Source organism: Streptomyces sp. NPDC006643, from assembly GCF_042870175.1.
Lineage (GTDB): Bacteria > Actinomycetota > Actinomycetes > Streptomycetales > Streptomycetaceae > Streptomyces.
Window position 1 is genome coordinate 286062 of record NZ_JBIAHA010000003.1, and the last position, 115343, is coordinate 401404.

The window sequence follows — 115343 nt, forward strand, 5'->3', positions numbered from 1 at the left end:
TCCGGATGGAGGAAGAGGGCGCCGACGAGGACCAGGGACCGCGCCCGCTGGCGGGCCTCACCGTGGTCGTCACGGGCACGCTCGACAATCACACCAGGGATGGCGCGAAAGAGGCGCTCCAAACCCTCGGAGCGAAGGTGACCGGGGCCGTGTCGAAGAAGACCGCCTTCGTGGTCGTCGGCGACAACCCCGGCTCCAAGTTCGACAAGGCCATGCAGCTGAAGGTGCCGGTGCTCGACGAGGCGGGGTTCGCCGTGCTGCTCGCCGAGGGCCCCGAAGCGGCGCGGGAAGCCGCCGTACAGGCGCCTGAGGTGGCCGATGAGGGGGCGAGGGAACCGGCCAAGGAATCGGTCAAGGACGCCTCGGAATCGGCTGACGAAGCGTCTGCCGGAAGCGGGTCGGAGTGACCGAACGGGCACAACAAGCCCTCGTAGGTCACCCGTTCGGCGCATACCAGATGGATAAGGAAGGGCGGGTTGCATTCGGGCAACAGCGGTAGAGCGCTGCCCGCCGACGCCGTTCGCGGCCTACTGTTGAGGGGTACGCCTGTCGTGCACGGCTGTGTGTGGGAAGTCAGTCGTGGTGGCATGACAACGTGCCATCGCGTGGTAACGGCACTGCCGGCTGTGAGAGGGACGGGAATGAAACCGACCGAGAGCGCCGCCCCGGTCTCACGCCCGCGCGCATTCGCGGGACTGGGAGCCCTGTCGGCCCGAGTGCCCCTCGTCGTGGTGGGAGTAGCCGCCTTCGTGCTGGCCCTGGGCATCGTCCGGGAGGTAGGCGAGGGACGGGCGCTCTTCCCGGACGGCACCACGGGCTGGTCGCTCGCCGTGCTCACCGGCATCATCGTGGGCCATCTCGTCGCGCTGGGCCGCGACCGCTGGTGGGGCGGCACGGGCTCCGGCGCCGCCCTCACCCTCGCGGTGCTGCTCCTGTACGGCTGGGTGGCCGCCGGTCTGGTCAGCCTCGCCGTCGTCGTGCTCGTCGGCATCGCCCGCAGACATCGCTGGCGCCAGGGCGCGCTCCACGGTGCCGTCGACATCCTCGGCATAGGGGCGGCGGCCCTGGTCCTGCTCGCCTTCGGCGACGTACCGACAGTCGCGAAGCCCTGGCAGCCCCTCCACTGGGGGATCGGCACCGTCCCCGAGATCGTGCTGGCTGCCGGGGCCTATCTGTTGGTGACCCGGCTGCTCCTGTGGTATTCGCTGACCCCGCAGGGCGGCGGCCTGCCGACCGTCGCCCGCACGGCCCTGCTGCGGCAGTGCCTGCTGGCGGTCGCGCTGCTCGGCATCACCCCGCTGATCTGCGTGGTCGCGGTGTCCCGGCCGGTCGTGCTGCCGCTGTTCGCCGTCCCGCTGATCGCCCTCGACTCCACGCTGTGGATCGCACGCGCACGGGCCGAGGAACAGCTGCGCGACCCGCTGACCGGGCTGCCCAACCGGCAGTGGCTCCTGGAGCGGACCTGGACGGCCCTGGAGGAGGCGAAGACCCTCGGGGCGCGCTCCGCGCTGGTCCTGATCGACCTCGACCGGTTCCGTTCCGTCAACGACACACTCGGTCATCTCGCGGGCGACAGACTGCTGTTGCAGATAGCGGAGCGGCTCAAGCTCGCCCTGCCGCGCGGGGCGGAGGCCGCGCGGCTCGGCGGCGACGAGTTCGCCGTACTGCTGCCGCTCGTCGACTCCATCACCAGCGCGCAGCGCGTCGCCCGGCATCTCGCGGCCGAGCTGTCCTCGCCGCTCGATCTGGACGGACTGACGCTCGTCCTGGAGGCGAGCGCGGGCGTCGCCGTGTACCCCGAGCACGCGCTGGACGCCGAAGGGCTCCTCCAGCGCGCCGACGTCGCGATGTACCAGGCCAAGCGGGACCGTACGGGCGTGGAGGTGTACGAGTCCAAGCGGGACTCCAACACCCCCGACCGGCTCGGCCTGTTGGGCGATCTGCGGCGCGCCCTCGACGCGGGCGACGTGGAACTGCACTACCAGCCCAAGGTCCGCTTCGACGGCCAGGTCGTCGGCCTGGAGGCGCTCGTACGGTGGGTGCATCCGGACCGGGGCAGAGTGCCCCCGGACGAGTTCATCGCCATCGCCGAGTCCTCGGGCCTGATGCCGCATCTCACCGAGTACGTACTGGAATCGGCCCTCGGCCAGGTCGCCCGCTGGCGCGCCCAGGGCCTGTTCGTCCCGGTGGCCGTCAACGTCTCGCCCCGTGACGTCCACACCCCGGGCTTCGCCGGCGCGGTCGCCGCGCGGCTCGCCCGGCACGGCGTCCCGGCCGGCGCGCTCCAACTGGAGATAACCGAGCATGTCCTGCTGGAGGACCCGCAGCGGGCCGCCGACACCCTGGCGGGCCTGACGGCCCACGGCGTGAAGATGTCCCTCGACGACTTCGGCACGGGCTACTCGTCGCTGGTCCACCTGCGGCGCCTGCCGGTGAGTGAACTGAAGATCGACCGTTCGTTCGTGGCCCGCCTCGCCATCGACAACGAGGACGCGGAGATCGTCCGTTGCACGATCGACCTGGCGCACTCGCTGGGCCTGGTGGTCGTCGCCGAGGGCGTCGAGGACGACGAGACCTGGGAGCGCCTGCGCGACCTGGGCTGCGACGCCGTCCAGGGCTGGCTCGTGGCCGCCGCGATGCCGCCGCACGAGGCGACGTCCTGGCTGCTGGCCCGCGGGGAGACCGGCTGGCACCGCCCGCCGCCCGCACCGGCCCTGGAGCCGCCGCGCACCGATGCTTCGGGCCCCTCCAGCCGCGTCGTCCAGTAGCCGGTCCCGGGGCGGACGCGCGTACCCGGCCGGGACGGGAGCGCGGAAAGGGAATCCGTTTCGTGGGCACGGTGCCGCGCCCCATAGGATTGGCTCAAAATCCCGACACCCACCCAGAGGATCGCTGCATGCCTGGCATCACGCGCGAGGAGGTCGCCCACCTCGCACGGCTGGCGCGTCTGGAGTTGAAGAGCGAAGAGCTCGATCACTTCGCCGGTCAGCTCGACGACATCATCGGCGCGGTCGCCCGCGTAGCCGAGGTCGCCGACCAAGACGTTCCGCCGACCTCCCACCCGCTGCCGCTGACCAACGTCATGCGCGCGGACGAGGTACGCCCGTCGCTCACCCCCGAGCAGGCGCTCTCCGGCGCCCCGGCCCAGGAACAGCAGCGTTTCAAGGTGCCGCAGATCCTGGGGGAGGACTAACAGCCATGACGGACATCAAGACCGACATCATCCGGCTCACCGCCGCCGAGATCGCCGGGAAGATCGCCTCCGGCGAGCTGACGGCCGTCGAGGTCACCGAGGCGCACCTGGCCCGTATCGAGGCCGTGGACGAGAAGGTCCACGCCTTCCTGCACGTCGACCGGGAAGGCGCCCTCGCGCAGGCGCGCGCCGTGGACGAGCAGAAGGCCCGGGGCGAGAAGCTCGGCCCGCTCGCCGGCGTCCCCCTGGCCCTGAAGGACATCTTCACCACCGAGGGCGTCCCCACCACCGTCGGCTCCAAGATCCTCGAAGGCTGGATTCCGCCGTACGACGCGACGGTCACCCGGCGTCTCAAGGACGCGGGCGTCGTCATCCTCGGCAAGACCAACATGGACGAGTTCGCCATGGGGTCCTCGACCGAGAACAGCGCCTACGGCCCCACGGGCAACCCCTGGGACCTCACCCGGATCCCCGGCGGCTCCGGCGGCGGCTCGTCCGCCTCCCTCGCCGCGTACGAGGCACCGCTCGCCATCGGCACGGACACCGGCGGCTCCATCCGCCAGCCCGCGTCGGTCACCGGCACGGTCGGCGTCAAGCCCACCTACGGCGGCGTCTCCCGCTACGGCATGGTCGCCTTCTCGTCCTCGCTCGACCAGGGCGGCCCGTGCGCCCGTACGGTCCTGGACGCCGCCCTCCTCCACGAGGTCATCGGCGGACACGACCCGCTCGACTCGACATCCATCGACGCCCCCGTCCCGCCGGTGGTCGAGGCCGCCCGCAACGGCACCGTCGCCGGTATGCGCGTCGGCGTCGTCCGGCAGTTCTCCGGCGAGCACTACCAGGCCGGCGTCATGCAGCGCTTCGCCGAATCCGTCGACCTCCTCAAGGAGCTGGGCGCGGAAGTGGTCGAGCTGGACTGCCCGTCCTTCGACCTCGGCCTCTCGGCGTACTACCTGATCGCCCCCTCCGAGTGCTCCTCCAACCTCGCGCGCTTCGACGCCATGCGCTACGGCCTGCGGGTCGGCGACGACGGCACCCGTTCGGCCGAGGACGTCACCGCCCTCACCCGTGAGGCGGGCTTCGGCGACGAGGTCAAGCGGCGCGTCATGCTCGGTACGTACGCGCTCAGCTCCGGCTACTACGACGCGTACTACGGCTCGGCCCAGAAGGTCCGCACCCTCATCGTGCGGGACTTCGAGAAGGCCTTCGAGCAGGTCGACGTGATCGTCTCGCCCACCACGCCCACCACCGCCTTCCCGATCGGTGAACGCGCCGACGACCCGATGGCGATGTACCTTTCCGATCTGTGCACCATCCCGACCAACCTGGCCGGAAACGCCGCCATGTCGCTGCCCTGCGGACTGGCGCCGGAGGACGGACTGCCGGTCGGGCTACAGATCATCGCCCCGGCGATGAAGGACGACCGTCTCTACCGGGTGGGAGCCGCGGTCGAGGCGGCGTTCGTCGAACGCTGGGGACACCCGCTGTTGGAGGAGGCACCGTCGCTATGAGCGCAATGACCAAGAAGGCCAAGGGCTTCAAGAAGTCCAAGTCCGGCATGTACCTGTCGATCGGCACGACCGCGTTCGGCGCGGTCAGCGTCGTCAAGCAGGCCAGGCTCGCCCGCCAGGACAACGACACACTGCGGCTGCTCGACGCCGCCGTCTCCGCCGCCGCCATCGTCACCGGCATCGCCCTGCTCTACCGCGAGCTGAAGCGACTGGGCGACGACGACGTCCTGCTGGGCTGAGCCCGCAGAGAGGGAAAGTTTCACCGTGACCGTCACTGAACACGTGTCGCTCGTCCCGTACGACGACGCTCTCGCGACGTACGACCCCGTCATGGGCCTGGAGGTCCATGTCGAGCTCGGCACCAGAACGAAGATGTTCTGCGGCTGCTCCACCGAGCTGGGCGCCGACCCCAACTCGCAGACCTGTCCCACCTGTCTCGGCATGCCGGGGGCGCTTCCGGTCGTCAACGCGATCGGCGTCGAGTCCGCCGTCAAGATCGGTCTCGCGCTGAACTGCGAGATCGCCGAGTGGTGCCGGTTCGCCCGGAAGAACTACTTCTACCCGGACATGCCGAAGAACTTCCAGACGTCCCAGTACGACGAGCCGATCGCCTACAACGGCTATCTGGACGTCCAGCTGGACGACGGCGAGATCTTCCGCGTGGAGATCGAGCGCGCCCACATGGAGGAGGACACCGGTAAGTCGCTGCACGTCGGCGGCGCCACCGGCCGTATCCAGGGCGCGTCCCACTCGCTGCTGGACTACAACCGCGCCGGCATCCCCCTCATCGAGATCGTCACCAAGCCGATCGAGGGCGCGGGGGCGCGTGCGCCGGAGGTCGCGAAGGCGTACGTCGCGGAGCTGCGCGAGCTGATCAAGGCGCTGGACGTCTCCGAGGCCCGCATGGAACAGGGCCAGATGCGCTGCGACGTCAACCTGTCGCTGCGCCCGCACGGCCGTACGACGTTCGGCACCCGCTCGGAGACGAAGAACGTCAACTCCCTGCGCAGCGTGGAGCGGGCGGCGCGTTACGAGATCCAGCGGCACGCCGCGGTTCTCGACGGCGGCGGCACGATCATCCAGGAGACCCGTCACTTCCACGAGGAGGACGGTTCCACGACGTCCGGCCGCGTGAAGGAGGAGGCGGAGGACTACCGGTACTTCCCCGAGCCGGACCTCGTCCCGATCGCGCCCGCGCGCGCGTGGGTGGAGGAACTGCGCGGCGGACTGCCGGAGCTGCCCCGGCTGCGCCGCAAGCGGCTGCGCGAGGAGTGGGGCGTCTCGGAGCACGACATGCAGTCGATGCTCAACGCGGGCGCGGTCGACCTGATCACCGCCACCGTCGAGGCGGGCGCCCCCGCCGACCAGGCACGCAAGTGGTGGATGGGCGAGCTGGCGCGCAGCGCGAACGAGACGTCCACCGATCTCGCGGCGCTCCCGATCACCCCGGCGCAGGTCGCCAGGGTGGCGGAGCTGGTGACCGCGGGCGACCTCAACGACAAGCTGGCCCGCCAGGTCCTGGAGGGCGTCCTCGCGGGCGAGGGCGACCCGGACACCGTCGTCGAGAAGCGCGGCCTGAAGGTCGTCTCCGACGAGGGCGCGCTGGGTACGGCGGTGGACGAGGCGATCGCCGCGAACCCGGCGATCGCGGACAAGATCCGCGCGGGCAAGGTCGCGGCGGCGGGCGCCCTGGTGGGAGCGGTCATGAAGGCCACCCGCGGCCAGGCGGACGCGGCACGCGTACGGGAACTGATCCTGGAACGCCTGGGCGCGGAGGGCTGACACACCGCCACGGGACCGGCACACCTGGGGGCTGAGCCCCTGGGGGCCGGTCCCGTTTCGGCGCCGCTCGGGCGAGGGACGGGCTTGTCGGTCCCGTGCCTGTGGGGTGCCGGGCGGGGGCGTGGGTTGCCCCGGTGGCGTGGTGCCGTACGGCCAGTGGTCGCCGCCGAGTCGTGTCGGCGGGCCGTACGCCCTCTGCCCGGCACTGAGCCCCGGCTCGACGCCCTCGCCGTAAGCGGCACCCTCGTACCAACCACCCGCCGTGCGGCAGGGGCGACGCGGGGGGCGTTGCCCGGCGGACACCCGTGTGGGTCGTAGGTTGGGCGGGCGCGGCGTGTGGGTCGCGTGACCGTACCGTCCGCCCACCAGAACCCTGGCGCCGCCCCGTGAACAGCCTCGCCGCCGAGATCGTGTCCGTCGGGCTGCTCCTCGGCGTACTCGCCTTCGCCGTCGTGCGGCCGAGAGGTCTGCCCGAAGCCGTCGCCGCCATCCCGGCCGCCGGTCTCGTCGTCGTACTCGGCGCCGTCTCGCCCGCCGACGCGTGGGAGCAGACGCACACGCTGCTGCCCGTCGTGGGATTCCTCGCCGCGATTCTCGTGCTCGCCCAACTCTGCGACGACGACGGCCTGTTCGACGCGGCGGGCGACCTCGTTGCCCGATTCTGCGGCGGGCAGCCGCGCCGGCTGCTCGGCGGCGTGTTCGGCGTCGCCGCCGTCACCACCGCCGTGCTCAGCCTCGACGCCACCGTCGTCCTGCTGACGCCCGTCGTCTTCGTCACCGCGAGTCGCGTCGGCGCCCACCCCCGCCCGCACGTCTACGCCTGCACCCACCTCGCGAACTCCGCGTCGCTCCTGCTCCCCGTCTCCAATCTCACCAACCTCCTCGCGTTCACCGCCAGCGGACTGACCTTCACCCGGTTCGCGGTACTCATGGCGCTCCCGTGGCTGGCCGCGATCGCCGTCGAGTACGTCGTCCTGCGCCGCTTCTTCGCGGCCGACCTGGCCGTCGGGGCGCACCCTCCCAAGGAGGCCGAGCCGCGCACCGTACCGACGTTCACGCTCGTCGTCCTCGGTCTGACACTCGTCGCGTTCGCCGTCACCTCCCTTGTAGGCATCGAACCGCTGTGGGCGGCCTTCGCCGGTACGGCCGTCCTCGCCGCCCGCGCGCTACGGCGCCGACGCACCACCCTCCCCGCGCTCTGGCGCGCCGCCTCCCCGCTCTTCTGTCTCTTCGTGCTCGCGCTGGGCATCGTCGTCAAGGCCGTCGTCGACAACGGCCTCGACACCGGGATCAGCCGCATCCTCCCCGGCGGCGAATCCCTCACCACCCTGCTCGTGATCGCCGCCGTCGCCGCCCTGCTGGCCAATCTGATCAACAACCTGCCGGCGATCCTCGCCCTGCTGCCCGTCGTCGCCCCGGCCGGCCCCGGCCCCGTGCTCGCCGCGCTCATCGGGGTGAATCTGGGGCCCAACCTCACGTACGTCGGTTCACTCGCCACCCTCCTGTGGCGCCGTGTCCTGCACGAACACGACTCCGCGCCCTCGCTGGGGCAGTTCACCCGGCTCGGACTGCTCACCGTGCCCGCGACACTGATCGCTTCGACCGTTGCCCTGTGGGGCACCCTCCAGTTGTGAGTGACGTGAAGACAACCGCCCTCGTCTGGATCACCCCGTCCACCTGGCCCGCATGCGTCGACGCCGCGCGGGAAAGGGCCCCCGACGACCACGTCGTCCTGCTGCACGTCGGCGACGACCGGATCGCCGCCGAGGCGCACCGCGCCTACGCGGGGCTGCTCGGCCGGGGCCACGGTCCCGAACGCGACCCCGGCAGCAGACTGGAGGAGCTGTCCGGCGCGGCCGGCGCCGACCTCCTGGAGAAGGCGGCGCACCGGCTCGGCCGGCCGTGCGAACTGCTCGACCGGCACGGCCGTCCTCAGGAGGAGGTCGTCCGCGCGGCGGCCGACGTGGACCTGCTGATCTGCGCGCGCGACGGCGACCGCGAGCGGCCGGGCCCGCACAGCCTCGGCCCGGAGTCCCGCTTCGTGGTCGACCACGCCCCGTGCCCGGTGCTGCTGGTGTGGCCGCATCAGGTCTGAACCGGGGCCGCCCGATCTCCGGCGCCCCGGCCGTTGCGACAATGCCCGGATGAACACACGGAGCAGGGACGAGCTTCTCGCCGAGGCGGTCGATCTGCGCACCCGGGGGGAAGCGGAGCAGGCCCGGGAGCGGTTGGTCGCTCTCGCTCAGCGGCACCCGGACGACGCGGAGGTGGCCTATCAGACCGCCTGGACACATGACGCGCTCGGCCTGGAGGCGGAGGCCGTCGCCTACTACCAACAAGCCCTCGCAGGTACGGAACTCCCGGCGGGGGACCGTCTCGGCGCCCTGGTCGGTCTCGGCAGCACCTTCCGGATCCTCGGCCGGTACGAGGAAGCCGTCGAGACGCTGCGGGGCGGGCTGGCGGAGTTCCCCGACGACGGCGCCCTGCGGACGTTCCTCGCCATGGCGCTGTTCAACACCGGGCAGCACGACGAAGCGACGCGGATCCTGCTGGAGTTGCTGGCCGCGACGAGCGACGACCCGGGCGTGCGGTCGTACCGGAGGGCCATCGGCCACTACGCGAAGGATCTGCGCGAGGTCGTCCAGCAGGGGCCGTGAGCGCCCGCCGTACGCCCTACGGGTACAGATCCCGGCCGTACGTCGCGGGGTCGTCCAGCGCGCCGAGGACGAGGTCGGCGAGGTCCGCGTAGGTCGTACGGGGCGCGAGGCCCCGGTGCGGCGTGAAGGAGCGGGGGCGGTTGCCGCGGGCCGGGCCGTGGTGCAGCACCCCGGACCGTACGACCGTCCACTCCAGGCCGCTGGTGAGGACCACCGCGTCCTGGGCCTCCCGCTCCCGCAGGAGGGGGCGGGCCGTCGCGCGGTAGAGGGCGGCGATGGTACGGCCGGAGAGGCCGCGTACGTGGGGGCCGTACCCGGCCTCCGAGACGACGATCAGCCGGCGTACGGCCAGCTTGCGCATCGCGTCCACGATCAGTTCGGTGCCGCGTGAGTACAGAGGCGTCGTCCGGTTGCCCTTGAGGCCGAAGGCGATCACCGCGGCGTCGGCGCCGGTGAGCGCGTCGGTCACGGCGCTCTCGTCGAAGGGGCTGCCGGTCACCACGCGGTCGACGGGGGCGCCGCCCAGCCGGGCCGGCTCCCGCACCTGCGCGGTGGTGCGGTGCCCGGCGCGCGCGGCGGAGGCGAGGAAGGCTTGTCCGGTACGCCCGGTGGCGCCGAACACGGTGACATTCATGGGCAGGCTGTCCCTGTCGTATGCGCGGGTGCGCGGGTTGCTCGTCGGAGGCCCAGCTTGCGCCACACGGGCTCCCACCGCCACGGCTCCGCACGGATCGGACGGGGGCGACTCTCGGACGTTCATCGCCGGGCCGTCCCCGGGTCTTCCCGCCGCCACTTACGGTGGCTAGCTTCCGGGCCGTAGCACTTGACTTGGGAGGATCTCTTGGCCACTGACATTTCACGGCGACGGCTCTTCGCGCTCGGGGGCGGCGCCGTCGGCGCCGCCGCGGCGGCCTCCGTACTGCCGCCGTCCCTGCGCGCCGCCATCGCCGCCGAGGCGCCGGCCGGGGGACTGGACGCCGTCAGACATGTCGTGGTGCTGATGCAGGAGAACCGGTCGTTCGACCACTACTTCGGCACGTTGCGCGGCGTACGGGGCTTCGGGGACCGCAACGCGGTGGAACTGCCCACCGGGCGCCCCGTGTTCGAGCAGCCGGGAGCCGCCGGCGGCACCGTCCTGCCGTTTCCCGTGCGCGACGCCGCCGAGGCGCAGAAGAAGGACCTTCAGTACATAGGCGACCTCGACCACTCCTGGAACGGCGGCGCAAAGGCGTGGAGCAACGGCTGGATGGACGGCTGGGTCTCCGCCAAGACCGCCGCCACCATGGCGTACTACGACCGCGCCGACATCCCGCTGCACTACGAGCTGGCCGACACCTTCACCATCTGCGACGCCTACCACTCGTCCGTCCACACCTCCACCAGCCCCAACCGCAACCACCTGTGGAGCGGCTGGACCGGCTACGAGGCGGACGGCCGGCGCGCCGTCGGCAACGACGCGTACGCCGAGGGCACCCATCCCGGCTACGCGTGGCCGACGTACGCCGAGCGGCTGGAGAAGGCCGGACGGACCTGGAAGACGTACTCGGAGTGGGAGAACTTCACCGACAACAACATCGAGTTCTTCACCTCCTTCAAGAAGATCGCGCACAAGGCGCTCGCCGCGGCGCGTGAACTCGAACTCGAAGGCGCCGACGGCTTCACCTACATGGAGGCCTTCTACGCCGCGGTGCGCGACACCGACGACGCCGCCGTAAGGGCGAGGCTGCTCGCGGCCCTGGAGGAGGGCGTCGGGGCCCTCACGGCCCCGGAGCGCTCCCTCTTCGAGCGCGGGCTGCGGCGCGTCGAGTCGGGCACCCTCGCCGCGTCGTTCCGCGCCGACGTGGCGGCGGGCACCCTGCCCGAGGTGTCGTACCTGGTGCCCTCCGCCGTCGACTCCGAGCACCCGGGCGCGTCCTCACCGGTCGCCAGCGCCGGCCTCGTCTACCAGGTGCTCGACGCGCTCGGCGCCCACCCGGACGTCTGGCGGCACACGGTCGTACTGATCAACTACGACGAGAACGACGGCTTCTTCGACCACGTCCCGCCCCCCGTGCCGCCCGTGGACGACGCCGACGAGCGCTGGGAGGGTCGCCCCACCGGGCTGGGCATCCGCGTGCCGCTGCTGGTCGTCTCGCCCTGGACCGTCGGTGGTTACGTCTGCTCACAGGTCTTCGACCACACGTCGGTCGTCCGCTTCCTGGAGAAGTGGACCGGGGTGCAGGAGCCCAACATCACCCCGTGGCGGCGCGCCGTCACCGGCGACCTGACATCGGCCTTCGACTTCGGACGGGGCCGGCCGCGCCCGGACGTCGAGCAGCCGGGCCCCGTCCCGCCGTTCACGGGGCGCTGGCGGCCCGCGCCGCCGACCGTCCAGCGGATGCCGGTGCAGGAGCCCGGTACGCGGCCCGCCCGCCCGCTGCCGTACCAGCCGGACGCCCACGGCCGTCTCGTGGCCGGCCGGGACGGGGCGCGCGCCCTGCGGCTCGAACTCCGCAACACGGGGCGGTCGAGCGCCCACTTCGCGCTCTATCCGTACGCCGGTGAGTTCGACGTCCCCCAGCACCGCGACGTGCGGGGCACGTCGCAATGGACGGTGCCCCTCAGCGGCGACGCGTACCGCTTCACCATCACCGGACCCAACGGCTTCCGCCGTGAGTTCGCCGGCCCCGTGTCGGGCGGCGGCGCCGAGGTCAGCACATCCGTCGACCATCACGACCGCGATCTGCATCTCACCCTCCGTAATGAGGGTGATCTGCCCGTCACCTTCACCGTGCGCTCCCTCGGTTACGCGGACGAGGCCGATCTCGGCGACTGGAAGCGCGAGTTCAAGGTCAAGCCCGGACGCAGCCGCCATGTCGTGCACTCGGCCGCCGACGCGCACGGGTGGTACGACATCGAGGTGACGGCGGGCCGGGGCTTCCGGCGACGGCTGATGGGCCACATCGAGAACGGGAAGCCGAGCGTCTCCGGCTGAACCGGAATTCCCTGCTCCCATTGATCGAACGCCAGGTCAACACTGTGTGAGGAACCCCACCAAACGGGCAAACGATCACGATTCGATGTCAGAGTTGGCTCTCCGGGACCACGCAGGGGAGCAGACCGTTGGCCACAGTCGCGCGGTGGTGCGTCAGGCACCGGCTCCTGGTCGTGCTCCTGTGGCTGCTCGCACTCGGCTCCACCGCCGGCGCCGCCGTCGTGGCCGGGACGTCGTACTCCAACGACTACGAGGCTCCCGGCACCGAATCCGGCCACGCCGTCGACCTCCTGAAGACCGGCTTCCCCGACCGCAGCGGCGACAGCGACACCGTGGTCTGGCACTCCGAACGCGGCTCCGTCCGCGCGGACGACATCGAACTGCGCATGGGCGTCACGCTCGGTGAGATCGCCAAGCTGCCCGGGGTGGCCGGTGTGATGAGCCCCTACGTCATCAGCGGCGGCGCCGCGACGCCCGCGCACGCGTCCGGTCCCGAGGACGGCGAGGGCGTCCGCCAGATCAGCGAGGACGGCCGTACCGCCTTCGCCGTGGTGACCTTCGAGAAACAGGTCGACGACATCCCCGCCGCCCAGGCCCAGGCCGTCGTCGACACGGCGAAGAAGGCGGCCACCGACGATCTCCAGGTGGAGGTCGGCGGCGGCGCCGTCGCCCTCACCGAGGGCACCACGGCGCACACGGCGGAGATCGTGGGCGTCGCCATCGCCGCCGTGGTCCTCTTCCTCGCCTTCGGCTCGCTCGCGGCCAGCCTGCTGCCCATCGCGACCGCGCTGGTCTCTGTCGGGACGGCGTACGCGGGCATCGCGCTCCTCGGCCATGTCATGACGGTGGCCGACTTCGCGCCCATGCTCGGTCTGCTCGTCGGGCTCGGCGTCGGCATCGACTACGCCCTGTTCATCGTGACCAGACACCGGAAGGGCCTCAAACAGGGCCTGACGGTCCCCGAGGCCGCCACCGAGGCCGTCGCCACCACGGGGCGCGCCGTCGTCTTCGCCGGAGCCACCGTCTGCATCGCGCTCCTCGGCATGCTGGTGCTGCGCCTCAGCTTCCTCAACGGCGTCGCCATCGCCGCCTCGCTCACCGTCGCGCTGACGGTCGCCGCGGCCGTGACGCTGCTGCCGGCCCTGCTCTCGTACACCGGCACGCGCGCGCTGAACCGCCGCGAGCGGGCCCACCTCGCCGCACACGGCCCGCGGCCCGAGCTGCCCACCGGATTCGCCGCCCGCTGGTCCGCCTTCGTGGAACGTCACCCGCGGCTGCTCGGCGTCGCGGCCGTGGCCGTGATGGTGGTGCTCGCCCTGCCGACGTTCTCGCTCCATCTGGGGACCTCCGACCAGGGCAACAACGCCGCGTCCACCACCACCCGGCAGGCGTACGACCGGCTCGCCGAGGGCTTCGGCGCCGGCGTCAACGGCCCGCTGACCCTCGTCGCCGAGCTGGACGGCGCCGACGACCGGCTCGCGATGGACCAACTGCCGGACACGCTGCGCGAGTCGCGGGGCGTCGCCTCCGTCGGGCCGATCGTCTTCAGCGGCAGCGGCGACCGGGCCCTGCTCACCGTGGTTCCCACGTCGGAGCCCCAGTCCAAGGCCACCAGCGACCTCGTCGACCGCCTCCGTACGGAGATACTGCCCCGCGCACAGGACAGCACCTCCCTGGAGGTGGCGGTCGGCGGGGTCACGGCCAGCTACGACGACTTCGCCGAGGTCGTCGTCGGCAAACTGCCGCTGTTCGTCGGCGTCGTCGTCGCCCTCGGCTGTCTGCTGCTCCTGGTCGCCTTCCGCTCCGTCGGCATCCCACTGAAGGCGGCGGTGATGAACATCGCCGCCGTCGCCTCGTCCTTCGGGATCGTCGTCGCGATCTTCCAGTGGGGGTGGGGGAGTGAACTCCTCGGCCTCGGCAGTGCGGGCCCCATCGAGCCGTTCCTGCCCGTGATCATGGTCTCGGTCCTCTTCGGCCTGTCCATGGACTACCAGGTCTTCCTGGTGAGCCGGATGTACGAGGAGTGGCTGGCGACCGGCGACAACAAGCGGGCCGTGCGGGTCGGCCTCGCCGAGACCGGCCGCGTCATCAACTCGGCCGCCGTGATCATGATTTCGGTCTTTCTCGCCTTCGTGCTCAGCGGGGACCGCGTCATCGCGATGTTCGGCATCGGGCTGGCCGCCGCCGTCGCGCTGGATGCCTTCGTCCTCCGTACACTCCTCGTGCCCGCCCTGATGCATCTGCTGGGCGGCGCCAACTGGTGGCTGCCGGGATGGCTGGACCGCCGGCTTCCGCGTCTGAGCATCGAGGCGCCCAACGGCCGCCGAGCGGCGTCTGGGAAGATCCCCGCGCGGCGTGACGAGCACGCGGAGCGGGTGGAACACGCGCCGCGGTGAGTGGGCCGCCATTGAGCCGACCGGACCGAAGGAGTGCGATGTTCGCGATATCACTGGGTGACGACGGGGCGGAACTGAGACCGCTGGAGCCGTGGCAGGCCGAGGAGTTCCTCGCGCACATGGACCGCGCCCGGGACCTGGTCGACGTGCACGTGGGGCTCGCCCAGGCCGTGGCCGACCTCGACTCGGCGCGGGCGTTCCTCCTCAGATACGCCGAGAAGCAGGCCGCCGACGCCGGGCGGATCTACGGGATCTGGCTCGACGGCACCCTGGTCGGCGGCGTGATGTTCCGGCTCTTCGACGCCGTCCAGGGCACCTGCGAGGTCGGCTGCTGGCTCGAACCGGGGGCCACGGGGCGCGGTCTGGTGACCCGCGCGGTGCGGGCGCTCATCGACTGGGCGGTGGAGCGGCGCGGCATCCACCGCGTGGAGTGGGTGGTGTCGTCGGCCAACACGGCGAGCATCCGGACCGCCCAGCGCCTCGGTCTGCGGCGTGACGGCGTGCTGCGGTCGGCGAGCGTCCATCACGGGCTCCGGCAGGACAACGAGATCTGGTCCGTACTCGCCCCCGAGTGGCGTGAGCAGGGACGGCGCACCACTTGACGAAACTCTCATGGATCTCTCATACGGGCCGCCTACCGTGCGGCGCATGAACCCCACGACCAAGCCAGAACAGCCCGCTGACGACAGCGGCGAGACCGAGGCGGAGCGCGCCGTTCCGGCTACTGCCGAGAAGAACGACGCGCCGGGCCCGAGCCTGGCCAAAGAGCCTGGGGAGACACCTGAGGCGGGCCGCGGCGACGGCGCCGACGGTGACGGAACCACGGACGGCGACGGGGACGACGGCGACCTGCTGAGCGACGACCTGGACGGCGAGTACACCCCGCCGCCCTCCAGCGGCCTCGCCGCCGCCTCCGCGGCGCTCGTCTCCCTGCTGCTCTCGCTCGTCTCGCTCATCGGCACCTGGTCCGGCAAGGTGATCTCCGAGCGCGAGACGCTCGTGGGCCAGATCGACCTCGGCCAGACCGGCACGGCGGAGCAGCAGATCTCCGAGATCTACGGCGACGCCTGGCACGCCATCGCGCTGACCAACGGCATCTTCGCGGTGCTGGCGCTCATCGCCGGCCTGGTCGCGCTCGGTCTGCCGCAGCGCAAGAGCTGGGTGCGGCCGTTCGCCGTGGCCGGTCTCGTGCTCGCCGCGCTCGGCCTGCTGATCTCCGTCGGCATGTACTTCGACGTCTTCGTGTCCCTGCCGGAGCCGCCTCCGGCCCAGGCGCCGCCCGCCGGCTGAGCCGGGTGAACGGCGCCTCCTAAGGAGTACGGGGAGCGCGCCGAGGAGGGCCGGACGGGGCCTTAGGTCCCGCCCGGCCCTCCGTGCGTCCCGCCTAAGGCCCCCGCGCCGCGAAGATGCGGCACGCGCCCGATGCGTGCGTACCCCCTGAGAGACGAGTGTTGAGGCATCGCAGGACGCCGAAGCACTTCGTGACAAGGGGAGTCGAGATGTTCGAGTACGAGATGCACCAGATGCGGTCGGCCGAGCTGATCCGTGAGGCCGACGACCGGCGGCTGATCCGCCAGGTCCGTAAGGCCCGCAAGGAGGCCGCGCGCAGCGCCCGCAACGAGGGCGAGGGGCGGGTGGTGTCACCCCGCGGCCGGTTCGCCAGGGCCGCGTGACGGGCGGCGTACGGAGATGGCCGCCCGCCCCGACCTCCTGAAGAAGCCGGATCGACAGTCGCCGCGGGTGCCACCGGCACCCGCGGCGACCGCCGCGATAACGAGTGCCGCGGTGTCGTACCCCTGTGCGATGCTCGGGACCGTGGAGACCAAGTCAGTCAGTCCGGTGTTCGTCGGTCGCGACGGCGAGCTGACCGTACTCACGGATGCGCTCGCCCGCGCCGCCGCGGGCGAGCCCCAGGCGTTGCTCGTCGGCGGTGAGGCGGGGGTCGGCAAGACCAGGCTCATCGAGGAGCTGATCTCGGTGGCCTGCCGCGACAACGCGGTCGTCGCCGTCGGCGGTTGTGTGGAGATCGGCGGTGACGGACTGCCGTTCGCGCCCTTCTCCGCCGCCCTGCGCGGCCTGCGGCGGCTGCTGCCCGAGGAGATCGCCGCCGCCGCCGAGGGCCAGGAAGGCGAACTGGCCAGGATCCTGCCCGAGTTGGGCCCCTCCACGGGCGACGCCCTGGGCGAGCACGGCACGGCCAGCCTCTTCGAACTCACCGTCCGGCTGCTGGAGCGCGTCGCCGCCGACCGTACCGTCGTCCTCATCCTGGAGGACCTGCACTGGGCGGACGCCTCCACCCGCCATCTGCTCGCCTATCTGTTCCGCACGCTGCGCCGCGGCCGGCTCCTGGTCATCGCCACCTACCGGGCCGACGACATCCACCGCCGTCACCCGCTGCGCCCGCTCCTCGCGGAGCTGGACCGGCTGCGTACGGTCAGCCGGATCGAGCTGTCCCGCTTCAGCCGCGCCGAGGTCCGGCGCCAGCTGCACGGCATCTTCGGGGACGAGCCGGACCCGCAGCTCGTCGACGAGATCTTCGGACGCTCCGACGGCAACGCGTTCTTCGTGGAAGAGCTGGCCGTGGCCACCGAGTCCGGCTGCCGCTCCGGACTCACCGACTCCCTGCGCGACCTGCTGCTCGTCCGCGTCGAGACACTGCCCGAGAACGCCCAGCGGGTGGCCCGGATCGTCGCCGAGGGCGGCGCCACCGTCGAGTTCCCCCTGCTGCTCGCCGTCGCACAGCTCTCCGAGGACGACCTGATCGAGGCGCTGCGGGCCGCCGTCGGCGCCAACATCCTCCTCACCACGGCGGACGGCGACGGCTACCGCTTCCGGCACTCGCTCGTCCGCGAGGCCATCAGCGACGACCTGCTCCCCGGCGAACGCTCCCGGCTCAACCGCCGCCTCGCGGAAGCCCTGGAGGCCGACCCCTCCCTCGTACGGGGCGACGAGTGCACCACCCGCCTCGCCGGCTACTGGTATCACGCACACGACGCGGCGAAAGCCCTGCCCGTCGTCCTGCTGGCCTCCGTCGAGGCCCGCCAGCGCTACGCCCACGCCGAGCAACTGCGGCTGCTGGAGCGCGCCATGGAGCTGTGGGACGCCGCGCCCGAGGACGTACGGGCCGGCCTCAGGCCGCCGGACGACACCGAGGTCTACCCGCCCATCGCCGAAGGGGCGAGCGCCCCGCTGCGCTATCTCGACCTGCTCGCCGAGGCGACCGTCGCGGCCCGCTTCGGCGGCGAACGGGAGCGCGCCCTGGCGCTGTCCAAGAAGGCCATGCGGGTCCTGGAGACCGTGGACGACCCGCTGCGCGCCGCCTGGTTCTGGACACAGCGCTCACGGCTCGTACAGCAACTCACACGCGGCGACGGCTGGGACGAACTGGCCACCGCCCAGGACCTGGTGCGCGGCCTGCCGCCGTCCGCCGTGCACGCCTCGGTCCTCTCCGACGTCGCGAGCTGGGGCGCCCTGCACCGGCCGGGCCCCAACAGCCTGGCCGCGGCCGACCGCGCCGTGGAGTACGCGCGCCTCGTCGGCGCGGAGCACATCGAACTGAACGCCAGACACACCCGCGGCTGGCTCACCACCGAGTCGGGATCCATCGAGGAAGGGCTCGCCGAGATGTACGCGGTACGGGACCGCGTCTTCGAGCTCGGCACCCGCGGCACGCTCGGCATCCTGAGCCGCATCAACATCAACCTGCCGTCCACGCTGGAGAGCGTGGGCCGCTCCGAGGACGCGGTCGCCGCCGCCGAACTCGGCATCGCCCTCTGCCATCAGCGAGGCCTGTCCGACACCGAGGCCTGGGTCCGGGTCAACCTGAGCGAATCCCTCTTCTCGCTCGGCCGCTGGAACGAGGCCCGCACGGCCGTCGACGAGGCGGCCCAGATCGCCCCCGCCCCCAAGGCGCGCGCCCTGGTCGCCCTGCGGCGCGCGATGCTCGCCCTCGCGCGCGGCGACGCCGCCGAGGCGACAAGCCAAGTCACCCTGGCCCGCGCGGTCTTCGGCCCGCACGACCCCCAGCCGCAGCACGTCATCGCGCCGGCCAGGCTCGCGATGATCAGCGCCGCGCAGCAGGGCAGACTCGCGGAGGCCCGCAGAGAGTTCGAACAGGTCGCCGCGCAGGGCTTCCCGCCGGGCATGCAGCGGTACGCGCTGCCGCTGCTCTGCTCGGCCGCCGCGATGGAGGCGGACGCGCGCGGGCTGCCGGAGGCCGACGCCGGGCGGGAGGCGATCCTGGCGCTCATCCGCGACCACGCGAAGCGTCTGCCCGCCGTCGTCCCGATCTGGCGGGCGCACGACCTGATGCTCGAAGCCGAACTCGCCCGCGCCGACGGCATCGTGGCCCCACAGCTGTGGGCCCGCGCGGTGGCCGCCTTCGAGGCGCTGAAGCGGCCGTACGAACTCGCCGCCGCCCGCCACCGCTGGGCGGCGGACCTCCTGGCCGCGTCCGCCGACCGGGAACAGGCCACGGCGCTGCTGGTCCAGGCCCACGCCACGGCGAAGAAGCTCGGCGCGGGGCTCCTGGTGGAGCAGACCGAACTCCTCGCCGGCCGGGCCCGGATCAGCCTCACCACCACCCCGCGGCTCGCCCCCGCCCCCGCCCCCGAGGCCGACCCGCTCGGTTCACTGGGCCTGACCCCCCGCGAACAGGACGTCCTGCGACGGGTCGCCGAGGGCCGCAGCAACCGCCAGATCGCCGAAGAGCTGTACATCTCGCCCAAGACGGCGAGCGTGCACGTCTCCAACATCCTGGCCAAGCTGGGCGTCTCGGGCCGCACGGAGGCGGCGGCGATGGCACACCGTCTGCACCTCTTCGACGACCTGGAACTGACCCACCCCTAGGGCGAGTCCGGAAGTCGCCTGGCGCGCGGCGCCTGGCACGACACCTCTCCCCCCGTGGGCCCCAGGGGGCCACGGGAGGTGCCCCCGGTGTCGGAGTCGGCCGAGTACGCCCGGTACGAGGCCGATCCTCCGCCTTGCGACGCACCGCACCAGCCGCCGCGCGCCCCGCCTCGCGGGCGGCCGTCGGCGCGGCTAGGTCACCTCCAGCCGAAGGATCTTGTCGTCCCCCTGCTTGGGCGTGGCTCGGCCGTCCGTGTTGCTGGTCAGCAGCCAGAGGCCGCCGTCCCCGGTCGCCAGCACCGTACGCAGCCGCCCGTACTTACCCTCCAGGAAGGCCTGGGCGGCGGCCGACGGCTTCACGCCGTCCAGCGGGATCCGCCAGAGCCGCTCGCCGCGCAGCGCGGCCATCCAGATGGACCCCTTGGCGAAGGCGATACCGCTCGGCGACGCGTCGTTCGTCCGCCACTCCTCCACCGGATCGACGAAGCCCTTCTCCCCGGCCTTGCCCTCGGCCTCCGGCCAGCCGTAGTTCTTCCCCGGCTCGATCAGATTCAGCTCGTCCCAGGTGTTCTGGCCGAACTCCGAGGCCCACAGCCGCTTCTCGGAGTCCCAGGCGAGACCCTGCACGTTGCGGTGCCCGTACGTGTACACCACCGAGTCCGCCTCCGGATTGCCGTGCACCGGCTGTCCGTCGGGGGTCATCCGCAGAATCTTCCCGCCCAGGGACTTCTTGTCCTGCGCGAGGCCCGTCTCACCCGTCTCGCCCGTGCCCGCGTAGAGCATCTTGTCCGGGCCGAAGGCGATCCGGCCACCGTTGTGGATGTTGCCCTTCGGGATGCCCCGCAGGATCGTGTCGGGCGCGCCCAACTGCTGGCCCACCGGCCTCTTCGGGTCGTACAGCATCCGGGCGATGCGATTGTCGGAGTCCGTCGTGAAATACGCGTACACATACGTGTCGGAGGCGAACGACGGGGAGATCGCGAGGCCGAGCAGACCGCCCTCGCCGCCGGGGGAGACCCCGGGCACCGCGCCCACCTCGGTCTTCTTGCCGCTCTCCCCGTCGACCCGGGTGATCGTCCCCTCGTCGCGCGAGGAGACCAGCAGATCGCCCTCGGGCAGCGCCGCCAGGCCCCAGGGCGATTTGAGGTCCTCGGTCAGCGTCGACACCACCTTCGCCGAGCCCTTCGCCGGCGGCGCCGACGCCCTCGCCTCCCCGTCCGGAGGAGTCGACCCGCCGGACACCGAGGCGGACGGGGAACCGGCCGGGCCCTCGGACTTCGCCGTGCCGTCGGAGGACGAGCACGCGGTCATCACGAATAGCGCCGCTGCGGCCAACACGGCCGTCACTGGAGCACGTTGCACGGTCTTGATCCCTTCGACGGCTGCGTCTCTACGTTTCATACACCGCAGCCCCCGTTCAGGTTCCCATCGACCCGCTGTCAGTGCCACGACTCCCGAGCCGCGGGCAGCGCGGCGATCTCCGCCAGATCCGCCGCCGACAGCTCCAGCCCGGCCGCCCCCGCGTTCTCCACCGCCCACCGCTCCCGCTTCGCCCCCGGAACAGGCACCACCTGCGGACCGCGCGCCAGCACCCACGCCAGCGCCACCTGCGCCGGCGTCGCCCCGTGCCGCTCGGCGACCCGCCGCAGCCCCGCCACCACCGGCTGGTTCGACGCCATCATCTCCGCCGTGAAGCGCGGATGCCTGGCCCGTACGTCCTCCGGCTCGAACCCCTGCCCGGGAGTGAGCGTGCCCGTCAGATAGCCGCTGCCCAGCGGCATCGCCGCCAGGAATCCCACACCCCGCGCCACGCACCACGGCAGCAGCCGCTCCGTCGCCTCCCGCGACCACACCGACAGCTCCGCCTCCACCGCGCTGACCGGAAACACCTGCTGCATCCGCTCCAGCAGCCGGATCGTCGCCCCGAAGCGGTCCGTGCCGGTACGGCGCGACGCGCGGGCGTCCACGGCGCACATCCCGAGGGCCCGCACCTTCCCCGCCGCCACCAGCTCCGCCATCGCGCCCCAGGTCTCCTCCACCGGCACCTCCGGATCGGCCCGGTGCAACTGGTAGAGGTCGATCACCTCCGTCCGCAGCCGCCGCAGCGACGCGTCGCACGCCCGGCGCACATAGCTCGGACGGCCGTTGGCGACGATGTGCTGATCGCCCACCAGCAGACCGCACTTGGTGGACACGAAGGCGTCGTCACGCCGCTCGTCGAGCACCCGCCCCAGCAGCAGCTCATTGGTGAACGGGCCGTACATATCGGCGGTGTCGAGCAGCGTCGTACCGGCGTCGAGGGCCGCGTGCACGGTGCGCGACGAACGGTCGCCCCGCTGCTCGGAGGCGCTGTAGGCCCAACTCATCGGCATACAGCCGAGTCCCACGGCGCCCACCGTGAGTGCCGTCGCACCGATCGTCCTGCGCTCCAACTGCCCCGCCCCTCCCGCTTCCTCACCTGCGCGCCCACGCCGGACGAACCGCCGCCGGGCACACTCCAGCTAACCTCATGGGCCCACCGGCGCCGCCACACCCCGGTGCCGGGGCCGTACCGGCGCCCGTTCCGGCCCTCGGGACGCCCTTCATCACCCCGGTGGGCTTCGCATAGCCTCCTGACCATGACTTCAGACGTGTGGCTGCCGATCCCCGCCGACGAGATCGAAGGGCTCCCCGAGGGCCTGGACTACCGCCACTGGGACGGCGCCGCGGACTATCCCGCCGACCCGGCCGACTGCGCCTTCTACGTAGTCCCGTACATGAAGGGCATGGACGTCGCGCTCCGGCCGCTCGCCGCGATGACGTCCATACGCGTCGTACAGACCCTGTCGGCCGGGATCGACCACGTCGCGCCCGGACTCGGCTCGCTGCCCTCCGGCGTACGCCTCTGCAATGCCAAGGGCGTCCACGAGGCCAGCACCGCCGAACTGACCGTCGCGCTGATCCTCGCGTCCCTGCGCGGCATTCCCGGCTTCGTCCGGGGCCAGGAGACCGAGGAGTGGCGGTCGGGCTTCTACCCGGCGCTGGCCGACAAGTCCGTACTGATCGTCGGCTACGGCTCGATCGGCGCCGCCATCGAGGACCGGCTCACACCCTTCGAATGTGCGCGGGTGGCGCGCGTGGCGCGCTCCGCCCGTGCCACCGAGCGCGGGCCCGTGCACGCACTCGCCGAACTTCCGGACCTGCTCCCCGAAGCGGACGTCGTCATCGTCTCGACGCCGCTCACCGAGGAGACGAAGGGCCTGGCAGGAGCGCAGTTCCTGGCCCGTATGAAGGACGGCGCGCTGTTCGTGAACGTCGCGCGGGGCCAGGTCGCCGACACCAAGGCGCTCCTGGCCGAGCTGGAGAGCGGAAGGATCAGGGCCGCGCTGGACGTCACCGATCCGGAACCCCTCCCGCCGGGTCATCCTCTCTGGCATGCTCCGGGTGTCCTCATCAGCCCGCACGTGGGCGGATCCACCTCGGCCTTCATGCCGCGCGCCAAGCGCCTGCTCGCCGACCAACTGACCCGCTACGCCGCGGGAGAAGCCCTGCGCAACGAGGTGCTCACCACCGACTGAGCCCCGCCGATCCGCACCCGGGAGCGACAACTGCCCTGCTCGTCACGGAGAGTAGGAGAACTATGTCCCTGAGTGACGACTCTGGTGTATCGTCCCGATCTGGGGGTCGCGTCGAACGAGGGACGGCGCGGCGGAGCGATCTGAATCCGAGGGGGGCGACGGGCGATGTACTGCCGATGGACGAACGATCCGACGCGGAAGGGCCGTCCACGACGGTCTTCGGACCCGCCGGCGTGTCGCCGGCCGGGCCGTACGACCACGGCCCGCAGCACGGCACCGTCCCACGCCACGGCCGCGACGGTCCACGCCGCGGAGACACGCGTCCCAACGACGCGCACTTCACCGACGCGGATCTCGCCCACGCAGATCTCACCGACGCGCACTTCACCGACGCAGAGGTGGATCCCGTCGCCCGGACCCGGCGCGTCGGCGGTGACGGAGACACCCCCCGAGGTGACCCCGTGAGCGCGCCGGAAACGCTCCTCGGCCGTCGCGCCGCCGCAGGAGGAGGCCCGAACGGCGACCCCGACGGCGGCCGGGACGGCGGTCCCGGCGACGGCACCGACAACGGCGGAGGCACCGGCGGCCTCCTCACGCAACTCCTCCTCGCCCTCGTCTGCGGCGGTTACGCCACCGGCGCGGCCCTCGGCTGGGGCTCCCGCGAAGTCGCGCTGTTCATGGGCGACTTCGGCCTCAGCATCGCCGCCCTCATCGCCGCGATCTCCTGCTTCCTCTACGCCCGCAGCGACGACAGCCGCTTCCGGCCCGCCTGGCTGCTCTTCTCGCTCTCCTCCGCCATGGCCGCCGGCGGGAACGCGGTCTGGGGCTGGTACGAGGTCGTGCTCGACCTCCCCGTACCGAGCCCCTCCCTCGCCGACCTGTTCTTCCTCTGCTTCGCGCCGCCCGCCATCGTCGGCCTGCTCGTCCTCGCCAAACGCCCCGTCAGCAAGGCCGGCTGGGTCTGTCTCGGCCTCGACGCCTGGCTGATCGGCGGCTCGCTCCTCACGCTCTCCTGGAGCCTGGCCCTCGCGCACACCACGCACTTCGACGGCGAGACCGTCGCCCACGCGGCGCTCTCCCTCGCCTATCCGCTGCTGGACATCGTGCTCGTCAGCATGGTGCTCGCCCTGCACTTCCGGCGCTCGACCGGCAGTCGTACGGCGATCAACTCCGCCATCGCCGCCCTCGCCCTCACGGTCCTGTGCGACGCCCTGTTCACCTCCCCGCTGCTCCGGGAGACCTATCGCTCGGGCCAACTGCTCGACGCGGGCTGGTTCGCCGGCTCCCTGCTGCTCGCGTACGCGCCCTGGGGCGTCCGCAGAGCCGCCGAGACCGTCCCCGTGCTGCCGCCGCGGCCCCCGCGCCAGCCCAGGCACTCCAGCAGGCCGATCGCGGGCTCCCTGGCCGCCCTCACGCCGTATCTCGCCGCCGCCGTGTGCACCCTGGGGATCCTGTACAACGTCATCGAGGGCCGCCGCGTCGACCGCGTGGTGGTCCTCACCGGCTGCACGGTCGTCCTCGCCCTGGTCGTACGGCAGGGCATCATGCTCGTCGACAACATCGCGCTCACCCATGAACTGGCCCAGAAGGAGAACCACTTCCGCTCCCTGGTCCAGGGATCGAGCGACGTCATCATGATCGCCGGGCCGGAGGGCACCCTCGACTACGTCAGCCCCGCGGCGGCCGGCGTCTACGGACGCGAGGCGGACGGCCTCGTCGGCGCCCCCCTGGAATCGATCATCCACCCCGACGACCGGGGCCGCGTCAAACGCGAGGTGCGCCGCTTCCTCGCCGCCCCTCCCACGGAGGAGCCCACCACCCGCATCGAATGCCGCTTCAAATCGGGCAACGGCGACTGGCTGAACGTGGAGTCCACGGTCAACCGGCACCAGGGCGGCCTGATCCTCAACAGCCGGGACGTCACCGAGCGCGTAAGGCTCCAGGCCCAGTTGCAGCACAACGCCGAGCACGACCCGCTCACCGACCTGCCCAACCGCGCCCTGTTCACCGAGAGGGTCCGCCAGTCCCTCTCCGGGCGCCGGGCGGGCGACCACGGCACGGCGGTCCTCTTCATCGACCTCGACGGCTTCAAGGGCGTCAACGACCGCCTCGGCCACCAGGTCGGCGACGAGTTGCTGATCCACGCGGCACACCGTCTCCAGGACTCGGTCCGGGCCGGGGACACCGCCGCCCGCCTCGGCGGGGACGAGTTCGCCGCCCTCATCGTCGGCGACGGCACGGACGACCGGACCGCCCGGGAGTACCAGGTCCACGAGATCGCCGACCGGCTGCGGCTCCGGCTCTCGCAGCCGTACCGCATCGAAGGCAACGATGTCCGCGTCGCCGCCTCCATCGGAGTCGCCTTCGCCGAACCGGGCATCACCCCCACGAACCTCATGCGCAACGCCGACCTCGCCATGTACCGCGCCAAGGCCGGCGGCAAGGACCGCGTCGAGCTGTACGCGCCCCAGATGCAGGCCGACGTGGTCCGCAGGACGGAGCTGGCCGTCAAGCTCCGTACGGCGCTGCGCGAGGGAGAGTTCGCCCTGCTCCACCAGCCCGTCGTCGACCTGGCCAACGGCCGGATCTCCGCCGTCGCCGCGCAGGCCCGCTGGCGCTCCGCCCAGGGCGTCCTCTTCACGCCCGCCGAGTTCTTACGCGTCGCCGAGGACAGCGACCGCACCGCCGAGTTAGGCCGCTGGCTGCTCGAAGAAGCCGTCGAGCAGGCCGCCGAGCGCGGCCGGACGGGCCATCTGGTGCCGGTCACCGTCCGCCTCTCCGCGCGCAGGCTGCTCGACCGCTCCATGCCGCTCGGCTCCATCGAGTCCCTGCTGACCCGCCACGGGCTTCCCTCGGGCGCCCTGCTGATCGAACTGGCCGACAGCGACCCCCGTACGTCCCTCGACGAGCTGGAGCACCGCCTGGTCGCGCTGCGCCGTCTCGGCGTACGGATCGCGCTCGACGGCTTCGGCAGCGGCTACGCGGCCATCAACGCACTGCGCCGGCTCCCCGTCGACGTACTGAAACTGGACCGCGGGCTGGTCGAGGGGGTGGTCGAGTCCGCCCGGCTGCACAAGATCACGGCCGGGCTGCTCCGGATCGCCTGCGATCTGGGCATGGTCTCGGTGGCCGACGGCGTCGACCTGCCGGAACAGGTGCTCGCGCTCCGCGCCATGGGCTGCACCCACGGCCAGGGCATGGCCTTCTCCGGCCCCCTGGACGAGTACCGGCTGCGCCGTGCCCTGATCCGCGGCGACTTCCCGCTGCCCGGCGCCGCCCCGCTGCCAGTGCTTTCCGGCGGCTCCCTGCCCGTGCGCCGTACGCGCGCGGCCACCCCCGACATGATCCCCAGGCCCGCCACCCGACCCTCCCTGCGCTCAAATGTTGAGACGCCGGTCCCACCCACTTGACAGTGGCGGCGCGTCAGAGGGAGGGTCAATGCCATGCGCACCCGAATTCTCGTACTTGGACAGCGCGTCGGCTGAAGCAGTGCCCACCACCGGCCCTGCCTACCGCACCCGACGCGCTCCCCTCGCCTGCCTCCCGGCACGAGGGGTTTTTTGTTGTACCGGCACAGCCCAAACCCCCGCAAAAACCCTCAGCTTCGAGAAGAGATTGACGATGACCGAGCAGGCCACCGGGGCTCACCCGACGCCGCGCGCCCGTAACGGCGGACCCTCGTCCGCCACCGTGGAACATGTCACGGGCGCGCAGTCCCTCATCCGCTCTCTTGAGGAAGTGGGCGCCGACACGGTATTCGGCATCCCCGGCGGCGCCATCCTCCCCGCCTACGACCCGATGATGGACTCCACCCGGGTCCGGCACATCCTGGTCCGCCACGAGCAGGGCGCCGGCCACGCGGCCACCGGCTACGCGCAGGCCACCGGCAAGGTCGGCGTCTGCATGGCCACCTCGGGCCCCGGCGCCACCAACCTGGTCACCCCGATCGCCGACGCGCACATGGACTCCGTGCCGCTCGTCGCGATCACCGGCCAGGTCGCGAGCAAGGCCATCGGCACGGACGCCTTCCAGGAGGCGGACATCTGCGGCATCACGATGCCGATCACCAAGCACAACTTCCTGGTCACCAAGGCCGAGGACATCCCGCGCACCATCGCCGAGGCGTTCCACATCGCCTCCACGGGCCGGCCGGGCCCCGTCCTGGTGGACATCGCCAAGGACGCCCTCCAGGCGAAGACCACCTTCAGCTGGCCGCCCACCCAGGAGCTGCCCGGCTACCGCCCCGTGACCAAGCCGCACGCCAAGCAGATCCGCGAGGCCGCCAAGCTGATCACCCAGGCCAAGCGGCCGGTGCTGTACGTCGGCGGCGGCGTCATCAAGGCCGGTGCCACCGCCGAACTGCGCATGCTCGCCGAACTGACCAACGCCCCCGTCACCACCACCCTGATGGCGCTGGGCGCGTTCCCCGACAGCCACCCGCTGCACGTGGGAATGCCGGGCATGCACGGTGCGGTCACCGCCGTCACCGCGCTGCAGAAGGCCGACCTGATCGTCGCCCTCGGCGCCCGCTTCGACGACCGCGTCACCGGCAGGCTGGACAGCTTCGCGCCGTACGCGAAGATCGTCCACGCCGATGTCGACCCCGCCGAGATCGGCAAGAACCGCGCCGCCGACGTGCCGATCGTCGGCGACGCCCGCGAGGTCCTCGCCGACCTCGTCCAGGCGGTCCAGGCCGAGCACACCGAGGGCAACGTCGGTGACTACAGCGCCTGGTGGCGTGATCTCAGCCGCTGGCGCGAGACGTATCCGCTCGGCTTCGACGAGCCGGGCGACGGCAGTCTCTCCCCGCAGCACGTCATCCAGCGCATCGGCCAACTCGCCCCGGACGACACGATCTACGCGGCGGGCGTCGGCCAGCACCAGATGTGGGCCGCCCACTTCATCGACTACGAACAGCCCGCCACCTGGCTCAACTCCGGCGGCGCGGGCACGATGGGCTACGCGGTCCCCGCCGCGATGGGCGCCAAGGCGGGCCGGCCGGACCGCACCGTGTGGGCGATCGACGGCGACGGCTGCTTCCAGATGACCAATCAGGAACTGGTCACCTGCGCCCTCAACAACATCCCCATCAAGGTCGCGATCATCAACAACGGCGCGCTGGGCATGGTCCGCCAGTGGCAGACCCTCTTCTACAACCAGCGCTACTCCAACACCGTCCTGCACAGCGGCCCCGACGTCGCCGCCGGCGGCTCCTTCGAGGGAGCCGGCGCGGACGGTGCGAAGCCCAACGGCGGCACCCGTATCCCGGACTTCGTGAAGCTGTCCGAGGCCATGGGCTGTGTCGCGATGCGCTGCGAGTCCCCGGACGAGCTGGACGCCGTGATCGCCAAGGCCAACTCCATCAACGACCGCCCCGTGGTGGTCGACTTCATCGTCCACGAGGACGCCCAGGTCTGGCCGATGGTCGCCGCGGGCACCTCCAACGACGAGGTCCTGGCCGCCCGGGGTGTGCGCCCCGACTTCGGCGACGGCCTGGACGACTGAGCCGGATGCCGAGAGCGAGAGAAAGAACGACAAAAATGTCTTCCAAGCACACCCTCTCCGTCCTGGTGGAGAACACCCCCGGCATCCTCGCCCGGATCGCCGCCCTGTTCTCCCGGCGCGGCTTCAACATCGACTCCCTCGCGGTGGGTGTCACCGAGCACCCCGACATCTCCCGCATCACCATCGTGGTCAATGTCGAGGACCTGCCGCTCGAACAGGTGACGAAGCAGCTCAACAAGCTGATCAACGTTCTGAAGATCGTCGAACTCGAGCCCGGCGCCGCGATCCAGCGCGAGCTCGTCCTGGTGAAGGTCCGCGCCGACAACGAGACGCGCTCCCAGATCGTCGAGATCGTGCAGCTCTTCCGCGCCAAGACGGTGGACGTCTCACCCGACGCCGTCACCATCGAGGCCACCGGTTCGAGTGACAAGCTCGACGCGATGCTCAAGATGCTGGAGCAGTTCGGCATCAAGGAGCTCGTGCAGTCCGGCACGATCGCCATAGGGCGTGGCGCGCGGTCCATCACGGACCGCAGCCTGCGGGCGCTCGACCGCAGCGCGTAGCCCCGTCGCCGGAGCCGCGCCCCCGGAGCCGTACACGCGTCCCGTTCGCATGCCGAGACCGTGAGGCTCCCTTTACCCGCCCCGCCGTACGGTGGGGCCCAGCGAAACCCCAGTTGCACACCAAGGAGAAGACCCAGTGGCCGAGCTGTTCTACGACGACGATGCCGACCTGTCCATCATCCAGAGCCGCAAGGTCGCGGTCATCGGCTACGGCAGCCAGGGCCACGCCCACGCGCTGTCGCTCCGTGACTCGGGTGTCGACGTCCGGGTCGGCCTGCACGAGGGTTCCAAGTCCAAGGCGAAGGCCGAGGAGCAGGGCCTGCGCGTGGTGACCCCCGCCGAGGCCGCCACCTGGGCCGACGTCATCATGATCCTGGTGCCGGACCCGATCCAGGCGCAGGTCTACGAGGAGTCCGTCAGGGACAACCTGAAGGACGGCGACGCCCTCTTCTTCGGCCACGGCCTCAACATCCGGTTCGGCTTCATCAAGCCGCCGGCCGGTGTCGACGTCGCGATGGTCGCCCCGAAGGGCCCCGGCCACCTGGTCCGCCGGCAGTACGAGGAGGGCCGCGGCGTGCCGTGTATCGCGGCCGTCGAGCAGGACGCCACCGGCAAGGGCTTCGAGCTGGCGCTGAGCTACGCGAAGGGCATCGGCGGCACCCGCGCCGGCGTCATCAAGACGACCTTCAGCGAGGAGACCGAGACCGACCTCTTCGGTGAGCAGGTCGTCCTGTGCGGCGGTACGTCCGCGCTGGTCAAGGCCGGCTTCGAGACGCTGGTCGAGGCCGGTTACCAGCCGGAGATCGCGTATTTCGAATGCCTCCACGAGCTGAAGCTGATCGTCGACCTGATGTACGAGGGCGGCCTGGACAAGATGCGCTGGTCGGTCTCCGAGACCGCCGAGTGGGGCGACTACGTCACCGGCCCGCGGATCATCACGGACCAGACCAAGGCCGAGATGAAGAAGGTCCTCGCCGAGATCCAGGACGGCACGTTCGCCAAGAACTGGATGGACGAGTACCACGGCGGTCTGAAGAAGTACAACGAGTACAAGAAGGCCGACAGCGACTCGCTGCTCGAGAGCACCGGCCGTGAGCTGCGCAAGCTCATGAGCTGGGTCGACAACGACGACGTCTGAGACGACGGCGTCCGACACGTTCCCGGTGCCGGGCCCGCGGTTGGGGCCCGGCACCGGAGCGGTGGTGCGACCGGTCGCCGCGGGGCCCGTCGGCAAGCGCTTGTGACGGGCCCGGCCACGTACGGGTGATCTGCCCGCCGAGGCGGGAATCGGCCGCCGTCCGCACCACTACACTGCTGGATACATCCGCGTCAGGCCCACAATGTCGTGCGTCTTCCACGCGATCAGGCCCGGACCAGGGCCTGGCACCCTCCGCCGCCTGCGGCCGTCGGGACGGCCGTCCGCAATGGACTTGTGAGGACCCACGTGAGCTCGCGTTCCAATCAAAAGCCGGTTGTACTCATCGCCGAAGAGCTGTCGCCCGCCACCGTCGACGCGCTCGGTCCGGACTTCGAGATCCGCCACTGCAACGGCGCGGACCGCGCCGAACTGCTGCCCGCCATCGCCGACGTGGACGCGATCCTCGTCCGCTCCGCGACCAAGGTCGACGCCGAGGCCGTGGCCGCGGCGAAGAAGCTGAGGGTCGTCGCCCGCGCCGGTGTCGGCCTCGACAACGTCGATGTCTCCGCCGCCACCAAGGCCGGCGTGATGGTCGTCAACGCGCCGACCTCCAACATTGTCACCGCCGCCGAGCTGGCCTGCGGTCTGCTGGTCGCCACCGCGCGCAATATCCCGCAGGCCAACACCGCCCTGAAGAACGGCGAGTGGAAGCGCAGCAAGTACACCGGCGTCGAGCTGAGCGAGAAGACGCTCGGTGTCGTCGGCCTCGGCCGGATCGGTGTCCTGGTCGCGCAGCGCATGTCGGCGTTCGGGATGAAGATCGTCGCGTACGACCCGTACGTACAGCCCGCGCGGGCCGCGCAGATGGGCGTCAAGCTGCTCTCGCTGGACGAGCTGCTGGCGGTGTCGGACTTCATCACCGTGCACCTGCCGAAGACCCCCGAGACCCTGGGTCTGATCGGCGACGAGGCGCTGCACAAGGTCAAGCCGACGGTGCGGATCGTCAACGCCGCGCGTGGCGGGATCGTGGACGAGGAGGCGCTGGCCTCCGCGCTCAAGGAGGGCCGCGTCGCGGGCGCCGGCCTGGACGTGTACGCGAAGGAGCCCTGCACGGACTCCCCGCTCTTCCAGTTCGACCAGGTCGTGTGCACCCCGCACCTCGGCGCGTCGACGGACGAGGCGCAGGAGAAGGCGGGCGTGTCGGTCGCCAGGTCGGTGCGCCTCGCGCTCGCCGGTGAGCTGGTGCCGGACGCGGTGAACGTCCAGGGCGGGGTCATCGCCGAGGACGTACGGCCGGGTCTGCCGCTCGCCGAGAAGCTGGGCCGGATCTTCACGGCGCTGGCTGGCGAGGTCGCCGTACGGCTCGATGTCGAGGTCTACGGCGAGATCACGCAGCACGACGTGAAGGTGCTCGAACTCTCCGCGCTCAAGGGCGTGTTCGAGGACGTCGTCGACGAGACCGTGAGCTATGTGAACGCGCCGCTGTTCGCGCAGGAGCGCGGCGTCGAGGTGCGTCTGACGACGTCGAGCGAGTCGCCCGACCACCGCAACGTCGTCACCGTACGGGGCACGCTCGCGGGCGGCGAGGAGGTGTCGGTCGCCGGCACGCTGGCCGGTCCGAAGCATCTTCAGAAGATCGTCGCGATCGGTGAGTACGACGTGGACGTGTCCCTGGCCGACCACATGGTCGTCCTGCGGTACGAGGACCGTCCCGGTGTCGTCGGCACCGTCGGCCGGATTCTCGGCGAGGCGGGGCTGAACATCGCGGGGATGCAGGTGTCGCGCGCGGAGGAGGGCGGCGAGGCGCTGGTCGTGCTCTCCGTCGACGACAACGTGCCGCCGGCCGTGCTGGCGGAGATCTCCGACGAGATCGGTGCGAACTCGGCGCGCTCGGTGGATCTGACCGACTGATCGACTGATCGGCTGGCTGGCCGAGCGGCCGACTGACCGGCCGACCGGCTCTGTTTGGAACGGACCTGCTCGACGGCGAGGGGCCCGGGATCTTTCTCTCCCGGGCCCCTCGCCGTTCTCCGTTCCTGTCCGTGGCCCCGTCCCCGTGCTCCGCGCGAGGAGTCAGTCGGAGCTGAGCAGCGCCGGCGCCGGGGCGTCCTTCGCGGGGGCGTCGTCCTTCGGATTCCGAATCCCGCGCAGCAGGGTCGCGGCCAGTACGGCGGCGGCGATCAGCAGCCCCGCGCCGCCCAGGGCGGCGATCTGCATGCCGTGCACGAAGGCCTCACGGGCGACTTCGAGCACCGACTCGCCAATACGGGGCGGGAGTTGACCGGCGACGACGGTCGCACCGCCCAGCGTCTCGCGTACGGATTCCAGCGCCGCGTCCGGCAGCCCCGCCGGGGCGGCGTCGGCGATGTCCTGGCGGTAGACGGCGGTGCCGATCGTGCCGAGGAGCGCCATGCCCATCGCGCCGCCGAACTCCTGCCCCGTCTCCAGGACCGACGCCGCCGAACCGGCCTTCTCCGCCGGGGCCGCCCCCAGGGCCATGTCCGAGACCAGCGCCATGACGGTGACGATGCCGCAGCCGATGACACACGCCCCGGCCAGCATGACCCACAGCGAGTCGGTGTCGATGAGGCTCAGCAGGGCGTATCCGGCGGCGGCGATCACGAAACCGGCGGCGACCACGTACGCCCGCTCCACCCGCTGGGCGATCATCGTCGCCGTGGGGGCCGCGGCACCGACGGCCACGGACGGGGCCAGGCTCCACAGCGCGGCCTCCAACGTGCCCATGCCGAGCACCGATTGGAGGTACTGCGTGGTGAAGTAGGCCGAGCCCATCATGGCGAAGGTGGCGAGGGCGTTGAGCACGACCCCGGAGCCGAAACCGCGGCCCCGGAACAGCGCGCGGCTGATCATCGCGTCGGTGTGGGTGCGCTGGCGGCGGACGAAGACGTAACCGATCACCAGCCCGGCGAGCAGGGAGATCGCGACCGCGGTGCCGAAGCCCTCGGCGGCCAGTTCCTTGAGGCCGTACACGATCGGCAGTACGGAGCCCATCGACAGCGGCACGCTGAGCAGATCGAACCTGCCGGGCTCCGGGTCCTTGAACTCCGGTACCAGCACCGGCACCAGGACCAGCAGAAGCAGCATCGCGGGCACGTTGATCAGAAAGATCGAGCCCCACCAGAAGTGGTTGAGCATGACGCCGCTCAGCACCGAACCGAGCGCGACGCCGCCCGCCATGGCGCCCGACCAGATGCCGATCGCCTGGCCGCGCTGCTTGGCGTCGCGGAACATGTTCCGGACGAGTCCCATGGTCGACGGCATCAGGGTGGCGCCGCCGATACCGAGCAACGCCCGTGCGGCGATGAGCATTTCGGCGCTCTGCGCGTACGCCGCGCCGACCGAGGCGACACCGAAGGCCGTGGCGCCGATGAGCAGCAGCCGGCGGCGGCCGATGCGGTCACCGAGCGAACCCATCGTGATCAGCAGCCCGGCGAGGGCGAACGCGTAGATGTCGAAGATCCACAGCTGCTGGGTGGCGCTCGGGGCGAGTTCTTCGGTGATCGCGGGGATCGCGAAGTAGAGGACCGAGACATCCATCGAGACCAGGAGAAGAGGCAGCAGGAGGACGGCGAAGGCGGTCCACTCCTTGCGGCCGGCGCGGAGCGAGGCGGGATTCGTCATGTGGAGCAATGTACAGGCGTCATAAACGCTTGTCTATGACGACCGTATAAGACGTGCGTGTGGGACAACCGTGTGGGACAGCCGTATGGGACAGGTGTATGGATTCGCGTTACGCTTCCCCGCATGGGACATCGCGAAGATCTGCTCGAAGGTGCCAAGCGCTGCCTGCTGGAGAAGGGGTACACGCGGACCACGGCGCGCGACATCGTCGCCGCGTCCGGGGCCAACCTGGCGTCCATCGGTTACCACTACGGGTCCAAGGAAGCGCTGCTCAACGAGGCGTTCATCGCCGTGACCGAGCAGTGGGGCGACCGCGTGACCGAGCCGCACGCCGCGGACGGGGCGGACGGCGCGGACGGGGCGGCCGACGGCAGCCCGGGGGAGACGGCGACGGCGCCGGGTCCGGCGCGCGACGGGGCCCCGCCCGCGTCGCTCGACCACTTCCGCGACGTCTGGGCGAAGGTCGTCGCGTCGCACGAGGAGAGCCGCCCCCTGTGGCAGCTCCAGATGGAGGTCGTCTCCCGGGTCGGCACCGACGCCGGGCTCCAGAAGGCCCTGGCCGACAAGCAGTTGGAGGGCCGGGACGGTCTCGCGGAGGGCATGTTCGGCGTCGACCGGAAGGACGACCCCGAGAAGGCGCGGGTGGTCGGCCTCTTCACACAGGCCCTGCTCGCGGGCGTGATGGTGCAGTGGATGGTCGACCCGGAGACCGCCCCGTCGGCGCAGGACCTGACGGACGGTCTGCGCGCGATCATCGGTGACGACCTGGCCTGACCGCCCCCGCCCCCGCCGCCCCGGACCCGGGGCGGCCGGCCGCGCTCAGGACCTGAGCCGCGCCGACTTCAGTGCCATGTGCAGCAGCAGCCGGTCCTCGCCGTCGGCGAGGTCCAGGCCCGTGAGCTGTTGGATGCGGGACAGCCGGTAGTAGAGCGTCTGGCGATGGATGCCCAGCTCCGACGCCGTACGGCCCGCCTGGCCCGCGTGATCGAGGTAGACCTCCGCCGTATGTGTCAGGTCCGCGTGCGCCGGCGTCAGCAGCGGGCGCACCGCCGGGTCGGCGCCGGTCGCGGGAGCCAGGGACGTCAGCAGCCGGTACGCGCCGATCTCCGACCACTGGGCGACGGGGCCGAAGCGTGGCTGCACCACCGCGGCGCGGGCCGCCGCGACCGACTCGTGCCAGGCGTCGGCGAGTTCGGCCAGCCCGCGGCGCGGCCTGGCCGCCCCGGCGGTGGCTCCCGGGCCCGCGGCGTCCCGCAGCCGGGACGTCGCGTCGAGCGTCGGCAACAGGGCGTCGGCCGAGCGGAGCCGTACGAGCAGCGCCAGCGCCGTCCGGACCTCTGGCGCCTCCCTGCCGGCCCCTGCGCGCGCCCCGTCCCCCGTGGGCCCGGCCTGCTCCGCACCCGCCCCGTCCACGCCCTCCCACGGATCCGCCAGCGTGCACAGCGCCGCCGTGCCGGCCACCGCGCGCACCGTCGGGTCGGCGCCCCGCCACGGCGTCACGCACACCACCACATGCGTGCCGTCCCCGCCCGGCCCCAGCGCCGTACGCAGCGCCTCCACCGCCATGTCGCGCTGCCAGCCGCGCTCCGCGGTCAGCACGGCGCGGAACTCACGCGCCAGGTCGGCGCCCGCCCGTACCTCCTCGGCGAGCAGCGCCCCGATCCGCGCCGTCACCTCCATGGCCGCCGCCAATCGGTCGTCCGTGGGGCCCTGACCGGTGTCGTCGAGCAGCCATACGTAGCCGAGCACCGTGCCCCGGTGCCGTACGGGCAGACAGATCCGCCCCCGGAACACCCCGGCGTCCGGCGCGGCCGGGATCCGGACGGGGCCGGTCGCACGGGTGATGCCGAAACCCTCGAACCAGTCGCGCACCGCGGGCGTCGACTTCCGCGTCAGGATCGAACGCGTCCTGACGGGGTCCATCACGCCCTCGTCGTCGCTGTCGTGCACCCCGAAGGCGATCAGCCCGAAGTCCCGGTTCTCCAGCGTCAGCGGCATGCCGAGCAGCGCCGAGATCTCGTCGACCAGCTCCTGGTAATCGTCCTTCACCCGGACATTCTCGCACCGCCTTCAGACATCTGTCTGAGATCGCGCCCACGGATGCGTGACAGGTGTCGATGGCAGAGGATCGGACCGATCCCTAGATTTCACAGTGGTTCTCCGTGCCGTGGCCGGGCGTTCGCGCCCCGTACGGCGTGCTCGTTCTCTTACCGGGAGGTGCCCTGTGCTGGGTCCCGTGATTCTCGCCGCGTCGCGCAGCGACCTGATGCGGCGTGCCGTCTCGGCCGCGCCGGTCACCAGGCCCGTCGTGGACCGCTTCATCGCCGGCGAGACCGTCGACGGTACGACGCCGGTCATCCGGGGCATGGCCGACAGCGGCCTCGAAGTCACCATGGACGTCCTCGGCGAGGACATCACCGACCCGGCCGAGGCGCTGCACGCCCGTGACGCCTATCTGAAGCTGATCGAGGCCCTCGCGCCGCTGGGCCTCGGCGCCCGCGCCGAGATGTCCGTGAAGCTCTCCTCCTTCGGACAGGCCCTGCGCGGCGGCCACGACCTGGCGCTGCGCAACATCACCACCGTCGTCGAGGCGGCCACCGAGATCGGCACCACCGTTACCCTGGACATGGAGGATCACACCACCGTCGACTCGACGCTGGCCATCCACAGCACGCTGCGCGAGCGCTTCCCCGAGACCGGCGCGGTCGTCCAGTCGTACCTCTTCCGTACGGAGGACGACTGCCGCACCCTCGCGGCGGCCCGCGCGAGGGTGCGGCTCGTGAAGGGCGCCTACAAGGAGCCCGCGCGGGTCGCGTACCAGGACAAGGGCGACGTCGACAAGGCGTACGTGCGGTGCCTCAAGACCCTGATGGCGGGCGACGGGTACCCGATGGTCGGTTCGCACGACCCGCGCCTGATCGCGATCGCCCAGGAACTCGCCGTCCGGGCCGGACGCAAGACCGAGGCGTACGAGTTCCAGATGCTCTACGGCATCCGCGAGGCCGAGCAGCGCCGCCTCGCCGCCGAGGGGCACCGGGTGCGCGTCTACATCGCCTACGGCACCGACTGGTACGGCTACTTCATGCGCCGGCTGGCCGAGCGCCCCGCCAACCTCGGCTTCTTCCTGCGTTCCCTCGCCACCCGCGGCTGAGCGCCCGCCCCGCCCCCACGGCAGCCCGAAAACCGACCACTGATCAAGGAGATGCGGCACTCATGGACGCTGTGACCCAGGTCCCCACGCCGGTCAACGAGCCGGTGCACGGCTACGCCCCCGGCTCCCCGGAGCGCGCCCGCCTCGAAGCCAAGCTCAAGGAGCTGGCCGACCACCCCGTGGACCTTCCGATGACCATCGGCGGCCAGAAGCGCATGGGTGGCGGCGAGCGTTTCGACGTCGTACAGCCGCACAACCACCGCGCCGTCCTCGGTACATACGGCAACGCCACCGCGAAGGACGCGCAGGACGCCGTGGACGCCGCGCTCGCCGCCGCCCCCGGCTGGCGCGCGATGGCCTTCGACGATCGCGCCGCGATCATCCTGCGCGCCGCCGAGCTGCTCTCGGGGCCGTGGCGCGAGACGCTGGCCGCCTCGACCATGCTCGGGCAGTCCAAGACCATCCAGCAGGCCGAGATCGACACCCCCTGCGAGCTGATCGACTTCTGGCGCTTCAACGTCAGTTACGCGCGCGGCATCCTGGCCGAGCAGCCGCCGGCCAACTCCACCGGCGTGTGGAACCGGCTGGACCACCGGCCGCTCGAAGGCTTCGTCTACGCGATCACGCCGTTCAACTTCACCGCGATCGCCGGCAACCTGCCGACCGCGCCCGCGCTCATGGGCAACGTCGTCGTCTGGAAGCCGTCGCCGACGCAGACCCACGCCGCCGTGCTCCTGATGCGCCTTCTTGAAGAGGCGGGGCTGCCCAAGGGCGTCATCAACCTGGTGACCGGTGACGGGCTCGCCGTCTCCGAGGTGGCGCTGAACCACCCCGAGCTGGCCGGTATCCACTTCACCGGTTCCACCAAGACCTTCCAGCACCTGTGGAAGACCGTCGGCGGCAACATCGAGAAGTACCGCTCCTACCCGCGCATCGTCGGCGAGACCGGTGGCAAGGACTTCGTCGTCGCCCACCCGAGCGCCGACCGCGCCGTCCTCAAGACGGCGCTGACCCGCGGGTCGTTCGAGTACCAGGGCCAGAAGTGCTCGGCGTCCTCGCGCGCCTACGTGCCGGCCTCGATCTGGAACGACGGCTTCAAGGAGGAGTTCGCGGCGGAGGTCGACGCCATCGCCATGGGCGACGTCACCGACCTGTCGAACTTCATCGGCGCCGTCATCGACGAGCGGGCCTTCGCGAAGAACAAGGCCGCGATCGACCGCGCCGCCGCCGACCCGACCTGCACCGTCGTCGCCGGTGGTACGTACGACGACTCCGTCGGCTACTTCGTCCGCCCCACGGTCATCGCCTGCACCGACCCGGCCAACGAGGTCTTCACGACGGAGTACTTCGGCCCCATCCTCGCCGTCCACGTCTACGAGGACGCGGAGTACGACGCGATGCTGGCCCAGATGGAGTCCGTCTCCGCGTACGCCCTGACCGGCGCCGTCATCGCCGGTGACCGCGCGGCGGCGGCCGACACGATGGCCAAGCTCCGCTACGCGGCGGGCAACTTCTACATCAACGACAAGTCGACCGGCGCCGTGGTCGGCCAGCAGCCCTTCGGCGGCGGCCGTGCCTCCGGCACCAACGACAAGGCGGGCGCCCCGCAGAACCTGATGCGGTGGACCCTGACCCGGGCGATCAAGGAGTCGCTCGTGTCCCCGACGGACTACCGCTACCCGCACATGGGCTGAGCCCGGTCCGTCCCCACCACCCCCGCCCCCGAGCCGACCCCCAACCCGGCTCGGGGGCGGTGTCTTGTCCGGTGAACGGCGCTGGGCCGCCACCTCTTCTAAAGAGGTGGCGGCCCAGCGCCGTCGTCGAGGTCCGCGATGCGGAGGCGCCGTCTCAGACCTTGCGCCAGCGGGCCATCGCGAACGAGAACACCCCGAACAGCACCAGCCCCAGCGCCACCAGCGCGAGCAGCCAGCGTCCGGCCGGCGCGTCCGCGAAGGAGCGCAACGTGGCGTCGAAGCCCTTGGCCTTGTCCGGCTCGTACTCGATCGCGGCCTGTAGCACGAACCATCCGATACCGCCGAAGAGCACGCCGCGCGCCACACCGCCGCCCACCCCGGTCACATCGACGAACCGGCGCGCCGCGTGCGACATCTGGCTCAGCTTCAGGTGCTTGTGGTAGTCACGCCGGAGCGCGCGCACCGCGATCCACAGACCGGCGCCGATGATCGCGGCGCCCGCGATGCCCACGATCCACTGGCCGCCGGGCTGCTCCATCGCCGTGGCCGTCACGTCCTGCGACTGCTGATCGCCCGACGAGCCGCTCTTGTCGCCCGCCGCGAAGGTGAGCACCGAGTAGGCCACGAATCCGTAGAAGACGAACCGCGCCGCCGACAGCAGCCGCTTGCTCGTCTTCCGGCCGTCCGGGCCCGAGGCGCCGAACAGCGCCTCGGACAGGCGCCACAGGGACATGCCGACGAGACCGATGCCCAGTGCCCACAGAATGAAGGACCCCATCGGCTTCTCGCCGATCTCCGCCAGCGCGCCTCCGCGGTCGGCCTGCTTGCCGCTGCCGCCCGCGAGGGCGATCTGGAGGGCGAGCAGCCCGATGAGCAGATAGATGGTGCCGCGCGCCATGAATCCCCAGCGTGCTGCGGCGTCCATGGCCGAACTGTTCGCCGCCTGGCGGCCCTTGCTACGACCTCTGAATGACATCGCCTGTACGTTCATCTGGCACCCTCCCCATCGTTCGTCGGGTGCCCCCGGTACCGCCCCGGAAACGGGCGGCACCGAGGCGGCGACCGTCCTCAGCCCCAACCGGCCACGATGAGTGACAGTCCGGCGGCGAAACCGGCGCCCAGCAGGGCCAGGTACGCGCCGTAGTGACGGCGGAAGCGGCGCAGCAGCAGACCCAGCGCGGCGAAGCCCGCACCGACCGTCAGTGTCCGCGCGCCGCGCGCCCGCGCGGACTCCACGAACCAGTCGGCCGCCGGCACGTCGGCGCGGCCCGCCTCGGCGGCGTACACCTTGAACGGGATGCCGTTCCACGGCTGGTGCCGTACGGCGGACGCCGACTCGGCCGCCAGTTCCTGCCGCACCTGCGCGCGCATCCGGTCCGTCGTCAGCGGCGCGGGCAACTGGAGCCCCGTGTTCGCGAGTTGGAGGGCCAGCAGTCCGCCGGCCAGGCTGCCGGCGAGCGCGGCGACCGACAGCCGCGGCGCGGCCCGGGGGACGGCGACGCACGCGACGCCGAGCAGCAGTTCGGGCATCAGCGGCCAGCTCAGCGCCTCCGCGCAGGCCCAGGCGAACGCCAGCGGCAGGCCGAGGCGCGAGGTGACCACGGCGGCCACCCGGCGACGTACGGGGGAGTCGCGCAGCGGCTCCGACGCCGTACGGGCGTGCAGGGCCGCGACCGCCGCCCGCGCGTCCTCCGGCGTCGCCGACGACGGCAGCGGCTCACCGATCCGTATCCGCACCAGCGACGAACGCAGCCGCCCGTGCTTGGGCAGCAGCCGGTCCGTGCCGGCGATGCCCACCGGTACGACCGGGACGCCCGCGCGCTCGGCGAGGACCAGGGCGCCGCGGTGGAAGGCGCCGACCGCGCCGTCCGCCCCGCGCGTGCCCTCGGGGAACAGGACCACCGCGCGCCCGGCCCGCAGCCCGTCCGCCATGGACAGCAGATCGTCCATGCCGCCGCCGGTGCGCCGTACGGGGAACCCCGCCGCGAGCACACGGCACACGCGCCGTCGCCACGGTGAGGCGAACCAGTAGTCGGCGGCGGCCCCGATCGCGGGCCGGTGCCGCGCGTCGAGCGCGGCGAGCAGTGCGGCGGTGTCCGCGTGCGAGGAGTGGTTGGCCACAACCACGCACCCACGGGGCGGCAGTTGACCGTGTCGCCGCACGCCGCCGGTGACGGTGAGGACGACCCACCACAGGGCCCGGCGCAGTACGGAGCCGAGCCGGGAAGGAGCGAGCGCGGGAGCCGGAGCCGCCCCGGGGCCGCCGGGGCCGACGTCGACGGTACGGCGCCCCCGACCACGCCCCGTCCCAGCAGACCGTCCCCGCGTCGCCCCGTGCTCGCACCGCTCGCCGTACGGGCCGGCGGCGAACGCGACAGCGACCGCCGTGCCCGCGCGCCCCCGTCGGTGCCCGGCGACCGCCGCGCGGCGCCGCAGCCGTCGCCGTACGGAGCGGGCACCCGACCCGGCACCTGACCCGGCAGCCGACCCGGCAGCCGACCCGGCAGCCGACAGGGCACCTGACCCGGCACCCGACCCCGCACCTGACCCCGCACCCGACCCCGCACCTGAACGTGACCTCGTACGAACGGAGATCCGCGCGGTCATGCCGTCACCACCATCGCGAGCAGGAGAGCCAGCAGCAGGGAGTCGATCCGGTCGAGCAGCCCGCCGAAGCCCGGCAGCCAACTGCCCGCGTCCTTCACGCCCGCCTCCCGCTTGACCATGGATTCGAGCAGGTCGCCCAGTACGCAGCCGGCCAGCACCGCCGCCCACAGCAGCGGTGTGAACGCGCCCACCGCGGCCAGCGCGAGAGCGGTCGCCCCCGCCGCGCCCAGCACCCCCGCCCATGTCTTGCCGGGGGAGAGCGGCGACAGCCGCCGGGCGAGCGCGCCACGCCGCCCCAGCGCCGTACCGCCGCACCACGCCCCCACGTCGCCGAGCGCCACCGCCAGCCCGACCGCGACCGCCGTGTCCCCGAGCACCACAAGTCCGGTGAGCGGCAGGGGAATCCACCACAGGGCGAAAACGGTGCGCGCGCAGCGGGTGAAGCCCCGCTCGTGGTCACCCGCCAGCAGCGCCGGCAACGCCGCCGCCACCAGCAGGAGTGCCACCACCCTGAGGTCGACCGCCCGAAGATCCAGCGCGTCCGGCACCAGCCACGCCAGCGCCGGCAGTACGACGGCGGCCACGAGCAGTACGGCGTGCTCGGCGCGCGGCAGCCCCGCCATCCGTACGTACTCGCTCACCGCCGTCACCCCGAGTGCCGCCGCGAGCGCGAACGCGCCCCCGGCGCCCAGGAACAGCGCCCCGAGGAACACCGGCGCCGCGATCGCCCATGTCCGCCACCGCTTGCGCAGCTCCGCCCGCATGGCGAGGCGCGACGGCAGCGCCGCCACCGCGATCCCGCTCGCCCCGAGGGCGCCTGCCACCAACGGCACGGCGCGCCCCACGGCCTCGCCCGCGACCATGACGCCGCTCATGCGAGCTTCCGCCAGATCCAGCCGAACCGGACGACCGCGGTGAGCGCCGAGCCCGCCGCGATCACCACGAGCACCGGCACCGCCCAGCCGGTCGCGGCGGCGACGACGACCAGCAGACAGCGTTCGGTCTTGCCGACGGGGCCGCCGTTGCGGCGCGGCGCGCCCGCCGCCGTACCCGCGAGGGACACCCACGACGGCAGCGTCGCCGCCAGCCCCGCCACCGCGACCAGCCACAGCGGCGCCAGCGTGAGGAATCCGGCCAGGACGACGAGGTCGGCCGCGCGGTCCCCGAGTTCGTTGAGGACGGCGCCGCGCCGCGTCGTCCGGCCGGTGTCCCGCGCCAGCGCCCCGTCGAGATTGGCGAAGGCCAGGCGCGCGGCGAGGAGGACGGCGACGGGGAGCGCGGCGAGCGGTCCGGCGGGCAGCCAGGCCACGGCGGCGCCCGCACCCGCCGCGCTGACGACACCGGCCGCGGTGAGCGTGTCGGGCGACACCTCACGGCGGACGAGCGCGGCTCGGACTCCGGAGAGCCGGGACGCGTACCAGGGCTTGAGTGCGTAAAGGCCGTTCATGGGCCAACTGTCGCGGCAGGTACGTTTTTTCGACACGGAGCACCTACTCAACCGGGCACTGAGTACGTGCGCGGGCCCCCGGCCTGAAAGAGTGAGACGCATGTCAGACCCGCTGCGCACCGCCCATACCTTCGAGCTCGACCCGGCGACCCTCGGCGAGATCCGCGACCTCCTCGACGTCGCCTTCGACGGGACCTTCAGTGAGGAGGACTGGACGCACGGGCTCGGCGGCGTCCATGTCCTCGTACGGGACGGCACGGGCGAGATGGTCGCGCACGGCAGCGTGATCCAGCGCCGGCTGACGCACGCGGGGCGGTGGTACCGCGTGGGTTACGTCGAGGCGGTCGCCGTCCGCGCGGACCGGCGCGGGGACGGCCTGGGCGGCCGGGTCCTTGAGGTGCTGGAGCGGGTGATCGACCGGGCGTACGACGTCGGCGCGCTCTCCGCGTCCGAGAAGGGCGCCGGGCTCTACCGGTCGCGCGGCTGGCACCTGTGGCAGGGCCGCATCGAGGCGCTGAGCCCCGACGGGGTGGTGCGGCTGCCGGAGGAGGAGGGGGCGATCTATCTCTGGCCGGTGCCCAACAGCGAACTGCCGCCCGCCGACGACGCGTTGATCTTCGACTGGCGCGACGGCGACGTGATGTAGGAGGCGGCTCCGGACGGGTGACGGAGCGCCGTCGCCGGCACCGGATCGCGTTCGCCGTCTCAGATAGTAGGACGTCCGACTAACTGTAGAGACAGAACGGCCCCGCTCCCTTAGCTTTGTAGAAGCCGAACGAATCGCTCGATCCAGCGAACGGCGGACGTGAGCAATCGCCCTCACGCAGGCCACCCCTGCGGGCATGCTCCCCGCCCATCCGGCGCCTCGCAGATGCCTCATGCGGCTCCCCCCGGCCGCATGCCTCAGCTGTCTCAAGGAGTCGATCATCATGGCCGAGACGACAGTCCGCCGCGTCCGTCACCGCGTCCGCAGCAGCGAGTCCGACCGCAAGAACGCCGCGGCGGCCCTCCAGCGCGCCCTCGACCGCCGGGACAACGGCGGCTCCACCGGCCACTGAGCCGGGGCGCCCCTCCCGCACACCGCCGCCGGACAGGCGGGCACACCCCTGCCCTCTCCGCGGGTACACCCCTGACTCATCCGCGGACGCGCTCCACATCCACAACACGCGGCTGTCCGAATCCTGGACCGCGTGTGTCAGGCACTGGGACGCGCAGTAAGGTGCCCGTCATGTCTCGCAGCATCAATCTCGCAGTGATCCCCGGTGACGGCATCGGCCAGGAGGTCGTGGCCCAGGGCCTGAAGGTCCTCGGCTCCGTGCTCCCGCAAGATGTGAAGCTGGAGACCAAGGAGTACGACCTCGGCGCCCGGCGCTGGCACCGTACCGGGGAGACCCTCCCGGACACGGAGCTGACCGCGCTCAAGGCGCACGACGCGATCCTTCTCGGCGCCATCGGCGACCCGTCCGTGCCGTCCGGGGTCCTGGAGCGAGGGCTGCTGCTGAAGCTGCGGTTCGCCTTCGACCACTACGTCAACCTGCGCCCGTCGAAGCTCTTCCCGAACCAGGCCACGCCGCTGGCCGGCCGTCCGGACATCGACTTCGTCGTCGTCCGCGAGGGCACCGAGGGCCCGTACACGGGCAACGGTGGTTCCCTGCGCACCGATACGCCCGCCGAGGTGGCCACCGAGGTCAGTCTCAATACGGCGTACGGCGTGGAGCGTGTCGTGCGCGACGCGTACGAGCGTGCCAACTCCCGCCCCCGCAAGAAGCTGACGCTGGTCCACAAGAACAACGTCCTCGTCTACGCGGGCCACCTCTGGAAGAGGATCTTCGACCGGGTCGGCCAGGAGTACCCCGACGTCTCCACCGACTATCTGCACGTCGACGCCGCGACGATCTTCTTCGTCACCCAGCCCGAGCGTTTCGACGTGATCGTCACCGACAACCTCTTCGGCGACATCCTCACCGACCTCGCCGCTGCCGTGACCGGCGGCATCGGCCTGGCGGCCTCCGCGAACATCAACCCCGACCGGGCGTTCCCGTCCATGTTCGAGCCCGTCCACGGCTCGGCGCCGGACATCGCGGGCCAGGGGAAGGCCGACCCCACGGCCACGATCCTCTCGGTCGCACTGCTGCTGCGGCACCTCGGCTTCGACGCCGAGGCCGCCCGCATCGAGGAGGCCGTCGCGGCCGACCTCGCGGAGCGCGGCGGTGCGCCCCGTACGACCGACGAGATCGGTGACGCGCTCGTCGTACGAGTAGCGAGCTGACCCGCCGACGACTCTTCCAGCCGCCGGGTCTCCGTACCCGGCGGCTGTGCTTTGCGGCCACCGGGTGCCACCATCATCCGTAGGGCCGCATTCACCCCGTTTCATGCCCGGCCCCGCCACGCGCGACAATCGTGGTGGGCCGCGGCATGAGGGAAAGCTCGGACGTCCTAGTACCTGTAGCGGCGTGAGCGCGGTCCGTCACACACAACCGGTGAAGGACAAGAAACCATGACCACGCCCACGACCGCGTTGCCCACCCTGGCGCTCAAGCCCTCGTCCAACCCGCTGTCCGACGCGCAGCGCGAGGCGATCCTGGCCGCCCCCGGCTTCGGCCGCCACTTCACCGACAACATGGTGACCATCAGGTGGACGGAGGGCCGGGGCTGGCACGACGCGCAGCTCGTCCCGTACGGGCCGCTCTCGCTCGACCCGGCCAACATGACGCTGCACTACGCGCAGGAGATCTTCGAAGGGCTGAAGGCCTACCGCCGCCCCGACGGCAGTGTCGCCACCTTCCGGCCCGAGGCCAACGCCCGGCGCTTCCAGGTCTCCGCCCGCCGGCTGGCGATGCCCGAGCTGCCGGTCGAGACATTCATCGAGGCGTGCGACGCGCTCGTCCGGCAGGACGAGGCGTGGGTCCCGCCGCACGGCGGCGAGGCGTCGCTCTATCTGCGGCCGTTCATGATCGCGGCCGAGGTCGGACTGGGGGTGCGGCCCGCGAACGAGTATCTGTTCCTGGTCATCGCCTCCCCGGCCGGCGCGTACTTCCCCGGCGGCGTGAAGCCCGTCTCCATCTGGCTCTCCGAGAACCGGGTGCGCGCCGTCCCGGGCGGCATGGGCGACGCCAAGACCGGCGGCAACTACGCGGCGTCCCTGCTCGCGCAGGCCGAGGCGGCGGCGGAGGGCTGTGACCAGGTCGCCTACCTGGACGCCGTGGAGCACAAGTGGGTCGAGGAACTGGGCGGGATGAACCTGTACTTCGTGTACGGGGACAAGATCGTCACTCCCGAGCTGACCGGCTCCCTGCTGGCCGGCATCACCCGTGACTCGCTGCTGAGGATGGCCGCCGATCTCGGCTACACGTCGCAGGAGCGCCGTATCTCGATCGACGAGTGGCGGCGCGACACCGAGAACGGCACCCTCACCGAGGTGTTCGCCTGCGGCACGGCCGCCGTCATCACGCCGGTCGGGCTCGTCAGGTCGGCGAGCGGTGAGTGGACGCAGTCGGGCGGCGAGCCCGGCGAGGTCACGTCGAAGCTGCGCGCGGCGCTGCTGGACATCCAGACGGGGCGGACCGAGGACATCCACGGATGGATGCACCAGGTGGGCTGACGCCCGGGGAGTGCCTGGCGGCGATAAATGCAGAACATCTCTTCGCGAAGAGATGTTCTGCATTTATGCTCGCCCCATGACGACCGACCCCAAGTCCGGCGACCCCGCTGACCCCGCTGGCCCTGCCGGCCCCGCTGACCCTGCCGGCCCCGCTGGCTCCCGCGACCCTCTGGGCCCCGACCCGGACCACGACGTCACGCTGGACGCCGCGGCGCTCCGCGTGCTGGCCCACCCCGTGCGGCTGGTCATGCTGAACACGCTGCGGGAGCGCGGTCCTTCCACGGCGCGGCGGCTGGCCAAGGAGCTGGATCTGGACTCCGGGGCGGCCAGTTACCATCTGCGCCGCCTGGCGGCCGGCGGTCTCATCGAGGAGGACGAGGAGCGGGGCACCCGGCGCGACCGCTGGTGGCGGGCGCGGCACCAGCGGTCGTACCACGACCCCGCCACCGTGGCACCGGACGAGCGGCAGGGCAGCCGCGCGTACGCGAACGCGGTGGTGCTCGCCTACGGTGACCGACTGCGCAGGCTCGCCCCGGCCGTTCCGCTCCTCCCGGACGACTGGTTCGAGGCCTCGATCTTCAGCGACTACAGCGTGCGCCTGACGCCCTCCGAGCTCGACGAGATGAAGCGCGAACTGGTCGGCGTCATCGCCAAGTACCGAACACGGGGCGCGAGTTCGGAGAGTACGGAGCCGGCGGAGGGGGCCGCGCAGGTGTCCGTACAGCTCCAGATGTTCCCCCGGCTGTGATACCCGAGCCCGCCCCCGAGGCCACCGAGCCCGCCCCCGCCGTCGCGTCCGCGCCCGAGAGGCCCGCCTACCGCGACCCGAACGTCCTGCGCTGGCTCGGTGCCTACACCACCTCCGTGACGGGCGACATCGTCTACTTCCTCGCCCTCACCTGGGCCGTCACCCAGGAGTCCGGCCCCGCCCAGGCCGGTGCGGTGCTCGCCGCCGGCGCCGTGCCCCGCGCAGTCCTCATGCTGGCGGGCGGCGTGATCGCCGACCGGTTCGGGCCGCGCCGTGTCGTCATCGGCAGCGATCTCGTCCGCTGCGTGGTGATTCTCGCCGCCGCCACCGTCGCGCTGCTCGTCGGTACGGAGCTGTGGCTGCTCGTCGCGCTGGCCGTCGTCTTCGGCTCCGTGGACGCGCTGTTCATGCCCGCGGTCGGGGCGCTGCCCCCACGGATCGCGGCGACCGGCCAACTCACCCGGGTGCAGGGCCTGCGGCTGCTGTCCCTCAGGTTGAGCAACACCGTCGGTCCGCCGCTCGCGGCCTTCGCACTGTCCGCGGGCGGCTCCCCGGGAGCCTTCGGCGTGGCCGGCGCTCTCTTCGTCCTGTCCCTGGTCCTGCTCCTGGCCGTACGGGTCCGTCCGCTGCCGCCGCAGGACGCCCCGGACCCGCAGGACGCCCCGAACACCGCGGACGGGGCGGACGCCACCACGCCCTGTGAGGAGTTCCGCGACGGGCTGCGCTATCTGCGCGCCAACGGCCGCGTCGCGTCCCTCGTCGTAGTCATCGGGCTCGGCGAGATGTGCTTCAGCGGACCCGTCAGCACCGGCCTCGTACTGCTCGCCGACGAACGCGACTGGGGTACGGCGACGGCCGGCTGGATCCTCAGCGCCTTCAGCATCGGCGCGGCCATCGCCAGCCTGCTGCTGAGCGTGTCGCCCCGCGTCCCGCGCGCCGGGCTCACCATGTCCTGCGCCCTCCTGCTGACGGCGTCGCTTGTCGTCGCCACCGGCAACGCGCCCACCGCCGCGCTGTCGATAGCGCTGGGCGCGTTGCTCGGTACGGCGAGCGGGGCGGCCATGGTGGTCAGCAACGCCCTGCTCCAGAAGGAGACCGATCCCCGCTATCTCGGCCGGGTCACCTCCGTGATGACCCTGTGCACCCTGGGGCTCAGTCCGCTGCTCTATCCGCTCGTCGGCCTCGTCGCGGCGAGTTGGGGAGTCGGCGCCTTCTTCACGGGCTGCGGCGTCATATGCGCACTGGCGTCGGGCGTCGGCCTTCTCGTCCGCTCCGTACGCACCGCCACGCTGTGAGCGCCAGCGGCTTTCCCCCTGGTCGGCGCCCGCCGGATCTTCGCGAGCGGCGGGGCGTTCACCGTGTGACCCGGCGGCAACCCCGCGTGCCCGCGTCAGGTACAACGGACGAGTGACACCCACCGCGCGCCGTCGCAACGCGGCCCCGCCCCGCGAGGCCGTGCTCGCCGCCGCCATGGACACCATCGCCGGGCGCGGCCTCGACGGTCTCACCATGGCGGGGCTCGGACGCGACGTCGGAATGAGCAGCGGGCACCTCCTCTACTACTTCCGTACGAAGGACGAGTTGCTGCTCCAGACCCTGGAGTGGAGCGAGTCGCGACGCGGCGCCCGGCGCAGGGGGCTGCTGTCCCGGCAGATGACGGTGCGGGAGCGGTTGGACGCGTACGTCGATCTCTACGTCCCCGACGGTCACCGCGATCCGCACTGGACGCTGTGGCTGGAGGTCTGGAAGCGCTCCCAGGACGCCGCCGACGACGCCCGCGCCCGGCAGGCGGCGATCGAGCGGGCCTGGCACCGGGACCTCGTGGCGCTGCTGGCCGAGGGAATCTCGCTCGGCGAGCTGCGGGCCGTCGACCCGGACCGGTCCGCCGCCCGGCTGCGCGCGCTGCTCGACGGTTTCAGCGTCCATGTGGTGGTCGGCGTACCGGGCACCGGCCGGGCCCAAGTCCTGGCACATGTTCGCGAGTTCATCGAGGACGCACTCGTCTGACCCGTACATCTGCCCCTGCACCCGACCCGTACATCTGCCCGTGCATCTGCCCGTACGTCTGCCCCGTGTCCCGGTCGGCCGTCCCGTCTCACGCCACCCGCGCACCGCCCGTATCGTGAGACGGGGCTTCCACGGGAGTGCAAACGTGCCACACTGCTTCCGTGTTCTCGTTCGCCATGATTATGGGCAGCAGGCGCGCCGGTCCGCAGTGACCGCTACGTACCATCACGTACGGAGCGGCCATCGTGCCCCAGACCCGCGCGCAGACCTCTCGCACCCGCGAGGGGTTTTTTCGTTTTCCGGCCCCACCCCGGCCGGGACGGGACGCACGCGCAGACGGTGGCAGTGGAGCCAGACCCTCCCTCACTCGACAGGAGCCACAGAGTCATGACCACAGATCCAACGGTCACCGACGACAGTTTCCATGTCTTCGACACCACGCTGCGCGACGGAGCCCAGCGCGAAGGCATCAATCTGACGGTCGCCGACAAGCTGACCATCGCGCGGCACCTGGACGACTTCGGGGTGGGGTTCGTCGAGGGCGGCTGGCCGGGCGCCAACCCGCGGGACACCGAGTTCTTCGCCCGCGCCCGGAGCGAGATCGACTTCAAGCACGCCCAGCTCGTCGCCTTCGGCGCCACGCGCCGTCCCGGCGCCCAGGCCGCCGACGACCCGCAGGTCAGGGCGCTGCTCGAATCGGGCGCCCCGGTGATCACGCTCGTCGCCAAGTCGCACGACCGGCATGTCGAGCTGGCACTGCGCACCACCCTCGAAGAGAACCTGGCGATGGTCGCCGACACCGTGTCCCATCTGCGCGAACAGGGCAGGCGCGTCTTCGTCGACTGCGAGCACTTCTTCGACGGATACCGCGCCAACCCCGAGTACGCCAAGGCCGTCGTCCGGGCCGCGGCCGAGGCCGGCGCGGACGTCGTCATCCTCTGCGACACCAACGGCGGCATGCTGCCCGCCCAGATCCAGGCCGTGGTCGCCACCGTGCTCGCCGACACCGGCGCCCGGCTCGGCATCCACGCCCAGGACGACACCGGCTGCGCCGTCGCCAACACCCTCGCCGCCGTCGACGCGGGCGCCACCCATGTGCAGTGCACCGCGAACGGCTACGGCGAGCGTGTCGGCAACGCGAACCTCTTCCCCGTCGTCGCCGCGCTGGAGCTGAAGTACGGCAAGCGGGTCCTGCCCCCGGGCGCGCTGTCGGAGATGACCCGCATCTCGCACGCCATCGCCGAAGTGGTCAATCTGACACCCTCCACCCACCAGCCGTACGTCGGCGTCTCCGCCTTCGCGCACAAGGCCGGGCTGCACGCCTCCGCGATCAAGGTCGACCCAGATCTCTACCAGCACATCGACCCGACCCAGGTCGGCAACACCATGCGGATGCTCGTCTCCGACATGGCGGGGCGCGCCTCGATCGAGCTGAAGGGCAAGGAACTGGGCATCGACCTCGGCGACGACCGCGACCTCGTCGGCCGCGTCGTCGGCCGGGTCAAGGAGCGCGAACTCAAGGGCTACACGTACGAGGCCGCCGACGCCTCCTTCGAGCTGCTGCTGCGCGAGGAGGCCGAGGGCAGGGCGCGGAGCTACTTCCGTACGGAGTCCTGGCGCGCGATCGTCGAGGACCGCCCGGACGGCTCGCACGCCAACGAGGCGACCGTGAAGCTGTGGGCGAAGGGCGAGCGCATCGTCGCCACCGCCGAGGGCAACGGGCCGGTCAACGCGCTCGACCGGGCCATGCGGGTCGGCCTGGAACGCATCTACCCGCAGCTGGCCAAGCTGGAGCTGGTGGACTACAAGGTCCGCATCCTGGAGGGCAAGCACGGCACGGAGTCCACGACGCGTGTGCTGATCACCACGGGGGACGGGGCGGCGGAGTGGTCGACGGTGGGGGTCGGCGAGAACGTGATCGCCGCGTCGTGGCAGGCCCTGGAGGACGCGTACACCTACGGACTGCTGCGGGCCGGGGTCGAGCCGGCCGAATAGGCGCGCGCGGGTCGGCAGACGCGACGACGGGGGTGCCGGTGACCGCCCGGCCACCGGCACCCCGTGCACGAGGGCGGCGTACGGGCTACGTCACGCCTGGAGCCGCCACTTCTGGTTGGCCGCCCCGGTGCAGCTCCACAGCTGAGCCTTCGCCCCGTTCGCCGACGAATTCCCGGTGATGTCGAGGCACTTGTCGGCCGGAGCGTTCACCAGATCGCCGCTGCCCGACTCGTATCTCCACTGCTGCGCCCCGGAGCCGTTGCAGTCGTACAGCTGGATCTTCGCCCCGTTCGCCGTCGACGCGGCGGCGACATCCAGGCACTTGCCGAGCGTGCGCACCGACCCGTCGCCGCCGACGGTCCAGCGCTGCGCCGCCGATCCGTTGCAGTCCCAGAGCTGGACGGCCGTGCCGTTGGCGCTGTTCCCGCCGGCCGCCTCCAGGCACTTGCCGCCGAGACCGATCAGGGTGCCGGCGGTGCCGCCGCCGTCGCCGGACTGGCCGCCCGCCCAGGTGAACGTGGCCGACGTCTTGCCGGGCAGCGAGTAACTGAAGTTCTGGCCGCCCCAGTTGACCCGGATCTCGCGCGCCTGCGACGCCTCGTTGTAGGCGATGAGCGCCTTCGAGCCGTTCGGGTTCTGCCAGGCCACGTTGGGCACGGTGGTGCTGGCGGAGGACTCGATACGGTGCGCGCCCGGCGTCACGAACTTGGTGAGGTGTCCCATCGTGTAGTACTCGATGTTGTACTTCACCTGACCGTGCTGCGCGCCGCCGTTGTTGACGGTGATCAGCCCGTCGCAGGTGCCGCAGCCGCCGTTGTGCGGGCCCCGGTTCTGGTCCACGGCCAGGGACCACTTGGTCACCGACTTCGCCCAGTTACGGGTGTAGTTGATGATGTTGGACATGTCCTCGGTCTGCTGATTGCCGATCCAGGTGCCGCCGGAGTGCTCGGTCTGGAAGGCGTCCAGCTGCGGGTACTGGTTGTGCACCTGCGTCTGCTTGTTGACGTCGCCGCCGTAGCCGTGCCAGGCGATGCCGCCGAAGTTGGGGTGGTTGCGGATGGCCGCGTCGTTCACGGTCTCGGCGGCGTACGCGTCGTAGGTGTCCCAGTTCCAGTCGTGCGCCATGACCTTGGTGGGCAGGCCGGCCGCCTGGAGCCCGGGGAGCAGTTCGGCCTTCGTGAAGTACGCGAGACCCGAGGCGTTCCAGCTCATGGACGGGTACGAGGAGCAGCAGGTCGGCTCGTTCTGCGCGGAGACGTAGTCGATCGGCAGACCCTGATCGCGGTACGCCTGGAGGTACTTGACGAAGTAGTCGGCGTAGACGCCGTAGTTCTCCGCCTTCAGCCAGCCGCCGTTCAGCTGGCCGTTGTCCTTCATCCACGCCGGGGCGGTCCACGGCGACGCCATGGTCGTCAGCGCCGGGTTGAGCTGCTTCGCCTGCTTCGTCAGCGGCAGCACGTCCTGGAGATCATGTGCGATCGAGAATTCCGACAGGTCCGGGTCGGTCTGTCCGGCCGGCATGTCGTCGAAGGTGTAGCCGAACCGCGCGAGGTCCGAGCCGCCCAGCGGATTGCGGATGAACGAGAGCCCGATGCCGTCCGTCGGCGAGAAGAGCTTGCGCATCGTGTCGTCGCGGGTGGCCTGGGAGAGCGCGCCGCTGCCCTTCATCAGCCAGGCGGCCGTGTCCGTGAACGAGGCGCCGCCGCCGGTGAAGGTCTGGTACTTGGTGTTCTCGTTGACGGTGACGTTGGTGCCGCTGCCGCCGTTGCCCGGCTGGAAGTTGACGGGCGTCTGCTGCTGGAGGCCGCGGGTCACCGTACGGCCGCCGCCGTCGCTGGTGGTGGTCAGCCAGATGTTCACCTGCTCGCCCGCGGCCTGCGCCGTACCGGCGGAGACGCCGGTGAGACCGGCGGTCGTGAGCGCGCCGACGAGAAGCAGCCTCGTCAGCCGTGCGCGGGCGGTTCTCGGTCTGATCATGGGGCGCTGCCCTTCTTGACAGAGGGGTGGGGGGTCTTCCATGGATCGTGAGGCGAGCGTGAACGCTGTTGTGAACTCCAGTCAAGGGCCTGAACATTCAGAACCTGAACGCATAACCCCCTCTGGATCCCCAGGAGTCGCCTCCCGAGTAATTTCGGTGTGAAGTCTTGACGGCTTTGGTCTGGACCGGTTAACTCACCGCTCACATTGGAACCGGTTCCGGTACCGGTACCGGAACCGGTTCCAGCCCACGATTCGGAGGCCCTCCGATGCGCGTCACCATTGCCGATGTCGCCCGAGCGGCCGGCGTCAGCAAGACGACCGTGTCCCGGGTCATCAACACCAAGGGCGAGGTCGACGGTGGAACGGCCGCCAGGGTCCGCGCGGTCATCGCATCTCTTGGATACGTGCCCAGCTCGGGCGCCGTCGGACTGGCCCGCGGCAGCAGCCGTACGGTCGGGATGCTGGTGCCCTCGCTGACCTGGCCGTGGATGGGCGAGGTCCTGCAAGGCGTCGTCGACACGGTGGAGGCCGCCGGCTACGGCCTGCTGCTCTTCACCTTCAACCGCGGCGCGGACTCGGTCGAGCGCTTCACCACCCAGGTCTCCGCGCGGGCCTTCGACGGACTGCTCGTCGTCGAACCCGAGAACACGCTCGACAAGATCATCGCCCTGAGCGACAAGGGTCTGCCGGTCGTGCTGATCGACGACCGCGGCAGCCACCCCGACGAATTCCCCTCCGTCGTGACCACCAACCACGAAGGAGGTGCGTCCGCCGCCCGCCATCTGCTGGCCGACGGACGCAGCAGACCCCTGGTCATCACGGGGCCGGAGCAGTTCGGCTGCGTACGCGACCGGCTCGGCGGTTTCCGCGAGATCCTGCCGACCGACCTGGTCGCGGTGGGGGACTTCACCGAGCTGTCCGGACGTCTCGCCGTCGAGCGACTCCTCGCCGCCGGGACCCCGTTCGACTCCGTCTTCGCGCACAACGACATCAGCGCCGCCGGCGCGCTGCGGGCGTTGCGCGCGGCGGGGCGCTCGGTGCCGCACGACATCGCCGTGGTCGGGTTCGACGACATCCCGATGGCCCAGCACACCGAACCGCCCCTGACGACCGTCCGCCAGCCCACCCGGCGGATGGGGGAGACGGCGGCGCTGATGCTGCTCGGCCATCTGGGAGGGGCGACCGCGCAGGAGACGGTCGTGCTCCCGACGGAGCTGGTCGTACGGCAGTCGGCACCGCTCGCGGCGAACTCCCCGGCGTCCGGCGGGAGTTCGTCCGCCGGAGAGCCTGTCGGGTCCGTCGGCTCCGCCGGATCGGTGGGGTCCGCCGATTCGGTGCGGTCCGTCGGATCCGTCGGGTCCCTCGGGTCCGACCCCGTATCAGCGACGCACAGGGTCTCGTAGAAGTACGACGCAGTGGTTCGACGCACCAGTACGACGATCGACATCTGACACAACGATACCTGACACACCGTCAGAACAGCGCAGGCGCAAGGCCGCACAGCCGGATCCCGGTAAACCCGCACGCGTACACCAGCACACACCAGCCACACCCGCACACAGCACCTGGTAACGCACCACACCCGGTCCCCGGGGCCCCCAGTCCCACGGGCCCGCCGTCCCACAGAGCCGCATTCCCTTTCTGGAGTCGCCATGTCCGCACACCGCAAGCTCCGGGCGCTGGCCGCCGCCACCGTCGTGGCCGCGCTCGCCGCCGGATGTTCCTCGGCCAACTCGGATGCCAACCGGTCATCAGGCGGCGCCTCCGGCGTCCTCACCATCGGTATGCCGAACGGCCCGCAGACCAACAACAGCAACCCGTTCCTCGGCACCTCCGCGGGCGCGTCGCTGGGCTACCGCTACATGATCTACGAGCCCCTGGTGATGACCAACCTGGTGCGCCCCAGCGAGAAGGGCAAGCCCTGGCTGGCCAGCGACTGGAAGTGGGAGGCCAACTTCACCAAGGTCACCTTCACCATCGACGAGCGGGCCAAGTGGTCGGACGGCAAGAAGCTGACCGCCGAGGACGTGGCGTACACCTTCGAACTGATCAAGAAGTATCCGGCGCTCAACGGCAACGGCGTCCCCTACGACGGCATAGCCGTGGCCGACGGCAAGGTGGTCCTCACCTTCAAGGACTCCCAGTTCGTCAACCAGAACAAGATCACCACGACGTTCGTCGTCCCCAAGCACATCTGGGAGAAGGTCAAGGACCCGGCGACCTGGCCCAACCGCGAGCCGCTCGGATCGGGGCCGTACAAGCTGAAGACCTTCACCCCGCAGACCACCACGCTCGACACCACGTCCTCGTACTGGAAGGGCAAGACGCAGGTGAAGGAGCTCCGCTTCACCTCGTACAACGACAACAGCGCGCAGACCACCGCTCTCGCCAACGGCAAGTCCGAGTGGTCGTTCGTGTTCATGCCGAACTACAAGCAGCTGTACGTCGCCAAGGACCCCAAGAACAACAAGCTCTGGTTCCCCTCCGGACTCGGCATCCACGGCCTGTGGTTCAACACCACCAAGGGCCCGCTCGGTGACCCGGCGCTCCGCAAGGCCATGGCCATGGTGATCGACCGCAAGGCGATCCACGTCCAGGCGCAGGCCACGCTCTACCCGGAGATCACCAACCCCACCGGCATCCCGCTGCCCGCCGGTGAGTCCTTCCTCGCCCCCGAGTACAAGGGCGTCACGATCAAGCCCGACGTCGCCGGCGCGAAGAAGGTCCTGGACGAGGCGGGCTACACGCTCGACGGCAGTGTCCTGAAGGACCCGGACGGCAAGGCCGTGAAGCTGACCTTCACCGACCCCGCCGGCTGGAACGACTACATCACCGGCCTGTCCATCATCAAGGACAACATCAAGCCCCTGGGTATCGAGGCGCAGGTCAAGACCCAGACCGCCGAGGCGTGGACCTCCGACGTCAACAACGGCAAGTTCGACGCCACGCTGCACTGGACCAACTCCGGTGCCACGCCGTACGACATGTACCAGAACATCATGGACGGCGCCCTGCTCCAGCCCGTCGGAAAGAGCGCCCCGCTCGGCAACTTCGGCCGCTTCGACAGCCCCGAGGCGACCAAGGCGCTGAAGGAGTACGCGAACGCCACCGAGGACTCGGCGCGCACCACGGCGCTGAACACCCTCCAGAAGATCATGGTCGACGAGGTCCCGATGATTCCGACGGCGGCGGCCCCGATCGGTGCGGAGTACTCCACGAAGAACTGGGTGGGCTGGCCGACGGAGGCCGACCCGTACGGCCCGCCGCAGCCGACCCAGCCCAACGCGCTGGACGTCGTACTGCACCTCAAGCCCGCGAAGTGACGAGGCCGGCCGATGACCAACCACGACCAGGACCCCGTCGAGAACGGCTCCACGCCCAGCAGTGACAGCGCCGGCCACGGTGACGGCCACAGCGCCGACCGGAGCGCCGGCCACGGCGACAGCCACAGCCACGGTGACAGCGACATCGTGCTCGAAGCGCGCGGCGTCACCAAGCACTTCCCCGTCAGACGGACCGTCGGCGACCTCGTCGCCCGTCGGCACCGTGCCGTCCACGCCGTCGACGACGTCTCGCTGCGCCTGCGGCGCGGCAGCGTCACGGCGCTGGTCGGGGAGTCGGGGTCGGGCAAGTCGACCGTGGCCCGGCTGCTGTCACAGCTGTATCCGCTCACCAGCGGCGAGATACGGCTCGGCGGCGCCCCGGTCCAGGCTGGTCGCGGCCGGTCCTTCCGGGCGTACGTGAAACAGGTCCAGCTGATCTTCCAGGACCCGTTCGCCTCGCTCAACCCCGTGCACACGGTGCGCTACCACCTCACCCGCTCGCTGAAGATCCACGGCAAGCAGGGCACCGAGGCGGAGGCGTGCGAACTGCTGGAACGCGTCCAACTGCTGCCACCTCTTCAGTACTTGGACAAATTCCCGCACGAGCTGTCCGGCGGCCAGCGCCAGCGCGTCGCCATCGCGCGGGCGCTGGGAGCCGACCCCAAGGTGCTCCTTGCGGACGAGCCCGTCTCGATGCTGGACGTCTCCATCCGGCTCGGCGTACTGAACCTCCTGCGTGACCTCAAGGAGCGCCTGCATCTGGCGATCCTCTACATCACGCACGACATCGCGTCCGCGCGGTACTTCGCGGACACGACCCTGGTGATGTACGCCGGCCGGATCGTGGAGGGCGGCGACAGCGAGACCGTCACCCAGCAACCCGCGCACCCTTATACCCAGTTGCTCATCGCCTCGGCCCCCGACCCGGACCGGATCGTGGCCGAGGAGGACCAGGAGGAGACCGGCAGCGGCGAGCCCCCTTCGCTGATCTCCCCGCCCGAGGGCTGCCGCTTCCACCCCCGCTGCCCCAAGGCGATGGAGCGCTGCCGCACCGAACTGCCGCCGCGCTTCGAACTCGACGGCGGACAGTGGGCGGCGTGCTGGCTGTACGAGGACCGCCCCGTCACCACGGAGATCCCCGGCGCGAGCACCAGCGACACGAGCACGACGGACACGGGCACGGCGGACGCCGGCACCAAGGGCGCCGGCAAGGGCGCGAGCACGACGGAGGTGGCGGCGAAGTGAAGTTCGTCCTCCAGCGGATCATCTTCTACGCCGTCACGGCGTGGGCGGCGATCACCATCAACTTCCTCATCCCGCGGCTGATGCCCGGCGACCCCGTCCAGGCCCTGATCGCCCGCTTCCAGGGCCAGCTCGACACCAGCGCCATCGCCTCCCTCAAGGCCCTCTTCGGCCTCGACAAGGAACGCTCGCTCTGGCAGCAGTACACCGACTACTGGGGCCAGCTCTTCCAGGGCGACCTCGGGCTCTCCTTCACCTTCTTCCCGACGCCCGTCAGCGAGGTCATCTCGCAGTCGCTGCCCTGGACGCTGGTACTGGTCGGCCTCACCACCCTGATCAGCTTTCTGCTCGGCACCGGTATCGGCGTCTACAGCGGCTGGCGGCGCGGCTCCTGGATGGACAGCCTGCTGCCCGTCACGACGTTCATCTCCTCGATCCCGTACTTCTGGCTCGGGCTCATCGCCATCGCCCTGTTCGCCGTGAAGTGGCCGATCTTCCCGGCCGCCGGCGGTTACGACAGCTCGCTGGTGCCCGCCTTCGACGTCCCGTTCATCTCCAGCGCGCTGTACCACGGCTTCCTGCCCGGCATCACGATCATCCTCAGCGCCATCGCCGGCTGGATCCTCGGCATGCGCAACATGATGGTGACCGTCTCGTCCGAGGACTACGTCATGGTGGCGCAGGCCAAGGGGCTCTCCGAGCGCCGCGTGATGTTCTCGTACGCCGCGCGCAACGCGATCCTCCCCAACATCTCCGGCTTCGCGCTCTCGCTGGGCTTCATCGTCGGCGGGACGCTGCTGGTGGAGATGGTCTTCTCCTATCCGGGCATCGGCTATCAGCTCTTCCAGGCCGTCGGCGCCAAGGACTATCCGCTGATGCAGGGCGTGTTCCTGATCATCACCCTGTCCGTGCTCGCGGCGAATCTCCTCGCGGACATGGTCTATCTCTTCCTCGACCCGCGCACCCGGAAGGAGGCCTGAGCCATGTCCATTCCCGCAACAGAGGTCGCCGTACTCGACGCGGCTCCGGCGCCCACCCCCTCCAAGCGAGCCAGGCTGCGCTTCCTGCGCGGCGGCAAGACCCTCACCGGGCTCTCGATCCTGGGCTTCTTCACCCTGCTCGCGATCATCGGCCCGTGGATCGCCCCGTACGACCCCGACATGATGAGCGACAAACTGCTCCAGCCGCCGTCCGGCGACCACTGGTTCGGCACCACGCAGACCGGTCAGGACGTGCTGTCGCAGATCCTCGTCGGCACCCGGGGCGTACTGCTGGTGGGCTTCATCGCCGGGTTCTTCGCGACGGTGCTGTCCGTGCTGATCGGCGTCACCTCCGGATTCCTCGGCGGCGTCATGGACGAGATCCTGTCGGCGCTGTCCAACATCTTCCTCGTCATTCCGGCGCTGCCGCTGATCATCATCATCGCCAGCTTCGTCTCCGACGCGGGCGACCTGCTGATCGCCGGCGTGATCGCCTTCACGTCCTGGGCCTGGGGGGCGCGGGTACTGCGCGCCCAGACCCTCTCGCTGCGCAAACGCGACTACGTCGAGGCCGCGAGAGCCACCGGCGAACCGACGTGGCGGATCATCGGCTTCGAGATCATGCCGAACCTCACCGCCGTGATCGCGTCCGGCTTCGTCGGCACCGTCATCTTCGCCGTCCTGCTGGAGATCACCCTCGCCTTCATCGGCGTCGCCGACATCTCCAACTGGAACTGGGGCACCGTCCTGTTCTGGGCGCAGTCCAACCAGGCACTCGCGCAGGGCGCGTGGTGGTGGTTCGTCCCCGCCGGACTCTGCATCGCACTGCTCGGCACGGCGCTCGCGCTGATCAACTTCGGCATCGACGAATTCGTGAACCCGCGGCTGCGCACCGAGACCGGCTCCTCGCGGACGATCCGGATGCGGGTCGGCTTCACACCGGTGGCGCGCACCACGGAGCGTACGAAGCGAACGAACGGAGCCGCTGGTACGAGCGTGGCCGCCGGCAGGAACGGGGCCGCTGCCACGAACGGGGCCGCCGACAAGAACGGCAGCCGCCCCGCCGACGCCGACCCGCCCGAACGGACCGGCCCGGCCCCCGCACGGACTCCCGACCGCACTCCCGACAAGGAGCCCCGCGCATGACGACCGGTCGCCCCGTCCTCACCATCAGCGGCCTCAATGTCGATTACGGCACCGGCCCCGGCGCGGTCCACGCGCTGCGCGACATCGACCTGACCCTGCACCGCGGCGAGGTCCTCGGCCTCGCCGGCGAGTCGGGTTCGGGCAAGTCCACCCTCGCCTACGCCGTCACCCGGCTGCTCTCCCCGCCCGGGGTGATCACCGGCGGCGACGTCCACTACCAGCCGCCGCAGGACGGCGCGGCCCCGGTGGACCTGCTGGCGCTCACGCCGCAGGAGTTGCGCGCCTTCCGCTGGCAGGAGCTGTCGATCGTCTTCCAGGGCGCGATGAACTCGCTCAACCCCGTGCACACGGTGCACAGTCAGCTCACCGACGTGCTCATGGCGCACCGTCCGGAGATGAAGTCGGCCGCGCGCACCGCGCGCGCCGAGGAACTGCTGACGCTGGTCGGTATCTCCCGTGACCGGCTCGGCGCGTTCCCGCACCAGCTCTCCGGCGGAATGCGGCAGCGCGTGATGATCGCGATGGCGCTCGCGCTGGAGCCCGAGATCGTCATCATGGACGAACCGACCACCGCCCTCGACGTGGTGATGCAGCGTCAGATCCTGCGCAAGCTCGTGGCGCTCCGCGAGGAGCTGGGCTTCTCGGTCGTCTTCATCACCCACGACATCTCGCTGCTGATCGAGTTCTCGGACCGTATCGCGATCATGTACGGCGGCCGGATCGTCGAGGAGGCGGGCGCCGCGGAGATCTACCGCGACCCGCGCCACCCCTACAGCGACGGGCTGCTGCACTCCTTCCCCGCGCTGCACGGGCCCCGCAGGGAGCTGACCGGCATCCCCGGTTCGCCGCCGCATCTGACGGCGATGCCGACGGGCTGCGCCTTCCATCCGCGCTGCGGCAAGGCGTTCGACCCGTGCGCCGAGCACATACCGGTGCTGGCCGCGCCGGACGGCGCGGACGAACGCACCGTGGCGTGCTGGCTGCACCACTCCGCCCCCGGCGCCGCCGCCGAACCCGCCCCGGAGTTGGCCGGGGACACAACGCCGGCCCGCTCCGGCTGATCCACGCCCGACCCGCCCGACGCCCGCCCCGTCGACACGCCTGACCCGCCCGCCCAGGCACTGTCCGCGCCCGGCCCCGCCCGCGCCGTGCGCCCACCGATGAACCAGGAGACCCATGAACGCCACCCCCATCCAGGACCTCACCCGCCCCGCCACGGCGCTCAAGGGCCTGCCTGCCGACTTCCGTTGGGGCGTCGCCACCTCCGCCTACCAGATCGAGGGAGCCGCCGCCGAGGACGGCAGAACCCCCTCGATCTGGGACACCTTCTGCCGGGTACCGGGCGCGGTCGAAGGCGGCGAGCACGGCGACGTGGCGTGCGACCACTACCACCGGATGCCGCAGGACGTGGAGCTGATCGCGGGCCTCGGCGTCGACACGTACCGCTTCTCGCTCGCCTGGCCGCGCATCCAGCCCGGCGGGCGCGGGCCGGGCAACGCGAAGGGCCTGGACTTCTACAAGCGCCTCGTCGACGAGCTGCACGGCAGGAACATCACCCCGTGGATCACGCTCTACCACTGGGACCTGCCGCAGGAGTTGGAGGACGCGGGCGGCTGGCCGGCCCGTGACACGGCGTACCGCTTCGCCGACTACGCGGCGATCGCCTACGACGCGCTCGGCGACAGCGTCGAGCACTGGACCACGCTCAACGAGCCCTGGTGCTCGGCCGTCCTCGGCTACGACGCGGGCGTCCACGCCCCCGGCCGCAAGGACTTCGGCGACTCCATCCGCGCCGTGCACCACCTCCTGCTCGGCCACGGCCTCGCCTCGCGGCGCATCCGCGACGCCGCCGGCGACAACCCGCTGGAACTCGGCATCACCCTCAACCTCGGTACGGCCACGCCCGAGACCGACAGCGAGGCCGACCGCGAGGCCTGCCGCCGCGCCGACGGCCAGGGCCGCCGCCTCTACCTCGACCCGCTCGTCCACGGCCGCTACCCCGAGGACGTCGTCGCCGACCTGGCGCTGCGCGGCGCCGAACTGCCCGTCCAGGACGGCGACTTGGAGATCATCGCCAATCCGCTGGACGTCCTCGGCGTCAACTTCTACCGGGGAGCCCTGTTCTCCGGCGTCACCGAGAGCGGCTCCCCGGTGGACGACAACGGGCTGCCCGTCACCCGCGGCGTGCCCCGTGACCTGCCCCGTACCGCCATGGACTGGGAGATCACGCCGACCGAACTCACCGACCTCCTCGTGGGCCTCCAGGAGGACTACGCCATTCCCACCGTCATCACCGAGAACGGAGCGGCCTTCGACGACACCGTCGCCGCCGACGGCTCCGTCCCGGACGCGGACCGGACCGCGTATCTCGCGGACCATCTCGCGGCCGTCACCGAGGCGCGCGCGCAGGGCGCCGACGTACGCGGCTATTTCGCCTGGTCACTGATGGACAACTTCGAGTGGGCGTACGGCTACGACAAGCGCTTCGGCATTGTCCGCGTCGACTACGACACCCAGGTCAGGACCCTCAAGGACAGCGCCAAGTGGTACCGCGACACGATCGGGCTCACCCGCGAGGCGCGATAGGTCCCACCGGACCCGTGCCCCGACCCGCCCCCGGCCACCACGCCGGGGGCGGCGACGGGGCCGTCCGCCCGCAGGTACGGCACGGCACGCACCACGCGCGGTAACACCCCCGTACGGACATCGCTCCATTCACCCGTATCGCCAACGGAGTCAACGATGCCCCCACGTACGTCCTTACTCGCGACCACCACCCTCGCCCTGCTCGCGCTGGCGGCGCCGCTCGCCGTCGCCGCACCGCCGCAGCCGCCCGCCGCCCAAGCCGCCGCGGCGTGGAACACCGACCGCGCGGCGGAAGCCGTCGCGGCCAGACCGGCGGCCGTCACCACCTCCGGCGTCGAGAACGCCGGCACCCCCGCCGTCGCCGCCTTCGACAACAACCCCGCCACCCGGTGGGCCAGCGACTTCGCCGACAACGCCTGGATCCAGGTCGACCTCGGCAGCGTCATCCGCGTCAGCCAGGTCAAGCTCGAATGGGAGGCCGCCTTCGGGAAGCGGTACGTCCTGGAGATCTCCCGCAACGGCACGGACTGGACCGACTTCTACACCGAGGACGAGGGCACCGGCGGCACCGTCACGGCGCACACGTACCCGCAGGAGGCCACCGGGCGCTACGTCCGGATGCGCGGCGTCGAGCGCGGCACCGCCTGGGGCTACTCCCTCTTCTCCTTCCAGGTCTTCGGCGGCGAGCCGGCGCCCGCCTCCACGACGCGCAGCAACCTGGCGCTGAACCACCCCGCGTACGGCGAGCTGTACCAGCACGCGGGCAACTCACCGGCCTTCGTCACCGACGGCGGCTGGCCCGCCGACCTCAAGGCCGACCAGTCGCGCTGGTCGAGCGACTGGAACCAGAACCGCTGGGTGGGCGTGGACCTCGGCGCCCCGTCCGTGATCCAGTCCGTGGACCTGTACTGGGAGGCGGCCTACGCGGTCGACTTCGAGCTCCAGGTCTCCGACGACAACCGCAACTGGCGCACCGTGTACCGGCCTTCGGCGGCGCAGGTCGCCGAGCGCCGCGCCAACATCAAGTCACCGGCGGAGGCGGTCGGCAGGCACGACACGATCAATCTGCCGGCCCCGGCCAACGGCCGCTATGTGCGGATGCTGGGCAAGGAGCGCCGCTCCTTCTACAACCCGGCGCCGTCCACGGCGCAGTTCGGCTACTCGCTGTACGAGTTCCAGGTCTGGGGCACCGGCGGCAGCGCGGCGGCGGCGTACCCGGCGCTGCCGCAGAACCCGGGCGGCGCCTACCGGCAGACCTTCTTCGACGACTTCACCGGCTCCGGTCTCGACCGCAACAAGTGGCGTGTGGTGCGCACCGGCCAGGAGATGGGCTCCGTCAACGGAGAGTCGCAGGCGTACGTGGACTCGGCGGACAACATCAAGACGCAGAACGGGGCGCTCGTCCTGGAGTCGAAGTACTGCAAGGGCTGCACCACGGTGCCGGGCGGCGGCACCTACGACTTCACCTCGGGCCGCGTCGACACCAACACCAAGTTCGACTTCACGTACGGCAAGGTCAGCGCCCGTATGAAGCTCCCCGTCGGCGACGGCTTCTGGCCGGCCTTCTGGATGCTGGGCAGTGACGTCGACGACGCGTCGGTCTCCTGGCCCGGCTCGGGCGAGACGGACATCATGGAGAACATCGGTTACGCGGACTGGACGAGTACGGCGCTGCACGGCCCCGGTTACTCGGCCGCCGGCAACATCGGCAAGTCGCAGACCTTCCCCGGCGGCGGGCGGGTCGACCAGTGGCACACCTACGCCGTCGAGTGGACGCCTGAGGGCATGGTCTTCAGCGTGGACGACCGGGTCGTGCAGACCACGTCGCGGCAGAAGCTGGAGTCCACGCGCGGGGAGTGGGTCTTCGACCACAACCAGTACGTGATCCTCAACCTGGCGCTGGGCGGCGCCTACCCCGCCGGGTACAACCAGGTCACCACGCCGTACTGGGGCCTGCCCCAGTCGAGCGTCGACAAGGTCGCGCAGGGTGGTGTGAAGGCCGAGATCGACTGGGTGCGGGTCGAGCAGAAGTAGCCGGCGCTCCTCGCCGGAACTCTCCCGTACCTCCCGTACCCCCATGAGTGACGCACCCGGGCCTCCCCGCCCGGGTGCGCCGCTCGTTCCGGCCACCTCCTTACGGAGGCGGCCCCTCCCCGGACCTGGGCCGCCCCGGCCCGATCCGGCAGGTGGCCCCGTCCGGCCCCGTCCGGCCCCTTCTGTTCGCGTTCTGTCATATCTCGCCCACTCCGGATCATGGCGCCCTCCGGTACCGTCGTGATATGAGGACGAGGCTTTTCACCACTCTGTCCGGGTTGCTGCTCGCCTTGACGGGCGCCGCCGTCGTCGCGCCTCCGAGCGCGCACGCAGCCACCGGCCCCGATGCCGTGGCCGAGGCCTTCAAGAAGGGCCCGGTCTATGTCGATCCGCGCGCCTCCGACCAGCTCTCCGGGTCGGACGCCGCCGCGCTGACGAAGAAGATCAAGGACGCGGACAAGCCGGTCTTCGTCGCCGTCCTGCCACGGTCCGCCGACTTCGGCCCGGACAACACCCTCCTCAGCAGGCTCCGCACCGCGACCGGGGTGTCCGGCGTGTACGCCGTACGCCTCGGTGACGCCTTCGACGCCGCCGCGGACGCCCGTAACCTGCCGCCGGACGCGGTCCGAGCGATCACCGACGGCGCGAAGGGCACGGGCCCCGTCGGGGCGTCCACGGAGCTGAACAACTTTGTCGACCAGGCACTCGCCGAATCGCGCGGCCAGGCGCCCGCGGGCTGGGACACGTCCTCCGGCGGCGGCGCCGACGGCGGCAGCGCGACGGCCGGGCTGATCACGCTCGGCGGCGTCGTGGTGCTGGGCGGCGCGGGTGTGTACGCGGTGCTGCGGCGTAACCGCCTCCGTAAGGAGGAGCGCGACAGGCAGGCCCTCGACAAGCTCCGGGTCGTCGTGGACGAGGACATCACAGCCTTCGGCGAGGAACTCGACCGGCTCGACTTCCATCCGGGCGAGAAGGGCGCCGACGACGCGATGCGCGCGGACTACGAGCAGGCGCTGGACGCGTACGAGAAGGCGAAGTCCCTCATGGACCACGCCGAGCGCCCCGACGACGTACGCGGGGTGACCGAGGCGCTGGCGGACGGCCGTTTCTCGCTCACCGCGCTGGCCGCGCGCCGCGAGGGCAGGCCCCTGCCGGAGCGCCGTTCGCCGTGCTTCTTCGACCCCCGGCACGGTCCTTCCGTGAAGGACGTGGACTGGTCGCCCCCGCCCGCCGGCGCGGTCCGTTCGATCCCGGTCTGCGCGGCCGACGCGGCCCGGCTGGAGGACGGCGACGACCCCATGACGCGGATGGTGCAGACCGAGCACGGCCCGCGTCCGTACTACGACGCGGGCCCGGCGTACGGCCCCTGGGCCGGCGGCTACTTCGGCGGCGGCGTGCTCCCCGCCCTGCTGGTGGGCACCATGCTCGGCACCGTCCTGGCCACCCCCGCCTACGCCGCGGACTACGGAGGCGGCGACTACACCGGCTACGACGGCGGCTCGGGCGGTGACTTCGGTGGCGGAGGCGGCTTCGGCGGGGGAGGGGACTTCGGAGGCGGCGGCGGTTTCGACGGCGGCGGTTTCTGAGACCGCCCCCGGCCGGCTCCGCCGCCCGCGCTCCGGTGCGGGTCAGGCGGCCTGCGGCTGGTTCTTGATCGCGGAGATGTCGAAGACCAGCTTCACCTTGTCGCTGACGACCACGCCGCCGGACTCCAGCGCCGCGTTCCAGGTCAGGCCCCAGTCCGAGCGGGAGATCGTGGCGCTGCCCTCGAAGCCGACGCGCTCGTTGCCGTACGGGTCCGTGGCCTTGCCGTTGAACTCCAGGTCGATGCTGAGCGGCTTGGTGACGTCCTTGATGGTGAGTTCGCCGGTGATCCGGTAGTCGTCGCCGCCCAGCTGCTCGGCGCTCGTCGAGCGGAAGGTCATCTTCGGGAACGTCTCGGCGTCGAAGAAGTCCGCGCTGCGCAGGTGACCGTCACGGTCCGGCGCGCCGGTGTCGATGCTCTCGATCTCCACGTCGATCGAGGCGGAGGAGTTCTCCGGCTTCGAGCCGTCCAGGCTCAGCGTGCCCTCGTGCTTGCTGAACGAGCCGCGCACGTTGGTGACCATGGCGTGCCGCACGGTGAAGCCGATGCTGCTGTGCGACGGGTCGATGGTGTAGTCACCGGTCAGGTGCGCCAGGTCGGGGTTGACCGGGGCGGCGGCGACGTCGGTGTCGGACTTGCGGTTGAACAGAGACATGAGGTTACTCCCGGGGGGTGTTTGTTTAGCGTTCAAGTACTGAGTGGAAGCGTAGACCCATCTCGTTCAAACTTCAACATCTTCCGCCGATCGGGTGACGTCGGCCGGAAACACGACGGTGCCCCGCCGCCCCCTCCGTAGGAGGAGAGGCGACGGGGCACCGTCACAACTGGAGCCGGCGGACCTCAGGAACCGACCGATACCGTGAAGCGCACCGGGTTGCCGTCGTGCGCCGCGCCGGAGACGTCCGGCTCGCCGTCCGGCCGTACGTCGTCGTACGGGAACGCGTACCCGATCGGGGTGTTGGCGTGCAGCACCCGCGCCCAGTGGTTGGTGGACGGGTCCTTGTAGTAGTCCGCAGCCGTGGCGCCGTTCGGCTGGTCGGGGTGGGTGAGGAGCGTCGAGCGGTTGAATCCGGCCGCCAGCCGCGCGAGGAGGGCCTTCTTGTCGTCCGAGTCGTCCGGGTTGTTGGTGAAGGGCCCGTGGTTGCAGGTGAAGATGTCCTTCGAGGACGGCTTGGAGAAGGTGTGGCCGCCCGCGAAGGTGAGGGTGTCGCCACTGACCCGGCCGGCCAGCACGCCGCGTCCGCCCTGGAGGTCGATCTTGAGGTCCTCGGCGGCGTACTTCTGCCACACCTGGTCGACGTAGCCGTCGAAGACGTCCCGGAAGGGCATCTCGTCGGGGCGGTCGAAGTACGGCGCCATCGCGTTCTGCGGCGCGATCACCCGCAGGACCTGGCCGTCGGCGCCGCGCGTGATCAGCTTGTCCCACGGCTGCCCGTCGGCCGCCGCCTGCGCGGTCAGACCGTCGGCGATCTTCTGGAGGGCGCCCTCGGGCAACGGGGCGACCTCGTGCTTCGCGTCGCCCTCCAGGGTGATCCCGATGGGCAGCGCGGTCACCAGGTCGACGTAGCTGATGTTGGAGTACAGCTGCTGCGGATTGAAGGTGAACTCGGCGAACGACCAGGTGCGGCCGTAGTTGGGGTCGTCCTCGCTCGCGAACGCCGGCTCGACCAGGGACGGGCCCGGGTTCAGGAAGAAGTCCAGCGTGTCGTCGCGTACGAAGTAGACGCGCGCGCCGAACATCTGGGGCAGCGTCAGCGTCACGGCCGCGCCGCCCGCCGCGTTCAGCGGAATGGCGCAGTCGACCGGCAGCGGCGTGTTGGCCTCCGCCGGTGACTCCGGCTTGTACACGCTGCCGTCGGCACGGAGCAGTACCCAGCGGTCGGTGCCCTGCTCGTGGCCGGTGACGTACGCGTTGACCGCACCGGGCAACGACTTGTTCACCAGGGCGAGTTCGCAGGTCTCGGCGGCGGCCGAGGCGCGGGGGCTGAGAGCGCTTCCCCAGGCGGGATAGGTGAGCGCCGTAGCCGCGGCGGCCGTGCCGGTCAGAAACAGTCTGCGCGATATCACGGATGTTCTCCTGAGATGTGGGGGGAACGCAGTGACGCGCGGTACGTGGGGGGCGCGCCTGCGTCTGCGCCCCACTCTCGTCAGGTGTCCCGGACGCGTCAAGAGTTGCGGCTGAGAGCGCTCTCAATAGTTTGCGAGTCTTCACAACCTGACGTCACCCCCTCACCCGCCGCCACTCCCGCCACCCGGTGACCGGAGGTGTGGCTCCCGGTCGGCCATCGGCCGACATCCGACTGACATCTGGAGGAACCTCACAAGCGCGAGGGGCTTCCGGCTGTCGATTCGCCCCGCGTCCGCCCCGGCACTGTCCAGCTCCACCAGGAATCCGGGCAGGAGACTGTGTGGAGTCGACGGCGGCTTTTCGCTCCGTTGTTCGTAGGGTCGATACATGACCGTTGTGGACCAGACGCCGAGTGAGCCCGTCGACGCCCGTGGGCGCGTGGCCGAGCTGCACTCGCTGCGGGGGCAGGCGCTGAGCGGACCGAGCGAACGCGCGACCGAGGCGCAGCACGCCAAGGGGAAGCTGACGGCGCGCGAACGCATCGCGCTGCTGCTCGACGAGGGCTCGTTCAGAGAGGTCGAACAGCTGCGCCGGCACCGGGCGACCGGTTTCGGCCTGGAGGCCAAGAAGCCGTACACGGACGGGGTGATCACCGGCTGGGGGACGGTCGAGGGCCGCACGGTCTTCGTGTACGCGCACGACTTCCGGATCTTCGGCGGCGCGCTGGGCGAGGCCCACGCCACCAAGATCCACAAGATCATGGACATGGCCATCTCGGCCGGTGCTCCGCTCGTCTCCCTGAACGACGGCGCGGGCGCCCGTATTCAGGAGGGCGTGTCCGCGCTCGCCGGCTACGGCGGCATCTTCCAGCGCAACACCAAGGCGTCGGGCGTCATCCCGCAGATCAGCGTCATGCTCGGCCCGTGCGCCGGCGGCGCCGCCTACAGCCCCGCCCTCACCGACTTCGTGTTCATGGTCCGTGAGACGTCGCAGATGTTCATCACCGGCCCCGACGTCGTCAAGGCGGTCACGGGCGAGGAGATCACCCAGAACGGACTCGGCGGCGCGGACGTGCACGCCGAGACCTCGGGCGTCGCGCACTTCGCGTACGACGACGAGGAGACCTGCATCGCCGAGGTCCGCTACCTGCTGGCGATGCTCCCCTCGAACAACCGCGAGAACCCGCCCACCGCCGAGTCCGAGGACCCGGCCGACCGCCGCTCCGACGTGCTGCTCGACCTCGTCCCGGCCGACGGCAACCGCCCCTACGACATGCGTAAGGTCATCGAGGAACTCGTCGACGACGGCGACTACCTGGAGATCCACGAGCGCTGGGCCACCAACATCATCTGCGCGCTGTCCCGGCTGAACGGCCAGGTCGTCGGCATCGTCGCCAACCAGCCGCAGTCCCTCGCGGGCGTCCTGGACATCGAGGCGTCCGAGAAGGCCGCACGCTTCGTGCAGATGTGCGACGCCTTCAACATCCCGATCGTGACCCTGCTGGACGTACCGGGCTTCCTGCCCGGCGTCGACCAGGAGCACGGCGGCATCATCCGCCACGGCGCGAAGCTGCTGTACGCGTACTGCAACGCCACCGTCCCGCGGATCTCGCTCATCCTGCGCAAGGCGTACGGGGGTGCTTACATCGTCATGGATTCCCAGTCCATCGGCGCCGACCTCACCTATGCCTGGCCGACCAACGAGATCGCGGTGATGGGCGCGGAAGGCGCCGCCAACGTCATCTTCCGTAAGCAGATCGCCGAGGCCGAGGACCCCGAGGCCATGCGCGTACGCATGGTCAAGGAGTACAAGGCCGAGCTGATGCACCCGTACTACGCCGCGGAGCGCGGTCTGGTCGACGACGTCATCGACCCGGCCGAGACCCGCGAGGTCCTCGTCTCGGCCCTCGCGATGCTCCGTACGAAGCACGCCGACCTGCCGTCCCGCAAACACGGCAATCCCCCGCAGTGAGCACGCGCCCCCCGGACGCGACACCCGTGGCACCCGCGCCGCACACGCCGCCGCCCATCTGCCGAGAAGACGGAGACACGAGCCCGATGAACGATTCAGCCGACAACTCCCCGCTCCGCGCGGACAGTTCCCTGCTCCGGGTCGAGAAGGGCCAGGCCGGCCCCGAGGAGCTGGCCGCCATCACCGCCGTCCTCATGGCCCGCGCCGCCGCCCGCACCGGCGCGGACGCCGCGCCCGCCCACCGTGGCCGCTCCACGGCCGGCTGGCGCCGCCTGGAGCGCACGCCGGGCTTCCGGGCTCCGCACAGCTGGCAAGGCTGATCCCAGGCGCTCCAGCGGCCGTACAGCGCCGCCTGAGCCACCCGCGCCGCACCTGCCACGACGGCAGAGGCCCCGCACTCCTCGGAGTGCGGGGCCTCTGCCGTGATCCGTCCTCGTGCCGCCGGACTCAGCGAAGTCGTGCCATGAGTGCGTGTTCGACGAGGGTGATCAGTCCGCTCTTGGCGTCGGCGCGGTGCCGCGCGTCCGTCGTGATGATCGGGGTGTCGGGGCCGATCTGGAGTGCTTCGCGTACTTCGTCGGGGGTGTAGGGCTGGTGTCCGTCGAAGCCGTTGAGGGCGATGACGAAGGGGAGTCCTGAGTTCTCGAAGTAGTCGACGGCGGGGAAGCAGTCGGCGAGGCGGCGGGTGTCGACGAGGACGACGGCGCCGATGGCGCCGCGTACGAGGTCGTCCCACATGAACCAGAAGCGGTCCTGTCCGGGGGTGCCGAACAGGTAGAGGATCAGGTCCTGGTCGAGGGTGATACGGCCGAAGTCCATGGCCACGGTCGTCGTGGTCTTGTCTCCGGTGTGGGTGAGGTCGTCGATGCCGGCGGAGGCGCTGGTCATGACGGCTTCGGTACGCAGCGGGTTGATCTCCGAGACGGCGCCGACGAACGTGGTCTTGCCCACGCCGAATCCGCCCGCCACCACGATCTTCGCGCTGGTGGTTGAGCGGGCTGCACCGCCGCTAGAGCTTGCGAAGTCCACTGAGCACCCTTTCGAGCAGTGTCACATCTGGTTGGCCCCCGGCGGTCTCGTCGCCGCCGGGTTGGTGAATGGCGACAAGTCCGGCCTCCGCCAGGTCGGCTACGAGGATCCGGGCGACGCCCAGGGGGATGGAGAGCAGTGCCGAAATCTCGGCGACCGATTTGATCTCGAAACAGAGCCGGCAGATCCGCTGGTGCTCGGGCAACTGCCCTTGCAGCCGGGACGGATCGGCCGTCGTGCTGACCAGTGCCTCGATGGCGAGCTGGTACCGCGGCCTCGTCCGGCCGCCGGTCATGGCGTACGGACGTACCAACGGGTTGTGCGCGGCGTGCTCCGGCTCCTGGTGGTGCCTCGGCTGTACCGGCTGGATTCGGGGCTGCGGCGGGCCGTACGCGGGCTGCTGTCCGTACGGCTGCTGCTGTCCCTGGCCCTGCCCCTGGCCATACGACGGCTGCGAGCCGTACGGCTGTTGCTGACCCTGACCGTACGACTGCCGCTGTCCGTACGGCTGTTGAGGCTGCTGGTACGGCTGCTGCTGATGTGGATCATACGACTGTCCGCCGCCGTCCCACTGCCCGCCCTGGCCGCCGTTCCCGTCCGGCGCGGAGGGGGAGTTGAAGTGGTTCCGGGCACGCTCACCCGGGACCTGTCGGCCACCCTCGTAAGGATGTCCGCCTGGGGGTGTTGCCACCGTTTCCTCCTCCGACTCCGGTCGTCGGTAACTGTTCTTCTGTGGAGTCGCGCCACCGAACCCTATGGTGCGATGGCGCGAAACGCACTGTCTGTCTGTTAGTTGAGAAGACTTCCCTGGAGTTCGGCGCGCAGGTCCGGTGTCAGCACCGTGCCCGCCCGGTCGACGAGCAGAGCCATTTCATAACCCACCAGGCCGATGTCGGCCTCGGGGTGCGCGAGGACGGCGAGCGACGAGCCGTCGGAGATCGACATCAGGAAGAGGAACCCGCGGTCCATCTCCACGACGGTCTGGGTGACGGCCCCGCCCTCGAAGATCCTGGACGCCCCGGCGGTCAGCGAGGTCAGACCGGAGGCCACGGCCGCCAGTTGGTCGGCGCGGTCGCGCGGGAAACCCTCGGACATGGCAAGCAGGAGTCCGTCGGCGGAGACCACCACCGTGTGGGACACCCCGGGGGTGTGGTCCACGAAGTTGGTGATCAACCAGTTGAGATTCTGCGCCGCCTGGCTCATCGGGCTCACACTAACGCTCCTGGTTGTAGGTACTGCCCGGGCCTGGACCCGGTCCGTTCTTGTCCGTCCCCGTCGCTCCGGCGCCGCCCGCCCCCGCGTCACGACCCCGCTGGACGCCGCGTCGCAGGTTGCTCAGCCTGCCACGCACGTCCTCCGGCGCCCGCGAGACCTGGGGACCGTGCTGCGGCGTCGACTCCGCGGTTCCCTCGATCAGGTTGGCCTTGGGAACGCGCCGGGGGAGCCCCGACGGGGTGATCCCGCCGGCCTTGGGCTCGCGGAGCTTCTCGGCCCGCTGCCAGCGGTCGTCGTTCGTCGAACGCCAGTCGTCGGGGCCGTTCGCGTCACTCTGTCCGTTCTGCGGCTGCGGGGCCGCCGGTGCGTACGTCTCGGTCTCGTCGGTCCTGTCGGTCGGCCGTGCCGCGGGGGACGGTGCCTGCCGGCCGGCGGGCGGCGTGGACCGCTCCGGCCCGGCCGCCGACGGGGCCGTCCCGAAGAGATCGGTCCGGCCGCTGTCGTGTCCGTTCCGCTGTCCGTCGTCCCCACCGGTGGTCTGCCACGACTCCGGCTTCGGAGGCTGCGAGGTGGTGCCACGGCGTGGCAGTCCCGCTCCCGTCAGTGTGTGACTGGCGCTCGGCGAGGGTCCCGGACGTTCGAATTCTACGCGTTCCCGGGTGTCCGCCGCAGCGCCGTCGGACGATTCCGATTCAGGTCCCGGCGCCGCGTCGTACCCGCCCTGGTAGCCACTTTGGTCACTCCAGCCACCCTGGTTGGCCTGGGGAGCGAAGAGGTTGTCGTGGCCCGCCCCGTCCGGCCGAGGAGCCTCGTACGCACCTTCCGTATACGGGCCGGTGAGCGGATCCTGCTGCTCCGGGTACCCGTCGGGTGTCTGATATCCGTCGGTACTCGTCCCGTAGCCGTCGGGGGCGTACGTGTCGTATCCCGCGCCGGCGTACGTCTGCCCGGCGTCGGTGCCGCCCTCGGGCGCCGGGTAGCCGTTCTGCTCGTACGACGCCTGCTGCGGCGCGTACTGGCCGTCGACCTCCTCGCGGTACTGACCGTCGACCTGGTCGCCGTAGAGGGGCCCGCCGCCGGGCAGGGCCGCCGGGGCGCCGTTGCCGCCGCCCAGCGCCGCGCGGCGCTCGTCGCGCATGAGGGAACGGTTCACCGGATCGAGACTGCGCGGATCAGCCGCCGCCCCGGCCCCGGCCCCCTCGTCGTACCGAGAATCGTCGAAGCCGAGTTCGGCCGCCGTCAGCATGGGCGCCTGGAACGCCTGCTGCTCCGGCTCGAACGCCGCGCCCTGCTGCTCCGGAATGATCTGGGAAACGGTGAAGTCGTCCGGCGGCTGCTGCTCGCCGCCCCCGCCGTGCGTGATCGCGTCCGGGAGCATGACCAGCGACGTGGTGCCCGCCTGCTCGCCCGAGGGCCGCAACTGCACCCGTACGCCGTGCCGGTCGGCCAGCCGGCCGACCACGAACAGACCCATGCGCTGGGACACCGCGGCGTCCACGGTGGGCGGGTTGGCCAGTTTGTGGTTGATGTCGGCGAAGTCCTCGGCGGTGAGGCCGATGCCCTTGTCATGGATCTCGATCATCACGCGGCCGTCGGGCAGCCGGGTCGCGGTCACCCGCACCTTCGTCTGCGGCGACGAGAACGTGGTGGCGTTCTCCAGCAGCTCGGCGAGCAGATGCACGAGGTCGGTCACGGCCTGGCCGTGGATGTCCGTCTCCGGCACCCCGGACAGCTCGATGCGCTCGTAGGACTCCACCTCGGAGGACGCCGCGCGCAGCACGTCGACCAGCGGCACCGGCTGGTTCCAGCGGCGGCCCGGCTCCTCACCGGCGAGGACCAGCAGGTTCTCGCCGTTGCGGCGCATACGGGTCGCGAGGTGGTCCAGCTTGAAGAGGTTCTCCAGCTGCTCGGGCTCGGCCTCGTGGTTCTCCAGCTCGGTGATCAGGGTCAGCTGGCCCTCGATCAACGACTGGTTGCGGCGCGAGAGGTTGGTGAAGATCGCGTTGACGTTGCCCCGGAGCATGGCCTGCTCGGCGGCGAGCCTGACGGCCTCACGGTGCACCTGGTCGAAGGCGCGGGCGACCTCGCCTATCTCGTCCCTGGAGTCGATGGGGATGGGCTGTACGCGAGTGTCCACCCGGCCGGGCTCGGTACGCGACAGCTGGTCGACCAGCATCGGCAGCCGCTGCTCGGCTATGCCGAAGGCGGCCGTACGGAGCCGGCGCATGGCCCGGCTCATCTGCCGCGCCATCATGCCGGCCAGCACGAAGGCGGCCAGCAGGGCGATCACCACGATCGCGCCGTTGATGATCGCGTCGTTCCTGGCGCCGTCGGAGATCTCCGCGGCGTCGCTGACGGCGTTGTCGACCAGGTCCTTCTCGATGATCGTGTAGCCGTCGAACTTCGCCGTGGTCGCGGCCATCCACGCCGTGGGGGTTACGCCGCGCTCCTCCAGCTGGGAGGGGCTGTCACCGGTGGCGATGGCGGCGACCATGCCGTCGACGACCGAGCCGCCCTGGGCCGGCGGGGCGACGAACTTCTCGCCCGCCGCCGCGGCCTGCTGGCGCGCCGTTGCGAGCTTCTTGGCGCCCTCGGCGGTCTTCTCGCCCATGATCTTCTGAAGCTTGGCCGTGTCCGCGTCGGTACCGCCGGAGACGTACTCGGCGACCGCGATGTCCTCCAGATAGGCGTACGAGGAGAACGCGATGGACTGCCCCGCCCGTACCGCCGACTTCTCGCTCGGCCGCACCAGCAGATGCAGACCGATGGAGCGCTGGAGCGAGGAGGCGGCCTTGGAGAGCTGGATGGCGTAGACGGTGCGGCCGTAGCTGGTGATGTTGCCGGTGCCGAGGCCCAGTTCGTTGGAGAACTCCATGAGGGAGTGCTGGACCAGCACATAACCCTCTTCGGTCGCCACCGGACCGCCGTTGCGGCCGGTCTTGTCGGGCGTCTCGACGCCCGCCGTGTACGCCGTCTTGCGGATCGTCTCCAGCTTGGGCTCTTCGGCGCGGAAGAGCCGCAGCCGCCGCTCCAGGCCCTCGTCCTGCGGCATGGACTCGACGGCGCGGTCGAACCCGGCCTTCGCGGCGTCCGTGGCGGCCCTGGCGTCCACGACGACCTTGTCGTCGCGCTTGTTCGTCAGCAGGGGCTGGGCGGTCAGGTCGCGCTCGTTGAGCAGGGCCTGGCCGTACTCGGACGCGGCCCGGACGACGAGCGCGGTCCGCTCCGCGTCCTGGGCCTCCTGCCAGGTGTCGATGGAGCCCTTGACCTGGAAACCACCCATGACGAGGCCGACGAGCACGGGTATCAGGAGGATCGCGTTGAGCCGAGTCGGCACCCGCCAGTTGCGCGGCGACAGGCGGCTGGTGCTGCCGGGCGCCGGAGGCCTCCCTGGCGCATCCGCAGGCGGCGCCGCTGTACGCCGCGGCGGGGTGAAGTTACCCCGCGCCGCCTGCTCCGCGGAGCTCGTCTTGCTACGCCTCACTCGACCAACAACCTCTCGGCGTCGGCACCTACGTTGTGCCGTTTTTCGTTCAGGGCCGTACTACTCGGGAGTTCATCGAATTCCAGCACGTGAGGCGGTCCCGTTCCAAACAGTGGGAATCAGCCATTCCGAGTGGTCCATACCGGAGATAAAACGGGCATAAAGAACGAGCCCCGTCAAAAGACGAGGTTGATGTGAGCACAGCGATACCAGCCGAACGCGTCGGGCGACCGAGCGGCGGCAATTCTCTTCTCAAACGTTATGAACACCGACGTGGGCTATGTCAAAAGACACAGCCCACGCCCGACCCCGGCTACGGCAACTGCCGTACGACAACGTCTACTTGAGTCGTGCCATGAGTGCGTGTTCGACGAGCGTGATCAGTCCGCTCTTGGCATCGGCGCGGTGCCGCGCGTCCGTCGTGATGATCGGAGCGTCCGGGCCGATCTGGAGTGCCTCGCGTACTTCCTCAGGCGTGTAGGGCTGGTGTCCGTCGAAGCCGTTGAGGGCGATGACGAAGGGGAGTCCTGAGTTCTCGAAGTAGTCGACGGCGGGGAAGCAGTCGGCGAGGCGGCGGGTGTCGACGAGGACGACGGCGCCGATGGCGCCGCGTACGAGGTCGTCCCACATGAACCAGAAGCGGTCCTGTCCGGGGGTGCCGAACAGGTAGAGGATCAGGTCCTGGTCGAGGGTGATACGGCCGAAGTCCATGGCCACGGTGGTCGTGGTCTTGTCTCCGGTGTGGGTGAGGTCGTCGATGCCGGCGGAGGCGCTGGTCATGACGGCTTCGGTACGCAGCGGGTTGATCTCCGAGACGGCGCCGACGAACGTGGTCTTGCCCACGCCGAATCCGCCCGCCACCACGATCTTCGCGGAGGTGGTCGATCGTGCCGCTCCGCCGCTAGAGCTTGCGAAGTCCACTGAGCACCCTTTCGAGCAGTGTCACATCCGGCGTGCCGCCGGCCTCTCCGTTACCCGGCTGGTGGATGGCCACCATGCCGGCCTCTGCCAGGTCGGCCACGAGGATGCGCGCCACACCGAGCGGCATGGACAGCAGTGCCGACACCTCGGCGACGGACTTCACCTCACGGCAGAGATGGCAGATCCGCTGGTGCTCCGGGAGCAGCCCGGCGAGATGTGCCGGATCGGCCGTCGTGCTGACCAGCGCCTCGATGGCGAGCTGGTACCGCGGCCTCGTCCGGCCGCCGGTCATGGCGTACGGACGTACCAGCGGCTGGTCGCCCTCAAGTCCGTAGGACGCGTCGACTGAGGCGCCGTACGGATCGTGAGAGGCGGGTGGCGGGGTCATGAATCCTCCGGGCGTGACAGCAAGATGTCTGCGTGCCGTCTGACTGGGCCGGGGTGGGGCCGGTTCGCGGCCTGACGGTGGATGGCGCTGTGGGCGGTACCTGGAAGCCTCAGTGCAGCAGGCTCCCCTGGAGCTCGGCGCGCAGGTCCGGTGTCAGCACCGTGCCTGCCCGGTCGACCAGGAGGGCCATCTCGTAGCCCACCAGACCGATGTCGCAGTCGGGGTGTGCGAGCACCGCCAGTGAGGAACCGTCGGACACGGACATGAGGAAGAGGAACCCGCGGTCCATCTCCACGACGGTCTGGGTGACCGGTCCGCCTTCGAAGATCCGGGACGCCCCCGCGGTCAGCGAGGTCAGACCGGAGGCCACGGCCGCGAGTTGATCGGCGCGGTCGCGCGGGAAACCCTCGGACATGGCAAGCAGCAGGCCGTCGGCGGATACGACCACTGTGTGGGACACCCCGGGGGTGTTGTCCACAAAGTTGGTGATCAACCAGTTCAGATTCTGCGCCGCCTGGCTCATCGGACTCAACTAACGCTCCTGCTGGTGAGAGGGGCCGAGGTTGAAACTGCCGGTCGTCGAACTGTCGGCGGTACGGCTGCCGGCCTGACGACCCTGCTGAATGCCCCGGCGAAGGTTGGTCAGCCGGCCGCGTACGTCATCTGGCGCACGCGAGACCTGCGGACCGGTCTGGTTGCTCTGCTCCTGCGCGGTTCCCGGTACCAGGTTGGCACGTGGGACCCGACGGGGCAGACCTGAGGTGGTGATTCCGCCCGCGGCGGGCTTCTTGACCCGCTCGGCCTGGCGTACCAGCTCGTCATTGGGTGACGTGCGCCAGGAGGACGTGACGGCGCCGTTGCCGTTGGCGTTGCCGTTCGCCGGCTGCCGTTGCGGCATCGGGGGAGGAGGGGACACCGGTCGGTCCGGGGGACCCTCCGGGGACTGCTGCGGGAACGGCTGCTGCTGCTCGGGCGCCTGGGGCACCTCGGGCTGCGCGGGGCCGCCGTTCTGCTGCCCGTGGAACCAGTTGGTCTCCAGCGTGTCGAACAGCGGTGTACGGCCGTCTCCGGGCCCGGCCGGGGGCAGTGCCTCCGGCTGGGGCTGCTGGGGAAGCGCGCCGACCGGCGGACGCGGTGCGCCGAAGTCGGCACCGTTCGGGCCGTTCTGGCCGTAGCCCGGGCGGCCCTGGCCCTGGTCCGCGCCCGGACGGCCTTGTCCGGGCGGCGGGTTCTGGCCGAAGAGATCGTTGCCCGGGGAGCCGGGCGCGGGGGCGGGCTCCGGGGGACGGGGCGCGTTGAAGTCCGGTCGCGGGAACTGCTCCGTGGACGCGGGATTCTGTCCCAGGCCCGGACCCTGTCCTTGGCCCTGGCCCTGGCCCTGCCAACCGGCATTCACGTCGCCCGAGTTGGGGACGGGGTAGGACCCGGTGTCGCTGAATCCGTTGCCGCCGTTGCCGCTGTTTCCGGCGCCGTTGTTCAGGTCCGGCCGGGGGCCGTCGAAGTCGGGACGCGCGAACTCGGCGGTGGAGCCGGGGCCTTGGCCCTGCCCCGCCGACGGCATCGCGAACTGACCGGTGTTCTCGGGCTCCTCGTGGCCGCGCGGGGCGTCCGGCGAGAACCGCTGCGGCGCGGACTGCTGCCCGGTGCCCCAGGTGGTCGTCGCACTGGTGCCGGGACGCTGCGGGCGCTGCGGCGGCTGCGGGCTGCCGCCGGGCAGCTCGGCGCGCGGTCCGCCGGGCGGCGGCAGCTGACGGCCGCGGTCGACCGGCGGCGGTCCACCGGCCGGCGCCCCCGCACCCTGCGGGAAGGCGTTGCGGTCGCGGTTGGCGGGGCCACCACGTCCGTTGGGGCTGGACAGGCTCTGCCCGGGCCGGGCGAGCCTGCCACCGGCCTGCGGCACCGGACCCGACGGCTGCCCGGGGCCGCCTTGGCCGCCCTGTCGGCCGGCCGCCTGCTCACGGGGGCTCGTACCGAACAGGCTGGGCCCTCCGGAGCTCTGCCCCATGCCCGGGCGCTGCTGGTCCTGCGGCGGACCGGACTGCGGCCGGGTGGGCAGGCCGCTCTGGCCGTTCTGCATTCCGTTCCTGGCCGGCAGCGCGGCGCGGGGCCCCGTACCGGCTCCGACCTGGCCCCGTGACGGCGGGGTGGCGAGACGTCCGGCTCCGGCGGCGCCGCCCGCGAGCCCGGCGGCGATGCCGGACTGCTGACCGCCGCCACCGAGGGCGCCCTGACCGGAGGGCGACGGCCCGCCCGAGCCGTTCTGCGCACCGACGCCGGGGCGCGGCGGCATCTTCTTGCCGCCGTTGGCGACATCGACGGGCAGCATGACCAGCGCGGTCGTACCGCCGGAGTCGGAGGGGCGCAGCTGGATCCGGATGCCGTGTCGCAGCGAGAGCCGGCCGACCACGAACAGACCCATGCGGCGCGACACCGAGACGTCCACGGTGGGCGGCGAGGCAAGCCGTTCGTTGATCGCGGCCAGGTCCTCGGGGGAGAGGCCGATGCCGGTGTCGTGGATCTCGACGAGCACCCGCCCGTCGGGCAGCGCGTGACCGGTGACGCGCACCTTGGTCTGCGGCGAGGAGAACGATGTCGCGTTCTCCAGCAGCTCGGCGAGCAGGTGCACGAGGTCGTTGACGACGCGGCCGGCGACCTCGGTCGTCGGTACCGAGGCCAGCTCGATCCGCTCGTACTGCTCCACCTCGGAGGCCGCGGCACGGAGCACGTCGACCAGCGGTACGGGGCGCGTCCAGCGGCGGCCGGGCTCCTCACCGGCGAGGACCAGCAGGTTCTCACCGTTACGGCGCATACGGGTCGCGAGGTGGTCCAGCTTGAACAGCGAGGACAGCTGGTCCGGGTCGGCCTCGCGGGACTCCAGTTCGGAGATGAGCGACAGCTGGCGCTGGATCAGGCCCTGGCTGCGGCGCGAGAGGTTGGTGAACATCGCGTTGACGTTGCCTCGCAGCAGCGCCTGCTCGGCGGCCAGTCGGACGGCCTCGCGGTGCACGTCGTCGAAGGCCGCGGCGACCTTGCCGATCTCGTCCCTGGAGTGCACACCGACCGACTCGACGGAGGTGTCGACGTCCTGCGGGTCGGAGTCGGAGAGCTGCTTGACCAGCTCGGGCAGCCGGTCCTGGGCGACCTTGGTGGCCGTCTCCTGGAGGCGCCGCAGCGAGCGGATCATGGAGCGGGCGACGACGAAGGCGCCGACGAGCGAGACACCGAGGACGACGAGGATCAGCGCACCGTTGATGAGCGCGTCCTGCTGCGACTTCTCGCGCAGCTGCCGCGCCTTGTTCTCCATCTCGCCGAGCAGCGTCTGCTCGATGATGTTCATCGCGTTGATCTTGGCGGAGGCCTGGTCGGTCCAGTCCAGATACGAGCGGTTCGGCCGCCCCTCCAGTCCGCCGGAGATGCCGAGGACCCGCTGCGCGTACTCGTCGGCGGCGTTGATCTCGGGGTTGCCCTTGCCGCTGAGCGGCGCCGTCAGCTCCTCGGCGTTGCCGCCCATCGACTCGTACAGCGCGTCGAAGGAGGCGAGGGCGTTGTCGCCCTTGGTGGCCGCGGCCAGACCGTAGAGCCGGTCGTTCTCGTTGAGATCGCCCTTGAACTTGGGGTCGGCGGGGAGCGCGGAGGCGATGATCGCGCGCTGGATCGACGCGTACTCCTTGGCGGAGGAGAAGGCCGCCAGGGCGCGGGTCCGCTTGATCATGTCCGGGTTGCTGGTCGCCTGCGCCATGTCCTGCGACAGGCTCAGCAGCGAGTCGATGAGACCGCTGTAGGCGTCGACCGTCAGGGAGTGCGTGGTGTCCGAGTCGTACGCGTCCTTGCGGATTTCCTGGATCTTGTTGACCTGGGTCGCGATCTGGCTGACGTTGGCGCGGATCGACTCCAGCGCCTGGTCGCCGTCGGTGTTCCCGATCTCCACGGTCGCGCCGAGGAAGGCCTTCTTGGCCCGGTCCGTCTTCGTACGGCGGTCCTGGACCTTGAAGTCCTTGGGGTTCGCGCCGTTGGTGAGCGGGCCCGCCGACTCGTCGCGCTCCGCCTGGAGCGCCGCGGCGAGGCTGGTCGCTTCCTTGGTCATCTTCGTCAACAGCTGCATGTGCTCCAGCTGCTGCCGGTCGTTCAGGGACTCGTTGATACGCAGTCCGCCCAGCGTGGTGGCCGCGACCACCGGCAGGGTGAGCAGTGCCACCAGACGGGTGCTGATGCGCCAGTTGCGCAGCGCTATTCGCGAACCCGCGTCGGTCGACGCCGACTTGGGCGCGGCGTTCGGGGCGTCGCCACCGGGCGCCGCACCGGGCTGGGCGCCCCGGTCACCACCCTCGCCGGCCGGACCTTGGCCCGGGTTCTGGGTGTGCTGGGGCGAGGAGCCGCGGTCGGTTCCGCCGCGGGGCTCCTGCTCCGCCGCAGCGCTGCTATCCCTCTTGAAACGTCCCTGCACTAGCGTCGCAACCTCTGGACCAGGCGTCCCCCCGCAGAACGGCGGAACGGTGTCGGCGTCGTGGAGCACAGAGTGCGCTCCAAGGTGGTCGTTGAGTGACCGGCGATGCTCCCCTTCCCCGCATGCCACTCGGCGCCGCGTCGCGCCCTTACGCGCCGTCCTGAAGAACCCGCGGCGGTGCGTGGAATTTCAGCACAGAGCAGGATCTCCAACAAGGGCCGCGTACCTGGCTGTGACCTGGGTGACACCTTGTGAGTGGGACGTGACGATCGGTAGAAGGTGTTCGGGGAGGAAACGGACTTCCCGGAACGAGTCCCGTGTGGGTGAGGCGTGCCCCAGTCCTGATGATCAGGAGCGGAATGGAGCGTTCGATAAGGCAATGTCCGTTTCCACCGGTCTCGACCACTGTCCGTGATGGGTGAATTGCCCGGCAGGTCGTGAGCAAACTCACATGGAGATCGTTGCGCCATCCAGGCTTTCGCAGGGAATCACGTGTTTAGCCTGACGCTTTACATGGATGGCACATTCGACAACCGGCGCTCCTGAGCACCCGTACCCGACAAGGTCTGCGAACAACCCATGAAGATGACGAAGATGTTCCGCAACACCGCCAACCCCCGCCGCACCACGCTGGCGAACCTGACCGACGCCGGGGAGCTTCTCCCGCCGGCGCCGCCGGAACACTCCGTCGACCTGCCGGTCCGCACGGCCAACCCGCAGCGTACGACGCTGATCGACGCCCCCGTCGCACAGTAGGGCACGCACCACGGCGGCCCCGCACCGCGTCGGCCGCCGCCCCCCGCCGCGCTAGCCTGGGACGTCAGTCTCCAGTCAAACAGTCGGCACCGACCAGCAGCAAAGTGAGGGGCGACAGCAACCCGTGCGCATCGCCAGATTCTCCATCGACGGCAATGTCGCCTTCGGCGCGGTCGAGGAGGACGGCACCGGCGGTACGTCCGCCGGCCTCGTCCTCGACATCATCAAGGGCATTCCGTACACCGACTTCGAGCTCTCCGGCACCAAGGTCCCGCTGAGCAAGGTCCGGCTGCTGCCGCCCGTCCTGCCCAACAAGGTGGTGGGCATCGGCCGCAACTACGCGGCGCACGCGGCGGAGCTGGGCAACGAGGTGCCCGAGAAGCCGGTGGTCTTCCTCAAACCGACCACGTCGGTGATCGGCTCCGGTGACGGCGTCGAGTACCCCTCGTTCTCCAACGACCTGCACTACGAGGCCGAACTGGCCGTCGTCATCGGCCGGATGTGCCGCGAGGTCCCGCGCGAGCGCGTCAAGGACGTGATCTTCGGATTCACCTGCGCGAACGACGTCACCGCGCGCGACGCCCAGAAGAGCGAGAACCAGTGGGCCCGCGCCAAGGGCTTCGACACCTCCTGCCCGCTCGGCCCCTGGGTGGAGACCTCCATCGACCTGGCGGCCGTCAGTGACGGTCTCGCCGTCCAGTGCACCGTCAACGGCGAGCAGCGCCAACTGGGCAGCACCCGCGACATGATCCGCTCCGTCGAGGACCTCGTCGTGCACATCACCGAGGCCATGACACTGCTCCCGGGCGACGTCATCATCACGGGCACCCCCGCGGGGGTCGGCCCCCTCAGCGTCGGCGACGAGGTCGCCGTCACCATCGAAGGCATCGGCACTCTCACCAACAAGGTGATCAAGCGTGGCTAACGCGACCGTCCGCGTACGTTTCTGTCCCTCGCCGACCGGCAACCCCCACGTGGGCCTGGTCCGCACCGCCCTCTTCAACTGGGCGTTCGCCCGCCACCACGGCGGCACCCTGGTCCTGCGCATCGAGGACACCGACGCCGCGCGCGACTCCGAGGAGTCGTACGAGGCGCTGCTCGACTCGCTGCGCTGGCTCGGCCTCGACTGGGACGAGGGCCCCGAGGTGGGCGGCCCGCACGCGCCGTACCGCCAGTCGCAGCGGATGGACATCTACCGGGACGTCGCCGACAAGCTGCTCGCGGCCGGCCACGCGTACCACTGCTACTGCACCGCCGAGGAGCTGGAGGTCCGCCGCGACGCCGCGCGCGCCGCCGGCCGCCCCTCCGGGTACGACGGCCACTGCCGCGACCTCACGGCCGAGCAGAAGGCCGCGTACGAGGCGCAGGGCCGCACCTCCATCGTCCGCTTCCGGATGCCCGACGAGCCGATCACCTTCACCGACCTGGTCCGCGGCGAGCTGACCTTCACGCCGGAGAACGTGCCCGACTACGGCATCGTCCGCGCCAACGGGGCGCCGCTCTACACCCTCGTCAACCCGGTCGACGACGCGCTGATGGAGATCACCCACGTCCTGCGCGGCGAGGACCTGCTCTCCTCCACACCCCGTCAGATCGCGCTCTACCAGGCGCTGATGGGGCTCGGCGTCGCCCACTTCGTGCCGCAGTTCGGCCATCTGCCGTATGTGATGGGCGAGGGCAACAAGAAGCTCTCCAAGCGCGACCCGCAGGCCTCGCTCAACCTCTACCGCGAGCGCGGCTTCCTGCCCGACGGTCTGCTCAACTACCTGTCCCTGCTGGGCTGGTCGTTCTCCGCCGACCAGGACGTCTTCACGCGCGCGGAGATGGTCGGCGCCTTCGAGATCGGCGACGTCAACGCCAACCCGGCGCGCTTCGACCTGAAGAAGGCCGAGGCGATCAACGCCGACCACATCCGGCAGCTGGACGTGAAGACCTTCATGGAGGCCTGCGCGCCCTGGCTGCGGGCCCCGTATGCCAACTGGGCGCCGGAGGACTTCGACCAGGCGGCCTTCGAGGCGATCGCCCCGTACGCGCAGACGCGCGTGACGGTGCTCTCCGACATCACGGCCAACGTCGACTTCCTGTTCCTCGCCGAGCCGGTCGAGGACGAGGCGTCCTGGACGAAGGCGATGAAGGGCGACCCGGCGGCGCTGCTGACCACGGCGCGCGCGAAGCTGGCGGACGCGGACTGGTCGAGCGCGGAGTCCCTGAAGAACGCGGTGCTGACGGCGGGCGAGGAGCACGGCCTCAAGCTGGGCAAGGCCCAGGCCCCGGTCCGCGTGGCGGTCACCGGCCGCACGGTGGGCCTGCCGCTCTTCGAGTCCCTGGAGATCCTGGGCAAGGACCGCGCGCTGCGCCGTATCGACGCGACGCTGGCGAAGCTCGCGGCGTAGTTCCGGCCGGACGTACGGCTAAGGGGGCGGCCGGGTGGGCCGCCCCCTTAGCCATGGGCCGGGGCCTCGGCGCGGTGCTCAGAGCGCCACGAGGTCGACGACGTTGATCACGACGTGCCGGTTCGACACCACGTACGTCACGAAACCACCCGCGAACGCCGCTGACCAGCTGTTGTCCCGGTTGCTCGTCGCCGGCGGCCCGTACGGATTGACGGCGAGCCGCTTCTCCAGGGCCGCCAACGCCACGAGTTGGGGCCCGGTCAACGTGGCCCTGCACCGGGCCGCCCGATCCGCGTACCGGATCGCGTACGCGCTCATCAGAGCCCCCTCGCGTCCACCGGGTTGTTCTCGGCGTCGTACGCCCTGCCTTCCGCGTCCCGGAAGACCATGCCCCCGGTGTCGCCCTCGGTCATGCGCTTGATCGTGTGCTCGACGTCGTCCAGGTATCCCGGGGTCGCGCAGGCGCAGGCGAAGGGGAACCACTTGTCCACGACGCCGTCCAGAGCCGCCCCGTCGAAGTCGGCCGCCGCGCTCAGCCAGTCCTGTTCGAAGGCCCGCAACCAGTCGGGACGCCGCTGCAACGCCGCGCGAACGGCCTCCGGAGTTCTCTCGCAGGCCTCCGGGTCCACTTCAGCGACCATGATCAACTCCCTCGACGGGTCTGGTGAACGGGACCGTCATGCTAGGCCGTGTCCGCCACCGGGCACGGTGCCCGACCGGCGCTGGTCATCCGTACGAAGGACAGGGCCCGCGGCGCGCCGCCCCGGTACCGTCGTCGTATGCCGATCCGCGCCGTCGTCTGGGACATCGACGACACCCTCTTCGACTACACCACCGCCGACCGCGCCGGCATGCGGCTGCATCTCGCGGCCGAAGGGCTCGCCGGCCGCTTCGGCACCGTCGACCAGGCGCTCACGCACTGGCGCGAGATCACCGACATCCAGTGGCTGCGCTTCGCCGACGGCGCGACCACCTTCCAGGGACAGCGACGCGACCGCGTCCGGCAGTTCCTCGGTACGGAGGAACTGAGCGACGACGACGCCGACGCCTGGTTCGACCGCTACGTCGCGCACTACGAGTCCGCCTGGAAGCTCTTCCCCGACGCCCTCGCCGCGCTGGACTCACTGGCCCCCGACTACCGCCAGGCCGTCCTGTCCAATTCGAGCATCCGCAACCAGGACCGCAAGCTCCGCGTCCTCGGTGTACGGGACTACTTCGAGACCGTCCTGTGCGCCGCCGAGCTGGGTGTCTCCAAGCCCGCCGCCGCCGCCTTCCACGCGGCCTGCGACGCCCTGGAACTCGCCCCCGCCGAAGTCGCCTACGTGGGGAACGAACCGGACATCGACGCCTCCGGCGCCACCGCCGCCGGACTGGCCGGAGTCTGGCTCGACCGGGGGCGGCTCGGCGGGCGCCCCGAGCTGGTGACGATCACCGATCTGGACCGCCTGCCCGCTCTGCTGCGCGGTGATACTCGTTTTGGAGCGCCGTCCCCCATCGGGTAATGTTCTTCCTGCGCCGCCCCAGAGACCGCAAGGTCTGGCCGGAAAGCGCAAACCCAAACAAAACCCCCACTTCGGGGGTTGAGTTTTGGTGGGCTATGGTGTAATTGGCAGCACGACGGTTTCTGGTTCCGTTAGTCTAGGTTCGAGTCCTGGTAGCCCAGCGCAGAGTTCTTCTGCAACGCCCCCGTTGTGTAGCGGCCTAGCACGCCGCCCTCTCAAGGCGGTAGCGCCGGTTCGAATCCGGTCGGGGGTACAGATCCTTCTCTCCGATCTCTTCGGGTCGCACCCGGACATGTCGATGCAGGATCGCTAGGGCCCCCGTTGTGTAGCGGCCTAGCACGCCGCCCTCTCAAGGCGGTAGCGCCGGTTCGAATCCGGTCGGGGGTACGCAGTACGAAAGTCTGAACCACCTTGGGCTATGGTGTAATTGGCAACACGACGGTTTCTGGTTCCGTTGTTCTAGGTTCGAGTCCTGGTAGCCCAGCTCAACGCTCCACCAGCTAGCCCCCGTTGTGTAGCGGCCTAGCACGCCGCCCTCTCAAGGCGGTAGCGCCGGTTCGAATCCGGTCGGGGGTACGTGACGACAAGGCCCTCCGCGATCGCGGAGGGCCTTCTCCGTGTCCAGGATCTTCTGCGAGCCCGGTCTCCGGGTCTGCTCTCCCGGGCCTGCCGCGCTCAACTCCCGGAACTGTAGCGCCGGTTTGACTCCTCGGCCTCCGCCAGCCGGCGCAGGCTGAGCAACACCGGCTCGTACAGCACGGTGAGCGCCACCGCCGCCTCCACCTGCTCGTACGGGTCCCCGTACCGCTCCACCATGTCGATGTCGGTCACGCCGAGTTGGTCCGCGAGCCGCCCGTACGGCAGCAGGTCCGCCACCTCGCACGGATAGCCGGTCCTGGACAGCCCGGCGATGGCCCCCACCAGGACGCGGTACGCCGCCTCCGAGGCGCCTCTTGCCGGCGCGTGCGTCCAGCCCAGCTCCGCGAACAGCTCCTCCGCGCGCCCCCGCGCCGCCCGCGTCGCCTCGTCCAGCTCGTCGGCCTCGAACGCGGCGTCCAGCGCCCCGTCGCTGGGCAGCGCCGCGATGGCGGCGCCCAGGCGCATGTGGTGGTCGATCGACTCGTCCTCGATCGCCGCGAGAACCTCGCGCGCGGTGGCGACCGGCATCCGGCCGACCTGTATCAGCGCGCGGACCAGGCGCAGCCGGCGCAGATGCCCGTCGTCGTACGCGGACTGGGTGGCGGTGACGCGGTGCCCCGGCCTGAGCAGCCCCTCCCGCAGGTAGTACTTGATCGTGGCGGTGGGAATCCCACTGCGCTCACTCAGCTCGGCCATCCGCATACCGCTTGCACCATCCCTTGGAGAGTGCCACTATCCAATCATGGATAGTGGCACTCTCCAAAGGGAGTCGCCGCCCGTACCGCCGCCTTCGCGCGGCCGGAAACAGGGGGAACGTCATGAGTGCGAAGCTGATCGAGGGTCGCATGACCGCCGCCGCCGAGGGTGACATCGTCGTCTTCGTCGTCGGGATGCGCATCAACAACTTCCGCGCCCTGCGCAGCTGGTGGCCGGTGTTCACGGCCATGCCGAGGATGCTCAGGGAGCTGTCGCGCGACAAGGGCCGCGGGCTTCTCGGCGTCCAGTCACTGCTGGGCCTCCCGCGGGTGCTCTACGTCGTCCAGTACTGGGACTCGAAGGAGCAGCTGCTCGCGTACGCCTCCGCGCAGGACGGCGAACACCGCCCCGCGTGGACGGAGTTCAACCGCCGGGTGCGTGCCGGCAAGGGCAAGGTGGGCTTCTGGCACGAGACGTACGTCGTCCCGGCGGGCTCGTACGAGAGCATCTACATCAACATGCCGGCGTTCGGCCTCGGCGCGGCCACGGAGGTCGTCCCCGTCGGCCGCCGGGGCGAGCGCGCGGCCGACCGCTTGGGCGCCTGACGCCGCCAACTCCGCACAACGGGGGCGGGAGTTGGGCAGCCGCGCTATGCCGTCGGCGCGGCCGGACGACCGCCCCCGAACGGTCAGCTGGAGCGGCGCAGCGCCTCCGACAGCCGCCCGGCCGCGTCGATGATCGCCTGGGCGTGCATCCGCCCCGGGTGCCGGCTCAGGCGCTCGATCGGACCGGACACCGACACCGCGGCGACGACCCGGTTCGACGGCCCGCGCACCGGCGCCGAGACCGAGGCGACGCCCGGCTCCCGCTCGCCGATCGACTGGGCCCAGCCCCGTCGCCGTACCCCGGAGAGCGCCGTGGCCGTGAACCGCGCCCCCTGGAGGCCGCGGTGCAGCCGCTCCGGCTCCTCCCAGGCCATCAGGATCTGCGCCGACGAGCCCGCCTTCATGGTGAGCGTGGAGCCCACGGGCACCGTGTCCCGCAGTCCGGACAGCCGCTCGGCGGCTGCCACACAGATCCGCATGTCGCCCTGTCGCCGGTAGAGCTGCGCGCTCTCCCCGGTCACGTCGCGCAGATGCGTGAGCACCGGCCCCGCCGTCGCCAGCAGCCGGTCCTCGCCGGCCGCCGCCGCCAGCTCGGCCAGCCGCGGGCCGAGGATGAACCGGCCCTGCATGTCCCTCGCCACCATCCGGTGGTGTTCCAGGGCCACGGCCAGCCGGTGGGCCGTGGGTCGTGCGAGCCCGGTCGCAGCGACCAGCCCGGCGAGGGTGGCCGGACCGGACTCCAGGGCGCTCAGTACCAGAGCTGCCTTGTCGAGAACGCCGACGCCGCTAGAGTTGTCCATGAAACGATACTCGCGTCTCACTCTGTGAAACGCAAGTTCAATTTTCCAGGGAACTTGCCACCCTGTACGGACGGGCCCGTCCACGAACGCGGGTTCGCGGCTGACGCGGGCACGCGGGACACCGGCGTGGGCCCCACAAATCTCCAGGACTGCCGGCGGCGCTGCCGGCCGAAGGGAAAGCGATGGGTAGGACACTCGCGGAGAAGGTCTGGGACGACCATGTCGTCCGGCGCGCCGAGGGCGAGCCCGACCTTCTCTTCATCGATCTGCACCTGCTGCACGAGGTGACGAGCCCGCAGGCCTTCGACGGCCTGCGCCAGAACGGCCGGCAGGTGCGGCGGCTCGACCTCACCATCGCGACCGAGGACCACAACACCCCGACGATCGACATCGACAAGCCGATCGCCGACCCCGTCTCACGCGTCCAGCTGGAGACGCTGCGCAAGAACTGCGCGGACTTCGGCGTACGCCTCCACCCGCTGGGCGACGTCGAGCAGGGCGTCGTGCATGTCGTGGGCCCGCAGCTGGGACTGACCCAGCCCGGCACCACCGTCGTGTGCGGCGACAGCCACACCTCCACCCACGGCGCCTTCGGCGCGCTGGCCTTCGGTATCGGCACCAGCCAGGTCGAGCACGTCCTGGCCACCCAGACACTGCCGCTCGCCCGCCCCCGCACCATGGCCATCACCGTCGAGGGCGAACTGCCCGCCGACGTCACGGCCAAGGACCTGATCCTCGCCGTCATCGCCCGCATCGGCACCGGCGGCGGCCAGGGTTACATCCTCGAATACCGCGGCTCCGCCATCGAGAAGCTCTCGATGGAAGCCCGCATGACCATCTGCAACATGTCGATCGAGGCCGGCGCCAGGGCGGGCATGATCGCCCCGGACCAGATCACCTTCGACTACCTCCAGGGCCGCGACCACGCCCCCGAAGGAGCGGACTGGGACGCCGCGGTCGAGTACTGGCGGACGCTGCGCACCGACGACGACGCCGTCTTCGACGCCGAGGTCTTCATCGACGCCACGGAACTGGCCCCGTTCGTCACCTGGGGCACCAACCCCGGCCAGGGCGCGCCCCTGTCGACCAACGTCCCCGACCCCGCTTCGTACGAGGACGCTTCGGAGCGGCTCGCCGCCGAAAAGGCCTTGGAGTACATGGGGTTGACCGCCGGGCAGGCGCTGCGCGACATCAACGTGGACACCGTCTTCGTAGGTTCGTGCACCAACGGCCGTATCGAGGACCTGCGCTCGGCCGCCTCGATCCTGGAAGGCCGCAAAGTCGCCGACGGCGTACGCATGCTGGTGGTCCCCGGCTCCGTACGGGTCGCGCTCCAGGCCGTCGCCGAGGGCCTGGACAAGGTCTTCACCGGCGCGGGCGCCGAATGGCGGCACGCGGGCTGCTCGATGTGTCTGGGCATGAACCCCGACCAACTCGCGCCCGGTGAGCGCTCCGCGTCCACCTCGAACCGCAACTTCGAGGGCAGGCAGGGCAAGGGCGGCCGGACCCACCTCGTCTCGCCGCAGGTGGCCGCCGCCACCGCCGTGCTGGGCCATCTGGCCTCGCCCGCCGACCTGTCCGACACCCGCACCCCCGTGGAGGCCTGAGCCGTCATGGACGCATTCACCACACACACCGGCCGGGCCGTCCCGCTGCGCCGCAGCAACGTCGACACCGACCAGATCATTCCGGCCCACTGGCTGAAGAAGGTCACGCGCGACGGTTTCGAGGACGGACTCTTCGAGGCCTGGCGCAAGGACCCGGACTTCGTCCTCAACCGGCCCGAGCGGCAGGGCGCCTCGGTGCTGATCGCCGGATCCGACTTCGGTACCGGCTCCTCACGCGAACACGCCGTGTGGGCGCTCCAGAACTTCGGCTTCCGCGCCGTCATCTCCTCCCGGTTCGCCGACATCTTCCGCGGCAACTCCCTCAAGAACGGTCTGCTGACCGTCGTTCTGGAGCAGCGCGTCGTCGACCACCTCTGGGAACTGACCGAGGCGCACCCCACCGCGACGGTGACGGTGGACCTCGAAGCGCGTCAGGTACGCGCCGAGGGCCCCGACGGAGCAACGGTGACCGCCGATTTCGAGCTGGACGAGAATGCCCGCTGGCGTCTCCTCAACGGCCTCGACGACATCGGTCTCACCCTGAAGAACGAAGCGGACATCGCTTCCTACGAAGCCTCCCGACCGTCCTTCAAACCCCGCACAATTGCCGTCTGATCAGCGCTTTTCCCCGCCTGCGCCCTCTGCCTCCCGGTAGGGGGCGCAGTGCCTTGTTGAGACCCCGCCGGGCGACAACTCGCCCCAGATGGCACAATCGGTGCATGGAACGCGACAGCCAACTCGAGCTTTACGGAGTGGTCGCGGACCGGCTCAAGGAAGCGCACACAAGGGTGCGCGCACTGCAAGTCCCGGAGGGCGTACGGATGGCGCTGACCCGGAAGCTGCTGGTCATCACGGCCGCGGCCAAACACGATCTCTTAGACGCGGCACGTCGTCTGGACCGCCTGATGAAGGACCTCGACGAGGGTCGATTCCCGCAAGGCGACTGAAGCCGCGGAACTCCGCGGGGTCGACTTCGTTGCGGCACTAGGGTGATTAGCCCGTTTCGTGTTTGATTTGCGGTATATATCTGCCTAACGTGCGGAAAAGCTTGAACACTTTCGTTCTGGCAATGTCTCCGAAGGGGAAGACGTGAACAAGGCGCAGCTCGTAGAAGCAATTGCGGACAAGGTCGGAGGTCGCCAGCAGGCGGCCGACGCCGTCGACGCGGTACTGGACGCTGTTGTCCGCGCCGTAGTCGCGGGTGAGCGGGTATCGGTCACCGGTTTCGGTTCGTTCGAGAAGGTCGACCGGCCGGCGCGTTACGCCCGTAACCCGCAGACCGGTGAGCGGGTCCGGGTCAAGAAGACGTCGGTGCCGCGTTTCCGCGCGGGACAGGGCTTCAAGGACCTGGTGAGCGGCTCGAAGAAGCTTCCCAAGAACGACGTGGCCGTCAAGAAGGCGCCCAAGGGCAGCCTCTCGGGCGGTTCTTCCACCCGTACGACCGCCAAGGCCGCGGCCAAGAAGGCCACCGCCAAGAAGGCGACGGCGAAGAAGACCGCCACCCGTAAGACCGCGACCGCGAAGAGGACCGTCAAGAAGACCTCGGCCGCCGCCAAGAAGACGGCCACGAAGAAGACCGCGACCGCCAAGAAGGCCACCGCCAAGAAGACGAGCGCGGCCAAGAAGGCCACGGCGAAGAAGACCGCGCCGGCCAAGAAGGCGACCGCCAAGAAGGCGCCCGCCCGAAAGGTGGCCGCGCGTACGACCACCGCCAAGAAGGCCACCGCGAGGAACAAGTAAGCGGTACGAGGCCGTAGGGCCACTCACGCGCCGGGCCGGGCTCCCCTCGGGGAGCCCGGCCCGCGGCGTTGTGTCCGGCGGTCGCCGCCCGGGACGGGGCGGACGTGCGCGGGGCGTGGGAGGCGTTCGACGGCTCTCAGAGGGTCTGGAGCGTCACCAGGGTGATGTTCCCGCTGTCCCCGCCCGCGCGTTCGATACGGACCCGCTGGCCGGGCCGCAACAGCCGCAGACCGCCCGCGTCGAACGCGGCGGCGTCGAAGTCCACCGGAGTCCCGTCGTCGAGCAGCACACTGCCGCTGCGGGTCTCGGATTCGAAGGTGTACGCGGTCGCCTGCATGCCCGCCAGCGTATCGGTCAGCATCCCTGCCGCGCCCCGCAGACCGGGTCGGTGACAAGCCCGGGGACGGGGCCGGCCGCCGTGTGGCGCGACTCCGTGTGACGCGACTCCGTGTACGGGCCGAGGCCCAGGGCGGCGGCGGCCAGCAGATCCTCTCCCGTATCGACATCCCGGCGTACGGAATCCACTCCGGCCAGCACAATTTCCGCGGCGCCCGAGGACAAATGCCGGAGCCGCGAAGGGCCGCCGAATGCCGGATTCAATTCCGATCCCGGCCGCGCGGCCAGCAAAGTCGTACCGATTTCGGCGGCGTCCGCGAGAAATGCGCGCGGAAAATCACCGGCCGCGTTGAGCACCCGCGCCAGGTCCGCGGGCCGCAGCGCGGGCAGATCGGCGTTGAGGGCCGCGACGGCGGCGTCCGGCCGGTCCGCCCTGACCGCCCGCGCGCCGTGCGCCAGCGCGGCGTTGAGCCCGGCCGCCGGACTGTCGGGGACGGTGCGCGCGCCCAGCGCCGTCAGTTCGGCCGTCGCCAGCGGGTCGTCGGTGACGACCACGACGTCGCGTACGACGTGGCAGGCCAGCGCCGCGGCGACGGTGTCCTGCGCGAACGCCAGCGCCAACTGGGGCCGCAGCAGATCGCCCGTCGACCTGGCGAGCCTGCTCTTGGCCACCACGAGCGGCTTGAGCGGGACGACCAGGGACCAGGAGTGGGTCGGGTCGGTGTTCGTGGCGGGCTCTCCGTCCTTGAGCGTTCGGCACTCTATTGTGGCCCGATCGCGCCGCACGGTGCGGTACGGGGCGGAGCACGCCCCGGGAATGGCCGATTGAACCCGCGGGTTCGGCTCATGGGCCGGGGCGTACGGTGTTCCTCGACAGAGCAGAGGCCTGGGGCGACACTTGACCCCCAGCAGCCAGGGCCGGCCCAAGCCAGGCCACAGAGAAAGGTGTCCGCGTGTCCCGCCCCAGAATCGGCTTCTGGTACCGCCTGGCAGCGGTCATCGCGAAACCTCCGTTGATCGTTCTGTTCAAGCGGGACTGGCGGGGAATGGAACACATTCCGGCCGACGGCGGATTCATCACCGTGGTCAACCACAACTCGGCTCTGGACCCACTCTCCTACGGACACTTCCAGTACAACAGCGGCCGGGTGCCGCGACTCCTCGCCAAGGCGGGGCTCTTCGACGTGCCTTTCGTCGGCATGATGCTCCGCGGCACCGGACAGATTCCCGTCTATCGCGAGAGCTCCAACGCCCTGGACGCATTCCGGGCCGCGGTGAACGCCATCGAGCGCGGGGAATGCGTCGCCTTCTATCCCGAAGGCACCCTCACCCGCGACCCCGACATGTGGCCGATGACCGGCAAGACCGGTGCGGCGCGCGTCGCCCTCCTTACAAAGGCGCCGGTCATTCCCGTCGCCCAGTGGGGCGCCAATCTGGTGATACCGCCGTACGCCAAGGAGAACAAGGTCCGTCTCTTTCCGCGCAAGACGCTGCGCGTGAAGGCCGGCCCGGCGATCGACCTCTCCCGGTTCCACGGCCAGGACCCGACGCCCGAGGTTCTCCGCGAGGTCACCGAGGTCATCATGGCGGCGATCACCGAACTGCTCGCCGAACTACGCGGCGAGCCGGTTCCCGCCGCACCGTACGACCACCGCAAGGTTCTGGAAGAGGAGCGGCGCAAGGCCGCGGAAGAGGGGTTGAAGTGACGCGCGTCGCGGTCTTCGGGACGGGATCGTGGGGAACGGCGTTCGCCATGATTCTCGCGGACGCGGGATGCGAGGTGACTCTCTGGGCCCGCCGCCCCGAGGTCGTCGACGCTGTCAACAACACCCGCGCCAACCCGGACTATCTCCCGGGCGTCGAGCTGCCCTCCTCCGTGCGGGCCACGACCGACCCCGCGGAGGCCGCCAGGGACGCCGAGTTCACCGTCATCACCATCCCGTCCCAGACCCTGCGCGCCAATCTCGCCCAGTGGTCCTCGCTGCTGCCGTCGGACACCGTCCTCGTCTCCCTGATGAAGGGCGTCGAACTGGGCACCGCGAAGCGCATGAGCGAGGTGATCGGGGAGGTCGCCAAGGCACCGGCCGACCGCGTCGCCGTCCTCACCGGCCCCAACCTCGCCGGGGAGATCGCCGCCAGACAGCCCGCCGCCGCCGTCGTCGCGTGCACCGACGAGGCCGTCGCCAACCGGCTCCAGGCCGCCTGCCACACGCCGTACTTCCGCCCGTACACGAACACCGACGTGGTCGGCTGCGAACTCGGCGGCGCCGTCAAGAACGTCATCGGGCTCGCCGTCGGCATCGCCGACGGTATGGGACTCGGCGACAACACCAAGGCGTCGCTGATGACGCGCGGCCTCGCCGAAACCACCCGCCTGGGGCTGGCGATGGGCGCCGACCCGCACACCTTCTCCGGACTCGCCGGAATGGGCGATCTGATCGCGACGTGTTCCTCGCCGCTCTCGCGCAACCACACCTTCGGCACCAACCTCGGACGCGGCATGACACTGGAGCAGACGATCGCGGCGAGCAAGCAGACCGCGGAGGGCGTCAAGTCCTGCCAGTCGGTGCTGGATCTGGCCCAGCGGCACGGTGTCGACATGCCGATCACCGAAACCGTCGTGAGCATCGTCCACGAGGGGAAGCCCCCGCTCGTCGCGGTGAAGGAGCTGATGGCGCGCAGCGCCAAGCCCGAACGCCGCTGACTCGGCGCCGGACAGCAGGTAACCTCATCGCGATATGAGCAGCGAGAACCTCCCCCAGAGCCCTGAGCAGCAGCTCCGCAAGCCGCGCGTGGCGGTCGTCTTCGGCGGCCGGAGCTCCGAGCACGCCATCTCGGTGGTCACGGCCGGCGCCGTGCTGCGCTCCATCGACCGTACGAAGTACGAGGTGCTGCCCATCGGCATCACCACGGACGGCCGCTGGGCGCTCACCGCCGACGAACCGGACCGCATGGGCATCGCCGACCGCCGGCTGCCGAGCGTCGAGGAACTGGCCGAGTCCACGGAGGGCGGCGTCGTCCTCTCCGTCGACCCGGGCAACCGGGAGGTCGTCTACAGCGAGCAGGGCTCCGTGCCCAAGGCGCTCGGCGAGGTCGACGTCGTCTTCCCCGTGCTGCACGGCCCGTACGGCGAGGACGGCACCCTCCAGGGGCTGTTGGAGCTGTCCGGTGTCCCGTACGTCGGCGCGGGCGTCCTGGCGTCGGCCGTCGGCCAGGACAAGGAGTACATGAAGCGGGTGTTCCTCTCGTACGGGCTGCCCGTCGGGCCGTACGAGGTGATCCGCCCGCGCGAGTGGCGGCAGGACCCCTCCGGCGCCCGTAAGAAGATCGTGGACTTCGCCGCCGAGCACGGCTGGCCGATCTTCGTGAAGCCCGCACGCGCCGGTTCCTCCATGGGCATCACCAAGGTCGACGCCCTGGAGGGGCTGGAGGACGCGATCGAGGAGGCGCAGCGCCACGACCCGAAGATCCTGGTCGAGTCGCTGCTGCGCGGCCGGGAGATCGAGTGCGGGGTACTGGAGTTCGAGGACGGGCCGCGCGCGAGTGTGCCGGCCGAGATCCCGCCCGTCACGTCGCACGAGTTCTACGACTTCGAGGCGAAGTACATCGACGCCGCGGCCGGCCTGGTGCCCGCGCCTCTTACAGAGGAGCAGACGGCCGAGGTCCAGCGGCTCGCCGTGGAGGCGTACGACGCCGTGTCCTGCGAGGGGCTTGTCCGCGCGGACTTCTTCCTTACGGAGGACGGCGGGTTCGTCATCAACGAGATCAACACGATGCCGGGCTTCACGCCGATCTCGATGTACCCGCGGATGTGGCAGGAGAGCGGCGTCGGCTACGCGGAGCTGATCGACCGGCTGATCGAGGCGGCGCTGCGCCGTCCGACCGGACTGCGCTGAGGGGACGACGCGTTCCGTTCGGCGCGACGTCCGTGCGGCGTCTGTGCGGGGCCCGTGGGGCTCGGCACAGGCGGCTCAGAGGCTCGGCGGCACCGTGTCGGCGACCGGTGCCGCGAGGTCCGACAGCGGACCGATGTCGTGCAGATACTGCTCGCCCAGCGTGACCTCGACATACGTCTTGCGGTACGTGGTGGTGAACCGGGGCCCCGAATCCCGTTCCTCCAGCAGCCAGTTGACGCCGTCCACGTCCACGCCCTTCGCCTGGGGGTCGCTCATCCGCTCGGGCCGGGGGACGCCGCACCGCAATACGATCGCGGCGTCCCCCCACCCGGCGGTGGTGACGGAACTCGGCTCGGGGTCACCGCGGTCGTGCCCCGCGACGGTCTTCGGCAACTCCTTGTCCAGCGCGCGGCAGAACGCCATCTCCTCCGCCGGAGGACTGGGAACCGAGACCGAGGCCGGGGCGTCCGTGGAGGAGCAGCCGACGGTCACGGCGAGCACGAGCACGAGCACGAGCACGGGGACGGCGGGCAGGCGGGCGAATCGGGGGCCGGATAGCCTGCGCAGCGGAAGGGTCACCGGCCAAGCGTAGACGGGGGCTACAGGTGCACGACCGGGCAGGTCAGGGTGCGGGTGATGCCGTCCACTTGCTGGACTTTCGCGACCACCATGCGGCCGAGGTCGTCCACGGTGTCGGACTGGGCGCGCACGATCACGTCATAGGGGCCGGTGACGTCCTCGGCCTGTATCACTCCAGGGATCTTCGCGATGGTCTCGGCGACGGTCGTCGCCTTGCCCACCTCGGTCTGAATAAGGATGTACGCCTGTACCACGGAACCTCCAGGGCGGCCACGAGGATCTTGTGGGGGGAAGGGACGCCACGGTATCGCGTCACCCAGTGCCGCGGGGAGACCCGCGCGTACGGCGGCACCGACGGCGTGACCTACGGAGCAGTGAAGTTGACGTACGCGTCGACGTACCGAGAGCGGTGACGGTCCGCGACCGCGGGCGCGCAGCCGACGCAGCGGCCGGGACACCGGCCGGACAAGCAGGCCGGCCGGAATCGCCGGCCGCACGACGAGAGGTGGGACTCGGTGAAGGGCACCGTGGGCGAGTTGGGGGAGTTCGGACTCATCAGGGAGCTCACGTCCCGGCTCACCACCACCCCGGCGGTCCGGCTCGGGCCGGGCGACGACGCCGCGGTGGTGGCCGCACCCGACCGCAGGGTCGTGGCGAGTACGGACGTCCTCCTGGAGGGGCGGCACTTCCGCCGCGACTGGTCGACCGCGTACGACGTGGGCAGGAAGGCCGCCGCACAGAACCTCGCCGACATCGCGGCGATGGGGGCGGTGCCGACCGCGCTGCTGCTCGGACTCGTCGTCCCGGCCGAACTCCCGGTCACCTGGCCCACCGAGCTGATGGACGGCATCCGCGACGAGTGCCAGGTCGCGGGCGCCGCGGTCGTCGGCGGTGACGTCGTACGGGGCGAGACGATCACCCTCGCGATCACCGCGCTCGGCGATCTGCGCAACCGCGAACCGGTGACCAGGGCGGGCGCGCAGCCGGGCGATGTCGTCGCGTACACCGGGTGGTTGGGCTGGTCGGCGGCCGGGCACGCGGTGCTGTCGCGCGGATTCCGGTCACCGCGTGCCTTCGTCGAGGCGCACCGGCGGCCCGAACCGCCGTACCACGCGGGACCGGCGGCGGCGGGCCTCGGTGCCACGGCGATGACGGACGTGAGCGACGGCCTCGTCGCCGACCTCGGGCACATCGCGGACGCCAGCAAGGTCCGTATCGATCTGCGCTCGGGGCTCATCGACATCCCGTCGCAGATGAACGACATCGGGCAGGCGGTGGGCGTGGATCCGCTCCAGTGGGTGCTGACCGGGGGAGAGGACCACGCGATCGTCGCGACGTTCCCGCCGGACGCCAAGCTGCCCGCGCGGTGGAAGGTGATCGGCGAGGTACTCAACCCGTCGGCGCTGCCGCAGGTGACGGTGGACGGGGCACCGTGGACGAGCAAGGGCGGCTGGGACCACTTCGGCGACTCCGCCTAGCTCCTGTCCGGCGGACCGGACTTTCCGGACATGACCTGGGGGCTCGACGGATCGCGTGGTCCGGCGGCCCAGTAGATTCGGGGCATGCCGATATCCCCCGAGTCCGCCGTGCCCGACGGGCCCGCCCGCGCGCCGGCCCGTGTCCTCACCGTCGCCGGGTCCGACTCCGGCGGCGGTGCGGGCATCCAGGCGGACCTCAAGACCATGCTGGCGTTCGGTGTGCACGGCATGAGCGTGCTCACGGCCGTCACGGCACAGAACTCGCGCGGCGTGCAAGGCGCTTGGGAGTTGCCCGTGGAGGCGGTACGGGCCCAGTACCGCAGCGTCGTGGACGACATCGGCGTCCAGGCCGTCAAGACCGGCATGCTCGCGTCGGCGGCGCTGGTGGAGACCGTCGCCGAACTCCTCGCGGAGACCGACGCCCCCGTGGTGGTCGATCCTGTCGGGGTCTCCAAGCACGGGGACCCGCTGCTCGCGGCGTCGGCGCTGGACTCCGTACGCGAGAAGCTGCTGCCGATGGCGACCGTCGCCACCCCCAACCTCGACGAGGTGGCCCAGCTGACCGGTGTGCGGGTGCGGGACGAGGAGGAGATGCGGCGCGGCGCGGGAGCCATGCTCACCTTCGGGCCCCGCTGGGTGCTTATCAAGGGTGGGCATCTGCCCGGGGACGCCGTGGATCTGCTGACCGACGGCAGCGAGGAGCACTGGCTGCGCGCGCCGCGTCACGACAACCGTCACACGCATGGCACCGGCTGCACGCTCGCCTCGGCGATCGCGGCGGGACTGGGGACGGGGCAGGGGGTCCTGGAGGCCGTCGTCGCCGCGAAAGAGTATGTGACGGGCGCCATCGTCACCGGCTTCCCGCTGGGCACCGGCATCGGCCCCGTGGACCACGCCTGGCGCTTCCGCTGACGTCAACCACCCGAACACGGTGCGGCAGTTGGGCACGACAAAAAGCCGGTCCACCGAGGTGGACCGGCTTTCAAGGCAACCGCAGGGGCTGCGCTACGACGAGAACGTCAGCGCGAGACCTTGCCGGCCTTGATGCACGATGTGCAGACGTTGAGCCGCTTCGGCGTCCGACCGACCACGGCACGCACGCGCTGGATGTTCGGGTTCCAGCGACGGGACGTACGGCGGTGCGAGTGCGAAATGTTGTTGCCGAAGCCCGGCCCCTTGCCGCAGACGTCGCAGTTGGCAGCCACGGGTCACTCCAAAGACTTCAGATGCACTTACGGTGAATTCCGGCGCGGCAGAATCATTGACTGATATCGACTGCGCCGGGGAAGAAGGCCCGACTCTCGCCGGGCAACCGGAGGAGCATACAACGTCCCGTCCGGTTCAACGAAACTACCACGGCCGGACCCACTCTCCTCCCGCCCCCCTTCCCACCTGCCACGACGGTGCGGGCGGACTACCCTGCGGTGCAGCTCCCAGCCCAGGCCGCCAAGGAGGACCCCCAGGTGCCGCAGACCCTCGACGCCGCAGCGGTGCGTACCTGGTGCTCGCTGGCGCTGGACGCCCTGGGCCGGGACCGTGAGGAGATCGACGCGATCAACGTCTATCCGGTCGCCGACGGGGACACCGGCACCAATCTCTATCTGACGGTGGAGTCCGCCGCGCGGGCCGTCGAGGCGGTCTTCGACGCGCACGCCACGGGGACATCCGTACCGGACCTGCCCGACACCGTACGGGCCATGGCGCACGGGGCGCTGATCGGCGCCCGGGGGAACTCCGGGACCATCCTGGCGCAGCTGCTGCGGGGCATGGCGGAGGTGCTCGGCGAGGACCGGGCCGATCGCGACAACGGCGCCGACGGGGCGGCCGAGGGCGGTCGGGACCATCTCGCCCGGGCGCTGCGCAGAGCGGCGCAGCTGGCGCGCGAGGCCGTCGCACATCCGGTCGAGGGCACGATCCTCACGGTGGCGTCCGCGGCGGCGGAGGCCGCGGCGCGTACGCGTGCGACGGACGGCGACGCGATCGGTGGTGACGGTGCGGCCGACGGCGCCGCGGCGTACGGCGACGGCGCCGCGTACGGCGACGGCGCCGCGTACGGCGACGGCGCGGCGTCCAGCGACGGTGCGGGGTACGGCGCCGCCGTACACGCCGCGTACGCCGGGGCCCGCGTCGCGCTCGCCGCCACACCCGGACAGCTGGCCGTCCTCGGCCGCGCCGGGGTCGTCGACGCCGGCGGACGTGGCCTGCTCGCCGTCCTGGCCGCCCTCGTGGAGGCCGTCACGGGCGACGCCCCGTCCCCCGTCGCGCCGGGCGCGCGCCCGCACGAGCTGCCCGCCGTCGTGGAGTCCTGCGACACCGAAGACAGCCCCGTCGGCCCCGCCTTCGAGGTGATCTACCTCTTGGAGACGGACGAGCCGGGCATCGCCCGGCTCCGTCGCCGCCTCGACTCGCTCGGCGACTCGCTCGTCGTCGTCGGCGGCGACGGGCTCTGGAACGTGCATGTGCACGTCGACGACGCGGGCGCCGCCGTGGAGGCCGGTGTGGAGGCGGGGCGCCCGTACCGGATCCGTATCACGCACTTCGGCGCCGCCGCCGGGCACCAGCGGGAGCGGGCGCAGCGCGCCGTGGTCGCCGTGGTCCCGGGCGAGGGTCTCGCCGGACTGTGCGCCGAGGCCGGAGCCACCACGGTGCTCGCCCGCCCCGGGGAACCGCCGGCCAGCGGCGAGCTGGTCGACGCCATCCGGCGCGCCCACGCCCACGAGGTGGTCCTTCTGCCGAACGACGCGGAACTGCGCCACACCGCCGCCGCTGCCGCCGAACAGGCCCGCGCCGAGGGCATCCGCGTCGCTCTCATCCCGACCAGGGCGGCCGTCCAGGGCATCGCCGCGCTCGCGGTGCACGAGCCGGACCGCCGCTTCGACGAGGACGTCGTGGCCATGACCTCGGCCGCCGGCGCCACCCGCTACGCCGAACTGGCCGTCGCCGAGCGGCAGTCCTGGACCATGGCGGGCATCTGCCAGGCCGGCGATCTCCTGGGCCTGATCGACGGCGACGTCGCGGTCATCGGCACCGAACTCGCGGCCACCGCCGAGACCGTCCTGGACCGGATGCTGTCGGCGGGCGGTGAACTGGTCACCCTCGTGCTCGGCCAGGACGTGCCCGACACCCTCGCCGAGCGTCTGGAGCGCTACGTACGGGGCGGCCACCTCGCCGTCGACACCGTCGTCTACCGAGGCGGCCACCAGTCGGCGCCCCTGCTCATCGGCGTGGAGTAGGACGGCGCGTCCCCGGTGTCTCGTACGCCGCCCCGGCCACGGCTTGCACGGGGCGCCGTACCTGTGACGATGGAGGGGGAGCGCACCAGGACAGACGCGCGCACCGCCCGAGGTGAGAGGCCCACCGATGGACGACCTGACCGCACTCGCCCGCCATCAGCTCGACGACGCGCGCGCCAGCGCCCACGGTCGCAGCGCGCATCTCTTCCTCCACGACGGCCCGCTGCGGCAGACGGTCATCGCGCTGACCTCCGGCTCGTCCCTCGACGAGCACAACACGCCCCCGGCGGCCAGCCTTCAAGTGCTGCACGGCCGGATACGGCTGACGATGAAGTCCGGGGACCAGGACATGATCGCCGGCCAGGTGGGCCCGATCCCGCACGAGCGGCACGGCCTTGAGGCCCTGGAGGACTGCGCTTTCCTGCTCACCGCCGTCACCGAGGTCCGGGCGACGAGCCGCTGACCCGCTGACCTTCCTCTGCCGCGCCTCTTCTCCGCCCCGACTTCGACCCGTGGTTGTCCACAGGTGCGCGACGGATGTCAGTGATGTGGTGTGCAATGGATCGTGTGTCCGCGCTGGATGAATCACTCAAGAAGACGCTCGGCCCCGCCACCGCGAAGGTGATGGCCGAGCAGCTGGATCTGCACACCGTCGGGGATCTGCTGCACCACTATCCGAGGCGGTACGAGGAGCGGGGCCAGCTCACCCGCCTCGCCGACCTCCCGCTGGACGAGGACGTCACGGTCGTCGCGCAGGTGGCGGACTCCCGCATCCTGAAGTTCAACGGCGGCCGGGGCCAGCGGTTGGAGATCACCCTCACCGACGGCAGCGGCCGGCTCCAACTGGTCTTCTTCGGCCGGGGGATCCACAAGCCGCACAAGGACCTGCTGCCCGGCAGCCGAGGCATGTTCGCCGGCAAGGTCTCGATGTTCAACCGGAAGCTCCAGCTGGCCCATCCCACGTATGTGCCGCTCGGCACGGACAGCGGCGACGAGGCCGTGGATTCCTTCGCGGGCAAGCTCATCCCGATCTACCCGGCCTGCAAGGGACTGGAGTCCTGGAAGATCACCAAGGCGGTGGACGCGGTGCTGCCGAGGGCCGGCGAGGCGGTCGACCCGCTGCCGCCCTCGCTGCGCGAGGGACGCGGTTTCGTCACGCTCCCCGAGGCGCTGCTGAAGATCCACCGGCCCGACACCAAGGCGGACGTCGCCGAGGCCAAGGACCGCCTGAAGTGGGACGAGGCGTTCGTGCTCCAGGTCGCCCTCGCCCGGCGCCGGCACGCGGACGCGGCGCTTCCTGCGGTGGCGCGGAAACCGGTGGCCGGTGGCCTGCTCGACGCGTTCGACGCCACGCTGCCCTTCACCCTCACCGACGGCCAGTTGACGGTCACCCGCGAGATCTTCGACGACCTGGCGACCGAGCACCCGATGCACCGCCTCCTTCAGGGCGAGGTCGGCTCCGGCAAGACGATGGTGGCGCTGCGCGCGATGCTCTCGGTGGTGGACGCCGGCGGCCAGGCGGCGATGCTCGCGCCGACGGAGGTCCTCGCCCAGCAGCACCACCGTTCGATCACCGAGATGATGGGAGAGCTGGCCGAGGGAGGCATGCTGGGCGGTCCGGAGAAGGCCACGAAGGTGGTGCTGCTCACCGGCTCCATGGGCGCGGCGGCGCGGCGCCACGCGCTGCTCGACCTGGTCACCGGCGAGGCGGGGATCGTGATCGGCACGCACGCGCTGATCGAGGACAAGGTGCAGTTCCACGATCTGGGCCTGGTCGTCGTGGACGAGCAGCACCGTTTCGGGGTCGAGCAGCGCGACGCCCTGCGCTCCAAGGGCAAGCAGCCGCCGCATCTGCTGGTCATGACGGCGACGCCCATTCCCCGTACGGTCGCGATGACCGTCTTCGGCGACCTGGAGACGTCCGTCCTGGACCAACTGCCGGCGGGCCGTTCCCCGATCGCCACCCATGTCGTCCCGGCCCAGGACAAGCCGCACTTCCTGGCACGCGCCTGGGAACGGGTGCGCGAGGAGGTCGGCAAGGGGCACCAGGCGTACGTGGTCTGTCCCCGGATCGGCGACGGCGAGGACGAGCCCAAGAAGAAGGCCGCGGCGAAGGCGGCCGAGGCGGAAGCGGACAAGCGTCCGCCGCTGGCCGTGCTGGACATCGCGAAGCAGCTCACCACCGGCCCGCTGGCCGGCCTCCGTATCGAGGTGCTGCACGGCCGTATGCAGCCCGACGACAAGGACGACGTGATGCGCCGCTTCGCCGCCGGCGAGGTGGACGTCCTGGTGGCGACGACCGTCATCGAGGTCGGCGTCAACGTTCCCAACGCCACCGCGATGGTGATCATGGACGCGGACCGGTTCGGTGTCTCGCAGCTGCACCAGTTGCGCGGCCGGGTGGGCCGGGGCTCCGCCCCGGGGCTGTGCCTGCTGGTCTCCGAGATGCCGGAGGCGAGTCCCGCGCGGGCCCGTCTCGGCGCGGTCGCCTCGACCCTCGACGGCTTCGAGCTCTCCCGTATCGACCTCGAACAGCGCCGCGAGGGCGATGTCCTCGGCCAGGCCCAGTCCGGGGTCCGTTCCTCGCTGCGGGTGCTCTCCGTCATCGAGGACGAGGACGTCATCGCCGCGGCCCGGGAGGAGGCCGTGGGCGTGGTCGCCCAGGACCCGGAGCTCGACGCGTTCCCGGAGCTGCGTACGGCGCTGGACGCCCTGCTGGACACGGAGCGGGAGCAGTATCTCGACAAGGGCTGAGAGGGCCGCACAGCCCCGCTCAGCGGCTCCGGCGCCTGAACCGCTGACGGAGCCGCTGAGCGAGCCGCACCCGGAGCGCCGGGGCCTCGGGGCCGCTCCCGGCGGGCCGTGCGCCGGGCGACGCCATATCGTGGGTGGCGGCGCACGCGCCGCCCGCCGCCGCTCCGGCGTTCCACGAACGCCCCGCGAACACCCCACGAACCGAGGACCGACACCCATGACCCGCGTGATCGCCGGCGCCGCCGGCGGACGCCGTCTCGCCGTCCCCCCGGGCAACGGCACCCGCCCCACCTCCGACCGGGCGCGCGAAGGTCTCTTCTCCACCTGGGAGGCGCTGCTCGGCACCCTCGACGGTCTGCGGGTGGCCGATCTGTACGCCGGCTCCGGCGCCGTCGGCCTGGAGGCCCTCTCCCGGGGCGCCGCGCACACCCTCCTTGTGGAGGCGGACGGCCGGGCGGCCCGCACCGTACGGGACAACGTCCGCGCCCTCGGACTGCCGGGCGCCGAGGTCCGTACGGGCAAAGCCGAGCAGATCGTGACAGGACCGGCCCCCTCGGCCCCGTACGACATCGTCTTCCTCGACCCGCCGTACGCCGTCACCGATGACGATCTTCGCGAGATCCTCCTCACACTCCGCTCGCAGGGCTGGCTCAATGACGACGCCGTCGCCACCGTGGAGCGCAGCACCAGAGGTGGGGAGTTCATCTGGCCGGAGGGCTTCGAACCGTTGCGAGCGCGTCGCTACGGCGAAGGAACCCTTTGGTACGGTCGCGCCGCCGCACCCGAAGACGCCCGATGACCGGACCGGAGAGCGAGGGAATTCAGTTGCGCCGCGCCGTCTGTCCGGGGTCCTTCGACCCCATCACCAATGGTCACCTCGACATCATTGGCCGTGCCTCCAAGCTGTACGACGTCGTCCACGTCGCCGTGATGATCAACCAGTCCAAGAAGGGGCTGTTCAGCGTCGACGAGCGGATCGATCTGATCCGCCAGGTCACCGCCGAGTTCGGCAACGTCGAGGTCGAGTCCTTCCACGGCCTCCTCGTCGACTTCTGCAAGCAGCGCGACATCCCGGCCATCGTCAAGGGCCTTCGCGCGGTGAGCGACTTCGACTACGAGCTTCAGATGGCCCAGATGAACATCGGCCTCTCCGGCGTCGAGACCCTCTTCGTGCCGACCAACCCCATCTACAGTTTCCTCTCCTCCTCGCTGGTCAAAGAGGTGGCGACCTGGGGCGGAGACGTCGCCCATCTGCTGCCTCCGCTGGTGCACGAGGCACTGACGGAGCGCCTGGCGAACCGGTGACGGACGGGGCGCGGCACGGGGCGCCGGACGGGGCCCGGAACTGACGGTCCGTCATCTGGTGTCGGGCGCGCACCGACTGGCCGTACAGTCGTTGCGTCCGTCTCCAACCCGGCTGTAGAGAGTGGCGAGCACACGGTGGACGTGCAGAAGAAGCTCGACGAGATCGTCGACGCGGTGGGGAACGCCCGTTCCATGCCCATGTCGGCCTCCTGCGTGGTCAACCGCGGCGAACTGCTCTCGCTGCTCGAAGAGGTACGGGAGGCCCTGCCCGGCTCGCTCGCCCAGGCGCAGGAGCTGCTCGGCGGCCACGAGCAGCTGTCCGAGCAGGCCCGCCAGGAGGCGGAGCGCATCGTCGCGGCGGCCCACACGGAGCGGTCCTCGCTGATCTCGGACACCGTGATCGCCCGCACCGCCCAGGAAGAGGCGGACCGCATCCTCGCCGACGCCCGCAGGGACGCCGAGGAGATCCGCGCCGAGGCCGACGACTACGTCGACTCCAAGCTCGCCAACTTCGAGGTCGTGCTCAACAAGACCATCGGCTCCGTGGACCGGGGCCGCGAGAAGCTCCTCGGCCGGGGCCCCGGGCTCGACGCGGAGGGATACGCCGACGAGGACGCCCCGGAGTACAGCGCCGACCCCGACACCCTGATCCGCCGCGCGGACGACTACGTCGACGCCAAGCTCGGCGCCTTCGAGGCCGTCCTCTCCAAGACCCTCGACGCGGTCGGACGGGGCCGGCAGAAGCTGCTCGGCCGGGTCGCCACCGACGACCTGGGCCTGCACATGGCGGAGCAGGACGCGGCGGGACGGCAGGGGCACACCAGCGACGCGGACTATCTGTCCGGTCTCGCCGAGCTGTCGGGGCAGCAGCCGCTCCAGGACGCCGGGGCGCCCGCGCGCCGGCCGACGGACCAGCAGGCCCCGTCCCAGCCTCCGGCCCCGGCTCCGGAGCAGCCCGTCCAGGTCCAGATCCCGGCGCAGGCCCAGGCTCCGCAGCAGTACGCCGACCCCGCCGCCCAGCAGCCGTACACCGACTCCGCCTACGGCTACCAGCAGCAGGACGCGTACGCCTACCAGCAGGACCCGTACGCGTACCAGCAGGCCCAGCAGCCGGTCTACGACCCCGCCGCCTACGACCCGAACTACAGCCAGGGCTACGGGCAGAACTACGACCAGGCGGCGCAGGGCTGGCAGCAGCACCCCGACGCCCAGGCGCAGCAACAGCCCCAGCACCACCCGCACCAGCAGCAGGCCCAGGACCCGCAGGGCGCTCTCGACGAGACCAGCCTGTTCGACACCAGCATGATCGACCTGGAGCAGCTGCGCCGGTACGAGCAGGGGCGCTGAGCCCCGCGCGGGGCGCCGTACGGCCGCCGGACAGCCGTCGCGCACGGCCCGCGCGGCCGTCGTACGGTCCGCGTACGGCCGGATTGGGCCAACGGCGGCCGGTCAAGTATCCTGGCTCTTCGGTCGCGTGATGTCCGCGATCCGGCCGCCCGCCCCGTTACGCGACATGGCGGCCCACCCCACGATTCGAAAGCAGGAACAGCCCTGAACGCCCGCCTCGACCACCGCGACCCCCTCGTGTTCGACACACACGAGCTGGGCCGGCGTCTCGGTGCGCTCAAGCGGCTGACCCGCTCCGCCGAGGCGCCCAAGGATTTCGGCATCGACGGAGTCATCGGGGTGCCGGAAGGCGACCCGGTGGAGCTCCGGATCCGCCTCGAATCGGTCATGGAGGGCGTGCTCGTGACCGGCACCGCCCGTGCGACCGCCGAGGGGGAGTGCGTAAGGTGTCTGGAGCCGGTGCGCCAGGACGTGGCAGCGGACTTCCAGGAGATGTTCTCGTACCCTGACGCCGACGACCGGGGCCGCAGCAAGCAGGCGGAACCGGCCGACGACGCCGAGGACGACGAGGACAGGCTCTACATCGAGGACGGACTGTTCGACCTCGAACCTGTGCTGCGCGATGCGGTGGTGCTCGCACTGCCGATGCAGCCGGTGTGCCGGGAGACCTGTGCGGGCCTGTGTTCCGAATGCGGGATCAGGCTGGACGAGAATCCGGACCATCACCATGACGCCGTCGACATGCGTTGGGCGTCACTGCAAGGACTCGCCGAAACCATCAAGGACGGCGAGAAGGACAACATGGGCGGCGCCGATTCAGGCGTCGACGAGAAGCAGGAGAAGTAGCCGTGGCTGTTCCGAAGCGGAAGATGTCGCGCAGCAACACGCGCCACCGCCGGTCGCAGTGGAAGGCTGCGGTCCCCACCCTGGTTTCGTGTGAGCGTTGCCAGGAGCCGAAGCTCCAGCACATCGCGTGCCCGAGCTGCGGCACCTACAACAAGCGCCAGGTCCTCGAGGTCTGAGCGGCTGGTGAGAGGCTCGATGTCTGAACTGTCCAGTGCCAAGAAGGCAGACAATGTCAGCACAGCCTCGTCCCACACGCTTCTGGAAGGGCGGCTCGGCTATCAGCTGGAGTCCGCCCTTCTGGTGCGTGCGCTGACCCATCGCTCGTTCGCGTACGAGAACGGCGGTCTGCCCACCAACGAACGGCTCGAATTCCTCGGGGATTCGGTGCTCGGACTGGTGGTCACCGACACGCTGTACCGGATCCACCCCGACCTGCCCGAGGGCCAACTGGCCAAGTTGCGGGCCGCGGTGGTCAATTCGCGTGCGCTGGCGCAAGTGGGTCGCGGCCTCGAACTCGGCTCCTTCATCCGGCTCGGCCGTGGTGAAGAGGGCACGGGAGGCCGGGACAAGGCGTCCATCCTCGCCGACACCCTGGAAGCGGTGATCGGCGCGGTCTATCTCGATCAGGGCCTCGACGCGGCGTCCGAGCTGGTGCACCGGCTCTTCGACCCGCTCATCGAGAAGTCCTCCAACCTCGGTGCCGGTCTGGACTGGAAGACCAGTCTCCAGGAGCTGACCGCGGCGGAGAGTCTCGGCGTACCCGAGTATCTCGTCACGGAGACCGGCCCGGATCACGAGAAGACCTTCACTGCTGCCGCCCGCGTCGGTGGTGTCTCGTACGGCACCGGCACCGGCCGCAGCAAGAAGGAAGCGGAACAGCAGGCGGCGGAGACCGCGTGGCGGTCCATCCGGGCGGACGCGGACGCACGGGCGGCGGCGAAGGCCGCGGTCGACGCCGAGGGCGGGTCGCAGGCCCGCGCCGACGCCGATGCCGAAGCTGAAGAGGGCGCCGACGCCTCTTCGGTGCCGGCTCCGGAATCCGCCGACGCGGCCAAATCCTGAGCCGAGCTGTTCGGTTCCCTTCCCGGTGCGCCCCTTGTGTCGATACGGCACGAGGGGCGCAGCTCGTCCTCAACTCCCGCCTCAACTTTCGCCTCAACTCCCGCCCCGTCTTCGGCCAGTTGACCCGCGCGGCCGGCGGCCCGGCCGCACACCTCTCCGTCCCTCCTCACCGTCCCTTGAAGGAGCACCGTGCCCGAGCTGCCCGAGGTCGAAGTCGTACGGCGCGGACTCGAACGCTGGGTCGCGGGACGGACGGTGGCCGAGACACAGGTGCTGCACCCCCGCGCCGTACGGCGCCATGTCGCGGGCGGTGAGGACTTCGCCGCCCGCCTCAAGGGGCACCGCTTCGGCGTCGCCCGGCGCCGTGGCAAGTACCTCTGGCTGCCGCTCGCCGACACGGACGCCTCGATCCTCGGGCACCTCGGAATGAGCGGCCAGCTCCTCGTACAGCCGCGGTCCGCCCCGGACGAGAAGCACCTGCGCATCCGTATCCGCTTCGACGACGACCTCGGCACCGAGCTCCGCTTCGTCGACCAGCGCACCTTCGGCGGACTCTCGCTGCACGAGAACACCCCCGACGGGCTGCCCGACGTCATCGCCCACATCGCGCGCGACCCGCTGGACCCGGAGTTCGACGACGCCTCGTTCCACGCCGCGCTGCGGCTGCGCCGTACGACGATCAAGCGCGCGCTGCTCGACCAGTCACTCATCAGCGGCGTCGGCAACATCTACGCGGACGAGGCGCTGTGGCGCGCCAAGCTCCACTACGACCGTCCGACCGCCTCGCTGCCCCGTCCCCGCTCGGTCGAACTCCTCGGCCACGTACGGGACGTCATGAACGCCGCGCTCGCGGTCGGCGGCACCAGCTTCGACAGCCTCTACGTCAACGTGAACGGCGAATCGGGCTACTTCGACCGGTCGCTGGACGCGTACGGGCGCGAGGGCGAACCGTGCCGCCGCTGCGGCACCCCGATCCGCCGCCGCCCCTGGATGAACCGGTCGAGCTACTTCTGCCCCCGCTGCCAGCGCCCGCCCCGCGCCGCACCGTAACGCCGCGCACCGCGCCGCGCCGTCACGGGTTGGCCGTGCGGCTGTCTCAGAAGCCGAAGTCCTGCGTCCACCACGGGCCGCCCTCGGCGAAGTGCGCGCCGATGCCTATGGTCTTGTAGTCGCAGTTCAGGATGTTCGCGCGGTGGCCGTCGCTGGCCATCCAGGACGCCATCACGGCCTGGGCGTCGGACTGGCCCCGGGCGATGTTCTCGCCGCCCAGATTCGTGATGCCCGCCTGCTCGGCGCGGTCCCACGGGGTGTCGCCGTCCGGGTCGGTGTGGTCGAAGAAGCCGCGGTCCGCCATGTCCTTGCTGAACGCCTCGGCGAGACCGTTCAGCGCGTTGTCGGCGCGCAGCGGCTGGCAGCCCGCCTTCGCCCGCTCCTCGTTGACCAGCGCGAGCACTTCCGCCTCGGCGGTGGACGGGGCGGAGGTGGACGGGCGCGTCGTCTGCGGCGGCGTGGCGCGCTCCGTGGTCCTCTCCGGCGCCGGCGCGCTGCGGGACGGCTTGTCGCTCGTCTCCTCGCTCCGGCTCCGCGTGGGCTCGCTCTCCGGCGTCTTCGCCGGCTTCGACGGGCTCTTGGAGGCGGACGGCCTGTCCGGCGTCGCCGGGGCGGACTTCGGCGGTTCGGACGACCGGCCGGCGCCCTGGCTCGGCGACGTACCGGCCCCGTCGGTCGGCTCGGCGGTCGAGCCGCCCTGCTGCTGGAGCTCGGGCGCGCCCGCGGTGCGGACCTGCTCACCCGGGAGATTGCCACCGCCGACGGTGTACTGCTCCCCACCGGGCAGCAGGCCCGATGCCACGGCTACGGCGCCCATGGCCATCGCGGCGGATGCGCCGAGCAGTCCGGTGCGTACGGGGACGGCGATTCCCCTCTTCCGGCCCCGGCCGCTGCTGCGGTGCCGACCTGCCGCACCGGCAGCGTGGTCCTCAGCGGCGGGTCCGCCGGCCGAGCGACTATGGCGTCCCATCTGCTGTGCCTTCCTCGATGTGCTCAGGTGCGCGTGATTGCTCCCGCACCGCTCGTCACGACAATGCGCTTCACCCATTCGGGTGAGCCTCATTTCGACGGGACTGTACGCCAAGCGGGGTGGGGGCGAAGTGCTCACTGCCGTATTGGCCCATTAGCTTGCACGCATGAAGGAAGATGTACGGATCACCGTCTGGGTACGCGGTCAGGTACAGGGAGTCGGCTTCCGCTGGTTCACCAGGGCAAACGCTCTGGAGATCGGGGGCCTGACGGGCTTCGCCCTGAATCTGGACGACGGCAGGGTGCAGATCGTCGCCGAAGGGCCGCGTGATAATTGCCACCGTTTGCTGGACTGGCTCAGTTCCGACGACACGCCCGGCCGGGTTGACGGAGTCACTGAGATTTGGGGCACACCACGCGGTGGATACGACACCTTCGCCATCCGGTGACCCTCACCGACGGGGCGAGGTGCCGAACGGCCCCGAACGATCCCGATCATTCACGGTCGATCTTGAACAGGCCGAGGCTCCCACCGGACGCGCCCGGCCGAAAGGGCGTCCGGCCTGCCCGTATGCCTCAGGCATGTGCTTCTGGCGGGAATTCACCGATGGTTGCCAAGAACGGGCTCCCATGCCAAGCTGCCGCGTTAACAATGATCTCCACGCCCTCCGGGGCCGCAGGAGAGGCGCCGTCGCATCGCATGCGGACGCACGCCCCTGGGCCGCCCGGCGATGACGGGCTGTGATCGTGTTGACCGTCAAACTTTTTGGTGAGACTCTGGAAGCCCCGCGCACCTTGGCTGTTTGGCAGCAGGAATCACAGTGCGAAAGTCCTCTGCCGGGCAGTGCGGGTGCGGAAATCCCTCACGACCCACACCGCTTCGGTCGGTCACTCAGTGTGGAGGCCCATCCATCATGGCAAAGGCGCTTCTCGGTTACGTCGGCGGTTCTGACCCGCGACTCCTCGCCGAGATGCGACGGCTTCAGCAGCGCGTCCAGGACCTCGAATCCGAGCTCGTACGGATCCAGTCCGAGAATGACGCGCTGAGCGCTGCCGCCGCACAGCACCATGGCGATTCGCCGTTCGACGGCATCGACCTCGACGTACCCCAGGCGGAGCCCGCGCTCACCTGACAGCAGCCCCCGTCGGGGTCAGGTGGGCAAACGCTCTCGCAAGAACATGCAAGGGACGCTTCGGCGTCCCTTCTTTCTTTCCCCCCGCCCCTTAACCGGTTCTTCTCACGTCTGATGTGCCCTGCTCATTCAGCGGTGAAACCGCGTTGGGTGATGTGAGGCAGGTAGAGTCCGGCGGCGTGCACCTCAAGGCCATGACCCTGCGCGGGTTCAAATCCTTCGCCTCCGCCACGACGCTGCGGTTCGAACCCGGCATCACGTGCGTCGTGGGTCCCAACGGCTCGGGCAAGTCCAATGTCGTGGACGCGCTTTCCTGGGTCATGGGGGAGCAGGGGGCCAAGTCGCTGCGCGGCGGCAAGATGGAGGACGTGATCTTCGCCGGGACGACCGGCCGGCCGCCGCTCGGGCGCGCCGAAGTCTCTCTGACCATCGACAATTCCGACGGCGCGCTGCCCATCGACTACGCCGAAGTCACCATTACGCGGATCATGTTCCGCAACGGCGGCAGCGAATACCAGCTCAACGGCGACACCTGCCGGCTGCTCGACATCCAGGAACTGCTTTCCGACTCCGGTATCGGTCGCGAGATGCATGTCATCGTCGGCCAGGGACAACTCGATTCGGTCCTGCACGCCGATCCGATGGGGCGCAGGGCGTTCATCGAAGAGGCCGCAGGCGTTCTCAAGCACCGTAAGCGCAAGGAGAAGGCGCTGCGGAAGCTGGACGCGATGCAGGCCAACCTCGCGCGCGTGCAGGACCTGACCGACGAACTGCGGCGACAGCTCAAGCCGTTGGGGCGACAGGCAGCGGTGGCGCGGCGGGCCGCCGTCATCCAGGCGGACCTGCGCGACGCGCGGCTGCGCCTGCTCGCCGACGATCTCGTGAAGCTGCGTGACGCTCTCCGTACGGAGGTCGCCGACGAGGCGGCGCTCAAGCAGCGCAAGGAGGAGGCGGAACTCCGCCTGAGGAACGCCCTGGCCCGCGAGGCGGAGCTGGAGGAGGAGGTACGGCGGCTGGCGCCGCGGCTCCAGCGCGCGCAGCAGACCTGGTACGAGCTGTCGCAGCTGGCCGAGCGGGTACGGGGCACCATCTCGCTGGCCGACGCCCGGGTGAAGAGCGCCACCGCCACGCCGGAGGACGAACGGCGCGGGCGGGACCCCGAGGACATGGAGCGCGAGGCCGCCCGCATCCGTGAGCAGGAGGCGGAGCTGGAGGCCGCGCTCGAAGCGGCGGAGCGCGCGCTGGAGGACACCGTCGCGCACCGCTCCGAGCTGGAGCGTGAGCTCGCTGCCGAGGAACGCCGCCTCAAGGACGTGGCACGCGCGATCGCCGACCGGCGGGAGGGCCTTGCCCGGCTGAACGGGCAGGTGAACGCCGCCCGTAGCCGCGCCGCGTCGGCGCAGGCCGAGATCGGCCGGCTGGCCGAGGCCCGCGACGGGGCGCGGCAGCGCGCCGTCGCCGCCCAGGAGGAGTACGAACAGCTCAAGGCCGAGGTCGACGGCCTGGACGCCGACGACCACGAACTGGGCGAGCGGCACGACGAGGCCAAGCGGGCGCTGGCCGAGGCGGAGGGCGCGCTGACGGCGGCGCGGGAGGCGGCCACGGCCGCCGAGCGCGAACGCGCCGCCCTCTCCGCCCGCCACGACGCGCTCGCCCTCGGGCTGCGCCGCAAGGACGGTACCGGTGCGCTGCTGGGGGCGCGGGACCGTCTCTCCGGCCTGCTGGGTCCCGCCGCCGAACTGCTCACCGTCACCGCCGGCTTCGAGGTCCCGGTGGCGGCGGCGCTCGGCGCGGCGGCCGACGCGATCGCGGTGACCGACGCGACGACCGCCGCCGAGGCGATCCGCCTCCTCCGTAAAGAGGACGCGGGCCGGGCCGCTCTGCTGCTCGGTGCCGAACCACCCGCGCGGACGGCCGGCGTGCCGGGTCAGTCGACGGCCTCGGGCGGCCCCGGGGACGGGGCGCCGGCCGACGTCACCGCCTCCGGCGGTTCCGGTACGTCGCCGACGGTGCCCGGACAGGGTGCCGCCGGAGCGCACGACAGCCGTGACGGCGTTGACGGTGCTGGTTTCCCCGCCCCGTCCGGGGGCCTGCCCGGGCAGACGGACGGGGCGCGCGACGTCCGCGCCGTCGGGGACGGCGGTGGCCCCCACGAGGCCGCCCCCGCCCGCCCCGTACCCACCACCATCGCCACCGGCACCGACCTGGCCGTCCCCCGCGTCGTCGACCTCGTACGGGGCCCCGACGCCCTCATGGGCGCCGTACGACGCCTCGTCCGGGACATGGTCGTCGTCGGGACGCTGGAGGAGGCCGAGGAACTTGTCGGCGCGCACCCCGGACTGACCGCCGTGACGGCGGAGGGGGACCTCCTGGGCGCGCACTTCGCGCACGGCGGCTCCGCCGGGGCGCCCAGCCTGCTCGAAGTGCAGGCGTCGGTCGACGAGGCAGCCGCCGAGCTGGCCGAACTCGCCGTACGGTGCGGCGAGCTGGCCGAGGCGCAGCGCGGGGCGACCGGCCGGCGAACCGAATGCGCCGCACTCGTCGAGGAGTTGGGGGAACGGCGGCGGGCCGCCGACCGGGAGAAGTCCGCCGTCTCCGGCCAGTTGGGGCGGCTCGCCGGCCAGGCCAGGGGCGCCGCGGGGGAGGCCGAGCGTACGTCGGCGGCCACCGCCAAGGCACAGGACGCGCTGGACCGGGCCGCCGAGGAGGCGGAGGAGCTGGCGGAGCGCCTGCTCGTCGCGGAGGAGGCACCCGCCGAGGAGGAGCCCGACACGTCCGTACGGGACCGGCTCGCCGCCGACGGGGCCAACGCCCGGCAGACGGAGATGGAGGCGCGGCTCCAGGTCCGTACCCACGAGGAGCGCGTCAAAGGACTCGCGGGCCGCGCGGACTCGCTCGACCGGGGCGCCCGTGCCGAGCGCGAGGCACGGGCCCGCGCGGAGCAGCGCCGGGCCAGACTGCGCCACGAGGCCGCCGTGGCCGGGGCCGTCGCCTCCGGCGCCAGGCAACTGCTGGCGCACGTCGAGGTGTCGGTCGTACGCGCCGACGAGGAGCGCGCCGCGGCCGAGGCGGCGAAGGCCGGCCGTGAGCAGGAGCTGGTCGCGGAGCGGAACCAGGGGCGCGACCTCAAGAGCGAACTCGACAAGCTCACCGACTCGGTGCACCGGGGCGAGGTCCTGGGCGCCGAGAAGCGGATGCGTATCGA

The 115343-nt window shown here is 70.9% G+C and carries 100 protein-coding genes, 5 tRNA genes and 1 pseudogene (2 of these 106 cut by a window edge); 76 read left to right on the forward strand and 30 right to left on the reverse strand.

The annotated features are described in order from the left end of the window. The 9 genes from ligA to ACFYNU_RS06280 all read left to right on the forward strand — a co-directional run. A protein-coding gene (ligA, locus tag ACFYNU_RS06240; RefSeq protein ID WP_356587976.1) for an NAD-dependent DNA ligase LigA crosses the window boundary here: on the forward strand, window positions 1-407 show its 3' portion. The gene continues 1870 nt to the left of window position 1, outside the view; the window shows 407 of its 2277 coding nt (coding positions 1871-2277); the start codon falls outside the window, past its left edge; it ends in the stop codon at window positions 405-407. A gap of 234 nt (window positions 408-641) precedes the next feature. Next, window positions 642-2768: a bifunctional diguanylate cyclase/phosphodiesterase gene (locus ACFYNU_RS06245; RefSeq protein WP_356587974.1), complete on the forward strand. Its 2127-nt coding sequence runs from the start codon at window positions 642-644 to the stop codon at window positions 2766-2768. Window positions 2769-2896: 128 nt separating this feature from the next. After that, window positions 2897-3193 carry an Asp-tRNA(Asn)/Glu-tRNA(Gln) amidotransferase subunit GatC gene (gene gatC, locus ACFYNU_RS06250; protein WP_023538474.1) on the forward strand — a complete coding sequence of 99 codons (297 nt, stop codon included), beginning with the start codon at window positions 2897-2899 and terminating at the stop codon, window positions 3191-3193. A 5-nt stretch (window positions 3194-3198) separates the two neighbouring features. Continuing rightward, entirely contained in the window at window positions 3199-4704 is a 1506-nt protein-coding gene (gatA, locus tag ACFYNU_RS06255) for an Asp-tRNA(Asn)/Glu-tRNA(Gln) amidotransferase subunit GatA (RefSeq protein ID WP_356587971.1), read from the forward strand. Next, window positions 4701-4943, forward strand: coding sequence for a hypothetical protein (locus ACFYNU_RS06260; RefSeq protein ID WP_356587969.1), 243 nt, complete (start codon window positions 4701-4703; stop codon window positions 4941-4943). The genes gatA and ACFYNU_RS06260 overlap by 4 nt, the downstream gene beginning before the upstream one ends. 25 nt (window positions 4944-4968) lie before the next feature. Then, window positions 4969-6486: an Asp-tRNA(Asn)/Glu-tRNA(Gln) amidotransferase subunit GatB gene (gatB, locus tag ACFYNU_RS06265; protein WP_356587967.1), complete on the forward strand. Its 1518-nt coding sequence runs from the start codon at window positions 4969-4971 to the stop codon at window positions 6484-6486. Window positions 6487-6872: 386 nt separating this feature from the next. After that, window positions 6873-8120, forward strand: a complete 1248-nt coding sequence (locus ACFYNU_RS06270; protein ID WP_356587965.1) for an SLC13 family permease — start codon at window positions 6873-6875, stop codon at window positions 8118-8120. After that, complete coding sequence (locus ACFYNU_RS06275; RefSeq protein ID WP_356587963.1) at window positions 8117-8581, forward strand: universal stress protein; 465 nt, start codon at window positions 8117-8119, stop codon at window positions 8579-8581. Before ACFYNU_RS06270 ends, ACFYNU_RS06275 begins: the two co-directional genes overlap by 4 nt. 49 nt (window positions 8582-8630) lie before the next feature. Further along, window positions 8631-9143 carry a tetratricopeptide repeat protein gene (locus ACFYNU_RS06280; protein ID WP_356587961.1) on the forward strand — a complete coding sequence of 171 codons (513 nt, stop codon included), beginning with the start codon at window positions 8631-8633 and terminating at the stop codon, window positions 9141-9143. Between the two features lie 16 nt (window positions 9144-9159). On the opposite strand, the gene ACFYNU_RS06285 is transcribed toward ACFYNU_RS06280, so the two are convergent. Continuing rightward, the gene (locus ACFYNU_RS06285; RefSeq protein WP_356587959.1) at window positions 9160-9777 is read right to left on the reverse strand and encodes an NAD(P)H-binding protein; all 618 of its coding nucleotides are present in this window, start codon (window positions 9775-9777) and stop codon (window positions 9160-9162) included. Between the two features lie 207 nt (window positions 9778-9984). Between ACFYNU_RS06285 and ACFYNU_RS06290 the strand changes: the two genes are divergently transcribed. The 6 genes from ACFYNU_RS06290 (at window position 9985) to ACFYNU_RS06315 (ending at window position 19361) form a co-directional block, all read left to right on the forward strand. Further along, window positions 9985-12117 (forward strand): phosphocholine-specific phospholipase C, encoded by a 2133-nt coding sequence (locus ACFYNU_RS06290; RefSeq protein WP_356587957.1) that lies wholly within the window; start codon window positions 9985-9987, stop codon window positions 12115-12117. A 128-nt stretch (window positions 12118-12245) separates the two neighbouring features. Continuing rightward, complete coding sequence (locus tag ACFYNU_RS06295) at window positions 12246-14513, forward strand: MMPL family transporter (protein ID WP_356587955.1); 2268 nt, start codon at window positions 12246-12248, stop codon at window positions 14511-14513. Window positions 14514-14551: 38 nt separating this feature from the next. Continuing rightward, on the forward strand, window positions 14552-15115 hold the full coding sequence (locus ACFYNU_RS06300; protein WP_356587953.1) for a GNAT family protein: 564 nt from the start codon (window positions 14552-14554) through the stop codon (window positions 15113-15115). Window positions 15116-15161: 46 nt separating this feature from the next. Continuing rightward, a complete protein-coding gene (locus ACFYNU_RS06305) occupies window positions 15162-15803 on the forward strand; it encodes a hypothetical protein (protein ID WP_356587951.1) in 642 nt (213 codons plus the stop codon). Between the two features lie 209 nt (window positions 15804-16012). Then, entirely contained in the window at window positions 16013-16186 is a 174-nt protein-coding gene (locus ACFYNU_RS06310; RefSeq protein WP_356587949.1) for a hypothetical protein, read from the forward strand. A 130-nt stretch (window positions 16187-16316) separates the two neighbouring features. After that, the gene (locus ACFYNU_RS06315; RefSeq protein ID WP_356587947.1) at window positions 16317-19361 is read left to right on the forward strand and encodes an AAA family ATPase; all 3045 of its coding nucleotides are present in this window, start codon (window positions 16317-16319) and stop codon (window positions 19359-19361) included. A 192-nt stretch (window positions 19362-19553) separates the two neighbouring features. Here ACFYNU_RS06315 and ACFYNU_RS06320 read toward each other — a convergent pair whose 3' ends face one another. Together ACFYNU_RS06320 and ACFYNU_RS06325 are read right to left on the reverse strand one after the other, a co-directional pair. Beyond that, window positions 19554-20762, reverse strand: a complete 1209-nt coding sequence (locus ACFYNU_RS06320) for a PQQ-dependent sugar dehydrogenase (protein ID WP_388765289.1) — start codon at window positions 20760-20762, stop codon at window positions 19554-19556. Window positions 20763-20800: 38 nt separating this feature from the next. Further along, on the reverse strand, window positions 20801-21793 hold the full coding sequence (locus ACFYNU_RS06325; RefSeq protein WP_356587945.1) for an aldo/keto reductase: 993 nt from the start codon (window positions 21791-21793) through the stop codon (window positions 20801-20803). Window positions 21794-21979: 186 nt separating this feature from the next. Between ACFYNU_RS06325 and ACFYNU_RS06330 the strand changes: the two genes are divergently transcribed. The 6 genes from ACFYNU_RS06330 to serA all read left to right on the forward strand — a co-directional run bounded on the left by ACFYNU_RS06330 (window position 21980) and on the right by serA (window position 32035). Next, complete coding sequence (locus tag ACFYNU_RS06330) at window positions 21980-22918, forward strand: 2-hydroxyacid dehydrogenase (RefSeq protein WP_356587943.1); 939 nt, start codon at window positions 21980-21982, stop codon at window positions 22916-22918. Between the two features lie 461 nt (window positions 22919-23379). After that, complete coding sequence (locus ACFYNU_RS06335) at window positions 23380-26328, forward strand: putative bifunctional diguanylate cyclase/phosphodiesterase (protein ID WP_388765357.1); 2949 nt, start codon at window positions 23380-23382, stop codon at window positions 26326-26328. 211 nt (window positions 26329-26539) lie between these two features. Further along, window positions 26540-28423, forward strand: a complete 1884-nt coding sequence (locus ACFYNU_RS06340) for an acetolactate synthase large subunit (protein WP_356587939.1) — start codon at window positions 26540-26542, stop codon at window positions 28421-28423. A 35-nt stretch (window positions 28424-28458) separates the two neighbouring features. Continuing rightward, the gene (gene ilvN / locus ACFYNU_RS06345; RefSeq protein ID WP_023538455.1) at window positions 28459-28986 is read left to right on the forward strand and encodes an acetolactate synthase small subunit; all 528 of its coding nucleotides are present in this window, start codon (window positions 28459-28461) and stop codon (window positions 28984-28986) included. Window positions 28987-29122: 136 nt separating this feature from the next. Further along, entirely contained in the window at window positions 29123-30124 is a 1002-nt protein-coding gene (gene ilvC, locus ACFYNU_RS06350) for a ketol-acid reductoisomerase (protein ID WP_356587937.1), read from the forward strand. 306 nt (window positions 30125-30430) lie between these two features. Then, a complete protein-coding gene (gene serA, locus ACFYNU_RS06355) occupies window positions 30431-32035 on the forward strand; it encodes a phosphoglycerate dehydrogenase (RefSeq protein ID WP_356587935.1) in 1605 nt (534 codons plus the stop codon). Window positions 32036-32197: 162 nt separating this feature from the next. Here serA and ACFYNU_RS06360 read toward each other — a convergent pair whose 3' ends face one another. Further along, window positions 32198-33766, reverse strand: coding sequence for an MFS transporter (locus ACFYNU_RS06360; protein ID WP_356587933.1), 1569 nt, complete (start codon window positions 33764-33766; stop codon window positions 32198-32200). Between the two features lie 123 nt (window positions 33767-33889). Between ACFYNU_RS06360 and ACFYNU_RS06365 the strand changes: the two genes are divergently transcribed. After that, complete coding sequence (locus ACFYNU_RS06365) at window positions 33890-34540, forward strand: helix-turn-helix domain-containing protein (protein WP_356587931.1); 651 nt, start codon at window positions 33890-33892, stop codon at window positions 34538-34540. A 45-nt stretch (window positions 34541-34585) separates the two neighbouring features. On the opposite strand, the gene ACFYNU_RS06370 is transcribed toward ACFYNU_RS06365, so the two are convergent. Beyond that, entirely contained in the window at window positions 34586-35815 is a 1230-nt protein-coding gene (locus tag ACFYNU_RS06370; RefSeq protein WP_356587929.1) for a helix-turn-helix domain-containing protein, read from the reverse strand. Window positions 35816-35990: 175 nt separating this feature from the next. Here ACFYNU_RS06370 and ACFYNU_RS06375 point away from each other — a divergent pair, with 175 nt between their 5' ends. Next, window positions 35991-36917 (forward strand): proline dehydrogenase family protein, encoded by a 927-nt coding sequence (locus ACFYNU_RS06375; protein WP_356587927.1) that lies wholly within the window; start codon window positions 35991-35993, stop codon window positions 36915-36917. A gap of 62 nt (window positions 36918-36979) precedes the next feature. Beyond that, window positions 36980-38611 (forward strand): L-glutamate gamma-semialdehyde dehydrogenase, encoded by a 1632-nt coding sequence (pruA, locus tag ACFYNU_RS06380; RefSeq protein WP_356587925.1) that lies wholly within the window; start codon window positions 36980-36982, stop codon window positions 38609-38611. A 154-nt stretch (window positions 38612-38765) separates the two neighbouring features. Here pruA and ACFYNU_RS06385 read toward each other — a convergent pair whose 3' ends face one another. After that, the gene (locus ACFYNU_RS06385) at window positions 38766-39602 is read right to left on the reverse strand and encodes a DUF1206 domain-containing protein (protein ID WP_356587923.1); all 837 of its coding nucleotides are present in this window, start codon (window positions 39600-39602) and stop codon (window positions 38766-38768) included. A 77-nt stretch (window positions 39603-39679) separates the two neighbouring features. Further along, a complete protein-coding gene (locus tag ACFYNU_RS06390; RefSeq protein WP_356588244.1) occupies window positions 39680-40819 on the reverse strand; it encodes a lysophospholipid acyltransferase family protein in 1140 nt (379 codons plus the stop codon). Here ACFYNU_RS06390 and ACFYNU_RS06395 point away from each other — a divergent pair. Further along, the gene (locus tag ACFYNU_RS06395) at window positions 40712-41086 is read left to right on the forward strand and encodes a hypothetical protein (protein WP_356588260.1); all 375 of its coding nucleotides are present in this window, start codon (window positions 40712-40714) and stop codon (window positions 41084-41086) included. The two genes, ACFYNU_RS06390 and ACFYNU_RS06395, sit on opposite strands and share 108 nt — an antisense overlap. A 128-nt stretch (window positions 41087-41214) precedes the next feature. Here the strand turns inward: ACFYNU_RS06395 and ACFYNU_RS06400 are convergent, their stop codons facing one another. Both ACFYNU_RS06400 and ACFYNU_RS06405 read right to left on the reverse strand, forming a co-directional pair. After that, a complete protein-coding gene (locus ACFYNU_RS06400) occupies window positions 41215-42093 on the reverse strand; it encodes a phosphatidate cytidylyltransferase (RefSeq protein WP_356587921.1) in 879 nt (292 codons plus the stop codon). Beyond that, window positions 42090-42665, reverse strand: a complete 576-nt coding sequence (locus ACFYNU_RS06405; RefSeq protein ID WP_356587919.1) for a CDP-alcohol phosphatidyltransferase family protein — start codon at window positions 42663-42665, stop codon at window positions 42090-42092. Before ACFYNU_RS06405 ends, ACFYNU_RS06400 begins: the two co-directional genes overlap by 4 nt. A 100-nt stretch (window positions 42666-42765) precedes the next feature. Between ACFYNU_RS06405 and ACFYNU_RS06410 the strand changes: the two genes are divergently transcribed. From ACFYNU_RS06410 to cimA, 8 genes are all read left to right on the forward strand, one after another. After that, window positions 42766-43311: a GNAT family N-acetyltransferase gene (locus ACFYNU_RS06410; protein WP_356587917.1), complete on the forward strand. Its 546-nt coding sequence runs from the start codon at window positions 42766-42768 to the stop codon at window positions 43309-43311. 283 nt (window positions 43312-43594) lie between these two features. Next, window positions 43595-43723, forward strand: coding sequence for a hypothetical protein (locus ACFYNU_RS06415; protein ID WP_023538442.1), 129 nt, complete (start codon window positions 43595-43597; stop codon window positions 43721-43723). A 170-nt stretch (window positions 43724-43893) separates the two neighbouring features. Next, complete coding sequence (locus tag ACFYNU_RS06420) at window positions 43894-44934, forward strand: 3-isopropylmalate dehydrogenase (RefSeq protein WP_356587915.1); 1041 nt, start codon at window positions 43894-43896, stop codon at window positions 44932-44934. 228 nt (window positions 44935-45162) lie between these two features. Then, window positions 45163-46266, forward strand: a complete 1104-nt coding sequence (locus tag ACFYNU_RS06425) for a branched-chain amino acid aminotransferase (protein ID WP_356587913.1) — start codon at window positions 45163-45165, stop codon at window positions 46264-46266. Window positions 46267-46342: 76 nt separating this feature from the next. Further along, window positions 46343-47014, forward strand: coding sequence for a helix-turn-helix domain-containing protein (locus ACFYNU_RS06430; protein ID WP_356587911.1), 672 nt, complete (start codon window positions 46343-46345; stop codon window positions 47012-47014). Further along, a complete protein-coding gene (locus tag ACFYNU_RS06435; protein ID WP_356588242.1) occupies window positions 47014-48309 on the forward strand; it encodes an MFS transporter in 1296 nt (431 codons plus the stop codon). The genes ACFYNU_RS06430 and ACFYNU_RS06435 overlap by 1 nt, the downstream gene beginning before the upstream one ends. A 112-nt stretch (window positions 48310-48421) precedes the next feature. Beyond that, window positions 48422-49021: a TetR/AcrR family transcriptional regulator gene (locus ACFYNU_RS06440; RefSeq protein ID WP_356587909.1), complete on the forward strand. Its 600-nt coding sequence runs from the start codon at window positions 48422-48424 to the stop codon at window positions 49019-49021. A 387-nt stretch (window positions 49022-49408) separates the two neighbouring features. Further along, entirely contained in the window at window positions 49409-51016 is a 1608-nt protein-coding gene (gene cimA, locus ACFYNU_RS06445; protein ID WP_356587907.1) for a citramalate synthase, read from the forward strand. Window positions 51017-51106: 90 nt separating this feature from the next. Here cimA and ACFYNU_RS06450 read toward each other — a convergent pair whose 3' ends face one another. Next, complete coding sequence (locus ACFYNU_RS06450; protein ID WP_356587905.1) at window positions 51107-52993, reverse strand: ricin-type beta-trefoil lectin domain protein; 1887 nt, start codon at window positions 52991-52993, stop codon at window positions 51107-51109. A 269-nt stretch (window positions 52994-53262) separates the two neighbouring features. Between ACFYNU_RS06450 and ACFYNU_RS06455 the strand changes: the two are divergent. The 9 genes and pseudogenes from ACFYNU_RS06455 to ACFYNU_RS06495 form a co-directional block, all read left to right on the forward strand. After that, window positions 53263-54234: pseudogene (locus ACFYNU_RS06455) on the forward strand (LacI family DNA-binding transcriptional regulator); the annotation flags it as partial. A gap of 414 nt (window positions 54235-54648) precedes the next feature. Continuing rightward, entirely contained in the window at window positions 54649-56319 is a 1671-nt protein-coding gene (locus ACFYNU_RS06460) for an ABC transporter substrate-binding protein (RefSeq protein ID WP_356587903.1), read from the forward strand. A gap of 12 nt (window positions 56320-56331) precedes the next feature. Next, entirely contained in the window at window positions 56332-57564 is a 1233-nt protein-coding gene (locus ACFYNU_RS06465) for an ABC transporter ATP-binding protein (RefSeq protein WP_356587901.1), read from the forward strand. Further along, complete coding sequence (locus tag ACFYNU_RS06470) at window positions 57561-58541, forward strand: ABC transporter permease (protein WP_356587899.1); 981 nt, start codon at window positions 57561-57563, stop codon at window positions 58539-58541. The genes ACFYNU_RS06465 and ACFYNU_RS06470 overlap by 4 nt, the downstream gene beginning before the upstream one ends. A 3-nt stretch (window positions 58542-58544) precedes the next feature. Further along, window positions 58545-59687, forward strand: coding sequence for an ABC transporter permease (locus ACFYNU_RS06475; RefSeq protein WP_356587897.1), 1143 nt, complete (start codon window positions 58545-58547; stop codon window positions 59685-59687). Then, on the forward strand, window positions 59684-60748 hold the full coding sequence (locus tag ACFYNU_RS06480; RefSeq protein WP_356587895.1) for an ABC transporter ATP-binding protein: 1065 nt from the start codon (window positions 59684-59686) through the stop codon (window positions 60746-60748). The genes ACFYNU_RS06475 and ACFYNU_RS06480 overlap by 4 nt, the downstream gene beginning before the upstream one ends. 115 nt (window positions 60749-60863) lie before the next feature. Then, a complete protein-coding gene (locus tag ACFYNU_RS06485; protein WP_356587892.1) occupies window positions 60864-62273 on the forward strand; it encodes a GH1 family beta-glucosidase in 1410 nt (469 codons plus the stop codon). Between the two features lie 156 nt (window positions 62274-62429). Next, complete coding sequence (locus ACFYNU_RS06490; protein ID WP_356587890.1) at window positions 62430-64307, forward strand: discoidin domain-containing protein; 1878 nt, start codon at window positions 62430-62432, stop codon at window positions 64305-64307. A 245-nt stretch (window positions 64308-64552) separates the two neighbouring features. Beyond that, window positions 64553-65893 (forward strand): hypothetical protein, encoded by a 1341-nt coding sequence (locus ACFYNU_RS06495; RefSeq protein ID WP_356587888.1) that lies wholly within the window; start codon window positions 64553-64555, stop codon window positions 65891-65893. Between the two features lie 42 nt (window positions 65894-65935). Here ACFYNU_RS06495 and ACFYNU_RS06500 read toward each other — a convergent pair whose 3' ends face one another. Both ACFYNU_RS06500 and ACFYNU_RS06505 read right to left on the reverse strand, forming a co-directional pair. Next, entirely contained in the window at window positions 65936-66547 is a 612-nt protein-coding gene (locus ACFYNU_RS06500) for a YceI family protein (RefSeq protein WP_356587886.1), read from the reverse strand. A 185-nt stretch (window positions 66548-66732) separates the two neighbouring features. Beyond that, a complete protein-coding gene (locus tag ACFYNU_RS06505) occupies window positions 66733-67959 on the reverse strand; it encodes a glycoside hydrolase family 64 protein (RefSeq protein ID WP_356587884.1) in 1227 nt (408 codons plus the stop codon). A gap of 388 nt (window positions 67960-68347) precedes the next feature. Here ACFYNU_RS06505 and ACFYNU_RS06510 point away from each other — a divergent pair, with 388 nt between their 5' ends. Continuing rightward, window positions 68348-69931: an acyl-CoA carboxylase subunit beta gene (locus tag ACFYNU_RS06510; protein WP_356587882.1), complete on the forward strand. Its 1584-nt coding sequence runs from the start codon at window positions 68348-68350 to the stop codon at window positions 69929-69931. Between the two features lie 86 nt (window positions 69932-70017). Next, window positions 70018-70251, forward strand: coding sequence for an acyl-CoA carboxylase subunit epsilon (locus tag ACFYNU_RS06515; RefSeq protein WP_356587880.1), 234 nt, complete (start codon window positions 70018-70020; stop codon window positions 70249-70251). 127 nt (window positions 70252-70378) lie between these two features. Here the strand turns inward: ACFYNU_RS06515 and ACFYNU_RS06520 are convergent, their stop codons facing one another. The 8 genes from ACFYNU_RS06520 to ACFYNU_RS06555 all read right to left on the reverse strand — a co-directional run bounded on the left by ACFYNU_RS06520 (window position 70379) and on the right by ACFYNU_RS06555 (window position 81412). Then, on the reverse strand, window positions 70379-70960 hold the full coding sequence (locus tag ACFYNU_RS06520; protein ID WP_031229389.1) for an ATP/GTP-binding protein: 582 nt from the start codon (window positions 70958-70960) through the stop codon (window positions 70379-70381). Continuing rightward, entirely contained in the window at window positions 70941-71651 is a 711-nt protein-coding gene (locus ACFYNU_RS06525) for a DUF742 domain-containing protein (protein ID WP_356597319.1), read from the reverse strand. Before ACFYNU_RS06525 ends, ACFYNU_RS06520 begins: the two co-directional genes overlap by 20 nt. Window positions 71652-71749: 98 nt before the next feature. Then, window positions 71750-72163: a roadblock/LC7 domain-containing protein gene (locus tag ACFYNU_RS06530; RefSeq protein ID WP_078079450.1), complete on the reverse strand. Its 414-nt coding sequence runs from the start codon at window positions 72161-72163 to the stop codon at window positions 71750-71752. Between the two features lie 10 nt (window positions 72164-72173). Next, window positions 72174-75659: a nitrate- and nitrite sensing domain-containing protein gene (locus tag ACFYNU_RS06535; RefSeq protein WP_356597317.1), complete on the reverse strand. Its 3486-nt coding sequence runs from the start codon at window positions 75657-75659 to the stop codon at window positions 72174-72176. Between the two features lie 339 nt (window positions 75660-75998). Continuing rightward, complete coding sequence (locus ACFYNU_RS06540; protein WP_078074889.1) at window positions 75999-76580, reverse strand: ATP/GTP-binding protein; 582 nt, start codon at window positions 76578-76580, stop codon at window positions 75999-76001. Next, a complete protein-coding gene (locus tag ACFYNU_RS06545; protein WP_023538417.1) occupies window positions 76561-76968 on the reverse strand; it encodes a DUF742 domain-containing protein in 408 nt (135 codons plus the stop codon). The genes ACFYNU_RS06540 and ACFYNU_RS06545 overlap by 20 nt, the downstream gene beginning before the upstream one ends. Before the next feature lie 109 nt (window positions 76969-77077). After that, window positions 77078-77491: a roadblock/LC7 domain-containing protein gene (locus tag ACFYNU_RS06550; RefSeq protein ID WP_023538416.1), complete on the reverse strand. Its 414-nt coding sequence runs from the start codon at window positions 77489-77491 to the stop codon at window positions 77078-77080. A gap of 9 nt (window positions 77492-77500) precedes the next feature. Next, window positions 77501-81412, reverse strand: a complete 3912-nt coding sequence (locus ACFYNU_RS06555) for a nitrate- and nitrite sensing domain-containing protein (protein ID WP_356593848.1) — start codon at window positions 81410-81412, stop codon at window positions 77501-77503. 579 nt (window positions 81413-81991) lie between these two features. On the opposite strand from ACFYNU_RS06555, the gene ACFYNU_RS06560 reads away from it, so the two are divergent. The 3 genes from ACFYNU_RS06560 (at window position 81992) to gltX (ending at window position 84561) form a co-directional block, all read left to right on the forward strand. Then, a complete protein-coding gene (locus ACFYNU_RS06560; protein ID WP_356593850.1) occupies window positions 81992-82168 on the forward strand; it encodes a hypothetical protein in 177 nt (58 codons plus the stop codon). 124 nt (window positions 82169-82292) lie between these two features. Then, on the forward strand, window positions 82293-83093 hold the full coding sequence (locus ACFYNU_RS06565; protein ID WP_356593852.1) for a fumarylacetoacetate hydrolase family protein: 801 nt from the start codon (window positions 82293-82295) through the stop codon (window positions 83091-83093). Next, entirely contained in the window at window positions 83086-84561 is a 1476-nt protein-coding gene (gltX, locus tag ACFYNU_RS06570; RefSeq protein ID WP_356593854.1) for a glutamate--tRNA ligase, read from the forward strand. Before ACFYNU_RS06565 ends, gltX begins: the two co-directional genes overlap by 8 nt. A 78-nt stretch (window positions 84562-84639) precedes the next feature. On the opposite strand, the gene ACFYNU_RS06575 is transcribed toward gltX, so the two are convergent. Continuing rightward, window positions 84640-84879, reverse strand: a complete 240-nt coding sequence (locus ACFYNU_RS06575) for a hypothetical protein (RefSeq protein ID WP_356593856.1) — start codon at window positions 84877-84879, stop codon at window positions 84640-84642. Next, window positions 84879-85202: a DUF6247 family protein gene (locus ACFYNU_RS06580; RefSeq protein WP_356593858.1), complete on the reverse strand. Its 324-nt coding sequence runs from the start codon at window positions 85200-85202 to the stop codon at window positions 84879-84881. The genes ACFYNU_RS06575 and ACFYNU_RS06580 overlap by 1 nt, the downstream gene beginning before the upstream one ends. Window positions 85203-85340: 138 nt before the next feature. On the opposite strand from ACFYNU_RS06580, the gene ACFYNU_RS06585 reads away from it, so the two are divergent. The 6 genes from ACFYNU_RS06585 (at window position 85341) to ACFYNU_RS06610 (ending at window position 86639) form a co-directional block, all read left to right on the forward strand. Further along, window positions 85341-86063 (forward strand): HAD family hydrolase, encoded by a 723-nt coding sequence (locus ACFYNU_RS06585; protein ID WP_356593860.1) that lies wholly within the window; start codon window positions 85341-85343, stop codon window positions 86061-86063. 89 nt (window positions 86064-86152) lie between these two features. Beyond that, window positions 86153-86224: transfer RNA gene (locus ACFYNU_RS06590), tRNA-Gln, on the forward strand. Window positions 86225-86243: 19 nt separating this feature from the next. Then, window positions 86244-86316 (forward strand) — tRNA-Glu (locus tag ACFYNU_RS06595). Between the two features lie 61 nt (window positions 86317-86377). Continuing rightward, window positions 86378-86450 (forward strand) — tRNA-Glu (locus tag ACFYNU_RS06600). A 25-nt stretch (window positions 86451-86475) separates the two neighbouring features. Then, window positions 86476-86547 (forward strand) — tRNA-Gln (locus tag ACFYNU_RS06605). A 19-nt stretch (window positions 86548-86566) separates the two neighbouring features. Beyond that, a tRNA-Glu gene (locus tag ACFYNU_RS06610) sits at window positions 86567-86639 on the forward strand. Between the two features lie 99 nt (window positions 86640-86738). On the opposite strand, the gene ACFYNU_RS06615 is transcribed toward ACFYNU_RS06610, so the two are convergent. Continuing rightward, window positions 86739-87404 carry a MerR family transcriptional regulator gene (locus ACFYNU_RS06615; protein ID WP_356593862.1) on the reverse strand — a complete coding sequence of 222 codons (666 nt, stop codon included), beginning with the start codon at window positions 87402-87404 and terminating at the stop codon, window positions 86739-86741. A gap of 116 nt (window positions 87405-87520) precedes the next feature. On the opposite strand from ACFYNU_RS06615, the gene ACFYNU_RS06620 reads away from it, so the two are divergent. After that, the gene (locus tag ACFYNU_RS06620) at window positions 87521-88003 is read left to right on the forward strand and encodes a DUF4188 domain-containing protein (protein ID WP_356593864.1); all 483 of its coding nucleotides are present in this window, start codon (window positions 87521-87523) and stop codon (window positions 88001-88003) included. A gap of 83 nt (window positions 88004-88086) precedes the next feature. Here ACFYNU_RS06620 and ndgR read toward each other — a convergent pair whose 3' ends face one another. Next, a complete protein-coding gene (ndgR, locus tag ACFYNU_RS06625) occupies window positions 88087-88803 on the reverse strand; it encodes an IclR family transcriptional regulator NdgR (protein ID WP_023538406.1) in 717 nt (238 codons plus the stop codon). 182 nt (window positions 88804-88985) lie between these two features. On the opposite strand from ndgR, the gene leuC reads away from it, so the two are divergent. From leuC to ACFYNU_RS06645, 4 genes are all read left to right on the forward strand, one after another. After that, a complete protein-coding gene (gene leuC, locus ACFYNU_RS06630; protein ID WP_356593866.1) occupies window positions 88986-90410 on the forward strand; it encodes a 3-isopropylmalate dehydratase large subunit in 1425 nt (474 codons plus the stop codon). Window positions 90411-90416: 6 nt separating this feature from the next. Beyond that, a complete protein-coding gene (gene leuD, locus ACFYNU_RS06635; RefSeq protein ID WP_356593868.1) occupies window positions 90417-91025 on the forward strand; it encodes a 3-isopropylmalate dehydratase small subunit in 609 nt (202 codons plus the stop codon). 104 nt (window positions 91026-91129) lie between these two features. After that, the gene (locus tag ACFYNU_RS06640) at window positions 91130-91357 is read left to right on the forward strand and encodes a hypothetical protein (RefSeq protein WP_147878303.1); all 228 of its coding nucleotides are present in this window, start codon (window positions 91130-91132) and stop codon (window positions 91355-91357) included. Between the two features lie 142 nt (window positions 91358-91499). Beyond that, window positions 91500-92150, forward strand: coding sequence for an HU family DNA-binding protein (locus tag ACFYNU_RS06645; protein ID WP_356593870.1), 651 nt, complete (start codon window positions 91500-91502; stop codon window positions 92148-92150). Between the two features lie 136 nt (window positions 92151-92286). Here the strand turns inward: ACFYNU_RS06645 and ACFYNU_RS06650 are convergent, their stop codons facing one another. Together ACFYNU_RS06650 and cofC are read right to left on the reverse strand one after the other, a co-directional pair. Then, window positions 92287-92487, reverse strand: coding sequence for a hypothetical protein (locus tag ACFYNU_RS06650; protein ID WP_031229385.1), 201 nt, complete (start codon window positions 92485-92487; stop codon window positions 92287-92289). Window positions 92488-92504: 17 nt separating this feature from the next. Then, window positions 92505-93251 carry a 2-phospho-L-lactate guanylyltransferase gene (gene cofC, locus ACFYNU_RS06655; protein ID WP_356594021.1) on the reverse strand — a complete coding sequence of 249 codons (747 nt, stop codon included), beginning with the start codon at window positions 93249-93251 and terminating at the stop codon, window positions 92505-92507. A 188-nt stretch (window positions 93252-93439) separates the two neighbouring features. On the opposite strand from cofC, the gene ACFYNU_RS06660 reads away from it, so the two are divergent. From ACFYNU_RS06660 to ACFYNU_RS06670, 3 genes are read left to right on the forward strand one after another with little or no spacing between them, the layout of a single operon-like run. Further along, the gene (locus ACFYNU_RS06660; RefSeq protein WP_356593872.1) at window positions 93440-94192 is read left to right on the forward strand and encodes a lysophospholipid acyltransferase family protein; all 753 of its coding nucleotides are present in this window, start codon (window positions 93440-93442) and stop codon (window positions 94190-94192) included. Then, window positions 94189-95190, forward strand: coding sequence for an NAD(P)H-dependent glycerol-3-phosphate dehydrogenase (locus ACFYNU_RS06665; RefSeq protein ID WP_356593874.1), 1002 nt, complete (start codon window positions 94189-94191; stop codon window positions 95188-95190). Before ACFYNU_RS06660 ends, ACFYNU_RS06665 begins: the two co-directional genes overlap by 4 nt. Window positions 95191-95224: 34 nt before the next feature. Then, window positions 95225-96382, forward strand: coding sequence for a D-alanine--D-alanine ligase family protein (locus ACFYNU_RS06670; RefSeq protein ID WP_356593876.1), 1158 nt, complete (start codon window positions 95225-95227; stop codon window positions 96380-96382). 75 nt (window positions 96383-96457) lie between these two features. Here the strand turns inward: ACFYNU_RS06670 and ACFYNU_RS06675 are convergent, their stop codons facing one another. Together ACFYNU_RS06675 and ACFYNU_RS06680 are read right to left on the reverse strand one after the other, a co-directional pair. After that, window positions 96458-96961: a DUF3515 domain-containing protein gene (locus ACFYNU_RS06675; RefSeq protein WP_388765323.1), complete on the reverse strand. Its 504-nt coding sequence runs from the start codon at window positions 96959-96961 to the stop codon at window positions 96458-96460. A 20-nt stretch (window positions 96962-96981) separates the two neighbouring features. Then, window positions 96982-97215: an Lrp/AsnC ligand binding domain-containing protein gene (locus ACFYNU_RS06680; protein WP_354607567.1), complete on the reverse strand. Its 234-nt coding sequence runs from the start codon at window positions 97213-97215 to the stop codon at window positions 96982-96984. Between the two features lie 261 nt (window positions 97216-97476). On the opposite strand from ACFYNU_RS06680, the gene ACFYNU_RS06685 reads away from it, so the two are divergent. Both ACFYNU_RS06685 and thiD read left to right on the forward strand, forming a co-directional pair. Continuing rightward, window positions 97477-98439 (forward strand): thiamine-phosphate kinase, encoded by a 963-nt coding sequence (locus ACFYNU_RS06685; protein ID WP_356593879.1) that lies wholly within the window; start codon window positions 97477-97479, stop codon window positions 98437-98439. An 84-nt stretch (window positions 98440-98523) separates the two neighbouring features. Then, on the forward strand, window positions 98524-99351 hold the full coding sequence (gene thiD, locus ACFYNU_RS06690; protein ID WP_356593881.1) for a bifunctional hydroxymethylpyrimidine kinase/phosphomethylpyrimidine kinase: 828 nt from the start codon (window positions 98524-98526) through the stop codon (window positions 99349-99351). A gap of 107 nt (window positions 99352-99458) precedes the next feature. Here the strand turns inward: thiD and rpmB are convergent, their stop codons facing one another. Beyond that, window positions 99459-99644 carry a 50S ribosomal protein L28 gene (gene rpmB, locus ACFYNU_RS06695; RefSeq protein WP_003957616.1) on the reverse strand — a complete coding sequence of 62 codons (186 nt, stop codon included), beginning with the start codon at window positions 99642-99644 and terminating at the stop codon, window positions 99459-99461. 219 nt (window positions 99645-99863) lie between these two features. Between rpmB and ACFYNU_RS06700 the strand changes: the two genes are divergently transcribed. From ACFYNU_RS06700 to mutM, 10 genes are all read left to right on the forward strand, one after another. Then, the gene (locus ACFYNU_RS06700; protein ID WP_356593883.1) at window positions 99864-101672 is read left to right on the forward strand and encodes a DAK2 domain-containing protein; all 1809 of its coding nucleotides are present in this window, start codon (window positions 99864-99866) and stop codon (window positions 101670-101672) included. A gap of 127 nt (window positions 101673-101799) precedes the next feature. Then, a complete protein-coding gene (locus tag ACFYNU_RS06705; protein WP_356593885.1) occupies window positions 101800-102135 on the forward strand; it encodes a cupin in 336 nt (111 codons plus the stop codon). A gap of 95 nt (window positions 102136-102230) precedes the next feature. Beyond that, window positions 102231-104426, forward strand: a complete 2196-nt coding sequence (gene recG, locus ACFYNU_RS06710; protein WP_356593887.1) for an ATP-dependent DNA helicase RecG — start codon at window positions 102231-102233, stop codon at window positions 104424-104426. Window positions 104427-104643: 217 nt separating this feature from the next. Next, a complete protein-coding gene (rsmD, locus tag ACFYNU_RS06715) occupies window positions 104644-105225 on the forward strand; it encodes a 16S rRNA (guanine(966)-N(2))-methyltransferase RsmD (protein ID WP_356593888.1) in 582 nt (193 codons plus the stop codon). Between the two features lie 26 nt (window positions 105226-105251). Beyond that, a complete protein-coding gene (coaD, locus tag ACFYNU_RS06720; RefSeq protein ID WP_356594025.1) occupies window positions 105252-105731 on the forward strand; it encodes a pantetheine-phosphate adenylyltransferase in 480 nt (159 codons plus the stop codon). A 135-nt stretch (window positions 105732-105866) separates the two neighbouring features. Continuing rightward, entirely contained in the window at window positions 105867-107078 is a 1212-nt protein-coding gene (locus ACFYNU_RS06725) for a cell division initiation protein (protein WP_356593890.1), read from the forward strand. Window positions 107079-107315: 237 nt separating this feature from the next. Next, window positions 107316-107924 carry a DUF177 domain-containing protein gene (locus ACFYNU_RS06730; protein WP_356593892.1) on the forward strand — a complete coding sequence of 203 codons (609 nt, stop codon included), beginning with the start codon at window positions 107316-107318 and terminating at the stop codon, window positions 107922-107924. A 2-nt stretch (window positions 107925-107926) separates the two neighbouring features. After that, a complete protein-coding gene (rpmF, locus tag ACFYNU_RS06735; protein WP_003965982.1) occupies window positions 107927-108100 on the forward strand; it encodes a 50S ribosomal protein L32 in 174 nt (57 codons plus the stop codon). A 19-nt stretch (window positions 108101-108119) separates the two neighbouring features. Further along, window positions 108120-108986 (forward strand): ribonuclease III, encoded by an 867-nt coding sequence (gene rnc / locus ACFYNU_RS06740; RefSeq protein ID WP_356593894.1) that lies wholly within the window; start codon window positions 108120-108122, stop codon window positions 108984-108986. Window positions 108987-109175: 189 nt separating this feature from the next. Next, window positions 109176-110036, forward strand: a complete 861-nt coding sequence (mutM, locus tag ACFYNU_RS06745; RefSeq protein ID WP_356593896.1) for a bifunctional DNA-formamidopyrimidine glycosylase/DNA-(apurinic or apyrimidinic site) lyase — start codon at window positions 109176-109178, stop codon at window positions 110034-110036. A 46-nt stretch (window positions 110037-110082) separates the two neighbouring features. Here the strand turns inward: mutM and ACFYNU_RS06750 are convergent, their stop codons facing one another. Further along, a complete protein-coding gene (locus tag ACFYNU_RS06750) occupies window positions 110083-111006 on the reverse strand; it encodes a CAP domain-containing protein (protein ID WP_356593898.1) in 924 nt (307 codons plus the stop codon). A 166-nt stretch (window positions 111007-111172) separates the two neighbouring features. Here ACFYNU_RS06750 and ACFYNU_RS06755 point away from each other — a divergent pair, with 166 nt between their 5' ends. The 3 genes from ACFYNU_RS06755 to ACFYNU_RS06765 all read left to right on the forward strand — a co-directional run. Further along, the gene (locus tag ACFYNU_RS06755; protein ID WP_356593900.1) at window positions 111173-111454 is read left to right on the forward strand and encodes an acylphosphatase; all 282 of its coding nucleotides are present in this window, start codon (window positions 111173-111175) and stop codon (window positions 111452-111454) included. A gap of 465 nt (window positions 111455-111919) precedes the next feature. Then, complete coding sequence (locus ACFYNU_RS06760; RefSeq protein WP_023538382.1) at window positions 111920-112138, forward strand: hypothetical protein; 219 nt, start codon at window positions 111920-111922, stop codon at window positions 112136-112138. Between the two features lie 179 nt (window positions 112139-112317). Continuing rightward, window positions 112318-115343 carry the 5' portion of an AAA family ATPase gene (locus ACFYNU_RS06765; protein ID WP_356593902.1) on the forward strand. 805 nt of this gene lie beyond the right edge of the window, so 3026 of the gene's 3831 nt are visible here — the first part of the coding sequence; the start codon lies at window positions 112318-112320; the stop codon falls past the right edge of the window.

Coding starts and splice junctions, on each gene's coding strand:
- ACFYNU_RS06365 (WP_356587931.1), top strand. CDS start 33,890: ATGGGACATCGCGAAGATCTGCTCGAAGGTGCCAAGCGCTGCCTGCTG.
- rnc (WP_356593894.1), top strand. CDS start 108,120: ATGTCTGAACTGTCCAGTGCCAAGAAGGCAGACAATGTCAGCACAGCC.
- recG (WP_356593887.1), top strand. CDS start 102,231: ATGGATCGTGTGTCCGCGCTGGATGAATCACTCAAGAAGACGCTCGGC.
- ACFYNU_RS06575 (WP_356593856.1), bottom strand. CDS start 84,879: ATGAGCGCGTACGCGATCCGGTACGCGGATCGGGCGGCCCGGTGCAGG.
- ACFYNU_RS06400 (WP_356587921.1), bottom strand. CDS start 42,093: ATGAGCGGCGTCATGGTCGCGGGCGAGGCCGTGGGGCGCGCCGTGCCG.
- thiD (WP_356593881.1), top strand. CDS start 98,524: ATGCCGATATCCCCCGAGTCCGCCGTGCCCGACGGGCCCGCCCGCGCG.
- ilvN (WP_023538455.1), top strand. CDS start 28,459: ATGTCTTCCAAGCACACCCTCTCCGTCCTGGTGGAGAACACCCCCGGC.
- ACFYNU_RS06510 (WP_356587882.1), top strand. CDS start 68,348: ATGACCGTTGTGGACCAGACGCCGAGTGAGCCCGTCGACGCCCGTGGG.
- ACFYNU_RS06485 (WP_356587892.1), top strand. CDS start 60,864: ATGAACGCCACCCCCATCCAGGACCTCACCCGCCCCGCCACGGCGCTC.
- ACFYNU_RS06410 (WP_356587917.1), top strand. CDS start 42,766: ATGTCAGACCCGCTGCGCACCGCCCATACCTTCGAGCTCGACCCGGCG.
- ACFYNU_RS06500 (WP_356587886.1), bottom strand. CDS start 66,547: ATGTCTCTGTTCAACCGCAAGTCCGACACCGACGTCGCCGCCGCCCCG.
- ACFYNU_RS06315 (WP_356587947.1), top strand. CDS start 16,317: ATGCTCGGGACCGTGGAGACCAAGTCAGTCAGTCCGGTGTTCGTCGGT.
- ACFYNU_RS06480 (WP_356587895.1), top strand. CDS start 59,684: ATGACGACCGGTCGCCCCGTCCTCACCATCAGCGGCCTCAATGTCGAT.
- ACFYNU_RS06450 (WP_356587905.1), bottom strand. CDS start 52,993: ATGATCAGACCGAGAACCGCCCGCGCACGGCTGACGAGGCTGCTTCTC.
- ACFYNU_RS06750 (WP_356593898.1), bottom strand. CDS start 111,006: ATGGGACGCCATAGTCGCTCGGCCGGCGGACCCGCCGCTGAGGACCAC.
- ACFYNU_RS06405 (WP_356587919.1), bottom strand. CDS start 42,665: ATGAACGGCCTTTACGCACTCAAGCCCTGGTACGCGTCCCGGCTCTCC.
- ACFYNU_RS06490 (WP_356587890.1), top strand. CDS start 62,430: ATGCCCCCACGTACGTCCTTACTCGCGACCACCACCCTCGCCCTGCTC.
- gatC (WP_023538474.1), top strand. CDS start 2,897: ATGCCTGGCATCACGCGCGAGGAGGTCGCCCACCTCGCACGGCTGGCG.
- ACFYNU_RS06300 (WP_356587953.1), top strand. CDS start 14,552: ATGTTCGCGATATCACTGGGTGACGACGGGGCGGAACTGAGACCGCTG.
- ACFYNU_RS06670 (WP_356593876.1), top strand. CDS start 95,225: ATGAGCAGCGAGAACCTCCCCCAGAGCCCTGAGCAGCAGCTCCGCAAG.
- ACFYNU_RS06550 (WP_023538416.1), bottom strand. CDS start 77,491: ATGAGCCAGGCGGCGCAGAATCTGAACTGGTTGATCACCAACTTTGTG.
- leuC (WP_356593866.1), top strand. CDS start 88,986: ATGGGTAGGACACTCGCGGAGAAGGTCTGGGACGACCATGTCGTCCGG.
- ACFYNU_RS06320 (WP_388765289.1), bottom strand. CDS start 20,762: ATGAAACGTAGAGACGCAGCCGTCGAAGGGATCAAGACCGTGCAACGT.
- ACFYNU_RS06280 (WP_356587961.1), top strand. CDS start 8,631: ATGAACACACGGAGCAGGGACGAGCTTCTCGCCGAGGCGGTCGATCTG.
- ACFYNU_RS06530 (WP_078079450.1), bottom strand. CDS start 72,163: ATGAGCCAGGCGGCGCAGAATCTCAACTGGTTGATCACCAACTTCGTG.
- pruA (WP_356587925.1), top strand. CDS start 36,980: ATGGACGCTGTGACCCAGGTCCCCACGCCGGTCAACGAGCCGGTGCAC.
- ACFYNU_RS06615 (WP_356593862.1), bottom strand. CDS start 87,404: ATGCGGATGGCCGAGCTGAGTGAGCGCAGTGGGATTCCCACCGCCACG.
- rsmD (WP_356593888.1), top strand. CDS start 104,644: ATGACCCGCGTGATCGCCGGCGCCGCCGGCGGACGCCGTCTCGCCGTC.
- leuD (WP_356593868.1), top strand. CDS start 90,417: ATGGACGCATTCACCACACACACCGGCCGGGCCGTCCCGCTGCGCCGC.
- ACFYNU_RS06330 (WP_356587943.1), top strand. CDS start 21,980: ATGACTTCAGACGTGTGGCTGCCGATCCCCGCCGACGAGATCGAAGGG.
- ACFYNU_RS06620 (WP_356593864.1), top strand. CDS start 87,521: ATGAGTGCGAAGCTGATCGAGGGTCGCATGACCGCCGCCGCCGAGGGT.
- ACFYNU_RS06755 (WP_356593900.1), top strand. CDS start 111,173: ATGAAGGAAGATGTACGGATCACCGTCTGGGTACGCGGTCAGGTACAG.
- ACFYNU_RS06385 (WP_356587923.1), bottom strand. CDS start 39,602: ATGAACGTACAGGCGATGTCATTCAGAGGTCGTAGCAAGGGCCGCCAG.
- ACFYNU_RS06585 (WP_356593860.1), top strand. CDS start 85,341: ATGCCGATCCGCGCCGTCGTCTGGGACATCGACGACACCCTCTTCGAC.
- ACFYNU_RS06650 (WP_031229385.1), bottom strand. CDS start 92,487: ATGCAGGCGACCGCGTACACCTTCGAATCCGAGACCCGCAGCGGCAGT.
- ACFYNU_RS06245 (WP_356587974.1), top strand. CDS start 642: ATGAAACCGACCGAGAGCGCCGCCCCGGTCTCACGCCCGCGCGCATTC.
- ACFYNU_RS06475 (WP_356587897.1), top strand. CDS start 58,545: ATGTCCATTCCCGCAACAGAGGTCGCCGTACTCGACGCGGCTCCGGCG.
- ACFYNU_RS06340 (WP_356587939.1), top strand. CDS start 26,540: ATGACCGAGCAGGCCACCGGGGCTCACCCGACGCCGCGCGCCCGTAAC.
- ndgR (WP_023538406.1), bottom strand. CDS start 88,803: ATGGACAACTCTAGCGGCGTCGGCGTTCTCGACAAGGCAGCTCTGGTA.
- ACFYNU_RS06640 (WP_147878303.1), top strand. CDS start 91,130: ATGGAACGCGACAGCCAACTCGAGCTTTACGGAGTGGTCGCGGACCGG.
- ACFYNU_RS06285 (WP_356587959.1), bottom strand. CDS start 9,777: ATGAATGTCACCGTGTTCGGCGCCACCGGGCGTACCGGACAAGCCTTC.
- ACFYNU_RS06430 (WP_356587911.1), top strand. CDS start 46,343: ATGACGACCGACCCCAAGTCCGGCGACCCCGCTGACCCCGCTGGCCCT.
- ACFYNU_RS06705 (WP_356593885.1), top strand. CDS start 101,800: ATGGACGACCTGACCGCACTCGCCCGCCATCAGCTCGACGACGCGCGC.
- ACFYNU_RS06425 (WP_356587913.1), top strand. CDS start 45,163: ATGACCACGCCCACGACCGCGTTGCCCACCCTGGCGCTCAAGCCCTCG.
- ACFYNU_RS06495 (WP_356587888.1), top strand. CDS start 64,553: ATGAGGACGAGGCTTTTCACCACTCTGTCCGGGTTGCTGCTCGCCTTG.
- ACFYNU_RS06420 (WP_356587915.1), top strand. CDS start 43,894: ATGTCTCGCAGCATCAATCTCGCAGTGATCCCCGGTGACGGCATCGGC.
- ACFYNU_RS06415 (WP_023538442.1), top strand. CDS start 43,595: ATGGCCGAGACGACAGTCCGCCGCGTCCGTCACCGCGTCCGCAGCAGC.
- ACFYNU_RS06360 (WP_356587933.1), bottom strand. CDS start 33,766: ATGACGAATCCCGCCTCGCTCCGCGCCGGCCGCAAGGAGTGGACCGCC.
- ACFYNU_RS06515 (WP_356587880.1), top strand. CDS start 70,018: ATGAACGATTCAGCCGACAACTCCCCGCTCCGCGCGGACAGTTCCCTG.
- ACFYNU_RS06545 (WP_023538417.1), bottom strand. CDS start 76,968: ATGACCCCGCCACCCGCCTCTCACGATCCGTACGGCGCCTCAGTCGAC.
- ACFYNU_RS06465 (WP_356587901.1), top strand. CDS start 56,332: ATGACCAACCACGACCAGGACCCCGTCGAGAACGGCTCCACGCCCAGC.
- gatA (WP_356587971.1), top strand. CDS start 3,199: ATGACGGACATCAAGACCGACATCATCCGGCTCACCGCCGCCGAGATC.
- ACFYNU_RS06560 (WP_356593850.1), top strand. CDS start 81,992: ATGAAGATGACGAAGATGTTCCGCAACACCGCCAACCCCCGCCGCACC.
- ACFYNU_RS06305 (WP_356587951.1), top strand. CDS start 15,162: ATGAACCCCACGACCAAGCCAGAACAGCCCGCTGACGACAGCGGCGAG.
- ACFYNU_RS06760 (WP_023538382.1), top strand. CDS start 111,920: ATGGCAAAGGCGCTTCTCGGTTACGTCGGCGGTTCTGACCCGCGACTC.
- ACFYNU_RS06260 (WP_356587969.1), top strand. CDS start 4,701: ATGAGCGCAATGACCAAGAAGGCCAAGGGCTTCAAGAAGTCCAAGTCC.
- ACFYNU_RS06580 (WP_356593858.1), bottom strand. CDS start 85,202: ATGGTCGCTGAAGTGGACCCGGAGGCCTGCGAGAGAACTCCGGAGGCC.
- cimA (WP_356587907.1), top strand. CDS start 49,409: ATGACCACAGATCCAACGGTCACCGACGACAGTTTCCATGTCTTCGAC.
- ACFYNU_RS06310 (WP_356587949.1), top strand. CDS start 16,013: ATGTTCGAGTACGAGATGCACCAGATGCGGTCGGCCGAGCTGATCCGT.
- ACFYNU_RS06460 (WP_356587903.1), top strand. CDS start 54,649: ATGTCCGCACACCGCAAGCTCCGGGCGCTGGCCGCCGCCACCGTCGTG.